The sequence below is a fragment of the Enterococcus sp. S22(2020) genome (assembly GCF_020295385.1).
Classification (GTDB): domain Bacteria; phylum Bacillota; class Bacilli; order Lactobacillales; family Enterococcaceae; genus Enterococcus_L; species Enterococcus_L dunnyi.
On record NZ_JACFUD010000002.1, the window covers coordinates 288,358 to 403,700 of the forward strand.

Below are 115,343 nucleotides of genomic sequence, written 5' to 3' on the forward strand. Positions count from 1 at the left end.
CTGGGACCGTTCTCTATCAAAAAGATAGTACGGAAGAAATAGTTGATGCATGTGAAGCGTTTTATGAAGACCGCACAGGAGAATTATTTACTTTTCGAGAAAATGACGAAATTTCTCGAAAAGTTCTTTCTCTGCCGCTTAAAAAGCATGTGGAGATCCAATTTTTTCAAGCAGAATTGAATTGGGATGTTTTATTAGAAGAGCTGGAAGAACTATTCCCGCAGTTTGTTTGGACAAAACTCGTAGAAGAAGTTGAGGGTGCATTTAGTACATATTATTGTGAATTTATTCCGGTATCTTTAGAAACACAAGAGGAAGATCCTTTATCATTCAGTGTATCGACTAGTTTAAAGCAGATGGGCTTTACCAAAAGTCAGTCTGTCAGCAGTATTTTAGAGGCAAAGTTTCTTTCTATTTTTCAAGAAGAAGAAGGCGAACCTATTTCGGGAGAACCCTTGAGTTTTCCAGTAGAGGTGACGATAACTGAGTCAACAAAGGAAAAAGAGGAGCGTTCATCATCTGAGGAAGAACCAATACTTGAAAGTATCGAAGACAGCGAAACATTTTTTGATATAGCTCCTGTGGAAGAAACGGATTCGTCGGTTCCTGTTCGTTCTGATGAAAGTGAAGTTTTATATCTAAAAGAAAGTCTGAAACGAGAAAAAGCGTCAAAGGAACGCGTGCGGGTAGCAAAAGAAAAATTGGAGTACGAGCTGCTCGCCATAGAAAACAGTTTACTCGTTAGTGGATTAAAACGATTTAAAAAGCATCAAAAGTCATCGATCGATGAAGAAGACTGGTATAAACCGGTTCGTATCGATTTGATTCAATACGACGACCTTTATAAAAAGGCGAAATTTATTGAGCAGTCTTGGCGTTTGAATCGTCAACTAGTAACGATCACCGAAAAAATGACAGTGACGAAAGACCAATGGATCTATGAGCGTGCTCGAATCGAGAAGATCAAAAATAGTGTCTCTGAAATGGATCTACAATCTATGATGGAGCAATGCCACTTGATCAACGAACGAGTAAAAATCAGACCTGGATTTTTATTTTTTAAACCGAGAGTAAAATTATATCAAATTGATTATGAACAACTAGAAAAAATCAGTGCTTTTTTTGATATTATCCAAACTGAGAACCGTTTATTAGAATCTGTCATTGAACAAAAAGAATTCGAAGCATAAAGAACCTGACTTTTAAATACCGTTTATTAAGAATTAGAGACCTCGACAAAACTATTTTTAGTTTTGTCGAGGTCTTTTTGAGTGATAAATAAACACGTCTCCCGATTAAAAAATGAAAAAAGCATCAAAAAAGAGCTGGAATTAAAGAGGAAATTTTGTAATATTTCCAAATTTTTGTAATATAAGCCAATAATTTGAAAAGAAAAACGATAAAATTTCAGAAAAAATCATGATCATTTTCATTATAAAACTGAATCAAAAACCCAGTACGAACAGGTGTTTTTCTCCGTTTTTTTTACAAACTGTTACGCAAAGCCAATACTCGTAACGAATTGTCATTGCTTTTTCACCTATGAAATATTTTTAGATGTTAAAGTATGCAAAGTCGATAAACAAACGACAAAATATTTTTCACAAAGGAGAAACAACATGAAATCACTTAAAACGATTTTATTAGCAACAACTTTGACTGCAGGATTTGGCTTTTTTATGGGAACGACTGACGCACACGCTGATAGCTTATATAAAGTAAAAACAGGAGATACATTATCTACGATCTCTCAACAATTCAGTGGTGACAATAGCTTAATTGATTTGATTGCAAAAGATAATAAAATTACAAACATAAATATGATTTTTGAAGGAGAAGAATTGGTGATCCGTACAGCTGAAGAAGCTAGCAAAGATGCAACGCCAGTTCAAGCAGAAGTAGCACCAGTACAAGAAGCAGCTGTGCAAGCTGAGCAAGCAGCACCAGCTCAAGAAGCAGCGACAGCACCAGCAACGACTTCTTCTGCGAAAGAATGGATCGCACAAAAAGAATCAAGTGGTTCGTATGCTGCGACAAACGGTAGATATATCGGTAGATATCAATTAGATGCTTCATATTTAAATGGTGATTATTCCGAAGCAAACCAAGAACGAGTTGCTGACAGCTATGTTGCTGGACGTTATGGTTCATGGGAAGCAGCACAAGCTTTCTGGATGGCTAACGGCTGGTATTAAGCGGATCAAAGCTAAAGTATAGAAAAAGGGAACAGAATTAGTTCATTCATTGAGAATAACAGAGCTTACTTCTATTCCAACTATATATCAAGATTTAAGGTGTAAAACGAAGGTATAAAGATACTTTTGTTTTACCCTTTTTTTGTACAGAGAAGTTTATAAGCGACTTTTTTTATAGTTATCAGTATAATTTAATTAGATTGAGTTCCTCCTTTTCCGATAAAAGTCATTTGATTATGAATGAGAGGATGTAGTAAAATGCCAAAATTTTATAAAAATGTAAAGACAGGTGCTGTGATCACAGCGGAAGAATATCAAGAAAAGATCATGAACAATATGACTGAAACCAGCTCAGATTTAGGTACAATGGGGATGGGTTCTTACAGTAATTTTGTGAATGACGTATTTGAAGGAGAATTGGATAATTATAGTGAGTATGTTCCTTATGATCCAGAAGAAGAAAAGGAATAAAAAGTTGAAATCGGGAAAGGAGAGGACTTATGAAAAAACAAACTCTTTTCAATAGTGTATTTAGATTGATTCGTTTCATTTTTATTGTGATTAGCGGTAGTTTGATCTATCAAGTATTGTTTTCTGAAATTTTAACAAAAAAGATCCATATTTTTGCGTATATTCTTTTATGGCTATTCAGTTCCTATTTGATTTTGCCTTTTATCAATAAGTTGATGACAGGACGTTACCTACCAGATTACTTTATCGGTCGTTCGCAGACGAGTGATGGGTTATTAGGGGATCCGATCAATCTGGCCTTTATTGGAAGTAAAGCGGAATTAGAGCAATTATTTATGAACAGCGGCTGGACTATTGCCGAAAAATTATCATTACGATCGAGCATAAAAATGATCATTGCAAGTGTGTTAGCAAAGTCTTACCCAAGCGCACCTGTCAGTTCTTTATTTTTATTTGGTAAACGGCAGGATATTGCATTTGAAAAGCAAATCGAAAATAATCCGCGTAGAAGGCATCATGTACGTTTTTGGCAAACACCAGAAAACTGGTATTTACCTGGAGGTAGACAAGCGGATTGGTTAGGTGCTGCAACGTATGATAAAAAAGTGGGCTTTTCTTTTTTTACTGGACAGGTCACTCATAAAATAAACTCAGATGTCGATAAGGAACGTGATTTTGTCTTGGAGACGTTTGAAGAATCGAAACAACCTGTTTCGATTGAACTTGTCGAACATTTCACCACAAGCTATCATGGAAGAAATGGCGGTGGTGATGAAATATTCACAGATGGTGCATTACCTTTTATCAAAATGAAATAGTGGTGACAGAGGCGGACTTTTTTCTAAGTTCCACTTCTATCACCACTGTTTTTTTAGGCTTCCTGTTTAGTAAAGTTCATTTCATAAGCTTTTTTGGTAAATGAGATGACCCCAGATAATAAGAACAGGCTAATGATCGTTCCTTCTCTAACAAAAATCGGCAAATGATAAAATAGAGAGATCGCTAGAGAGATGGAGACGGATATAATATCGACGCCATATCTAAATCTAGAGAATGGGGCACCTGACATCTCAGATAGACGAATACAGACACTTTCGATTGGAAATGGCAGAATATTTAAAGAAATGACCATTCCTGTAGCGGAACCAGCAATCACAGTTCCAAGCACAAAGACTAATAGCTTCAAGAAATAATTGTCAAGCTGTAGTCCTCCGAAAACAGTGTAAGAAAAGAAATTGATGATATTTCCCAAACATAAAATGGAAACAAACATTAAAGCATATTTCAAAGGTTCCTTCTTTTTAGCTAATAAAATATACGCTAGTAAAAATAGACTGTTGAATAAAAATGTGACCGTTCCAACTTTGATATCGCTGATAGAAGATACAGCTACATTAAGTGAATTGAAACTGCTGACCCCGATATCTGCTTTTAAAGTCAAGCTGATCCCAACGCCGCTAAGTGCATAAAATAAAATAGATGCTATAATTTTTTTCATGATACGCCTCCAATAATTATTGAACTTTATAATAGTAATTTAATCGATAATGCTTCATAATAATAGGAGATATCTCACATTTTTAGGAGGACTTATGAAAATATATCCGTTACATGACTTAAAAAAATTGACCAAAGAAACTTCTCAAATCATCTTCGAAAAATTTCCAGAGCAAAGCTTAAAAGCAGCGAGTCTTTTTGTCTATGAGAAGAATGACTATATCGTTCGTTTTGATAAACCTGTTGAGCATCTTTTTTTTATGATCGAAGGGCGAGCAAAAATCTACAAGATCCACGAAAATGGGAAACGTTCATTACTTCAATTTTTGACAACAGGTGATTTTATTGGAGAGCTGTCTCTGTTAGAAGTGGAGGATCAAGTCAAAGACGTTCAAACGATCGATCGCTGTATTTGTTTAGCGTTACCGTATCGTAAAGTCAAACAAGAGCTGTTGGATGATAATCACTTTCTGAAAACGATCGCTAAATACTTGGGGAAAAAGGTTTTATTACGGGTGGAACATTTTTCGAATAATCAAAACTATGAATTGAAGCATCGTTTGGCAGCGTACATGCTGCAAACGGAAGTGGCAGGGAATTATCAGGAAAAACATACAGAGACGGCTGAATTTTTAGGGGTCAGCTATCGTCATTTAATCTATACCTTCAATGAGTTTCAACAATTAGGTTTGATAAAAAAACAAGGAAAAGGATATGAGTTAAACATTGCTGGATTAAAAGATTTAGCACTGAATTTACATATTTGATCCACTGAATAATATATAGATTATAAAAATATATGATTTGAAAGTATATTATTCGCATTTATTTGCAATTTGATTTATTCTTTTAGTGACTGAATAGTAAAGGAGATGGATAGCTGGCTACGGGATGGACGCAGGGATGAGAACTTCATAAAGAGTATTACCAGGTATGAAAAACATTAAAAGAGGTGGAAAGTTTGAAAAAGGTGTTTAGAAAAAATGTAAACGTTTTATCGGTACTTGTTCTTATTGCTTCTAGTTTGGTGTTATCTTTATCAGGAATTGCTTCAACAAAGGTTGTACAAGCGGCAGAATCTCCAAAATATCGTAATGTCATGTATTATGGTGATTGGTCGATTTGGGGAGGCGAAGAGAATTTTTATCCCAAAGACATTCCAGCAGATCAATTGACTCATTTGAACTTTGCGTTTTTAGATTTTGATGGAAATGGGAATTTGAAATTTACCGATAAGGATGCTGCTGTTGGAGCGCCAGTTGGTCAAGATGGCGTGCAGTGGAATAGTGCAAGCTCGGGAATTTTGAATGCTATACAAGATGTTCGTGCAAAAAATCCGAACTTAAAAATCGGTGTATCGATTGGCGGTTGGTCTAAATCAGGAGACTTTTCTGATGTAGCAGCAAATCCAACGATTCGTGCAAATTTTGTAAATAATATTGCCAAATTTATCAAATATACGAATATGGACTTTGTTGATTTGGACTGGGAATATCCTGCTTCAGTTCGTGAACCAGATAAAGTAGATAATACAAATGATGAGGGAACACCTCATGCGAAACCGGCAGACAAGCAAAACTTCATCACATTACTACAAGAAATTCGTACAGCGATCGATAAACAAGGAAAAGACTTAGGAAAAACCTATGAATTATCCGTTGCTTTACCAGCTGCTCAAAATACGCTAAAAAATGGGGTTGATGTAGCGCAATTATTCAATGTAGTCGATTTTGCGAATGTAATGACGTATGATATGAATGGTGCTTGGACGCCAAATAGTGCCCATCATACTGCTTTATACGGCAATCCGGCTGATCCTAATTATGCTAGTGGTTTTTCTGTAGACCAAACAGTAAAATATCTTCAGGCAAATGGTGCTCTTTCAAGCAAAATCGTCATCGGAGCAGCCTTTTATACACGCGGCTGGAATAAAGTGGCAGCAGGAACTGATACACAGCATCCTGGATTGTTCCAAGCAGCAGAAAAAAATAATAAAGATGCCGATTTATCACCGACGTATGGGGCAAATAATAAAAACCCATTAAAATCTGGTGACGGTGGACGCGCTGGTGGTGTTTGGCCATATCGAAACATTGCTGATTTGAAAGTCAAATCTCCAGACCTGAAAGAATACTGGGATGATGTCGCTAAAGCGCCTTATATGTATAGCCAAACAACAGGAGAGTTTTATACTTACGATAATACTCGTTCTATTGGCTATAAAGCTGAATATGTTAAAAATAACCAGCTGGGCGGTGTGATTTCATGGATGCAATCACAAGATAAAACAACTGATACAACAAAACGTGATGAGCTGACAAAAGCAATCAAGGCAGGATTATTTGGCGCAACAGCGTTACCTGCAAACAAAACAGTTTATGCTGATTTGAATGTGAAAGCAACGATTGCTCCATATAGTGAAAATGGTGTTGGTTACGAAATAACGATCAAAAATAATGAAAGCGCAGGAGAAACAGGCGATGTGTTAACTGCTGTGGAAGCGGCATTCGAAACAGTAAAATTACCTAAACTGTATATTCCAGTCAATGCAGCAGAGACTTTGACTGCTGGCGACTATAAAGCTGGTACAGTGACAACTACTAATGGTTTTGTAGTCGTGGATCTATCTTCTGTTTATGATGCGCAGCAAATACCGCAAGGTGCCAGCTACACATTCCGATTAAAATCAAGTGCAGCAGCAACTGATGTAAATCGCATCAGCAGTATTGAATTATCTCAACGAATTGCTAAAAATGGTGCTGAATTAAGTCGTCAAACAATCTATGGCGGCGGTATAGTGATTCCGGATCCATCAGATACGACACCGCCAACTGTTCCGGGAAATCTTACAGCTGGAACGATCACAGAGACAGCCGCAACATTGACATGGACAGCATCAACAGATAATGTGAAATTGGCAGGATATAAAATTTATCGTGATGGTGTATTAGTCGGAACAGTTTCTGGTACAACGTATACTGATACAACATTAAAAGCAAATACAACTTATTCATATACAGTGAAAGCCTACGATGCTGCTGGAAACCTTTCAGCAGATAGTAATGCAGTTAGTGTGAAAACCAAAGAAAGTACGACTCCTCCAGTATCAAATGCCTGGGATGCATCAAAAGCCTACAATGGTGGAGAAATCGTGACGTATCAAGGAAAGACCTACAAAGCAAAATGGTGGACACAAGGAAACGTTCCGGGAACAGAAGAATGGGGACCTTGGGAATTGATTGGATAAAATAAAAAGCATGCTAAAACTGATTGCTAGTTTTAGCATGCTTTTTTATGGTTGTTTACTCAGGTGGAGTATCTAGATACTCATGGATAAAATCGGCGTATTTTTCTACAATTTTTTGTCCTTTTTCCATCAGTACATAGATTCCCGGATCGATCATATTTGTAATATAATCTTTAGAAAACTCTTTTTTTATTTTGGTGATAGCTTGCTTTTTGTCTGAACAGCTTGTTAAGCCGTTTTCCTCCAGCACATCATTTAGTTGAGTTAGTGACCAAAATTCAAGAACAGAAGGCTCATTCAAAATATCTAGATAATCCGAAAATAGTAATTTGTTGGTTGCCTCTACAGGATCGATCCCAAATTCCATTTCAAAAAAATCTGGAAAATCGGTAAACGTAGAATCCTTCTCATTGACCCAATCCAGTAATAAGACCTCGCCAGGCAACAACCCATCTTCATTACGGGTCATATGTTCTTTAGGAACGATCGTTACGGAACCATTTGCAATTGCCTGTAACCAAATATCCACATCCCGATCTGCAGACATTACTGGAAATTCTGGATATGTTTCATAAATGGCAGCGATTCTTGCCGCTTCTTTGTCTAAATCAATTGTTTCTTTTGGTGTTTCACGTTTAAAAAAATCAAATAAAGCCATAGATCCTCCTTAATTTAAAAGCGGAACAAATCGTCCAATCCTGTAGAAAATTAGGAAATTGCCATTGAGACGCGTTCTGTCTCACTGGTAATTTGTCTATTTTCCTAAGGATTGATTTTGTGCAGCTAGATAACATTTAAAAGTGGAACAGGCTCGTCAAGATCTGACAGAAAAATAGGAAAAATCGATTGAGACGCTTTTTGTCTCACTCTATTTTTATCTTTTTTCCGAAGAGCTAGCCTGTGCAGCTAGATAACATAACTGATCAACACTTTTCTTTCGCAAGAAAGTCTTGCAAGGTTCGTATCGTTTTTCACTGATACAAGCTAGCATACCGCCGAACCAGATAATCCAAGTAAAACATCAAAGGGTAGTTTCCGATCCGTACATAGTTTGTTGTGGTCACATTAACAGATAAATCAAATAAATAGGTCAATGTATTTTGTGTATGTTGTGTTAAGAGGATCGATTTTGCTGGGCTGTCACTGATTTTTCTCATAAGATCACTGCTTTTATTTAGCAAAGAGCCATAAGAAGAAATCACGATCACCACAGAAGTTTCTTTTAAGTCCGCGACAAGTGACTGCTGTGTTTCTTCTGTTTCGCCTACAAAGACCAGCTTTTGACTAAGTAAAAACGAAGTTTGTAATTCTTTGGCTAACTCTAGCGTTGAGCTATAGCCGATCAGCACAACTTCTTCAGCCTGTTGAATATCTTCTAAAATGTGATCGACTTCCTCGATATCTATTGTTTGAAGAACGTCATTTATTGCCGTATTGATTTCTTTTCCATAAGAAATCAGATACTCTTTAGGATCATTTTTTAGATCGATCAACTCTTGTTCTTTCATTCTTAGTCCGTTATGCTTTTTCATCATGCTCAATGAGGCTAATGAGTCACGTAATACAGCAAAATTGGCAATACCAAAATGGCGGCAAAACCGTGTCAGTGTTGCCGGTGAAACGAAGCAGCGTTCAGCGATTTCAGTGATCGTCAATGTTTGGATTTCTTTTGAATGGTTCAGTAGATAGATGATGATTCGGGCATAGGTTGTATCACGTTTATTTGTATTTAAAAAATGCAGGAAATCAAGTAGATCGAGCATCAACGAAAACTCCTTTTCTATAACTCATTTTCACGATCATGAAAATGAATCGAAATAATGAAAATAGCCAGTGCAACAAAAAAATAATAAAGTCTGTTCTCATGCTAAGATAAGTTTGTTACAACTATTATACACTAAATCAATGACCGAGAGGATGGGAACGAATGAGCGGATTTCCACAGAATTTTTTATGGGGCGGTGCGACAGCGGCCAATCAATTTGAAGGTGCATTTTTAGAAGATGGTAAAGGATGGTCAACGGCAGATACTGCTCGTTATGTAAAAGAAAATGGCATTAGTATGTCGGAGTTGTTGAAACCAACAACTAAAGCGGATGTTGAGTTTGCGATGAATGACAAAGAAGGAATTTATCCTAAAAGACATGGGATCGACTTTTATCATAAATACAAAGAAGATATCGCATTATTTGCTGAAATGGGATTTAAGACCTTTCGTTTATCGATTTCATGGCCGCGGATTTTTCCGAATGGCGATGAAGCAGAACCGAATGAAGCGGGCTTAGCATTTTATGACGCGGTTTTTGATGAATGCTTGCGTTATGGGATCGAGCCGCTTGTTACGATTTCTCACTATGAATTTCCTTTAGGTTTAGCTTTCAAGCAAAATGGCTGGGAGAGTCGTGAAACGATTGCTGATTTTGAACGTTATGCCCGTGTTTTATTTAATCGCTATAAAGATAAAGTGAAGTACTGGTTGACATTTAATGAAATCAACATTATCGGAATGACGGGTTATCTAAGTGGCGGAATCTTAGCTGGCGGACATGAAAACTTATTACAGGCTCAATATCAAGCAGCACATCATCAATTTATTGCGAGTGCTCTAGCAGTCAAAGCGTGTCATGAAATCATACCAGATGCAAAAATCGGATGTATGTTAGCAAGAATGGAAGCTTATCCTGAAACATGTAATCCTTTGGATGTCATGGAAAGTATAGATAGCGACCACAATAATCTATTTTATTCTGATGTTCAAATTCGCGGTTATTATCCAAGTTATATGAATAAATTTTTCCGTGATCATAATATTACGATCGAAAAAGAAGCAAAAGATGATGAAATCCTTAGAGAAGGAACCGTTGATTTTATGTCCTTTAGCTACTATATGAGTAGCATTGCTTCTCACGAAAATGATGGAGATACAACGGGTGGAAACTTACTAGGATCTAAGAAAAATCCTTATTTAAAAGCTAGCGATTGGGGGTGGCAGATCGATCCAGTTGGTCTGCGTGTGACATTGCATAAGCTTTATGATCGCTATCAAGTACCATTATTCATTGTAGAAAATGGGTTAGGTGCCAAAGATGTCGTTGAAGCAGATGGCAGTATCCATGATAGCTATCGTATCGATTATTTAAGAAGTCATATCGAACAGATGGAACAAGCGATCGATGAAGGCGTTGATTTGATGGGCTACACGCCATGGGGCTGTATCGATTTAGTCAGTGCCAGCACGAGTGAAATGTCTAAACGCTATGGCTTTATCTATGTTGATTTAGATGATGAAGGAAACGGATCACTTGCACGTTCAAGAAAAGATTCATTTTATTGGTATAAAAAAGTCATCGAAACAAATGGTGCAGATTTAGCTTAGTTAAACGAGACTCGAATTGATTCCATGAAAGCGTTGCAAATTCTATGAAGATGCATTATACTAGAGGCAAGAAAAAAAACTGATAATGACGAGGCAGTCATTTTATAGAGTATGTTACTGAATAATGCAGGCAGAACTCAAATTACCTAGGAATGTCCTTTCCCGGGTAATTTGAGTTTTTTTTCTGGAAAGGAGTAAGAAAGTGAAAGTAAGTCAAATTCTAAACAACAATGTTGCGATCGTAAGCAGAGGAGATAATGAGGTCATTGTTTATGCTAAAGGATTAGCGTTTCGAAAAAAAGTCGGACAAGTCATTCATGAAAACGAAATTGAAAAAACCTACGTATTGGATTCTAATGATATGCTTGAGCATTTCAGCTATTTATTAGCTCATTCGGACGCTAGTCATATTACCTTAGTGAATCAAATCATTGCTTATGGCGAAGAAAAATTAAATGAAAAGTCAAATGACTATCTAAGTTTGACCTTACTGGATCACATTGAATTTGCATTGAAGCGTGCAGCAAAAGGACAATTTATTCGCAGCCCATTGACTTGGGAAGTAAAGAAATTTTATCCGCAGCATTTTGAGATCGGAATGTATGCTCTTGATTTGATCAATGAACAATTTCAAGTGGCATTTCCAGAAGATGAAGCCGTATCGATCGCTCTTCATTTCGTTAATTTGCAGGAGGATAAGAATAATTTGGACGAAACGATTCGTTCGATGGAAAGTTTAAGAGATATTCTATCGATCATTCAATATCATTTTCAGATCAAATTAGATGAAGGCTCGATGAACTATATGAGACTAATGACTCATTTGCAATATTTTATTCAACGGCTTCTTACGAAAAGCAATCATGAAGAAAGTGACACGATTTTAAATGAACAAATCAAATCATTATATAAAGAATCGTTTGAATGTGTGCAAAAAATCAGAGTCTATGTTCAACAAAAATATGCCTGTGATCTGACGATCGATGAAGAAACCTATCTCATGCTACATATCCATCGCGTAACGCATCGGAGTCAAAGAGAGAGGAAAGAATAAAATGAACTATCAAACATTTAATGAAGACATTATCAGACTTGTAGGTGGCAAAGACAATATTCAAGCAGTCGTACATTGTATGACTCGGCTAAGATTTACATTGAAAGATCGTTCAAAGGCACAAACAGAGGAGCTAAAAGCCTTAGATGGTGTCATCGATGTTGTATCGAACAATGTCGCTTATCAAATAATCATCGGGACTCATGTCAACGAAGTACACGCTGAACTGATCAGTATGCTGGGCTTATCCCCTGTTACAGATGACGAAAAAGGCAGCGATGCTAAGAAAAATCCTTTAAAAGCTATCATGGATCTTTTATCAGAAACGATGACTCCCGTGATCGAGCCGATCATTGCATCGGGACTATTAGCCGGTTTTCTATCATTGTTTTCAATCACGGGATTGATTTCAGCAGATAGCCCGACCTATCAATTGTTAGATTCGATCCGTTCTGCAGTATTTTTCTTTTTACCGATTTTTATCGCTATGTCTTGTGCAAAACGTTTAAAAGCAAGTCCGTACTTAGCTGTGGCACTAGCTGCAGTACTTGTTTCAAGTTCGATCAATGATGTGGCAGGGTTGAGTATTTTTGGAATCAAGTTACCGCAAATGGTCTATGCGAACTCGTTCATCCCGATTATTTTAGCGGTTTGGTTTATGGGACAATTGACGGTTCTTTTAAATAAATATGTACCTAAATTTTTACAATATTTTTTAAATCCGTTATTGATCATGGTGATTTGTTTACCTGTAACGCTGTTGATTTTTGGGCCGATCGGGATTTGGATCGGTGATGGTATCGGCTGGTTCTTTGAAGTATTGCACAATACTTTCGGCAGTTGGATCGTTGTGATGTTGTACGCTGCATTACAACCATTTTTGATCATGCTGGGCGCAGGCAATTTCATGATGCCGCTTGCATTGAATTTTGTAAATAAAATGGGCTATGATCCAATTTTCTTAGCAGCAGCTACGATTTCTGATATTGCTGTTTCTGGTGCTATGTTAGGCTATTTCTTAAGAGCCAAAGATGCCAAACAAAAACAATTATTCGGTACAGTTAGTTTTAGTGCTCTTATGGGTGTTACAGAACCGGCAATTTACGGGGCCTTCATCAAGTTCAGAAGACCTTTTATCGCTGTGATGATCGGTGGTGGTTTAGGTGGTCTGTTTGCTGGACTGATGAAAGTAAAAACCTATTCGATCGTTTGGGGCTTGATGGGTCTGCCTTCATATGCGGATAATCAAGATATATCAAACCTAGTTTTTATGATCATTAGTGTCGTGATCGGTTTTGTGGGTGCTGCGATCGCTGCGTTTGTTTTAGGAATTCCGCAAGAAGACAAAGAAGCAGAGAAAGTTTCAGAGATGACCGGTGTTGTAGAGAATGGAACCAGCTTAAAGAAAGTGCCATTGGGTAGTGTAGTTGAGGGGAAAATCGTTCCTTTAGCTGAGGTCAATGACCAAGCATTTTCTACGGGAGCTTTAGGTAAAGGATTAGGGATCATTCCCGCGAATGATCAAATCGTAGCGCCAAGTGATGGCGAAATTTCAGTTGTTTTCCCAACAAAGCATGCGATCGGATTGAAAACAGAGCAAGGGATCGAAGTGTTGATCCATATTGGGATCGATACGGTGGAACTTGACGGACAATTTTTTGATACGATCGTGAAGCAAGGTGATAAAGTAAAGGCAGGCCAACAAATAGCGACAGTTGATTTTGCTGGTATCAAAGAAGCAGGTTATGATCCAACTGTGATTGTAGTCATCACAAATACAGTAGACTATTTAGATGTGATTCCGGCAGCAGAGGACAATGAATTAGAAGATGCTGCTTGTTTGACAGTAGTTCTATAGAAGCAAGATACAAGTAATGAAATGAAGATAAGGAGTTTATGAAATGAGAAGAGCTGAGTTTTTATGGGGCGGCAGTATTGCCGCTCATCAATGTGAAGGTGCGTGGGATCGAGATGGCAAAGGAATCGGCATCATGGACCTAGTGACTCAAGGAACGTATGAGGAGCCGCGTGAAATCTGTCAAACAATAGAACCAAGTAAACGATACCCATCGCATGAAGGAATCGATTTTTATCATCGATATAAAGAAGACATTGCGCTATTTGCGGAAATGGGCTTCAAGGCATTACGTATTTCGATCGATTGGTCAAGGATTTATCCAAAAGGGGATGAACAAGAACCAAATCTATTAGGGATTCAGTTTTATCAAAATGTTGTCGATGAATTATTAAAGCATGGTATTGAGCCGATTGTGACGTTGTATCATTTTGAGATGCCTGTTCATTTAGTGAGAGAATATGGCTCATGGGTCAATCCTAAAGTAGTCGATTTCTATTTGAACTATTGCCAAACGATGTTTGAAGCATTGAAAGGCAAGGTGCGTTATTGGGTGACCTTCAACGAGATGAATCATATCGATCCGCAGACAGAGGCTTCTGACATTTTTACCTATATCATTGCTGGCTTGAAGTATACAGAGATGGACAATAAAAAACAAACACTGGCAACGATCAGTTATAATATGACCTTAGCAAGTGTTAAAGCGGTTAAACTTGCTCGTATAGTTGATCCTGAAAATCAGATAGGGTGTGTTTTTGGTTTGACGCCTGCATATCCATTGAACTGTGATCCGCAAAATGTGATGAATTCATTTAAGGAAACAGATCGAGAATTTTATCAGATCGATGCAATGTGCATGGGGCGGTTTCCGGAATATAAATTAAAGGAATACCAAGCACAAGGAATCGAATTGGTTATTTCAAAAGAAGATGCGGTAGCATTTGCGGAAGGAAAGCTTGATTTTATCGGACTGAATTATTATTCTTCAAGTGTTGCGCATTACGAAGGTGATGATGAAAACGAGGAGACACTATTTGGTGGTACTCAAAATCCTTATTTAGAGCAAAGCAAATGGGGCTGGGCGATTGATCCTACTGGATTGCGGTACTTATTGAATTACATTTATCGCCGTTACGGTTTACCGATCATCATTACTGAAAATGGCTTGGGAGCAGTTGATCAGCTTGAAGCAGATGGAACGATCCAAGATGATTATCGAATCGAATATGTCCAAAAGCATTTAGAGCAAATGGAAAAAGCAATCGTAGAAGACTATGTTGACTGTTTTGGCTATTTGATGTGGGGACCGATCGATTTGGTTAGTGCGACTACTGGAGAAATGAAAAAACGTTATGGATTTATCTATGTGGATAAAAATGATGACCAAACGGGTAGTTTGGCAAGAATGAAGAAAAAATCATTTACATGGTATCAAGAAATGATTGCGGCTAAACCGAAATTTTAAGATAGAGGATGAAAAAAGACACTTTTACTGAGTAGATCAGTGGAAGTGTTTTTTTTTTGTGAAAAATAAAATAGAAAAGTGATTTAGAATACGATACCATAAAAATGACACACAAAAATAGGAAAGTAATAAAATTGCGTATTTATAAAATAGGGAGAGTGATAGTAAAACATCAATTGAATAAACAAGGTATATTGTGAGTATGGTATGGAAAGATGGAATAAATTTAATTAGGGGGAGTAATTTACTAATCTGCTAAGAAATGAAAAATGCATAAAAGAAGAAATGGTTTAACGTAGGTAGAATTTTAATATAAAAAATTTCTTGTTCTTTGTAGGAACAAGAAATGAGAATTAAATTTTGATGAATAAAAAATGTTGGTTTTATAAACAGATTTATTCATTCAACACCTAGTATTGTACTATTTAAGTATGGATACTGTCAATAGGTATTGCTGCAATTGGTTTTATAAAAATAGTCTTGATCTTTTATGTTATTAAAGAACGTTCATAATGTTATTCTGCAACTCGTATAGAATAATGAAAAAATGCATCTATTTTGTATTTTGACGATTTATGAATGAAAAATTCTCCCCTGAAAAATTGGGAATGGGTATAGATAGCTTTATAAATACTGCTAAATCAAGGTTTAGTTAATGTTTTTTCAAAGCCGTCAAATACGCCGTCACAAATTGGAAAATGAAAGAGGGATTTTAGAATGGCTAAAAGAGGGGAAAATATATATAAACGAAAAGACGGACGCTGGGAAGGAAGATATATAAAAGAACGAAACATCGATGGGAAAATCCGCTATGGATATATTTATTCTAGAAAATACGTAGATGTTAAAAAAAAGTTAATGCTTGTAAAAGCTGAAACGTTGAAATCCGATGTATTACAGATCACGTACGATGGTACATTAGGTGATTGGTTAAAACTTTGGTTAGAAACTATTGTAAAGCCTAGAGTTAAGCTGAGTACTTACAATGGCTATAAAAGCAAAGTTCAATTACACATATTGCCTCATATAGGAGCTATTCTCCTAAAAGAATTGTTGCCCACTGATATTGATCAATGGTTATTACAATTAAATAAACAACTTTCTTCGAGTTCTGTGCATGCAGTTCACAGAGTATTAAAAAATGCTCTATCTCAAGCATTGAAACAGGAATTAATAAGTAAAAATCCAACACTCATGATTGAGTTACCCAAATTAGAAAAGCAGAGAGTCAAAGCTTTTTCAAAGCAACAACAGAAAATGATTAAAGTAGCAACTATAAAAGAAGAAAAATATTTACCTATTCTTATTGCTCTAGAAACAGGAATGCGTATTGGCGAAATTAGTGCATTGAGATGGACTGATATTGATTTCTCTGAAAAGACCATTCATATTCAACGAACTTTGCAACGATTGCAAGTTGGCTTAGGAAAAACGGCTCTAATTGAAGGAACACCCAAAACCTTTCAATCAGAAAGAGTCTTACCGTTATCAAATCAACTAAAAGAATATTTAACAGAAGTAAAAAAGACATCACATAGTCCATATGTTGTTGGCATAAAAGATTCATGTACTGAACCAAGGACGATTACTTATCGTTTCAAAAAGTTACAAGAAGAGCTTAATATCACTCCATTGCCTTTCCACTCTCTGCGTCATACTTTTGCTACCCGTTGTTTAGAGTTGGGTGTAAATATCGCCACGATAAGTTCAATACTTGGGCATACCTCTACAAAAATGACCTTAGATGTTTATACGAGTTCATTTATGCAAGATGAGCGTAAAGCAATGGAAAAAATAGCAGCAATTTAATAGATAATAAATGTTGAGAACATCTTTAATTTAGATGTGTGCTCAGCATTTTTTTATGTTATACGTTATTTAATACCCGTCAGCTTAGCCGTCATAAAGTTTTTAGAACTTGAAGGACAAGCTAAAAAAACCTCTTTCTTGTTCCTACAAAAAAGAAGAAATGAAAAACGAACTGGATACGTCCTGATCTATTTATGTTCTGTACTTTATTATATGGATTTTTTTGGTCGTGTCCATTATTTTACTTTGAATGGATACTAATTGATTTTGGTATTTAAAAAAATATTTTGGAGGTATTGGTTAATGAAGAGCAACAAAAATTTCAGAAAAGACGATTTAAGTCCTGAAAGCAACACAAAAAAAATCTACAAGATGTACAAGAGAAAAAAACAATGGGTAGTAGCACCAGTCGTATTAGGATTGTTACTTAATGCATTGAGTCCAGTTGCAGTTTTGGCTGTGTCTGATGCAGAACAAACAGATGCTATAGCAGCGCAAGCAAGAGCTGTAGATAATGAGCTTTTAGAGCTGATTGAACAAGCAACGACAAATATCAATGCATTAGTTTCATTGACACCAGAAGCAAAAGCAACATATGTGGCAGCTGTGCAGGAATCAGATACAAAAGAAAAAGTTGAAGAAGAGTTATTAAAGGCATATAGAGAAGATATTGCAGAAGCTGTAAAAGTCGTAGATGCTCTGTATGTTAGTAAAATCGATGGCTTAACCTCGTTATCAACAGTTCAAAAAGAAGCTGCTAAAAATGCTATTAGTACAGCATTAGCACTTGACTCATTAAAAAGTACTTTCAATGCAATAGCTGATTCGACAACATATAGTACTTTTAAAGAAGCATTTGATAAACAGCTAGCTAAAAATAAAGAAGCAGCTGATATTTTAGTAAAAGAAAATGTCGAGTTGAATGCTGCACTTGCAGATCTTCCAAAATATAAAGCAGAGCAAAAGAATGTGATCAGCAGCTTGAGCCAATTACAAGAAATTGAAAAACAAAATTTTTATACAGAGATTGATAAGGCTGAAGATAAGGGTGCAATCGATGGGATCGTAACTGGCGCAAAAGCTGAAAATGAAGCAAGATTAGCAACTGCAGTGACAACTAAGGTTGCAGAATTAAAAGCAGAAACAGCAAAATTAGCCTTGTTGAATCCGTCAAAACAAACAGAACTTGATGCGAAAATCGATGCTGCAGCAGCAGAATCGGGTGATGCAGCATTAGCAAAATTAAATGCTCTAACTAGTGAAATCGAAAAAGCAATAGCAGACGCTACAGCGAATGATCAATCAGCAAAATTAAATGCAGCAAAATCTGAACTTAAAGCTGAAATTGCGAATGAGAAAAAAACAAATCAGCAAATTACTGATGCAGATGTAAGTGCATTTAATAGCAGAATCGATTCTGCCAAAACACTTGAGGCTGTTGCAGTAGTAAAAGCAGACTGGCTATCATTTGTTGCCGCAGCTTCAATCAAAGGAAAAGAGCTTGCAGAAGCTAAAAATGCAGCGACTTCATTGATTGGAGGACTAATGACGATCGATGCAACTTTAAAAGCGAACTATCTAAAAGATGTAGAATTAGCTCAAACATCGGAAGAAGTTGCTGCTATCGTTACCTCAGCACAAGCCGAAGAACGTAAAGCTGTAGAAAAGAATGCAGCTGAATTAAAAGCCATCAAAGATCAAGCTATCAAAGAAATCAATGCACTTACTAACTTAACAAAAGTTGAGAAGAAGGCGAAGACAGATGCTGTAGAAGCAACAGATGACAAAGCAGAAATTGCTGAGTTAGTGAAAACAGCTAAAGAAGCAGACGCGGCTAGAGCATTGACTGCAGAAAAAGAGGCTGCAAAAGTAAAAGTAAATACGTTAGGTTATCTGTCTGACTCAGCTAAAGCTAGCGCCAAAACAGCTATTGATGCAGCGACAGATTCAGCAGCAATCACAGCATTATTGAATAAAGCCATTTACGACGATTATAAAGCAGGCGTTGCTAATGCAGAGGTTGAATTAGAAGAAGCTAAAACGATCGCTAAAGAGGCAATCAATAAATTGGAAAACTTAACAGCAGCACAAAGAGATGCTGCACTTAAAGATATTGCTAAAGCAACAAATAAAGATGCAGTGACAAATGTATTAGATTTAGCGAAAACAATGGACCAAGAGAACGCAGATGCTAACGAAGAGGCTAAAATTCTTGAAAAAACAAAATCAGATGCAAAAGCAGAAATTGATGCGTTGACTTATTTAACACAAGAAATGAAAAATGGCTACAAAGCAGAAGTAACAAATGCTAAAGATGCAGCTGCTGTTGCTGAGGTATTGAATAGAGCCAATACTGAAAATACTAATCTGGAAACAGAAAAAACAGAATTTGAAAATGCAAAAAAAGAGCTAGTGGATCAAATCAATAACTCAGCTGAACTAACAGCTGAAGATAAAAAATCCTTGATCTCCGAAGCAATTGACTGTAAAACAAAAGCTGAAGTGGCTGATCTTACAATAAAAGTGAAGCAATTGATTGCTGATCGTGCAGTAGAAAATGCTAACGAGGCATCAGCTAAAGCAACTATTAAAGCTCAGATCGATTTATTAGATGAATTGTCTGCTGCTCAGAAGTTAGCATATAAAAACCGTGTAGATGCGCTTGAGAAAAAAGCAGATATGGTTGCTGTTTACAACGAAGCTAAAGCTGAAAATAATAGAGTAGCTGATAAAGCAACAGTTAATAATATCACCAAATTGATTGCGTCTGGTTCTTTTGTGGAAGCACAAAAAGAGATCAACAAATTAAGAACAGACAGCATTCGTAAAGAATATCAAACAAAATTAGACGAAAGTATTGCCTTAGCAACAGCGAAAGCTGAAGCAAACAAGCAAATCGATGCTTTAGAAAACTTAAGTGCAGAAGAGAAGATTGCAGCTAAAGAAAAGGTTTCTAAACTGACAACAAAATCAGCAGTAGAAAAAGCTGTAGCTGAACTAGTCAAAGTAGACAATCTTGCGCATGACAAAGATTTGATCGATATTGTTACACTTCAAATCAAAGCAAAGGAATTTGAGGCAGCGGCAAAAACGATTGAAAGAATCCGTGATGCGGAAACAAAAGCTAAGCTACAAAAGCAATTAGAAGATGCACAAAAAGTAGCACCAACTATCAAAGGGACTGGTCATGTAAGTAAGATTGGTTGGCAAAAGACAGTTGATATGAATGAAATCATTGGGACAACTGGTAGAAAGCTTGCGCTTGAGGCAGTAAAAATCAACTTGGCAGACGTTGATATGCCTGAGGGTGCGAAGAAGCTTGAAGGTGGCATCGAATACCGTGCTCATGTTCGTAATATCGGCTGGCAAAAATATGTTTCAAACGGAGCGATAGCTGGAACAACAGGAAAGTCATTACAAATGGAAGCTATCCAAATCAAACTAACAGGCGAATTAGCTGAGAAATATAATGTTGAGTACCGTGCTCATGTGAAAGATATCGGCTGGCAAAAATATGTTTCAAATGGAACAATAGCTGGAACAACAGGAAAATCACTACGAATGGAAGCTGTCCAAATCCGTTTAGTAGAGAAAAAATAGACCTTAATAATCCAAAATCTACCTTTTAAAACCCTTGCTTAAATACAATAGTTAAGACAATAAATGACACAACAATTAGATTCATTTCTGGTTGTTGTGTCATTTTATAGTTTAATAGGTATAAAATATGTGTTTTTGTGTGTTATAAACTGTTTCAAACTCATTTATCTGTTATATAAAATATGGTTTTTCACTATAAAATATGGATTTCATAAGCAAATATATGTAATTTTATAATTGAGAGTGATAGACTATTTTTGAAAGCACTTAAATAGAAAAGGGGAAGAAAATGTATTATGTAGTTATGTCTTCACATGATATTCGTCGAAACCTAGCGACAGAGCAATATATATTGAACCAAAAAGACTTTGACGAAGCAGTGATTTTATTTTATATCCAAAAACCATGTGTGATTGTCGGTCGTAATCAAAATGTTCGAGCAGAAGTTGATTTATCATACGCTGAAGCAAATAATATTACGATCACACGTAGACTATCTGGTGGTGGTGCTGTGTATGACGATTTAGGTAATCTTAGTTTTAGCTTTGTTGTAAATGCAGATCATGAAGCATTTGGTGATTTTAAACGGTTTACAGAGCCCTTGATTGCTGCTTTACACGAAATGGGCGCTGTTGGAGCTGAAATCAGTGGACGCAATGACTTGTTGATCGACGGTAAGAAGTTTTCTGGGAACGCAATGTACACAAAAAATAAAAAGATGTATTCTCATGGAACGTTGATGTTTGATGTAAACCTTGATGAAGTTAGTCGTGTATTGACTGTATCTGAAAAGAAGCTTGCATCAAAAGGGACAAAATCTGTAAGAAGCCGTGTGACGAATCTCAAACCATTTTTATCTAAGGAATATCAAACACTTACTACAGAAGAGTTTCGTGATCAATTACTGGTGCGTCTATTCAAAGTAGATACCTTGGATGCAATCAAAGAGCATGAGTATTTATTGACACGAGAAGATGAAGCTGTAATTGATCAGCTTGTTGCAGAGATTTATGCAAATGATGAATGGATTTTTGGAGAAGAACCTAAATTTACGATCAAACGAGAAGAAAAATTCAAGGGCGGCCTTATAGAAGCTAATATCTCTGTAGAAAAAGGACGTATAGCAGCTATCACAATTTATGGTGATTATTTTAGCCAAAAGGATACTAAGGATATAGAAGTACTGTTGGTTGTGAATATAAGAGTGGTGCAATCGAGCAAAGACTAAAGCCAATTTCAATCAATGAATATTTTAATAATATAACGAAAGCGGAATTTATCCAGCTCTTGGTAGATTAAACCGGAGGAAGTAAAATGATAACATTTGAACGTGTATCAAAAAATTATCATCATAAAAATATGGTGATACCTGCCTTAAAAGATATTACTCTAAAGATCAATGATCATGAAATATTCGGTGTCATTGGCGAAAGCGGTTCGGGGAAATCAACGTTACTGCGAATGGTCAACACATTAGAACTACCCGATCAAGGGGGAATAAATATCGCTGGTCAAGATATCGCGATGCTGAGTGAAGCGGAAAAACGAAAAAGCCGTAAGAAAGTTGGAATGATTTTTCAGCAGTTCAATTTACTCTACAATCAAACGGTCAAGGAAAATGTGGGCTTACCTTTACGATTAAATAAGACGTATGACGCACATAAAATTCAGAAAGTTCTTGAATTTGTTGGTTTGGAAGATAAAATAAACCATTTTCCAAAACAACTAAGTGGTGGTGAAAAGCAACGTGTTGGTATCGCGCGTGCGCTGATCACTGATCCGGAGATTTTGCTTTGTGATGAACCGACTTCCGCTTTAGATGGTCAAAATGCTTCTGACGTTATGGAACTGCTAAGAGAAATCAATCAAACATTCGGGACAACGATGGTCGTTGTCAGTCATGAATTAAATTTGATCAAGTATCTATGTGATCGAGTGGCTATATTGGATAAAGGGCAAATTCAGGAGATAATCACTCTGCCAAAAAAGGAGCAGCAGCCAACCTTTGAAAACTATTATGAACGTATTCGGGAGAGTTTGATATGATGACAGAATACTTAGAGAAAATCAGCTACTATCTTCCTGAATTGTCACAAGCATTATCAGAGAGCGGAGTCATGCTTGTGATTTCCATTGCCGCAGCAATTATTGTAGGTTTGCCATTAGGGACGTCTGTTTATTTAGTGAAGCAACAGCCAACGAGCTCGAATCGAGTTGTTGGGACATTCTTAAATGGCTATATCAACATTGTTCGTTCATTTCCATTTTTATTATTTGTTGTAGCGTTGATTCCTGTGACGCGCTTCGTGTTAGGAACAGCTTTTGGAACTTATGCGGCCGCTTTTCCTTTAAGTTTTGTAGCAGTAGCGATTTATGCGAGATTGGTGGAACAAGTGCTGCTGGACGTGCCTACGGATATTTTAGAGCTAGCTCAGGCATTAGGTAGTACCAGATCTCAGTTGATTTTCCGTTTTTTATATGTAGAAGCGCGCTCAGGTTTAGTTTTGGCTTTGACCTCAGTTGTGATTAGCATGGTTTCCTATTCTACAGTGATGGGTGTGATCGGCGGCGGCGGAATTGGTGATTTCGCTTTGAGATATGGGTATCAGCGTTATGAATACGCTGTGATGTATACAGCGATTGTTATAATGATCGTATTTGTTAGCTTGATTCAAATTAGCGGCAGTTGGGTCGCGAAAAGAATAAATAAAAAATAAGTGTTAGGAGAAAATCATGAAGAAAAAGTTATGGTTCAGTTTGTTAGTTGTTGCAGGAATAGCAATGGTTGGATGTAGTGGACAGAAGGAAAAAGCGGATACAGCGAAAAAAGAAGATAAAATCATCAAAGTAGCATCACACATCCCTTCTACTGTTGAAGTGGTTGAATTAGTAGGGAAAAATATTGAAGATGGTTATAAGGTAGAATTGGTGCAAGTAAATGACAATATTCAATATAATGAGCTATTGAATGCGAAAGAAATCGATGCAAATTTTGCCCAGCATGAACCATTTATGCAAAAATTTAATGAAGAAAAAGACGGAAATCTAGTCGTTGTTCAAAAAATCTATAATGCGAAAGTTGGTTTTTACTCTAAAGAATATCAAGATGTTGCTGATTTGCCGGAAGGAGCTAAAGTTGCTTTACCAAGTGATGTGTCCAACGAAGGTCGCGCATTAGCAATTTTGGATGATGCTGGTTTGATCAAATTGAAGGATGGTGTTGGGTTCAATGGAACGATCAAAGATGTTGTAGAAAATCCTAAAAAGTTTGAATGGGTTTCAGTTGATTTATTGAATTTAGCAGAAGCCTATAATGAAAAAGATATTGCCATGGTTTATAATTACCCAACATATATTGCTAAGGTCGGTTTAACACCAAAAGATGCGATTTTGTTAGAGGAAAAAGTCGATGAGCGTTTTGCAATCAGTTTAGTTGCACGTACAGATAATCAAGAATCAGATAAAATCAAAGCGCTGAAAAAGGCAATGACAAGTGACGAAGTCAAAGAGTTGTTAGAAACTAAATATAGTGAGACATTGACACCGGCATTTTAGAAGAAAATAGGTTGTAATATCACTCTTTGAGCGATGCTACAACCTATTTTTTATCCCATGATGTTATTGTTTTCTGCCGCTAATTCGATTTCTTTTGCATAATAGCTCATGTTCGTTTGATAATTGTCCATAGATGTTAAATCGTGTTCAATGTGACTCAATCGAGTGTTTAACTCATTGATTTTTATTAGCGTTTGTTCTAAAACCTCAAGCATGCGTTCGTCAGTACTCATGATCATTCCTCCAAAATATTAGTGTTCTTCTAGTTTTTCAATCGGGTTCATCGTGTAATCAACTGCCTTTGAGCGATAAAAAAGTGCGTAAAGGATCGTACAGGCAACTGGAATCATCGCTGCTGCAAAATACATTTCCTGAAATGTCAAAAAGCTTCGCAATTCTCCCAAAATATAAGGACCAACACCTAATCCCAGATCCAAGCCAATAAAATAAGTTGATAAAGCAATACCGATTCGATGGCTATTTGGGCTGGCTTTTAAACAAATCGCTTGACCATTAGACATGAATGTCCCGTAACCTAGACCGATCAATCCTCCAGCAACAAAAAGCATCCAGCTGCTGGTAGTAATACTCAAAAAGAGTAGACCTGCTGTTAAGAAAATAAAGCTGGGATACATTACGGCATTTTCTCCACGAGCATCAAAGATTCGTCCGGATAAGGGGCGAGTGGCAGTGATCACTAAGGCGTAGACAACGAAAAAGAAAGAACTAGCACTCACAAGATCGATCGCTTTTGCATAAGAGGAAAGAAAAGAAAGGACACTGGAGTAGGATAAGCCCATCAGAAAAGCAATAGATGAAATAAACAGTACCTTTTTTTCAATAAAACTATCTAAGTTCCAACGTGATAAACTTGCCCGATGCTCTGGCGTCAACTGAATATTTTTTACTGGGAAAATAAAACAGGCGATCGTAGTCAGTAAAATCAGAACGATTGAAAATAGAATGATGAAATAGAAGTTCATCGTATTTAGCAAAACCATCCCGATAAATGGCCCGATAGCAGCGGCTAAACTTGTACTTAAGCCGTAATAATTGATGCCTTCTCCGTGTCTGGATTTAGGAATATAAGCCGTAACGATCGCGTTCGTCGCTGTAGAAACAGCGCCGTAGCCAAAACCATTGAGCAAGCGAACGAGATAAAGGATCCCTATATTTGGAATATACAAGTAAGCGATGGTCGTTAGAAGATAAAATAAAGCGCCGTAGCGTAATACTGCTTTTCTACCGATCAATTCTAAAGTTTTCCCCATAAATAGTCGAGCGATCAACGTTCCAATAATATAAATCCCGGATGCGAGGCCTGCTTGTCCCAATGTAGCATGCAAAGTATCTTGTGCGATAACTGCAATGATCACCATCAATAAATAGTAAACTAAATAAACGATGAAATTGATCAAGGTGATACTAATAAATCCTTTGTTAAATAATTTTTCTTTTACCTGTTCCGACATTTTTCGTTATTCCTTCTTTCTTCAATAAATAAAAATGAAATTACAATTGATTTTCTGAAATTCCTTTGTAGGTGATACTATACAAAAAAAATAAAAGAAAAAAATGCGGGTTTGTAGTTTAAAAAGGTTAAATACAAAAAAATACAACAAAAGTCATTAACATTTGTTATTGTTTTTTGATGTGATATCCTTTTAAATAAGAATGACAATAAAATGGATAGGGAGCGCAACACTCATGGACAGTCATGTGTTACAAGAATATTTAGATGATCACGCATTTCGAATCGTTGTGAAAAAACGGAAAAATTACCTCACATACGAAGGATTGCAAGATCGCTATGCTTACGTGCTGAAAAGCGGTATTATCAAAACCAGTGTCATCTCACCGGACGGCCGTGAGTTTAATTTAAGATACATTAATAGCTTGGAAATCGTTTCGCTGTTACGAGATGAATATTCACAGTTTATCGATGCGCCGTTCAATATACGTGTAGAATCAGAGCAGGCGGAGTTGTACCAAATCGATCGGGTACAGTTTTGGAAGGATATCAATAAAAGTAAAGACCTGCAGATGTACGTGAAAGATTATTATCGTGTGCGTCTGATGTATTCGATGAAAAAAATGCAGCAGATGCTGATGAATGGAAAATTTGGTGCAGTCTGTACACAGATTTATGAGTTGTATGATACGTTTGGCGTGGAAACAGATGAAGGCTTGTTGATCGATTTTGTGGTTACAAATGAAGAAATCGCTCATTTTTGTGGAATTACATCCGCTAGCAGTGTGAATCGCATGATGCAGCAGTTAAGAGAATTAGGAGCGATCAAGATACAGGATCGGAAGATTTTGATCACGGATTTGGAGATGTTGAAGGATCATATTATTTTGTGAGAAGATGGTTTTTAGAAAGTATTGCAGTTGTGAAGATTGCAATATTTTTTTATAAGCAAATGTATTTAGATTTTGAACGAACATTTTCTTAGATATGTTTTATTGAATGAAATTTTTTAATAAATGCTGACAAACAGTTGTCACTCTTTTAAGTTATGATAAGTTTAGTTTAATAGAGGGGGATTCAATCATGAAAGAGATTTTATTCGTACTACTAGAAGAATATGCAGATTGGGAAGCATCATCTTTAGCAGCGGCACTCAACCAATTGGAAAACTTCACGGTCAAAACGGTTTCTACTGCAAAACGGCCAGTCCGTTCGATGGGTGGTTTTACTACTATGCCAGATTACACGCTTGCTGAAGCGGAGAAAATCAATTTTGAAGCACTCATTTTAATCGGCGGCAAATCTTGGCGAACGAGTGCAGCGGCGGAAGTAGCTAATCTAGTGAAAAAGGCAGAGCAAAAAGAAACGATCATCGCTGCTATTTGTGATGCTACGGTTTATGCTGGAACATTAGGAATATTAAATAAAGTGAAGCATACAAGTAATCAATTACCGGATTTAAAAGCATATGCTGGGCAAATGTATACAGGTGAAAATCATTATCTTGAAGTTCAAGCGATAAGAGATAAAAATATCATCACAGCAAATGGAACAGGTCATTTAGAATTTGCTCGAGAGGTCTTGCTCGCACTTCAAGCAATGCCAGAAGCAGAGATCGAGCAATGGTATGATTTTTATAAGCTAGGCTACTATGAAGCGGTGAAAAAAGTTTGAAAGGATAAGGTAGGTTGTCATAGAAGACATCTAATCTTATAATCAGAAGAGAGGAAGATGTATCGAAAAGGAGAGAAAAAATTGAAAAAGGGTAAAATAGTGCTAATTACTTTAGTGTTGATCGGCTGTATTGGTGCGACTATATATCTAAATTCAGCTAGTAAAAAAGAAGTTCCGAAAGAGGATGTCAAACAGCAAGCAGAATCTACAGAACAGGAAAAAGTCAAACCCCGAGCAGAATATAAAAAGGCGCCAGGACTTCTAACCATTTCAATGTATGAAATGAGTGATGAGGAATTGTATCAGCGCTTTGGGTATCCCAGTGAAGCAGGAATCGAAGAATTATTTTTTGACAATAAAGATACTGATAAAATCGTTGCATTAAAAGATGGATCAATGCTTTCAGGAGAAATGATCGACAACGATAATTTGGTTGAGGTAAGTTCTGAAACAGATCCAAATGCTCTTACAGTGAGAGAAGCAAAAGAGCTATTGAAGAGCCGGCAAGCAGCACTTTATCAACTATATGAAGCAGAAATCAAGAATACATCTGAATCAGGAAACAACTTCTCATTAGAGTAACGATGCTCAGTTTAATGAGAAGTTGTTTTACTTAGATGGTCTATTGATTTTCTGAAAATTTCAGTGTTTGTTGTTTCGTCATGTTTTCCACTGAGTTATTTGCCTGTTCAAGTAATTCTTGATAGGTAGAATGGAAAAGTTGAAATAACTCGGCACAGGCGTAATAGTGTTTAACGATTTGCTTTTCATTGACAGGATGTTGGGTGTGGCTAAAATAGCACTCTAAAACAGCTAAAGGTTCCTGCCAGGATTCCAAGCGCTCCAGTGTGTCTCTTAGATTGAGAATATGTTGATACGGTACCATTTTGATACAAACAGCAGAATGTTTCATGGGAAGCTCCTTTTCTTTCTCTAACTAATTAGCGATAGAAAGGAAAAAACGATCAATAGTTTTCCTGCGATCGTCTGCAAATAGGCAAGTAATTGATGTTTTCATGAGAGTATCAAAAAAATTAGTATTACTTACGCAACGGCAATGTGTTTAACAGGTGCTACTGCTTAAACAAGGCTTCGTTGTTTGGTTGGCGCCAGACAAAGAGCCGATGTTATGCATAAGTCAATTGATAGATACTACATATGACTGGTAAAATTAAAATACCTATAGTGGATTAGAAGCAGTTATTTGTTAAACTAGCTTCTTTTTTTGTTTTATTAAGAAAATAATTTATAACGTTGTGTTCATTTGGGTGTTATAATGATATTAATAGTTTAATTATTGTATGAATAAAGGAGTTTTGGTATGTTCATCGCCCATGTCAGAAAAGAAGACGGAGAAAAACAGTTATTAAAAGATCATCTCTGCGAAAGTGCTGCATTGAGTCAACGATACGGAAAGAAAATGAATCTGGAGAAAACCTGTTATTTAGCAGGTCTGCTGCATGACTTTGGAAAATATTCCGAGGATTTTCAAGAGTATTTAAGAAATGCAGTTGCCGATCCAACAAGTGCTGTTCGCGGTAGTGTGGATCATTCGACTGCTGGCGGCAAATTACTATTTGAATATGCACATCAGAATCAAATCGAACCATTTCGATTTATTTTAGCTGAATTGATTGGCAATGCCATCATCTCTCATCATAGCAGCAACGGTCTTCAAGATTTTTATAAGCCGGAGGAAATGCGCTCTGTCTATTTAGAACGGGTAATTGATAAAGACATTACAGAGTATGAACAAATGAAAGCGCGTTTTTTTGAAGAGGTGATCTCAGAAGAGACTTTCAAAGGATATATTACAGAGGCAGTGAAGGAAATCCAACACTTTCAACAACTGGTAAAGACTGAAAATGCCTATTTCTTTATACTGAAATTCGTGTACAGTTGTCTACTTGATGCAGATCGAACGAACACGATGTTGTTTGAAGAGAATCGTAACGAAGAACCGTTAGAAAGCCGAGAAATAATAAGTACATATAAAAAAATACTAGAAAGCTACATCAATGAATTAGAGGAAACATCTCCTTCAACGCCGATCAATCATTTAAGAACGGACATGTCTGCTACTTGTAAAGCTTTTGCCAATCGTCCGACGGGTATTTACAGCTTGTCGATTCCAACTGGAGGTGGAAAGACTCTGGCAAGTTTACGTTTTGCATTGCATCATGCTGTGAAGTATAAAAAGGATCGGATAATCTATGTCGTGCCATTTACAACTATTATCGAACAAAATGCTCAGGTCGTCCGCGAGATTTTACAGGATGATCAATTTATTTTGGAACATCATTCCAATGTGTTTAAAGAAGAAGTAACGAACCAAGAAGATGAGGGAGAAACTATAGAACAGACTCAAGAATTGATGAAAGATAATTGGGATTCACCGATTATTTTCACGACAATGGTTCAATTTTTAAATGTGATCTATAGCCGCGGAACAAGAAATCCCAGACGATTCCATAATCTGCAAAATGCCATCATCATTTTTGATGAAGTACAGGGGGTACCAGTCAAGTGCACTAATATGTTCACTGAAGCGCTGAACTATTTAAAACATCACGGAAAGACGACAAGTATTCTGTGTACGGCAACTCAGCCGTCTTTGGACAAATTGCCTAAAGAGCTAGAGAAAGATGGCGAAATAATTCAAGAGTTGCCTGAGGTCGAACAAGCGTTTAAACGTGTTGATGTGGTCGATCATGTGAAAAAAGAGATGTGGACATTAAATGATTTAACAGAGCTAAGTCAAAGGATTTTAGAGGAAAAAGCTAGTTTATTGGTGATTCTCAATACCAAATCGGCTGTTTTAAAGTTGTATCAGGCCTTGAAAGAGCATTCTTTAGAAAAGATTCGATTATTTCATTTAAGCACGGCGATGTGTCCGGCTCACCGAAAAAAAATCTTGAAGGAAATTCGGGAAGGACTATCAGACAGGAAAAAAGGAGAAAAAATTCTCTGCGTAACGACCCAACTGATTGAAGCGGGCGTTGATATTAGTTTTGAAGCGGTGATTCGTTCAACCGCTGGCTTAGATTCGATCGCACAAGCGGCCGGTCGCTGCAATCGTAATGGAGAAAGAGATCGACAATCAGTGCACTTAGTAAATGTGTCATCAGAACTGGAAAAACTGACGCATCTAAAAGAAATTGCAGTGGGAAAGGAAATCACTGAAAGAATAGTGAAAGATATGGAGTCAGAACCGACGTTATTTTCTGGAGAAATACTTTCATCTAAAGCGCAAATGAACTATTTCCAACGTTTTTTTGCTCACAAGAAAATTCAAAATGATCTTGGGTATCCTGTAAAAAAAAGCTCGTTGACATTGTATCCGTTACTGAGCAATCGAAAACAGGCATGGAAAGAGTATCTAGCGACTCATGGTAAGCATTTGAATTTATGCTTATGCAGTAGTCCGCAAACGATTGGGCACTATTTTAATGTGATCGATAGCCCAACAACGTCAGTTTTGGTGCCTTATGAAGCAGGTCAAGAAATCATCACCTCACTGAATGGTGAATTGTTGCCACATGAAATCATTCCATTAGTGAAACAGGCACAGCAATATATGGTGAATCTGTTTGATTATGAAATAAAAGAATTGAATAAGAATGGCGCTATTTATCCATTGTTCAACGGTCAGGTTTTTGCGTTAAATGAGAATGCCTATTCAAAGCAGTTTGGTACTGATCCGACTGCTTTAGCAGCAAGTGATGGCATCATTATATAAAAAATAAAAGGAGGGAAAATAGTGAGAAATCAAGTAGCATTTAAAGTTTATGGCGATTATGCGTTATTTACTGATCCAGTGACTAAGATGGGCGGCGAAAAAATGACCTATCAAATTCCAACCTATCAAGCATTAAAAGGAATCACAGAATCTATTTACTGGAAACCGAGCATCACATATTTTATTGACGAAGTTCGAGTAGTCAATCCAATTCAAATGGAATCTAAAGGAATTCGACCAATGAAATACAGTGATAGTAGTGCCAGTGATCTAGCTTACTACACGTACTTGAAACAGTCTTGTTATGAAGTGAAGGTTCATTTTGAATTTAATCCTCATCGTCCTGATCTACAGCAGGACTGGAATGAACATAAGCATTATCAAATTTTAAAAAGAGCGATTAAAGCTGGCGGCAGAAGAGATATTTATTTGGGAACAAGAGAATGTCAGGGCTACGTAGAACCTGTAGATTTTGGAGAAACAGAAGGGTTTTACGATAATTATGGAGAACTACATTTTGGTACGATGGTTCATGGTTTATCTTATCCAGATGAGACTGGAAAGGAAGAATTAGCCGTTCGATTATGGCAACCGATCATGGAAGATGGGGTGATTCGTTTTCCACGTCCTGAAATCTGTGAGATTGTTCGACCGCTTCGGAAAATGCAGATGAAGCCTTTTTCTATAGAGGATATCGAATCTGTGGATGAATTGGCAGAAGCGCTGGAGGTGAAAGAATGAGTTGGCTGTATGATCTTTATCAGACGTATGAAGCGAATCAAGACTTGGTTGGAAAATCAGTTCGGACTTCATGGGGCAAAGAAATCGTTCTTTTACCTACTGCACATGCCTATCAAAATGCTCAAGTGGAAGTTCGAGTGAAACCTAATGGAGAGTTTTATGAGGCAAAAGTGATTCCGAAAGAAGATGCACCGACGGTTATTCCGGTCACGATTGAATCAGCTGGACGAACGAGTAAGCCTACACCGCATGGCTTACATGATGGCTTGCAATATGTTGCTGGTGACTTTGAAGCATTTGGGGGAAGCTATAAAAAGGATAATGATTCTCATCAGATGTATATGGAAAATTTACGGTCATGGTGTGATTCAACTTTTACTCATCCAAAAGTACAAGCGATTCTTACTTATTTAGAGAAAGGGACTTTAATTCAAGATTTAGTGGATGAAAAAGTATTATTTGCAAAGGAACATCAACTTTTACCTAAGTGGAAAAAAGAATTAGAAGCTGAATTCGGTGAAAAACCAGAGATTTTTTCTGTTTTAGCTGGTGATCAATTTGCGACATTTGTTCGCTTTTCGGTTTATGATCCAGAACAACTAAACGAAGAGGTATGGGATGATTTAAGCGTTGTTGATTCCTATATCAACTATTACAGTGAAAATTTACCAGAAGCTGGATTAGATTATGTGACAGGCGAGTGGTTGCCACTGACAGAAAACCACCCTTCAAAAGTTCGTTATGGTGGTGATATGGCCAAAATCATCTCAGGAAATGACCAGCAGAATTTTACCTTTCGAGGGCGTTTCAGTGATAAAAACCAAGTTGCAACGATTAGTTATGATGCGTCACAAAAAGCGCACAATGCTTTGAAATGGCTGATTGGTAAGCAAGGATTTATTTTAGATGGACGCGTGTTTTTGGTTTGGGGAAAAACACAATTAGATGTTCCTTCACCAGAAGCGTCAAGTATGGATGTATTTGCAAACATTTTTCCAGACGAAGTGGAGAATATTCAATCAGATACGACTGCGCAACATTTTGCGGAATTGTTCCAGCAAGCATTAAAAGGGTACCAAAAGAATTTAACACATCATTCACCAATCTATATCATGATTTTAGATGCGGCAACGCCAGGACGAATGGGGATTTTATACTATCGTTCGATCCAGCATGAACAGTATTTTGAGCATTTCAATCAGTGGCACGCCACGTGTTTCTGGCGCCATACGTATGGAATAAAAAATAAACAGCACTATGCTTTCTGGGGAGCACCAGCACTAAGAGACATCGCCGAAGCAGCTTATGGTTCAAAGGGCAATGAAGCGTTGATCAAAAATACCATCGAGCAATTATTTCCCTGTGTTGTGGATGGTCGAGCAATTCCACGAAATATCATTCAAAGCTTGCTGAAACGAGCGTCTAACCCTGTCAGTATGGAAAACTGGGAATGGCAAAAAACGCTAAGTATCGCTTGTGCGGTCATGAATAAACATTTTAATTTTAAAAAGGGGGAAAGAGATGTGGCATTAGATAAAAATGAAACAGACAGAAGTTACTTATTTGGAAGAATGTTAGCGGTAGCGGATATTTTAGAAGAACGAGCATTGTATCAAGCAGGAGTAAAAAGAAGCACTAATGCGTTGAGATATATGAACGCGTTTAGTTCACATCCGTTGACGACGTGGAAAATTATTCGCACGAACATTCTGCCTTATCAACAACGATTAGGTGGGAAAGGGCGTTACTATCAATTATTATGGGAAGAAATCGCGAATCAAATAGACCCTAAAGATTATAAGGATGATGCACTAAATGGAAAATTTTTACTAGGTTATGATAGCCAACGCTACGAATTAAATAAAAAATCAGAAGACAAAACGGAGGAGTAAAACATGAGTACATTAGAAAATAAAATCGATTTTAAAGTTGTGGTATCAGTAAAAAATGCGAATCCAAACGGTGACCCGTTAAATGGCAATCGTCCACGTCAAAATTTTGATGGGTTTGGAGAAATTTCTGATGTGGCGATCAAACGTAAAATCCGTAATAGACTACAAGATATGGGAGAGCATATTTTTGTTCAGTCGCAAGATCGAACAGACGATGGGTTCAAAAGCTTGAAAGATCGAGCAGATGCAGTTGAAGAATTAGAAGCGATCATCAAAGATAAGAAAAAAGACGCGGATCGTTATGCAGAAGTAGCTTGCGAAACATTTATGGATACAAGAAGCTTCGGGCAAGTATTTGCCTTTAAAGGTTCTGATTTATCTGTAGGTGTGCGGGGGCCTGTATCGATTCAAACAGCAGTAAGTCTTGATCCGATTGATATCAATTCAATGCAGATCACCAAAAGTGTCAACTCGGTGACTGGGGACAAAAAAGGTTCTGACACAATGGGAACCAAGCATTTCGTTGACTTTGGCGTCTATGTTTTTAATGGCAGCATCAATGTTCAACTAGCAGAAAAAACAGGATTCACCGATGAAGATGCTGAAAAAATCAAAGAAGCACTGATTACCTTATTTGAAAACGACGCTTCCTCTGCTCGTCCAGATGGCAGCATGGCAGTAGAAAAAGTCTATTGGTGGGAGCATCCAACTAAAATGGGAAAAGCCTCTTCAGCTAAAGTTCACCGCTCAGTCAAAGTAGAGAAAATCCCGTCAATCGATCGTCCACGATCGTTTGACGACTATAAAATTACGATTGAATCACTAGAAGGAATCAAATTTACCGAAATCGATGGCCTATAACATGTACGATGAACAAGATTATCTAATGATCTCAGGCATTCAGCACTTTCTTTTTTGTCGTCGTCAATGGGCATTGATCCACATTGAACAGCAATGGCAGGAAAATGTGCTGACGCTTGAAGGTCAGTATCTTCATGAAAAAGCAGATCAGCCTATGATTCGGGAAAAGCGAAAGGATCGTTTGATCGTTCGCGGGCTGCCTATCCATTCACCAACCTATGGGCTATCTGGAATCTGTGATGTCGTTGAATTTATTCAAGATGAAAATGGTGTTGCTTTAACTGGAGAAACAGGAACTTTTTTACCTGTCCCGGTGGAATATAAACATGGAAAGCCCAAACAAGAACTCAGCGATATATTACAACTAACCGCACAAGCTGTCTGTCTTGAAGAAATGCTTGTCTGCGATGTACCGAAAGGTTATTTATATTACCATGAAACAAAACGGCGAGAAGAAGTGGAAATCACGGCTACCTTACGCGAAGAATTAAAATCAAAAGTTGCCGAAATGCATCAATATTGGAATAAACGATATACGCCTAAGGTCAAGACAGGAAATTTTTGTAAAAAATGTTCCTTGCAATCTATTTGTCTACCAAAATTGATGAATGTTCAGACCGTCAAAAGCTATTTAGATCGGAGGTTAAGTGAATGAAAAAGCTACTGAATACGTTATTTATAACCTCTCCAGATGCATATATGGCTTTAGATGGTGAAAATATCGTTGTAAAGATCGAGGAGCAGAAAAAACGGGTGCCGCTTCATAATATAGAAGCGATTGTCACTTCTGGGTATTTAGGTACTAGTCCAGCGTTAATGAGAAAATGTGCTGAGAAAAATATCGGTATTACATTTTTAACTAGTACGGGCAAATTTGGTAGTCGTGTCACAGGCGGCACCACAGGAAATGTGACGTTGCGAAAAAAACAGTATCGAATTTCTGATGAGGAGTCGGAGAGTGTAGCGATAGCTCGTCATTTTATTATTGGTAAGCTATACAATCAACGTTGGATATTGGAACGAATGACAAGAGATAATCCAATGCGTGTTGATATTGAGCGTTTTAAACAAATTTCTGGAGAATTGAAAAACTATATTGAAGATATTCGTCAAGTAGATGACCTAGAAACATTAAGAGGAATCGAAGGGCAAGCTGCTAATCGCTATTTTCTTTTATTTGACCAGATGATTTTACAGCAAAAGGCAGATTTTGGTTTTTATGGACGGAACCGCAGACCACCGTTAGACAATGTCAATGCCTTATTATCTTTAGCCTATACTTTGTTAGCGCAGGAATGTACAGCAGCACTTGAAACGGTTGGGCTAGATCCATATGTTGGTTTTTTACATCAAGATCGACCAGGAAGAACCTCATTAGCGCTTGATTTAATGGAAGAATTACGAGGAATTTATGCAGATCGATTTGTATTGACGTTGATTAATAAAAAGATGGTCACGGCTAAAGATTTTGTGAAAAAGGAAAGTGGTGCTGTTCTCCTAACGGATGATGGTCGAAGAACATTTTTCCAACAATGGCAAGCGAAAAAAACAGAACAAATTCAACATCCATTTTTAGGCGAAAAAATTAACTGGGGGTTGGTTCCTTATGCCCAAGCACTGTTGCTTAGCCGATTCTTACGTGATGATTTAGATGGTTACCCGCCATTTTTATGGAAGTAGGTGAAAAGAATGTTAGTATTGATCACTTATGATGTAGCTACAAGTTCAAAAAATGGTCCTAAACGGTTGCGTAAGGTAGCGAAAAAATGCCAAGATTATGGACAACGTGTACAAAACTCTGTTTTTGAATGTGTCGTTGATGCGACAGAGTTGACTAGGTTGAAAAAGGAATTGATTGATCTGATTGATGAGGAAGTAGATAGTTTACGGATTTATCGTTTAGGGAATAATTATCAGACCAAGGTAGAGCATGTTGGTGCAAAAGAAAGTTTTGATGTAGAAGCACCGCTGATTTTTTAATATAGAATTTCGGTGCGAATCCTAAGTGCACATAAAAATACTAGAGGACTCGCACCAAAATTTGGGTTATTTGAGTATGAAAAATGTAGTTTTTCTAATTGAATTTTAATTTTATTTTGAATTAGACGTTTTTTTAGTGGATTAGTTGAGAATAGTATACTTATTTTGACTAAATTCACAGTCTAGCTCTGTTTAGAGCTAGTGGATTGAAATTAGCCGAACCATAACCAATAGTAATAACACCAACGTCTAGCTCTGTTTAGAGCTAGTGGATTGAAATATAGGATTAGATGTTCCATTGTTATGCCAAAATCGTCTAGCTCTGTTTAGAGCTAGTGGATTGAAATTTCAAAATCCACAATGCCAGCTCTACGCCGTTGAGTCTAGCTCTGTTTAGAGCTAGTGGATTGAAATAATAGACATTGGTTCAATGAGGGATACGCTCGATGTCTAGCTCTGTTTAGAGCTAGTGGATTGAAATTCGTATAGGTTTAGCTACTCTAGTAAACACTTGGTCTAGCTCTGTTTAGAGCTAGTGGATTGAAATATTCAGATGGAACAGACGGAATCAGTCATACTTTAGCGTCTAGCTCTGTTTAGAGCTAGTGGATTGAAATATTTCTTTCTATTGATATAGTAGTATCTACGTCGTCTAGCTCTGTTTAGAGCTAGTGGATTGAAATAACTAGTTAATGAAACGATGTCATTTAAAAGTAAGTCTAGCTCTGTTTAGAGCTAGTGGATTGAAATATTACAACAAAAATCATGTCGATTGCTCAAATTTTGTCTAGCTCTGTTTAGAGCTAGTGGATTGAAATAAGACCAACACCACAATCACAAATCTTACAAACGGTCTAGCTCTGTTTAGAGCTAGTGGATTGAAATAAATGATCGATGTTGTCAAAATTGATTCTACCGGTAGTCTAGCTCTGTTTAGAGCTAGTGGATTGAAATCAATCAATTTCAGGAGATTCAAGATGCTGCTGTCGGGTCTAGCTCTGTTTAGAGCTAGTGGATTGAAATAAGATGAGATAGAAGCAAAAAAAGAAAAGTATTGTCTAGCTCTGTTTAGAGCTAGACGTTCATTCCTAAATTCCTTTATAAAAACTCGAAGTCCAGTAGGTCATGATTGACCTTACTTTCACTCCATACTACAAATCTAAGAAGGGAAAATAATAGAGGGTAAAGTCATCGACGGAGGACTTTACCCTCTATTATTAGTATGTTGTATTGAATATTTCTAATCAAATTCATAGAAAAAATAGGAATAACTTGTTGTGGATAAGAACAATGGTATACTGCTAATGAGGTGAAATTCATGATCATCAGAGAAATTCTAGAAAAAGACGACAAAGCAATCGAACAAATCATAAAAGAAACACTTGAATCTTTTGACCTAGCTATCGAGGGAACGGCATACTTTGATCGTGAACTAAGACATTTAAGTCACTATTATGCGCGTCAGCCGCATGCTGCTTATTGGGTAGCCGAAAAAGATGGAAAAATATTGGGCGGCTGTGGTATCGCTCCTTTTAACGTTGATGAGAGGATCTGTGAGCTTCAAAAGCTTTATTTGATACCAGAAGCTCAAGGGCAGGGGATCGCGAAAGCATTGATGAAAACAGCATTGAGTTATGCAAAAGAATATTATGATCACTGTTATCTAGAAACCATGATAAAAATGGATAAGGCGAATGGATTATATCGTTCATTTGGATTCCAGAAACTAGACAAACCATTAAGTGGTTCTGTTCATAGTGTTATGGATGTTTGGTATATGAAAAAACTGCAGGAGGAATCTAATGAAGAGAATATCTAATAAAGAATTAAAGGAATTGATCCAACTTACAACAAATCAGCCGATATCAATTATCGATGTCCGTGAGGAAGAAGAATTTACAGAAGATCATATCGCGATCGCCAAAAATTTTCCGCTGTCAACATTACCGGAAACAATGGCTGAAATCAATCGAGAACAACCACATTATGTTATTTGTCAGCATGGTGTCCGTTCAAAGCATGCTTGTTCATTTCTTGAAAATTATGGATATAATGTTGTTTCAGTTTCAGAAGGTATGTCTGTTTGGAATGGAGAAACAAGCGTATAAGAAGCAATGAAGTGTGAAACAAGAACAGATCAAAAAGCATTTGTATGTTCTTGTATAAGGATTTCTTGAAAAGAAGAGTCCAGATAAATGGCGAGACAAAAGCTGCTCTGAGAAATAAGAAGAGCTGCTTTTGTCTCGTTCTTTTATTTGGTGACGTCTTCTCCAAACCATTTTGTAGAAATTTTTGCAAGTTCGCCTGATTTTTTTAACTCTTCAAAGGCGGTATTGATTTTTTTAGCAAGTATCTGATCTGATTTTCTCAAACCAACTGCAAAAGCCTCACTTTCATAATCACCACTGATAATTGAATAATCTGCTAAGTTATCCTCGTGAGAAAGATAATAGTTAGCGTATACTCGATCGATCAGAAGTCCATCGATCCGTCCAGATTTCAAATCCATAAACGCTTCATTGAAACCATCATATAAAATTGCCGTTTGATCTTTGACCTTATCTTTTAAGATTTTTGGCTGTTCTTCAAAGCTATGATAACCAGAAGAGCCATTTTGAGCACCTAAGATTTTTCCTTCCATGTCAGCAAAGCTATTGATTTGATTCTTCTTCAATGAAACAACGACTTGTTCATTTTTCATATATTCATCACTGAACAGGACTTTTTCTTCCCGTTCGGCACTTTTAGAATAGCCATTCCAAATCAGATCGATTGTTTGATTCTGTAGTTCGTTTTCCTTCATGGACCAGTCGATCGGTTGGAAATCAACTTCAATACCGTATTGATCAAATACAGCTCTAGCTAAATCAACATCAAAACCAATGATTTTTCCAGCTTTATTTTGAAATCCCATTGGAACAAAAGAATCATCCAATCCGACGATCACTCGTTTTTCACGATTGATGCGAGACCACTGATCAACATCAGTTTTTTTTCTGCCACAGCCGGAAATCATCAGAATAAAAAGTATAGCAATGGTCATTATAGTAAACAGTCTTTTTTTCTTCATAGTAGTTCTCCTTTCTACTGAACAGGTGTGACTTTCAGTAGATTATCTGCAATATTTTCAGCAAATGTCATATCGTGGGTAACGACGATTTGTGTCATTCCTTGCTCTTTTAGTGTTAAGATGACCTCTTCTACTTGTTGTCGCAACTCAGGATCAAGTGCACTTGTTGGTTCATCGTAGCCTAATATCTTTGGTTTCATTGCTAACGCTCGGGCAAGTGCAACGCGCTGCTTTTGACCGCCAGATAATTGATAAGGGTACAAGTCTTCTTTGCCGCTTAAGCCAAATTTTGTCAATAGTTCCATAGCTTCTGCGCTACTTGCTTCTTTCGTTTGTTTTAATGAAAGTATTGGTGCCAAAGTGATATTCTCTAAGACAGAAAGATGGGGAAATAATTGGAAATCCTGAAAAACGATGCCGACAACTTGATCTGCATTATCCATCGCAACAGGATCAAAAGCTGTACCATCTATGACCAATTCACCAGAATCGATTGATTCCAAGCCGGCTAAACAGCGTAACAACGTTGTTTTCCCGCCGCCGGAAGGACCGACGATCGTTAAAATCTCACCATCTTTGATTTCTAAATTCAATTGATCGATGATCTTACGACCATCAAAACTTTTCGTTAAATTTTTAATAAGTAGCATAGAAATTCCTCCTTGATTTAAAAGCGGAACAAATCGCTTAATCCTGTAGAAAATTAGGAAATTGACTTTGAGACGCTTTTTGTCTCACTGGCAATTTATCTATTTTCCCAAGGATTGATTTGTGCAGCTGGATAAAGATAAAAGCGGAATGAGTCCGCTTAGTCTCGACTAGAAAATAGGAAAACATGACTGAGACGTTCTTTGTCTCATTCAGGTTTTATCTTTTTTTTGAGAGACTGACTCATGTAGCTGGATAACAATAAAAGCGGAACAGGCTTGCCCAGCTCTGACAGAAAAATAGGAAATATTGATTGAGATGCTCTTTATCTCACTCAATATTCATCTTTTTTCCGAAGAGCTAGCCTGTGCAGCTGGATAATACAAATGATCGACACTTTCTTTGAAAGTCTTGTACTGTTCATCATCAACTCAACTATTTTCGTTGTGATTCTCAGCAAAAGCGGAACAAGCCGCTAAGCCTTGATAAATAATAAGAACAGCCTACTCTATTTATAATACTGATAATGTTTTTCCAATTTTTTCGAAGCTAATGTTAAAACAGCTGTCAACAAAAGATAGATGATTCCAACTAGAACTAAAGGCAGTAAGCTGACATCGCGGCTCATCGCGATTTTTCCGGCCCGCAGTAGATCACCTAAACCAAGAACGTAGATCAATGAAGTATCCTTGACCAAATTGATGACTTCATTACCAATAGAAGGTAAGACGACTTTAACTACCTGAGGCAAAATGATTTTGGTAACGGTCTGAAATTTAGTTAAACGAAGGACCTTGGCTGCTTCATATTGTCCTTCTGGAATCGACTGGATTCCTCCACGAAATATTTCAGCAAAGTAAGCAGCATAATTCAAAATAAAGGCAAATAAGGCTGCGTCATATCGTTCAAAAACGATTCCGATCAAAGGAAGCCCATAAAAAACGAAAATCAATTGTAACAGCAAAGGAGTTCCCCGCATCAACCAAATATAAATATTGATCAACCATTGCAGTGGCTTAAAGTTCGTTTGTAAGGCAAAAGCAACTAGGATACCTAAAGGGATCGATCCTAGTAAAGTGAAAATGAAAACCTTCAATGTCATTACTGCGCCATCCAATAAGGCTGGCATGATTTCTAAAATATACTCCATAATAACTCCTCCATTTTTTGACTATATAATAAGTAAAACAAAAAAATCCTCTTGGTAAAAAGTACCAAGAGGACGAAAATACGTGGTTCCACCTCAATTTATCAATATCTCACAATATTGACCTCATGGAGTTTTATGCTGTTTAAAAACTCTTTTCTGATAACGGAGAATACCGCAGTTTCTTACTGACTTCAGAAACTGACAAATCAGATGTGTTCGTCAACGGTTTCCAGTTTCTTCTTTCAGCAAATGAAGAAATCTCTGTCAGGAAATGATCGAGGAGTACTTGTTCTGATCCTATGTTTTGATTTTATTCATTGTGTTCTTGTTTATTGACCGTTTACTTAAAAAATAAAAAGTCCTTTGGCATCAATGCCAAAGGACGTAAAATCGTGGTTCCACCTTTTTTTATTATCGTCTCACAACGATAACCTCAAGAAGTCAATGACTTCAATGCTGTAACGGGCATACCCGAACTTTCCTACTTGTTGTTCAAAAAGTTAACTCCCAGATGTGGTTCGCTTTATCTTCCTGTCTTTTTCCACCAGCCAAAGACTCTCTTGAATGAACTAATAAAGGTACTCTTCTGTTCTTTGTTTTTTATAACTTTACCACCAGCCGGCAAGATTGTCAACAACATATTGTTTAGAAAATTCTGAAAATGAGTGAACTAGGCATAAAAATTAACGAAAAGCGTAAAGTGAGGTACACTATAGTAGACACTTTCTATCAAAAAGTAAGTGAATCGTGATAGTTAAAAACTATCGCCCCTGTGCAATTCCTACTATCCTTTCCTATATGTATCTGATACACTTATGTACAATTATTAATGGAAATGATAGAGAGGTGAGGCAGGGTGAAAAGAGCGATCATAGGAATTGCGGCAAATGAAATGACTGATGCAGGAGCGACATTGTATCACTTGCCGATCAGCTATACACCTCAGGGATATGTGAAAGCGGTACAAAATGCTGGTGGACTACCGCTTTTGTTACCAGTTGGTGCTCCTGATCTAGCGAAAGAGTATATTAGTCAAATAGATAAACTGATCCTAGCTGGTGGACAAAATGTATCACCTAAGCTTTATGGAGAGAGTGTTCAGTTCAAAGAGGCGGGGCTTTCTGATGAAAGAGATCAATTTGAACTAGCCTTGATCGAAGAAGCACTTAGACAAAAAAAGCCGATTTTTGCAGTTTGCCGCGGCCTGCAGCTGATGAATGTCGCGTTAGGTGGAAGTTTGTATCAAGATATCAGTCACGTATCAGATAAAAAAATCGCTCACATGCAGGTACCGGTGGCAAGGCAAATACCGACCCATCGCATCCAAACGAAAGAACGCAGTATTTTACGTAAAATCTATGGTGAAGAAACAACAGTCAATTCCTTTCATTTTCAAGCGGTAAAAAAAATAGCTGATCCGTTAAAAGTTACAGCACTTAGTGAAGACGGTATTGTTGAAGGTGTTGAAAGTAAAGATCCGAGCTTTGCTTTTTTGGGTGTTCAGTGGCATCCAGATTTTGCCTATGATCATTTAGAACAAGAAATGGCTGTTTTTCGATATGTAGTAAAAAAATTATAAAAATAGAGGAGGATTTGAATAATGAAGAAAAAGTTAGGCGTCGTTGTGTTGTTGGCTGCCTTGATGCTGACAGCCTGTGGTGGGAATAATGGAGCAACAGACTCATCTGGAAAAAAAGAAGCAGGTAATACAGAACAAGTGATCCAAGTAGCATCTGGTGGCGAACTATCTACTTTGGATAGTGCGCATTATACAGATGTGTATAGTTCTGATATGATCGGACAAGTAGTTGAAGGGCTTTATAGAATGGATAAAAATGATGATCCAGAACTTGCTGTGGCTGCAAGTGAGCCTAAAGTGAGCGATGATGGGTTGGTTTATACATTCAAACTCAAAGAAACCAAATGGAGTAATGGAGATCCAGTTGTTGCTGGAGATTTTGTCTCTGCTTTTAAAAACGTTGTAGATCCAAGCTTTGGTTCAAGCAGCAGTAATCAGATGGATATCTTCAAAAATGGTCGAAAAATCCGTGAAGGTCAGGCATCTGTTGATGAGCTTGGTGTAAAAGCAGTCGATGATCAGACCTTGGAAATGACATTAGAGTACCCGATCCCTTATTTGTCTCAAGTATTGGTTGGCACACCTTTTATGCCAAAAAATGAAAAATTTGTCAAAGAAAAAGGCGATGCTTATGGTACATCAGCAGATAATTTTGTTGGAAATGGTCCGTTCGTAATTTCAGGCTGGGATGGCAACACAGAAACCTGGAAATTAACCAAAAACAAAGATTACTGGGATCAAGAAAATGTCAAACTTGATACGATCAACGTTCAAGTCGTCAAAGAAATCGGTACAGGGACAAATCTGTTTGACGCAGGTGATTTAGACTATACTGTTTTAGCAGACACTTATGCTTTACAATACAAAGACTCACCGCAAGCCAACTTTGTTCCAAAGGCGATGGTCGGCTATTTAAGTCCAAACCATAAACGAGAAGTAACGGGCAATGTCAATGCCCGTAAAGCAATTTTGCAAGCGATCGATAAGGAAACATTTGCTAAGGATATTTTAGGCGATGGATCGACTGCTATCAATGGTTTTGTACCAAAAGATTTTGCGAAAGATCCTGAAACGGGAGAAGATTTCCGTAAAGAAAATGGGGACTTTTTAGCTTATGATGTCAAAGCTGCACAAAAAAGCTGGGAAACTGCTAAAAAAGAACTAGGTAAAGATCAAATCGAATTGGAATTACTTTCCGCAGATTCCGCACTTGCAAAGAAAACGATCGAATATGTTCAAGGACAACTGCAACAAAATCTACCAGGACTAAAAATCACATTGAAATCAGTTCCTTTACAAAATCGTTTAGACTTACAAACAGCGAGCAATTTCGATTTAGTTTTTGGTACATGGACACCAGATTATGCAGATCCAATCAACTTTTTAGAATTCTATGATTCGAAGAGTGGACTAAATACAGCTGGTTATGATAATCCAGAGTATGATAAAGGCTTAAATGACGCTAGAATCACTTTAGCGAATGAACCAGAAAAACGTTGGGATAAATTAAAAGAGTTAGAAGAAACCTTGATCGAAAAAGATGCAGCTGTGTTACCGCTATATCAAGGTGCGATTGGTTATCTGAAAGCAGATAAATTGAAAGATCTTCAAGTATTTCCTTTTGGAAGAACCGTTTCTTATCGTTTAGCGTACGTTGAATAAATGAAAAGTTGAGATGAGTCCATGACAAAGCTAGAGAATAGTTTTGTCATGGACTCATTTTCGCTTTTTTATAGCCTGTGAAAAGAGTGCTGAAAAAGGATTTGTGCGTATCTTTTGTAATTGTTGAAAGATGCGTTTACCATAAAACATAAGGAATTAGGAAAAAACTTTTGCAAAAGTAAACACAACGACGGAGGGAAAAGCGATGCGGCTACTAAAAGGAATCATCTCACTATTATTGATAGCAGGTATATTTGGAATCGTTGGTCTATATTCCCAGATTGTCGATCTAGGCGTTGTGAGCACCTTCTTCCAAAATTTATTGCTTCAGTCTGATTGGCTTGTGTATTTTTATCAGGGACTATTATTTGTTCTATTGGTTTTTACAGGACTGATTTTTTTACTGATCGTATTCAAACCAGTAACTAAGAAGGTCATACACATTCCTAAAACGATGGGGCAAATCGATTTACCAGTGCAAACGTTGGAAGCGATCGCCCGTTCTTCAGTAAAAGAGATCGTTAAGACTGATACGGTCCAAGTGAAAATTAAGTTGTCCAAAGCGGAAATGGCAAATATTGATGTGATTCTATCTGATCTTGAACAGGAAGCATTTTTGAGCAAGAGTAAACAAATTCGAGAAAAATTGATACTGTCTTTTAAGCAAATGGCAAACATCGAAGTCAACAAAACAAGGATCGTCTTTAAAAAACAAAAGAATGATTCTACAGTTGTCGACAATAAAAAAGGTACACGTGTAATCTAAAGGAGAGAAGATCATGAAAAAATTGCTTGCACTAGCACCCTATCGTAATCAATTGTTTTTTACAGGTCTTTTCTTGGTGATCGCTGTTTTATTCATGACGATCGGTTTTTGGAAAACGCTCGTGCTATTCTTTTTTACAGGAATCGGCTTATTGATTGGAACGATGCAAGATGAAAAACGCTCTATCTCCTCAATTTTAGCAACGATCCAAGCTTTTTTTGAGAGGTAAAAATAGATGATAAAGAAAGGTTGAGTACAAAATGGATAACAAAGCAAATGAAAGCACCACAGAAGTAATCAATGAGAATGGCATCAAAACAAAATTGACATTCGACGATCAGGTTGTGAAAAAAATCGCTGGTATTGCTGTTTCAGAAATTCCTGGAATTTTGGGCTTGAGCGGAAATGCCATTTCAAACTTAACTGACAGATTTACAAACGGCAACAACCCGACGAAAGGAATCAATGCTGAGGTTGGAACCAAACAAGTAGCGATCGATTTAGATGTTATTGGTGAATATGGTAAAAATATCGCCGAAGTCTTTGATACTGCAACTAAAAAAGTAGCAGATGAAGTAAAAAACATGACTGGTTTAGATGTGATCGAATTCAATATGAATGTTGATGATGTCATGACGAAAGAACAGTACAAGGAAAAATTTGAAGGCAAGAAAAAAGAACCAGCAGAAGAAAATAATCAAAGTGAAACGAATTCACGTACGTTAGCATAAAGTGAACGAAGGAGGAGAAGCTAAATGTTAAGCTTTATTTGGTCATTGATCGTCGGTGGTGTACTAGGTGCGATCGCCGGAGCGATTTTAGGTAGAGATGTCCCAGGCGGTGTCATTGGAAACATCATCGTCGGTTTTATCGGAAGCTGGGTAGGAACGAAACTATTAGGTAGCTTCGGCCCCGTTATTGGCGGATTCCCAATCATCTCAGCATTGATTGGTGCCGTCATCTGTATTGCGATATATTCATTTATTGTAAAACGAATGGCGTAAAAAAGAGACGACCAGGTGAGCAGTAGTTGCTAATCTGGTCGTCTTTTTTTAGGTGTTTATTCAAGCATTTCCGCAGGCAGCAGGATCGTTTCTTTATTCCCATCATCAAAAGCGAAGACTTGTGAGGGATATTCATCGGAGTAAGGAAAAGGTAAGTCAATGGCCATTTGGACATCACTGATTTCCTGTGAAAAATGAATCGTCACTTTTCCATCATTATCGATCAAATCAAAGTACAACATGTTGGTTAGCGGCACGAGACCTTTCAAATCGATATCGATGATCAACCAAATACTATCGATCAAAGCACCAGGTAAACGCTCGACCACCCCTAAAGAAGCATAACGTCTGCGTTGTTTATCAAAAGTTTCAACCATCTATTTGACCTCCTTTAACGATCTAATACAAACAGTATACCTTATTTCAGAAAAACAAGCTTCCGGAAAGTTTGCTAAAAAAAGCAACTATCATGCTCGAAATTGACGAAAACAGTTTTGTTCCATCATTTATTTCTTAATAAACGGTACCCGAAAGCCAGATACTTCAGAAAAATCGCAAAAAAGGGCGGAACAAAAACCAAAACTCAGTTTTGTCCCGCTCTCTAAACTCAAATAGATGATAGAATCAGATGTTACTCATCAGAGTTCAGCAACTCTGTTCTATTGATTATTCTTCTTTTTCACCGATCACAGTAGGTTCTGCTGCTTCTTCTGGAGTTTCTTCTTCAGCTGCTTGAGCTTCTACCACAGCTGCAATTTGTTCTTCTGCTTCCGTGATGATGTCGTAATCATTATTCTTAGGTAGATCAGCAACGGTAATTGCGTCACCGATCGCTAAGTCTGTGATGTCGACTTCAACACGTTCTGGTAATTTATCTGGAGTTGCTGAAACAAGAACGTTATACAGGTTTTGTGCTAAAACACCGCCTGATTTAACGCCGGCAGATTCGCCGACTAAAACTATTTCAGCTTCAACTTCTGTAGCTTCTTTCATATTTACAGCCAAAAATTCAACGTGTTTCATTTGGCCTGTAAAGGTATCTAATTGGGCTTTATACATCAATGTATTGATTTTTTTGCCCCCGACAGTCATTGTGATCACGGCATTGACACCATTATCACGCAAAATTTTGGTCAATTCTTTTTCTTCAACGGAAATAGGAGTACTTTCGATCTCATATCCATAAACGACGGCAGGAACTTGACCAGAGTGACGTAGTTGATTTCTTAGTGAACGTGGACGGACAGCTCTTTCTTTAACTTCTAATGATACTGACATAACCTAAATTCCTCCTTAAATTTAAAAGCTTAACGAGATGGACTCGCAAAGCTAGATAAACCAAGTGAATTCATAGTTGGTTATCTGCAAAACGCAACATGATGGAATATAAATGTCTTGCTGACGCAGGTGTAAACATGTAAAGCTTAAAACGTAGCTAAGGTTTTCTGTTCATCTATGAAACGAACAAGCAGCTTCTACAAAACGTACCGCAAAAACAAAAAATCCCGAATAATTGTGCACAATCATCCAGGGAAAATTCCATATGATACCTTATTCTCTCCCAGGTCATTACGCTGTTTTTGAGAAACCTTATTCACTTTCTATATCAACCATAACCCTAATCTAAAGTTAAGTCAAGGGAAGCGAAAAAACATTATCCTTTTCAAACGAGCTTGTGTATACTAAACTATTAAGGGAAATGAGGAAAATAAATGCGTTTAGATAAGCTATTAGAGCAGGAAAAAATAGGCTCCAAAAGAAAAGTCAAAGCCTTGATCAAAAGTAAGCAGGTTTGTGTAGATGGACGAACGATCCTAGATGAGAGTCTGAATGTAGATGCTTCATTGCAGGAAGTCGTCGTGGGCGGTCGTAAGATAGAAAATCAGACCCACGTTTATTATATGCTGAATAAACCTCAGGGAATCGTCACAGCCGTAAAGGATGCTAAGCATCAAACCGTGATCGATTTGATCAAGCCAAATGATCAAAGAAACGGATTATATCCAGTAGGTAGACTAGATCGTGATACAGAAGGGCTGTTGCTTATTACAGATAATGGTCAATTAGGGTATCAGTTGCTGCTGCCTCATAAAAAAGTATTGAAACGCTATGAAGTCGTCGTAAATGAGCCATTGACGAAAGCTGATCAGGTTGCCTTTGAAAAAGGAATCGTATTTTCTGACGGAGAAATATGTAAAGCTGCTGAATTAATAATATTGACTTCCACAATAAATGAAAGTCGAGCCTATCTGGATATCACAGAGGGAAAATTTCATCAGGTCAAGAAGATGTTTTTGTCTGTCGGGAAAAAAGTGACGTATTTAAAACGTATTACAATGGGACCGTTAGTCCTTGATGATACATTAGCATTAGGACAATATCGCCCGTTGAACCAACAGGAGCTTACGAGCCTACTTCCTTATTTCACTATTCATAAAAAAGAAAAGAGTCTAGAAAATGAAATTTAAAACACTACTATTTGATGTTGATGATACGCTATTAGATTTTAAGTTGACAGAGAAAAAAGCACTGCATGCTCTATTTCAAGAAGAAGAAATTCCTTTGACAGAAGAAATCGAAACAACCTATAAAAAAATCAATCATCGACTTTGGCGAGAATTTGAACAAGGTAAAACGGATAAAAAAACAGTGATAGATACTCGTTTTAGTCTATTATTTGAGCAATATGGGAAAAAAGTCGATGGGAAACAGATGGGTGAAAAATATCGCTATCATTTGAGTCAAGGACATGATTTATTAGGAAATAGTAAAGAGATCATTTCTCGCTTAAGACCAGATTATGAATTATATATCGTAACAAATGGTGTTGCTAAAACCCAATATCAACGACTAAAAGATTCACAGATGACCCCTTTTTTCGATGATATTTTTGTGTCAGAAGAAGTAGGGTATCAAAAGCCGATGAAAGAATATTTTGATTATGTATTTGATCGAATTCCAAACTTTGATCGGGAAAAGACAATGATCATTGGAGATTCTCTGGCCTCTGATATTCAAGGAGGAAACAAAGCAGATATCCAAACGCTTTGGCTCAATCCAGAGAAACAGGCAACAGATGGCGTGATCCAGCCAACATATGAGATCAGTAAGCTGGATGATATCTTCACGATTTTAGCGGATTAAAATGAATGTACAGTAAACAAAAGTGTAGAACAAGACCTAAATCTAGGTCTTGTTCTACACTTTTCGTATTGTTCCGATCTAAACAACTGCTATCGCATTTCTTTATTTAAACATCGATGCTCAAACGTACCATGTCTTTTAAAACTAGTTTATTTTCTAAAATTTCCTCCTCATAATGTCGTATAAAAAAATCTCGGTCGATACCAGTCATGCGAAAGCCGCATTTTTGATAAAGATACAATTGGCCAAAACTTGTACTGCCAGTACCGATCTCAACTGTTTTATACGAATGCTCTTTTGCTTGAGTAAGGGCAAAGGAAATCAACTGTTCACCGATTCCTTGACCTTGAAATTGTTCTAAAACAGCAATGTTTACGATCTCCAATGTTTCTGGTCTTGTGGGAAGCAAAACGACAATGCCAGTGACGTGACCATCGTCTAATGATTCAAAACAAAAGCTGCGTTTGATGTATTCTTCGACTAATTCTTTATTTGGATCAGCAGATAGAAGTAATTCTAAGTGAGTAGGGATAAATGTTTCCACTTTTCTTATAAGCATGGTTTCCTCCTTTTTAGAAGCTGATTTGTTTTCAATTAAAATGATTTTATCAAAAAATGTACATAAAATTGTGGTAATCTCTCTTGTTTCTATTATAATAGATAAAGGTTATTATGACTATTACGTTAAGAGAGAGGTTTCGCTGAATGAAAAATAATCAACCAATCGTGATTGGTGTAACTGGTGGATCTGGTAGTGGAAAAACCAGCGTGAGCCGAGCAATTTTTAATCATTTCCCGAATCATTCGATTATGATGTTGGAGCAGGATTCTTATTATAAAGATCAGAGCCATTTAAGTTTTGAAGAAAGACTGACGACCAATTATGATCATCCTTTTGCGTTTGATACAGATTTACTGATTGAACATTTAAAACAATTGATCGCCTATCAAACCATTGAAAAACCTGTGTATGATTATGTTGCGCATACAAGAAGCTCGGATGTTTTGATTCAGGAACCAAAAGAAGTGATTATTTTAGAAGGGATTCTGATTTTGGAAGACCAACGTTTGAGAGAGCTGATGGATATCAAATTGTACGTGGATACAGACGATGATATTCGAATCATTCGCAGAATCAAGCGTGATATGGAAGAACGGGGCAGAACACTGGACTCCGTTATTGAACAATACTTGACCGTCGTCAAACCAATGTATCATCAATTTATTGAACCGACGAAACGCTATGCAGATGTCATTGTGCCGGAAGGCGGAGAAAATCATGTAGCGATCGATTTGATCACTACGAAAGTTGCAAGTATTTTAAACGAAATCTAGAATAGAGTTGATAAAAAACACAAGTAAAAACGCTTGAGAAAATCGAGTGCTTCTACTTGTGTTTTTGTTATTTTACAAAAACTTCAAAAAAGGAACATAGACAAAGCGTTCCAGCTTATAGTATCGTATGAGGTATCTATCAGCATGTAAAAGAAAAGTTGGAAAGGGTGATTGAATGCGTGTCTTGGTCATTGAGGATAATCGTGAGTTAGCTTTCTCTGTACAAAAAGGATTAGAGCGAGAAAAATTTTTAGTAGATCTGGCTTTTACTGGTCTAGAAGGAGAAGAAAAGGCTTATGTAAATACATACGATGCTATTTTGTTAGATTTAAATTTACCAGATAAAGATGGATTGGCAATCTTACATTTTTTGAGAGAAAAGGCCGTCGATAGTCCAATCATTATTATTACTGCAAGGGATGAAATAGAGGAACGAGCGAAAGGTCTTGATTTTGGCGCAGATGACTATTTAGTAAAACCCTTTGAGTTGCTTGAATTGACTGCGCGGATTCGGGCAGTTGTACGAAGATTCCATGGACGGGCAACACCGCAAATCAAGATCAATGAATTGATGATAGATCCTGTTAAACGGTGTGCAAGTTATGGGATGCACGAAATTGCTTTAAAACCGAAAGAATTCGATATTCTTTTATGCATTGCACAAAAGCATCCGGCTGTTGTTTCAACAGAGGAGATTGCTGAACACGTTTATGATGAAAATTTTAACCCTTTTTCTTCTGTCTTGAGGGTCCATATGGCTAGACTAAAAAAGCAGCTTGCCCAAGCTTCAGGAAAAGACTTGCTTAAAACAATTCGTGCGAAAGGATATCAATTATGCGAGTAACATTCAAAATCGGTTTAACGATCATTACCTTTGCTTTTTTTATTATTTTAATTATCAGCGGCGGCTTTTTTGCGCTTAAAACCAACTGGCAGTCACTTAACATTGGGGAGTCGATCGGTTCGGCAGTTTATGTTGTAAAAACAAATCAACTGACAGATTTTCAACCAGCTGAGAGCATCGAATTTGCAGCTGAAGAGATGGTAAGTACAGAAACATTGGATGAAATATACATGAATTCGTTTTTGAAGTATTTACCTTTGATTATTTTACTCGTTTCATGTGCATTACTGCTTTTAACGATAACCTTATGGGTGGTTTTACGGCGGATCTATACAAAACAAATGGTCCGGATCATTCATGATCTACAGTTTTTAGAAAAATTTAATGAAAAAAATGTTGAAGATAAAGCTGTTGCTCACGCTTTTAAACAATTGAAAGACAAACTTGATGGGAATTTGGATGATTACAAACGGCTGAGCAGCTATTTAACGCATGAACAAAAAAATGCGATCGCGATTTTAAGAGCGAATTTGGAGTTAGAGGCAAATGAATCTGGAAATCTGTCTATTTTAGATCGTCTGACGGACAGTATCGACGATGTGTTGACCTTGTCCAACAATGTGGAAGAGTCTTCAAGTGAACAGGTAGATGTATCGCTGATTTGCGCAGAGGTCTGTGATGCTTATCAAAAAAGTTATCCTACACTATCATTTACGTTTGAAGAAGCTGAATCAACATTTATCTTAGGGAAAAACCGCTGGATCTACAGAGCTGTTTCAAATTTAGTAGATAATGCTATCAAATATGGAGAAGGCAAACCAATTGATGTTGTCGTTAGTTGTAAAAAAGGGAGCGTCATAGTCAAAATCAAAGATCGAGGCAAGGGAATCGAACTTGAGCGACAACATACGATTTTTACTCATCGTTTTCGAATCAATGCTTTAAAACAGGATGGCTATGGAATCGGCTTATCAGTTGTTTCGCATGTATGTAAGTTATGTCAGGGATTTGTTTATGTGGATAGTAAAAAAGATGAGGGCTCTACTTTTTATCTGTCATTTCCGCAAATTTCTCAAAGTTAACATTCAGTTAACAATCGATTTGTTATAGTAGGTTCAAGAAAGGAGTGGAGCAGGAAGATGCTCGTCTTAAAACATGCGCTTTTAAATGTAAAAAGACATTGCTGGCAGCACATGTTGATTGGAAGTTTATTGCTGTTTTTAATTTTTATAGCTTTATCAGCGGGACTCATTTTTACTTCAACCAAGAAATTTGCAGAAGGATACGCACAGCATTTTACACCAATCGTAACGATTTTGCTGACAGATTTAAATGCAGCGCATGAAGAAAAACTAACAAAAGAGGAATATCTTAAATTAGGTCAATCAGATTCTATCGATCAAACAAAGGTTGTCGGGAATATACAAGTCTCCTTCGAACACTTAAAACCCCTTGATGAAAAAGGGCAACTCCAAATGGAAACTTTTGATAGTGCTGCAAATCAAATGACACAGGAAGTCATGGGGATCATGCAGGGCTTGGATAAAGAAGGACTTGTACAGGAACTTTTTCAGCGTAATCAGGAAGTCTTCACTGGAACAGTGAATCTTGGCTTGAATGAATGCTTGATCAGTCATGACTTGGCTGAATTAAATGATCTACAGGTTGGTGATACGATTCAGATATCGACGACGGTTGATGGTCAGAAAGAAAAGAAGCGATTGACTATCGCAGGGACTTACCGGTCAAAAAAGAGAGCTGGGACAACAACGACTTCTGGATGGGGGATATTTCAAGAAAATGATATTTTTACCAACTGGGATACCGTTGAAGGGATGAAAAACTTCCAACAATTAGGCTATATCACAGCTTCCTATAAGTTTAAAGATGTAAAAAGCAGTCAAACATTCTTGAAAAAAATGAAAAGTATGGATAGTCTGAAAAATTACTATGTCATGACCAACGATACAAATAAAAAGTTGTTGCTAAGTCCAGTAAACAGCATGAAGATTTTGTCGGGGAGTCTATTTTTAGGTAGTTTGATTTTTGGAGTAGTAGGACTTGCGTTATTTTCAGCTAGTCGGTTCAAACAGTCACAAACAGAAATCTATTTATTAAAAAATGCTGGTATTGCAAATAAAGAATTGATAGTGAGTAGGTTTGTTGAATTGCTTTTCGTGGCAGCGATGAGTATTGTGGTAAGTTTTGGATCAGTTATCTTTGCGGTTCAAACGATTGCGGATTGGCAGTTGAATAGTCAAAAAAATATGATTGGAGATTTTGAACAGATTTCAAATGCGATGAACAATGAATCTTTGACGTCCATCAACTCAGTTCCAATTGAGATCAATGGGAGCGCTCTCCTACTGCTTTTAGTGATCACCAGTCTATTCATCATAAGCATTATTTTGATCGACAGCTATAAGATCGTTAAATTTGACCCAATAGAGTTTTTGTTAGAAAGGAATTTAGACGAGTGACGATTCTCTCTCTTAAAAATATAGTTTATACACATAAAAAAAGTAAAGTGACAATGTTAAAAGGGATCACAGTGGATTTTTCAGCAGGAAAAGTTTATGGAATTTTAGGGGAAAATAATGCTGAAAAGACAACTTTACTTGCTCTTTTAGCAGGATTCGGCAAAATTTCTGACGGTGATATTCTGTTTAAAAATCAGAATTTTCAAAAAATAGACCGAGATCGTTACCGTAGAAAAGAAGTCGGCACAGTTTTTCAGCAATATAATCTACTTTCTGATGCGAGTGCACTAACGATGTTCAAGCTGCTGTCCTGGAGGCAAGGAAATGATACAGAACAGTTTCTTAAACGGCTAAAAGAAGTGGGTATAAATGAGAAACAAGCAAGTAAAAAAATCAAAAAACTGTCTGCCGCAGATCAGCAAAGAGTATCTTTAGCAAAAGCTACGTTGAATGATCCCGAAATCATTCTATTAGATGCTCCGGAAAAGACGCTAAGTGAGCTTTCTCTAGAGGCGATCATGACTTATTTATGTGTATATGCAAAAAATGAAAACAAGTGCATCATCATTGGTTCGCAATCGCAAAAAATTGCAGCTTATGTAGATGAATTATGGGGGCTGAATGGTGGGAAGCTATCATTTATCAGGGACAATACGGAAATTGACGGGATGTAAAAGGACCCCTTTCTTCCCAGATCAATAAAGAGATTGTACGATGGGAAGGAAAAATGTATGAATTATTGGAATCGGGCATTATGTAGTGTAACAAGAAGAAAAGGAAAATCGATTATTCTATTTGCTGTTATTTTCATTTTAGGAAATATCATTGCGGGATCTATTGCGATCCAGCAATCTTCGGCAAATGTAGAAAAGAAAATCAAAAATGATCTAGGTGCAATGGTCACAGTCGAATTGGACTTTGACAAAATGATGGAAGAAGGACAGTCGTTTTCTCCAGGTACATTAAAAGAAGAAACCATTAAACAATTAGGAAAATCAACATACGTCAAGGATTTTGATTACAATGTGAAAACGACGTTGTTCGTAAAAAAAATCAAAACCTATGAACAGGAAAATTCTGGTGCAGTCAGTAATATGCCGAATATGCTGAATCTTAAAGGGACGAATTTATTAGAGCCATTGGATTTTAAAGATAAGAATGTGAACTTGGTTGAAGGTAGAACCTTTAAACAAGACGAAATCAACAATGGAAAAGATGTTGCAATTATTTCAAAGAAAGTCGCAGAAGAAAATGGATTTAATGTCGGTGATAAAGTAGTTTTAGATAGCTCTATAATTGATCATAAGGCTGACGGGTCAACGGAAGAGGTCGGAAGTCAAGATCATCCAGTTGAGATCATTGGTATTTTTGAACCTGCCAGTGTGGAAAAGAAAAAGTCAGATGACAAAGAGAAGCAAGGAATCAATGAGCAATTTTTAGAAACAGAACAATTCAATACAGTATATATGCCAAATGATGCAGTAAAAGCAATCAGTAAAGTTGAATTTGACAAAGGGAAAGAGTTATTGCCGGATCGTTATAAAAATACAGATGGCTCAGAGGCGACATTTGAAGATACTATTCAAATCACGCCTACGTATAACTTAAAATCTCCGGAAGATGTAGAAGCCTTTAAAGAAGAAGCTAAAGCGAGTATTCCTGAGGGCTACAAATTGAATGCCTCAACAGATCAATATGATCAAGTTGGCGGTACGGTCAAAAAGATGTCGCAAATTTCCGGCTACGTGGTTGTTTTAGCGATCGGTGCGACGTTATTGATCATTTCTTTAGTGGTCATTCTATTTTTACGTGATCGTAAACATGAGCTTGGTATTTATCTTTCTTTAGGAGAAAGTAGAATGAAGGTGATGCAGCAGATTTTGATCGAATTATTGCTGATCAGTCTCGTTGCAATGTGTTTGTCCTTAGTAACAGGGAATTTTCTTGGAAAAATGGTTTCAGAATCTTTAGTTGCCAGTGATGCTTTTTCACAAACTGAAAGTACAAGTACGAATGGTATGATGATGATGGGCGGAACGACTAACATGCCGAATTTAACAAGTGAAGAAGTGACAGGAGCTTATGAAGTGAGATTTTCTTTTAGCTACATCATAACATTTTTGATTGCCGGATTAAGTACAGTTTTATTCTCTGCTGTTTTACCTTTGACGTATGTTTTAAGGCTGAATCCAAAGAAAATCATGATGTAGGAGGAAATCGGAATGACAATTTTACAAGCAAAAAACGTGAGCTATTTTTATCAGGACGGGGACAAACGTCGGATGATTTTACAGGATACATCGATCAATTTTGAGCAGGGACAATTTTACACCATCTTAGGGCAATCAGGGTCGGGAAAGACGACCTTTCTTTCTTTGATCAGTGCATTAGATGAACCTAAATCGGGTGAAGTGCTGTATAAAGGGCAAAATATCAAGGAAATCGGTTTGGAAAAATACCGCAGAGATGACATTAGTATCATCTTTCAAAGCTACAATTTAGTGCCGTATCTGACTGCTTTAGAAAATGTCTTAGTTGCTATGTCGATCACAGATAATGATATGCCGAAGGATGATCGTGAGGTCGCGTATAATTTATTGGATTATATTGGGATCAATAAAAGTAAAGCGGATCGTTTAGTGGGACAGCTGTCAGGTGGAGAGCAGCAACGTGTGGCGATTGCCAGAGCTTTAGCGACAAATGTCGATATTATTCTTGCAGATGAACCTACCGGAAATTTGGATGAGGGAATGGAGCAGGAAATTGTCGATATTTTCAAAGATCTAGCTGAAACACATAATAAATGTGTGATCGTTGTTACCCACTCGAATGAAATTGCGAATCAATCAGATAAAACTTATTTTCTAAAGCAAGGTGAGTTGATGTTGAATGAGTGATTTTTTATCAAATTTCAATAAAGATAGCTATAAGGAAACTAAAGAGAAGAAGCAACAGACAAAACAAGAAGAACGACTGCAAAAGCAAGAACCGCTGCCGCGTAACTTGGTAGATAAGCCCGCAGAAACATTTGTGGAGCCAGACAATGATTTTCAAGCGGCCGATGAGATCATTCCAACCATGAGCAGAAGCCAAGTGGATTCTGAAACGCAGATCGATCCAACGTATCATCAAAAACGCAAAAAAAAGTTTATACTGATTGGAATCAGTGTAATCATTTTGTTAGGCGTTGTCTATTTCACTTATTATCAAATGACGCATGTTAAAGTACCAGATTTTTCTGGGGAAGACTTAGCTGAAGCACGAACATGGGCAACTGAAAATAAGGTAAAGATCAATGTTGAACAGAAATACGATAAGAATGTCGAGACGAATAAAGTGATTACACAAAAATCAAAAAAAGGTAGCAAAATCAAAAAAGGCTCTGAGCTAAAAGTCACAGCTAGTTTAGGTGCAGATCCGGAAGAAAAATTGACATTACCTGATTTTATGACGATGAAAAAATCAGAAGCAGAGCAATGGATCAAAAAGAACCATACAGATAATATTTCTCTGATCGACGAATACAATGAGACGTTGGAAAAAGGCAAATCGATTCGTTTTGAAATCGTCAATAAAGAAGTCAAGAAGGAAAACTATAAACGTAAAGATAAAGCGAATATGTATTATTCAAAAGGCAAAGAAACGTTTGAAAAGAATATTTCTGTTCCTGATTTCACCAAGAAGACGAAAGCAGAAGTTGAGAGCTGGGCGAAGACCAATGAAATCAAGGTGACATACGAGGAGGCTAGTTCAGCAGAAATACCGGCGGAAAGTATTATCTCACAAAGTATTGCCAAAGATCAGAAGATAGCTAAAAAAGACAGCATGACTGTCACAGTTTCTTTAGGTAAAGGATATGTGGTACCGAATTTTTCTGAATATACACAGGAAGAAGCTGGTTCTGCTGTAGAAGGCTTGACTGTCAAGGCGAAAACGATTTTTACCGCGAATGTTCCTTATGGTCAACTGATTTCCCAAAGTGTTGAAGCTGGAACAACGTTGACTAGTAAAGATGATTTAAAGGTGGATGTGTATTACTCAGCAGGGCAGCCTTACTTGAAAGATTTGAGGAACAATACGGTCGAAGGAGATCTACAAAAATATTTCTATGAAGAATTTCAATCTAAAGGAGCGAATATTCGATATACTGTGAGATATGTAGATTCTGCTGAACCTAAAGGAACAGTTGTTGGGATGAGCGCGTATAATCAGTATGTTCCTTTGGAATATACTGTTGGACTTGATATTAGTTTAGGTAATTTGGCTGGAGCAGCTACTCCTAAAGCGAATAACTCATCTGGTGGAGCAGATTCTGAACCTGATGAAGAAAAGGAAGAACGCTGAGCGGTGAATAAAAGCGATTGAAAAAAATTGAGATAGAAGATCGAATGATTAAGTTTTTACGAGATTGGGACAGAAGTGTTCAGTTTCGGAAATCAAGAAATAAGAAAGCTTTCCATCTGTTTCCATCGTTTATCTGTTTTTGAAGTGACTGGGTTATAACTCTTCGAGTTATAACCCAGTCACTCTTTTTTTATTAGAATTTAATGAGGAGAAAATATCATCTTTTTTTATGATTAATAAAAACAAATTATTTTGTATTATTTGCATATGAAAATCATTTATATGAAATCAAAATGAAAATGTAACAGTTGATATCTATAATATTTAAACGTTATTTTTTATTTATATAAATTCATGTATATAATATATAAATTCATGTATATAAAAGGAAGTTTCTCTTTTTTAGAGAAAATCATTTTTTTATGAACGGAATGTCTTTTTTATATTCGATTTTATTTATAGTCCGTTAAGTATATTTGAATAAAATATCTTTTTGGAAGAACATCTATCTGAAAGGTTTTTCTCATCAAATTTTCCTTTTATAGAGATTATCAAAGTTTTTAGTAAATAGCATAAAATATTGAAAAATTCCAATGTAAAAGCATGATATAATTTACAAAAATAGTGTTTTGTGAATAAGGGGTGATAAATTACGATGATACGAAGAGGAGAAATATTTTATGCGAATCTCTCACCTGTGATTGGTTCAGAGCAAGGCGGGATAAGACCTGTATTGATTATCCAAAATAATAAGGGGAATCTATTTAGTCCGACATTGATTGTTGCTCCGATCACGAGGAATGTGAATAAGAAAATGCAGCCGACACAGGTGAAAGTAGATATTCCGCATGAAGATCGGATGACACCGTCTTTGGTGTTACTAGAGCAAATCCGAACGCTGGATAAAGAACGAATTTTGCATAAAATTTGTCAGTTACAGGATGATGATATGCTGAAGGTCGATCAGGCGTTGAAAATCAGTATTGGTATTCGTTAAGTAAAAGTGATACATAAGTAAGTTGTACATAGGCATTTTTTATTTGCAGATAAGCGATATTGGGGAAACTGTTGGGGAAATCTGTAACGATGCTTTAAATTGTTAACAATCGATCGGCTGGAAGACATTCACTATCTGTACTTCCAGTTTTTTTGTAAGTGATAAAATAGAGTTTTTTTGAAATTATAGTGAATAATAGCTATAGTAGAGAAAAGGAGTTGAGATGAATGAGACCGATTCGTTATGGGATTTTAAGTACAGCTCAAATTGTGCCTCGTTTTGTTCAGGGAATCAGAAAAAGCCATCAAGGTGAAGCAACTGCGATTGCTTCAAGATCTTTGGCAAAAGCAAAAAAAATGGCAACAGACTTAGCTATTCCAAAAGCTTATGGAAGTTATGAAGAATTGTATCAGGATCAAGAGATCGATATTATTTATGTAGCAACCTATAATAAAGGTCATTATGAAAGTGCAAAACAAGCATTGCTGCATGGTAAGCACGTGCTGGTGGAGAAACCTTTTACGCTTGGTAGTAAGCAGGCAGCAGAACTTTTTGAGTTAGCAGAAAAGAATGGTTGTTTTTTGATGGAAGCTCAAAAAGCAGTATTTCTACCTGTCACTATGCAAGTCAAAGAGGCAATCGAGCAGCAGAAAATTGGACGTATTCAGCTATTACAGTCTGTAACGACCTATCTGAGTGTCGATCATATTTCATGGTTCCATTCTTTGACAGCAGGTGGCGGAGCGCTACATGGCTCAGGCAGTTACCCGATCCAGTATATGCAGTTTTTATTGGGACAAAAGATTACGGAGTATTATGGAAACGCAACTGCTGAAAAAGGCCAAACAGATGATCAAGCAAATTTGAGCTTAAAATTTCAAAACCAAGTATTAGGGAATATTTTTATTTCTGTTAAAGTAGATATTCCGAGCAAAATGACGATTTATGGTGAAAAAGGCAGAATCGAAATTCCTGAGTTTTGGAAAGCACGTGAGGCGATGATTTATTACAATAATGGCAAACAGGAAAAGTTAACTGCTGATTTTGAAAGCGAATTTGAATTTGAGATCGATCATGTGAATAGCTGTTTGAACCAAGGGATGATTGAAAGTCCGATAATGACGAAGGAAATGACCCTTCAGACAGTTACTTTAGTAGATGATCTGTATACGCAATGGTTAAAAGAAGGTCAGGTTGGCTGAAGAATCTCTGTTGCGTTTAAAGAGTATTTATGTTAAAGTAGCTTCATGCGACGAGTTGACTCAATCAGACAGCTTCGCTGTTCCGTTTTGACGGCTAGTGATTGACCAATCCACAGAGGCACATATGTTTAATCATACCTACCGGATGTAGGCGTGTCGGATAAATATTTTTGTGGAGAAGATTTTATCTATTTATGTTTATAAATACTGTGTAAAAAGAAGACTTTGGTCTTCTTTTTTTTATGATCTAATTTGTGCAAAAAAAGAGTATTGCACTTGTTGGTGCAAGGGGGATTTAATAAAAGCTATTATCTGTTGCACTAAATGAAAAAGCCTATGAAACTTGAATTTCTGAGTAGAATACTTTGGTTTACTGAGGTAAAATAACAAATAGAATAAGTTGATTTTTTTTAATAAATAAGAATATTAAGAAAGTTGCACTTGTGTAAGTGCAACTTTTTTGTGTTGTTTGGCAATAAAAATCAAGCTATAGTTCAATTGTAAGGGAAAGAAAGTTGGTGAGCGGTGTGTCTCTGCACTTATCAAAACGCGAAATAAAAATTTTACTGATGCTTTTAGACTTAGAAGAGAGTGTGACGACAAAAGAATTAGCAGATACCTTTCAAGTCAGTGTACGGTCGATCAAATATGATTTAGACAATGTTCGTGAGTGGTTTAAAGAGCAAAAGGTTGAACTACATACGCGTCGTAACAAAGGGATTTGGTTAGATATTCCAGATTCAGAACGTTTAACGTTGAAAAATGAAATCATTGAGGTCGAACGTTTTGAGACTTATCCAGACCAAGAATTAAGAATCAATCAATTGATTTTTCGCTTATTATTAGCACCCACACATCTGACATCTCAACAATTGTCAGAGGAGATTCAGGTGAGTCGAAATACGATCATTAGTGATTTAGATCGTGTAGAAGAATTGGTTCTTTCATACGGGCTTGTACTGAATAGGCAAAGCCGTCAAGGGTTTTCGATTGTCGGAGATGAAAGTAAGATTCGTTTGTTGATGGAATACATCACACAAAAAGAGATAACAGAATATGACATTTATCAAATCATGAGCTATTTTGTTCAATCTGGTCAGCAAAAAAAGATGCAGGAAGTTCATGTAGGTGTTCATACGATTTTTCAAAGCATCTACCAAGTCGCTTTGAAAGAAATGACGAATCTGATCGATCCTTCTTTATTCGATCAATTCAATTATGCTGAAATTCTTTCAATTACATTGCGAGTCGCAATCGCAGCATCACGTATGCAGCTGCATCATACAGTGGGTGGCTACAAATTGCTCACGAATCAAAAGGTGTTACAGCAAAAACAAGAGTTGCCGTTTTTACTGATGAAAAAAGTGTTTGATCATTATGAATTACCGTTGTTGGCAGATGAATATTTTTATGTTTACAGTGACGTTTTTGTAGCAAATAATCGGCAAGATATTGTTGGTTTGACTGAGGAATTGATCAAAGATGTGTCAGAAGAAGTCAATTTTCCTTTTTACCGAGATCAGCAGTTGTTCACAAACCTTTTTGCACATTTGTCCTTACGCTTAACGAAAAAGCACCTCTACATCAATGAGTACAATCCTTTTGTTGATGACATCAAGGCTAAGTATCCGCAGCTGTTTTCAGCGATCCAACTTGCAAGTCAAAGTGACATTGTCGGTTCGGCATTACTGATCAATGACTCGTTTATCGCATACATTGCGCTGCATTTTTTAGTAGCATATGAAAAAAATCAGCATGAAATCAATGTTGTCCGAATTGTCTATGTCTGTTCAACAGGTCTTGGTGTGACAAGCTTGATCGAACAAAAAATACTAGAAGAAGTGGCGAATGTCGAAATCGCTGGGTTTGCTTCTGTTTTGAATGCTGTAGACGTGATCGAGGAAAAGAATCCGGATCTCGTTTTAAGTATTTTCCCAATCGAGATCATGAATCGTCCTTTTATCAAAGTCAATCCATTACCGACAGAGGCGGATATCCACAGCATTCAAGAGGAAGTCAATAAAATATTGACACAGACAAAATCTGGAAAAGTTCCTCGTTTGATCCCACGTCATCAAGTGAAAGAAAAACAGGGAATAGAAGCAGAAAGCAGAGATATTTTAGTGCGGATATATGTCATTTATGAAGAATTGCTCAAAGCTTTTGCTGAAAAGCTGACTTGTGAATATAGAGAAGCATTTTTACTTCATGTGATGTTGATGGTCCATCGTATTACCTTTGATAGTCAGTACGAGAATGAAGGGAATATAGTGAAAGAAACATTGTTGGCACAGCAGGAATTAGTCGGAAAAATCGAACAAATTTTTGCTAAAAACGATTTAATGGTTAATCAAGCAGAAATCACTGCTTTATTGAATTATATACGAGAGGAGTAGCATGCATGAAGGGAACGGATGATGCAAAAAAAATAATTGAGGAAAGTCCATATAGGGTCGAATTGGACGCTTCACTTGAAAAAATTAGTGAGTTGTTGGAAAAACAAGCGATTGAACCAACTGATTTACAATGGACGATCTTGATCAATCATGTGAATGAAATGATCAAACGCTCTAAAGCAAATGAAAAGATGACGGGTGTCGATCCTGCGATGTTTGCAGAGGTATCAAATGAAGCGTTGGAGATTGCTGATCAAGTTGTTCAGCATATTGGTAATTTACCGCAGGACGAAATGTATGTATTATCTATCCATTTTGAATCTGCTAAGCAAAATGAAGCATAAGAAACCAAGGAAGTAAGCAAGATAAAGACGTTCTTATTTTACAAGGACGATGTTTATCTGTTATTAACATAAAAATTGGAGGAATCAATTATGGTAACAGTAGTAATCGCAGATCGTTTAGGAAAAGGCCAAAATGTTGCAAAAGGAGTGGAAGCAGCTGGCGGCAAAGCAGTTGTTGTACCTGGAATGGGTGCAGACATGCGTTTAGGTGATGTGATGCAGCAGGAAAATGCGGATCTTGGCATTTCATTTTGCGGAAGCGGCGGCGCTGGAGCATTGACTGCAGCGACAAAATATGGATATCCGGAACGCCATGGGATGCGTTCAATCGATGAAGGTGTTACAGCGATCAATGATGGAAAAACAGTTTTAGGCTTTGGTTTCATGGATCAAGAAGAATTGGGCAAACGTATCGTTGAAGCCTATATGAAGAAAAACGCTTAATACAACCTGCTGTTTACAGCAAAAAGTTAGGGGAGGAAGTACCGATGGAACAAGTAACAATAAAAAAGAAGCAGGTCATTCAAGTTGAAGGAACAGGTAAGGAAAAAAATCTAGCTTTTGCCAATGCGCTCAATCAAATCCATAATCGAGTCTTAAAAGAGAAAAATGATGTGATCGTACGGATCGAACCTTTAGATATCACTATCCTAAAAGCAGAGCAAGAAACTTTTACGGAACGCTTTCTATTTTTCTTCTTGCCGAGAACACGTGCAGATTATCGCGTATTGCTTGATGTTACAGTTGAAATTACGTTGATCGAAATGGAGACTGTTCCATTCATCGAAAAAAAAGTTTCGGACCCAAATGGTCTTCCTCTTCCCTTTAGAAAAAATAAGAGAATGCATAAGGAGGCAAATTAAATGGATGTGGTAGTTGTTTTACTCAAATCATTATTGATTGGAGGAATTGTTGGTTTTGCAGCAGGTGCTGGCGCAGCGAGAATGTTTCATGCACCAAGTACACAAGGTTTAGGCGCATTTAGAACCCTAGGTGAAATGAATGCCTGTGAAGGAGATGCGGCCAGTCATTTTTCTTTTGGATTAGGCTTCTTCTTCAACGCTTGGGCATCAACTGTGGGTGCGGGAGCTTTTACACAAGATGTGGATCACCGTGTTATTCCCAACTGGGCAGCAGCGGCATTATTGGTCAAAAATAAAAATGTCGCTGAAACAATGCATAACCCTAAGAAAATGGGGATTTCCGGTGCGCTTGTCGGAATGGTTGTTGTTGCATTTTTAAACACGACAGCTTCAGCAATACCGGAATCATTACAAGTGACAGCGGTGGCTGTCTTGGTGCCTGCCGCAAATCTATTGATCAACACAGTGATGCCAGTGCTATTCTGGCTGGCTGCAATCGATGCCGGCAAACGTTCCGGACTTTGGGCAACGATTTTTGGAGGGTTAGCAACAATGATCATGGGCAATGCAGTTCCTGGTGTTGTTTTAGGGATCTTGATCGGTAAAGGTGTTGATGAAATCGGCTGGAACAAAGTAACGAAAAGCATGATGGCAGCAGTTATTTTATTATTTGTCTTAAGTGGCTTCTTCCGAGGCTTTGATTTACAGATGATCGAAAGCTTCCGTTTACAAATTCCGGGCTGGCTGCAAAACATGCATGATGTATTTAGTGTTGGCAATTAGTAAAAGACAAAGGAGAGGAGATATATAATGGAAGAAACAGTAGGCGTAGGATTAGAAGAGAAAAAGAATTTTTGGTTTGCTGACTGGTCATTTCCGATTTTAGTTGGGTTATTATCAGCGGGTGTTTTTGCTGGAACGCATATGTATTTCGAACATGGCGTAGGAGCGTTTAATGAAGTAGCGATCGTTGCGATGTTAAAAGCTGGTATGGATGGTGGTTCTTATGGAGCTGCCGCGGCATTTGGTGCTAGCTTCTTATTTGCACGAATTTTAGAAGGTTCACTTGTTGGGATCTTGGATATTGGCGGAGCGATTTTAACAGGAGTTGGGATTGGTGTTCCTGCGATTTTACTAAGTATGAATATTACCGCACCTGTTGAGAATTTTGCTTTGTCATTACTTACCGGGATGGTTCTTGGATTGATTATCGGTGGTATTATCATCATGATCCGTAAGTTTACGATCAATCAGTCTAATTCAACCTTTGGTGCAGACGTTATGATGGGGGCTGGAAATGCTTCTGGACGTTTCTTAGGGCCTTTGATCATTATCAGTGCATGTGGCGCATCAGCACCAATCGGCATTGGTTCGATTATCGGAGCGGTGATTTTCTACGTATGGAAAAAACCGATTGCCGGTGGAGCAATTTTAGGTGCTATGATCTTTGGTGCAATATTCCCTGTAGATTTACCTAGCTAAAAAGAAATAAAGTTGCACTTTTCTTTTGAAAACCGTTTACATTATAATGTTACTATGTTAGTATGAATTTGAAATAATTTTGCTTTATTTTATACTAATTTTTTGAACGGAGGACAAAAGAAATGAATGGTTTTGTGTTATGGATGGAGCAGCATCTGATGCCTGTTGCCAATAAGTTTGGGTCACAGCGGCATATGGTGGCGATCAGAAAAGGGTTGATCGCAACGATGCCATTAACGATTGTGGGGTCTTTCTTTACTGTATTTCAAAATATTCCGATCGAGGCATATACGAAGTTTATTACGCCTTATTTACCAGTATTGGATATTCCGTCAAGATATACGATGGGGATTTTAGCGTTGTATGCAACATTTGGGATCGCTTCAGCATTAGCGAAAAGCTATAAGTTGGATTCATTAAGCTGCGGGTTGCTTGCATTGATGGCGTTTTTGGTCACAGCCGCTCCTCCAACACGCGTGATGGAAGATGTGACAGATGTGATCAGTGCAGGGCGCTACATTAATTTGGCTAACTTAGGCTCCGCTTCATTATTTGGTGCAATCGTCACAGCATTGATCTCTGTCGAAATTTATCGTTTCTTTATCGTAAAAAATATTACGATCAAAATGCCTGAAGGCGTTCCGCCAGAAGTATCAAATTCATTTATTGCATTGATTCCGGGTGCAGTGATTTTAATGTTATTCTGGGTGATCCGTCACATTTTAGGTTTTGATTTAAATGGATTCTTAAGTACAATCTTGATGCCGCTGAAAGGAATCTTAGCTGGTAATAGCTTATTCGGCGGACTTCTAACTGTTTTCTTGATTTGCTTTTTCTGGGTATTGGGTATTCACGGACCGGCAATCATGGGTCCTGTCATTCGTCCATTTTGGGATATGTCTATCGCAGAAAATGTGGATGCTTTTACTAATGGTGTCAGCGCAAATAATTTACCGAATATTTTCACTGAACAATTCTTACAATGGTTTATCTGGATCGGCGGCGCTGGGACTACACTTGCATTAGTTGTTTTGATGATGTTTTCAAAATCAAAATATTTGAAGAGTTTAGGTCGTTTATCTTTCCTTCCGGGAATTTTCAATATCAATGAACCGATCATTTTCGGAACACCGATCGTGATGAATCCAATTTTAGGGATTCCATTTATCGTAGCACCATTAGTGACTACGACACTTTCTTATTTCTTGACGATCAGTAATGTAGTGCCGATGATGATGGCACGTCTAGGATTTGCTTTTCCAGCCCCGATCGCGGCTTGGATGAGTACCAACTGGAGCATTACTGCAGCACTGCTTGTTTGTGTTAATTTCGTGATTACTTTGGCAATCTACTACCCGTTCTTCAAAGTATATGAAAAACAACAATTAGATAAAGAAGCAGAAGAACTAGCAGCAGAGCAAAAAGCAAAAGAAGCTGTTTAATCTAAAAGAGAGGGAGGGTAGTAAAGGAACTACCCTCTTCGGTGTTTAATTATGATGATTTGGTTTATAGTATTTTTCATTGCAAGCCAAATAATGATCGAAAAAAACTGGTTGCCTAAAAAGATTCTTAAGCTGAGATTACTGCCTTTGTGTGCGGTATCGATCGCAATGATTATACTGGCGATCATAGTAGGGATCATGAGTCACTCCCCGATCTTTGTGGTAGGATCGATGACGATCTTATGCGGCTCGCTTATTTCTTGGCGTTACAGAACTTTTGGCGCTGGGGTATTAGAGAAAAATGAAAAATCGGAAGTAAGAAACTAAACAAGAGCAAGTACTTAGAGCGGAGGAAACAGTAATGAAACGAGCGTTAGGTGTATCAGTTTATCCAGACCATAGCGATATAGAAAAGGACAAAGCTTATTTGAAGAAGGCAAGCGAATGTGGATTTTCACGGATTTTTATGAGTATGCTGGAGGTAACCGAAGGAAAAGAAGTCGTGAAAGAAAAATTCAAATCATTGATTGGTTATGCGAAAGGATTGGGTTATGAAACGATTCTGGATGTAGCACCGAATATTTTTGATGAATTAGAGATTTCTTACGATGACCTGACCTTCTTTGCTGAAACAGGTGCTGATGGAATTCGTTTAGATGCAGGTTTCGATGGAAATAAAGAAGCAAAATTGACGTACAATCCTTTCGATTTAGCGATCGAGCTGAATATGAGTAACGATGTCGCTTACTTAGACAATATTTTGACTTATGAAGCAAACGTGCCGTTTTTATACGGGTGTCATAATTTTTATCCGCAGGAAGGAACGGCATTGCCTTATGATTTCTTTGAGCGTTGTAGTGTTCGCTTCAAAAAACAGGGAATTCGGACAGCTGCTTTCATCAATTCTCAAGCTGGAGTCATTGGTCCCTGGGATGTAAATGATGGGTTACCAACACTGGAAATGCACCGCCATTTACCTGTAGAAGTACAAGCGAAACACTTATTTGCTACTGGATTGATCGATGATGTGATCATCGGCAATGCGTATGCATCTGATGAAGAATTAGAAGCATTAGGTCAGTTGAATCGCTACCAGCTTGCATTGGCAATTGAATTTACCAAAGAAGCTAGTACAGTTGAAAAAGAGATTACGTTGACGGAGCAGCATTTTAGACGTGGCGATATCACAGATCAGGTGGTTCGTTCAACGGAGGTACGTAAAAAATACAAAAATGAAGCGAATCCAGCACATGATAATACACAAGCCTTTCAAATCGGTGATGTTGTCATCGGAAATGATGCGTTTGGGAAATACAAAAATGAACTGCAAATTGTTTTACAGCCGCATACCGATGACCGTAAAAATAAAGTAGGGAAAATAACAGAAGATGAATTGTTGTTATTGGATTTTGTAAAACCCTGGACAAAATTTAGATTTATAGAAAAGTAGGGGATAAAATGAGTTACGACTTAATCATAAAAAACGGCTTGACGATCAATGGTGATCCGATAGAAATAGCTATCAGTGACGGGAAAATAGTAAAAGTGTCGGAAAAGATCGAAGCAGACAGTAAAGAACAGATTGCACTGGACGGACAAACATATGTATCTGCAGGCTGGATCGATGATCATGTTCATTGCTTTGAAAAAATGACCTTGTACTATGATTTCCCGGATGAAATCGGTGTGAAAAAAGGCGTAACGACAGTTATTGATGCCGGAACGACAGGCGCTGAAAATATTCATGAGTTTTATGACCTTGCCAAACAAGCGAAAACCAATGTCTATGCCTTGGTCAACATCTCAAAATGGGGTATTGTTGAGCAAGATGAATTAGCTGATTTAAGCAAAGTGAAAGAAGAACTGGTTCATAAGGCACTGACAGAATTACCAGATTTTGTGGTAGGGATCAAAGCAAGAATGAGTAAAACTGTGATTGGTGAAAATGGGATCACACCTTTGGAGATGGCTAAAAAAATTCAAAAAGAGAATAATGGTCTACCGTTGATGGTGCATATTGGCTCTGCTCCGCCTGAATTAGATGAAATTTTAGCACATATGACTAAAGGGGATGTCTTGACTCACTGCTTTAATGGCAAACCAAACGGCATTTTGGACAAAGAAAGTGATAAGATCAAAGATTTTGCATGGGCTGCTTATGATAAAGGGGTTGTTTTTGATATTGGTCACGGTACAGACAGCTTTAATTTCCATGTAGCAGAAACTGCGCTAAAAGAGGGGATGAAGGCATCTTCGATCAGTACTGATATTTATATTCGTAACCGTGAAAATGGGCCTGTCTATGATTTAGCTACAACGATGGAAAAATTACGTGTTGTAGGCTATGAGTGGCCGGAGATCATTGAAAAAGTCACAGATGTACCAGCTAAAAATTTTCATTTTGATACAAAAGGTCATCTAAAAGAAGGCTACGATGGTGATATCACGATTTTCACGATTGAAGAAGGACAAAAAATATTGACTGATTCAAATGGTTTCATACGAGAAGCAAAAGAATTGATCACACCAGTAAAAACAATCATTGGAGGCACCGTTTATGACAATTAGCTATGAAAAATTCAATCTAAAAGAAGTCATCAATGCATCCGGAAAAATGACTATTCTGGGTGTGTCAAAAGTTTCCGAAAATGTCTTAGCTGCTCAACGCTTCGGTGGAGAACACTTTTTTGAAATGAGTGAGCTGAGTATCCAGACAGGAGCTTATCTGGCTAAGCTATTGAAGGTGGAAGATGCGCAGGTCGTTTCTTCTGCTTCTGCAGGAATCGCACAAAGTGTGGCGGCGCTGATCGGTGAAGGCTCTGTGTATCATGCGTATCATCCTTATACCGATAAAGTGGCCAAACGGGAAATCATTTTACCTAAAGGACATAATGTCGATTATGGTACGCCTGTCGAAGTGATGGTGGAACAAGGCGGCGGTCATGTGGTCGAAGCTGGCTATGCCAATATGTGTACACCAGAGCATATTGAAATGATGATCACGGAGCAGACAGCGGCGATTTTATACATTAAAAGTCATCACACTGTCCAAAAAAGTATGCTAAGCGTAAAAGAAGCAGCAACAGTCGCACAAAAACACAAACTGCCGTTGATCGTTGATGCAGCGGCGGAGGAAGACTTGTTCAAGTATATCGAAGCTGGCTCTGATCTAGTGATCTACAGCGGAGCTAAAGCCATTGAAGGACCAAGTGCTGGTCTAGTGATCGGTAAAAAAGACTACATCGACTGGCTGCGGCTGCAAGGCAAAGGCATTGGTCGTGCTATGAAGATCGGTAAGGACAATATCTTAGGTTTCACTCAAGCTGTAGAAGATTACGTGAAAAACGGCAGTGAATCCGGTGAGTCGATGCAAGCCCGACTAACGCCTTTCATTGAAGCCTTGAACCAAATAGATCATATCAAAGCAAGTATCGTTCAAGACGGTGCAGGACGTGATATTTACAGAGCAAGCATCAAAGTGACAGGTGCTAAATCAGCAAAAGAAGTCATCCAAGCGTTAAAAGCGGAAAGTCCCGCTATTTATACCCGAGAATATCAAGCCAACAATGGGATCATCGAATTCGATATTCGTTCGGTCAACGAAACAGAAATGAACAAAATCGTGACTCGTTTAACAGAGATCATGAACTAAATCACTTATATAGAGGAGAGAATTAAACATGTCATTAACCCCAAATTATTTAGAAGACCGTATTTGTTTGAATGTATTAGCCAACTCAGTAGAAAACGCCAAAGCGTGCTATGAAGCTGCAGACGGCCACGTGATCTTAGGTGTATTATCTAAAAACTATCCGACAGATGAAGCTGCGATCGAAGATATGAAAAAATATGCAGCTGAAACAAACAACGCTTTATCCGTTGGTCTAGGTGCAGGAGATCCAAATCAAAGCCAAATGGTCAGCCGAATCTCAGCAGAATTACAACCACAGCATGTCAACCAAGTTTTTACAGGAGTAGGCACTTCTCGTGCTTTACTAGGTCAAAATGACACGATCGTCAATGGTTTAGTATCTCCAACAGGGAAAGTTGGGATCGTGAATATCGCAACAGGTCCGCTAAGCTCACAAGCACCAGCAGGAGAAGTACCGATCGAAACAGCGATCAAATTACTTCAAGATATGGGCGGCAGCTCGATCAAATATTTCCCAATGAAAGGTTTAGCACACATCGAAGAATACAAAGCCGTAGCAGAAGCCTGTGCAAAATATGATTTTTACTTAGAGCCTACAGGCGGGATCGATTTAGAAAACTTTGAAGAAATCGTTCAGATCGCAGTTGATGCAGGTGTGAAGAAAATTATTCCACACGTTTACAGCTCGATCATCGATAAAGAAACGGGCGACACTAAACCAGAAGATGTGAAGACCTTACTAAGCATGATGAAAAATACGTTGAAAAAATAAACGCGCAATGAACTTGTTCGACACTGATCGTAAAATGGAAAGAGAGCGGGTCAAAACTAAAAATCAGTTTTGATTCGCTCTTTAAACCCAAATAAACGGTGAATAAAAACAGCTCCTCCTTATTTCTCGGAGTGAAGCACTTTTATCTTATCTTCGTATGTTGAACATTTAGTTTGGCATACGATGAGATTCAAATTGAGTGCTGTCTTAGTTCATAACGCTGGAAAGTAGGCAAAAACAGAATGAAAATAGCGGCTTTTGGTGAAGTGATGATGCGTTTAACACCGCCCGAATATTTAATGTTGGAACAAACAAAAGAGTTACGTCTGGATTTTACTGGTACAGGTGTCAATATTCTAAGTAATTTAGCTCATTTTGGCTGTCAAACAAGTTTGATCACAAATCTGCCAGACAATCGTTTAGGTGATGCGGCTAAAGCAAGTATTCGTCAACTAGGGATTCAAGATCACTGGGTGGGTAGCTTTGGCGATCATATTGGTTCTTATTTTGCAGAGATGGGCTTCGGTATAAGACCGACACAAGTAACTTATCAGAATCGGCGGAGCAGCTCGTTTGGAAAAAGTGATGCGGAGGCTTATGATTTTGCTTCGTTTCTAGAAGAAATTGATTTAGTGCATATTTGTGGGATTGCCTTGAGTTTGACGGATGAAACCCGTAATGCAGCTTTTGATTTAGCTAAAAAGGCTCATGAAAAAGGAGTAAAAGTCTGTTTTGATTTTAACTTCCGTCCTAGCTTGAATGAAGAGCATGGGGTTTTATTTATGCGGGAACAATATGAGAAAATTTTACCTTATTGTGATCTAGTTTTCGGCAGTCAACGTGATTTGACCGATTTGTTAGGAATGGAATTGACGGAGTCTCTAGCACCTTCACAACAGTTTGAAGTGATCGTTCATGAATTTATGGCTAAATACGGCATTGCTCATTTTGCTGGAACTTTCCGCCAAAGTGAAGGAGACAAACATTATTTGTCAGGATTTTTAGCTGACTCTGAAACCATTGTTCAAGCAAAACCAAGAGAAATCATCAATTTAGATCGAATTGGTGCTGGAGACGGTTATGCAGCCGGCATTTTGCTTGGTGTTGTTGAAAATTGGTCTTTAGAGGAAAGTGTGGCGTTTGCGACAGTGAATGGTGTTTTAGCTCATACGATTCAAGGAGATGTACCATTAACCACACGAAAACAAGTAAAACATATCATGGAGCATCCAACGATCGATCTGATTCGTTAGTGAAGTATTTAAGGATAAGAGGAAGCCTTTCTTGTAATGGACTGCATTCCTACTTATTAAATTTTTAGAGCACCATTCAAAACGGATATTTCGTTCTGAACGGTGCTCTTTTAATCTAGTCTTTTTTTCATTATAATAAGATAGAAATGATAAGTCTCTAAAGTAATATAGCGAAACCATTTACGGATAACAGATAAATTGTTATGCTTAGGAGGCGAGTGCTGTTGAGATGTGACATGTTCGTATGAAAATAAAACTGGCTACAGGAGGAGATCGATATGACCGATGAAAATATTTGGAAAGCTCTGAACGATGATGTTTTAAAAGATAGTATTCGCAAACGACCAGGTATGTACATTGGCGGAATTGGTCCAACTGGTTTGGAAAGTATGGTACTGCAGGTTTTAGATCATCTATTGCAGTTAGCCGTAGATATACAGCAGGCTGAACTATCTATTGAATTATCAGAAAAACAATTTATCTTTTCTTTTTTCAGCAAGAAAGGCTTACTTTTAAATAAACAGCCGGAAGAACAATATACACCGCCTTATCTATTTTTATCCGTAGTAAATGCCTTATCCGAGCAGTTGGGGTTTGGTGTGGAAAAATTAGGGAAGCGTACGATCCAGATCTATCAAAATGGTGAACTGAGCAAAAAAGCATTGATTCCTTCTGAGGATGAGGGACAGCGGATCGAGCTGGCGTTTACCCCTGCGGAAACTTTTTTCGGCGATAAGCAATTATCTTATTTTATTTTATTTAATCGCTGTCAAGAGTTAGCGATGCTAAACAGCGGCTTGACGATTTCTCTGACAGACGGGAAGAAACAGAAAAATTATTTCCACTATAAAAAAGGTCTTGAAGAATATATTTTTCAAAAGGATGACAGTATCACACGAGGCAGTACACCTCTTTCGATCAATACAGTCAGTGAAGGTGTAACGATTCAGGCAGTCATTTCAAAAAATGGGTCAACAAGTATCAAAGATAGCTTTGTCAATGGCCATTTTCCTGCGGACGGCGGGACTCATTTAGATGGATTTATCGATGGAACAGTAGATGCAGTTAATCAGTTTTTGAAGGAAACAAATCGTCTGCAGTATTTGACCGCAGAAAATTTTCCTGAACGTTTTGATATAGTATTATCGATTCGCTTGAAGCGTCCAAGATATACAGGGGCAGTCAAGAAAAAAATCAGAAACCCTGAACTATATAAAATCGTTAAAGAAGCTGTTTTTGCTGAAGTTGCTACTTTCTTAAAACGTCATCCAAGCTGGTATTTGAATTAATGAAAAGAAGGAAAGTCCATGAAAATTTTTATTGATGGTGATGGCTCACCAGTGAAAGATACAGCCATTTCAGTTGCGCAGATGTATGAGATCGAGGTTGTGATCGTGACAAGTATCGATCATTATTCATTAAAAGAATATCCAAAAAATGTTTCTTTTACATACGTTGATAAAGGAGCAGATGCAGCAGATTACAAAATCGTGCAATTGATCAAATCTGGAGATATATTAGTGACACAAGATTATGGTTTGGCTTCATTGGTTTTACCTAAAGGCGTGCGTGTGTTACATCAAAGAGGCACTGAATATACAGCAGAGACGATCGATGGGCTGTTGGAGCAGCGTTACTTTAGTGCAAAGGTTCGTAAAAGCGGCGGGCGTACGAAAGGACCAAAACCATTTACTCAAATAGATCGAGACGCATTTAGACAAAAATTGATCACATTGCTTGAAGAAGTTGTTTAAGGAATGAATAAGGCATTGAGAAAAAATGTCTTATTTTTATTTATTTCGCTATTTGTTTCTATTCGGGTTGCGGGTTTTATGCTAAAATATGAAAGAGCAGTTTTGCCTGTTTTTTTAAATCTATGAATATATGAAGAATTTTAGGAGGAAGAGCATTTGAAGATTACTTTGCTATATGGTGGGAGAAGTGAAGAGCACGATGTTTCGATATTATCTGCCTATTCTGTTTTAAATGCGATTTATTATAATTACTATCAAGTTCAACTGGTTTATATTAGTAAAGCGGGTGAGTGGGTCAAAGGACCATTACTTTCAGAAAAGCCAGAGAGTGAAGAAGTCTTGAAATTAACTTGGTCGGACAGTGGCGAAGTAGACAAATGGGGAGAGTTCACAGGGAAAGTTATCCTGCCTTGCGAAATCAAAGAAGAAGATACGATCGTTTTCCCGGTACTTCATGGACCGAATGGCGAAGACGGAACTATCCAAGGCTTTTTAGAGACGATAGGAATGCCGTATGTCGGCGCTGGTGTTTTGGCTAGTGCTAATGCAATGGATAAGATCATGACCAAATATCTACTGCAAACAGCTGGAATTCCACAAGTTCCTTTTGTACCAGTATTGAAAAGTAATTGGAAAGAAAATCCTAAAAAAGTTTTTGAGCAATGTGAAGGCTCATTGATTTATCCTGTTTTTGTGAAGCCGGCAAATATGGGATCAAGTGTAGGGATCAGTAAAGCTGAAAATCGTGAAGAACTGCAAAATGCTTTGGAAGAAGCATACCGCTATGACTCTAGGGCGATCGTTGAGCAAGGGATCGAAGCGCGTGAAATCGAAGTAGCGATTTTAGGAAATGAAGATGTGCGGACGACCTTGCCGGGAGAAATCGTGAAAGATGTTGATTTTTATGACTATAATTCAAAATATATCGACAATCAAATCACTATGCAGATTCCAGCAGAAGTCCCAGAAGAAGTTCATCAAAAAGCACAGGAATTTGCTAAAAAGGCCTATACGATCTTAGACGGCAGCGGCTTAAGCCGATGTGATTTCTTTTTGACTAGTAAAAATGAACTCTTTTTGAATGAGTTGAATACAATGCCGGGATTCACAGAATTTAGCATGTACCCGCTATTGTGGGAGAATATGGGCTTGAAATATAGCGATCTGATCGAAGAATTGATCCAGTTAGCTTTGAACCGCTTTAAGCAAAGACAAAGCTTTTACGAAAGATAATAACTTTAAAGGGAGGGGGTAAAACGTTGGACGTCTTATCTCAGCCCTTTTATAGTGAAGAAAGCAATTGCAGGAAGGAAAAAAATCAATGAAACTAACTTTTTGGGAGGCAGCAGAAGCTGTCAAGGCAGAAAATGATTGGAAGCAATGGGCAGATTTTGAATTGACAGGACTTGAATTTGATAGTCGTTTGATTACAGCGGGGAATTTATTTGTTCCTTTAAAAGGAGCGAATGATGGACACTCATTTATCTCAAGTGCCGTAGAAAAAGGAGCAGGGGCTGCTTTTTGGAGTAGAGCAGATGATGTACCTGTTGATTTACCTTTTCTTAAGGTTTCTGATACGCTAAAGGCAATGCAGGATCTGGCTGTTTACTACTTAAAGAAGATGACACCAACAGTAATTGCAGTGACTGGAAGCAATGGAAAGACAACGACAAAAGATATGACAGAAGCTGTTTTATCTCAGCAATTCAAGACGTATAAAACACAGGGGAATTATAATAATGACATCGGTCTGCCTTATACTATTTTACATATGCCCGATGAAACAGAAAAACTGATTTTAGAAATGGGTATGGATCATGCACATGAAATTGATTTTCTCTCAACATTAGCTCAGCCGGAAGTTGCTGCGATCACAATGATCGGTGAAGCTCATATCGAGAATCTAGGTTCAAGAGCTGGAATTGCCCAAGCAAAAATGGAAATCACTGTAGGCTTAAATAAATCAGGTTTATTGTTGATACCAGCTGAAGAGCCGTTATTGTTACCTTTGATCAATGGATTGCCTCAGACGATCAAGACCTTTGGTTGGCATGATGCCGACTGTCAGGCTGAAATCGTCACGGAACAAAAAGAACAAAGCACATTTAAAATAAAAGGCTCCGATACATTATTTACGATACCTGTTCCAGGTAAATATAATATTGGGAACGCTCTGATCGCGATTAGTATTGGTCAGTGGTTCGGTCTTGCAGAAGAAAAAATCCAAGCAGGTTTAGCAAACTTCAAGCTAACGAAAAATCGAACAGAATGGTTGAAAAATCAACAATCTGTTGAAATATTGAGTGATGTTTATAACGCGAATCCAACTGCGATGAATTTAGTTTTAGATAGCTTCAGCCAAATGGCGACTTCTGGAAAACGTGTAGCAGTTCTGGGAGATATGCTGGAATTAGGTCCTGATTCCGCTGCGATGCATGCTTCTGTCAGTGAACATTTAAATCCAAATGAAATTGCTGAAGTTTTACTTTATGGGACTGAAATGAAGGCATTGTACAATGCGTTGAAGAAAAACTATCCTGAAAATAAAGTCTATTACTTTTCTAAGGAAGAAAAAGACAGCTTGATCGATACACTGCAATCGATCCTAAAAGCTGAAGATATGGTTGTCTTAAAAGGAAGTAATGGTATGGGCTTAAATGAAGTTGTGGAACAATTGATGAAAAGTTAGCAAGCTTTCATAAAACTTGCTGAAAACGCAAAACTATGCTAAAATAACCTATTGCCGAAAGATCGAAGTAAAGTAATGGAATACGCTTCTATATAAGAAGGAATTCTATTTATAATAAAGATTAAAAAAGCTGAACGACGTCGTTTGGCTTTTCTAGTGCCATTGGCTTCATAAGGTGGATTTTTCGGTAACGCTGATCAGAAAATAAAATAGACCTATGTTGAAGGTCTACAAAGCGGAGGAACATTTTCCCATCAGTGAAAGTCAAATCACCTGTAACAAAGGAAGAAGTATTTCTTCTGAAACAAACATTTATTAGGAGGATCTCATTTGAAATTTAGAGAACTAGGCTTAGCACCAGAATTATTGTCAGCAATCGAGCGTTCAGGATTTGAAGAAGCAACACCCATCCAGGAAGAAACGATCCCATTAGCAATCGAAGGAAAAGACGTTATTGGACAAGCGCAAACAGGAACAGGTAAGACAGCTGCTTTTGGTTTACCGATGCTGCAAAAAATAGATACATCAAACCGCGTATTACAAGGAATCGTAATCGCTCCTACACGTGAGTTAGCAATTCAAACACAGGAAGAACTTTTCCGTTTAGGTCGCGATAAAAAAATTCGTGTTCAGGCAGTTTACGGCGGAGCAGATATCGGTCGTCAAATTCGTGGACTGAAAGATAATCCGCATATCGTTGTCGGAACACCAGGACGTTTATTGGATCATATCAATCGTCGTACCTTAAAATTAGAAACAATTGAAACACTTGTTTTAGATGAAGCAGATGAAATGTTAAACATGGGCTTTTTAGAAGACATTGAAAAAATCATTTCTAAAATTCCATCTGAGCGTCAAACACTGCTATTTTCAGCAACAATGCCGCCTGCAATCAAAAATATCGGCGTTAAATTCATGAAACAACCTGAGCACGTAAAAATCAAAGCAAAAGAAATGACTGCTGATTTGATCGATCAATACTATGTACGCTCAAAAGATTTTGAAAAATTTGATATCATGACTCGTTTACTAGATGTACAAACACCAGAATTGACAATTGTTTTTGGTCGTACAAAACGTCGTGTAGATGAATTGGCACGTGGGCTTGAGGCGCGTGGTTATAAAGCAGAAGGTATTCATGGCGATTTGTCTCAACAAAAACGTATGAGCGTATTGCGTTCATTTAAAAATGGTAGTTTAGATATCCTAGTTGCGACAGATGTGGCTGCTCGAGGCCTAGATATTTCTGGTGTGACTCATGTTTATAACTACGATATTCCGCAAGATCCTGAAAGCTATGTTCACCGTATCGGCCGTACAGGTCGTGCTGGTAAAGGCGGTATGTCTGTTACTTTCGTTACACCAAACGAAATGGGCTACTTACATGTCATTGAGGATTTAACGAAAAAACGTATGACACCATTACGTCCGCCAAGTGAAAAAGAAGCTTTCAAAGGGCAACTAGGTGCTGCGATCGAGACTGTTGAAGAAAAACTAGAAGAAAACGGCTTGGAAAATTATTTACCATCAGCTGCAAATCTTTTAGAAAAATATTCTGCTGAGGACTTAGCAGCATTATTACTAAAAACAATTTCTAAAGACCCATCTGATGCTGTACCAGTAAAAATCACACCAGAGCGCCCATTACCTTCAACTAAAAAAGGCTTCAATAAAAACAACCGTGGCGGTGGTGGCGGTAATAATCGCAACCGCAACAAAAATGGCGGATATCGCGGTGGCAACAAAAACAATAAAGGTACTGGCGGCGGTAACAGTAATCACGGTGGTTACAACAAAAATAAAGATAACCGTTCAGCCAAAAGACATAATGATAAAAAACGCAGCTTTGTTATTAGAGACAATTCAAAATAATAAAACTACGAAAGCTGAAAAATAGAAATAAACCATTTCTATTTAATCATTTAATAAATTTCGTTCAGGTGCAGCAAGGCGTTTAAGCTTTGTTGCATCTTTTTATTAATTTTTCAATTATTGTGTGGAAAAATTGCTAAAATTTGATAGAATAAGAGTGATTTATAAATTATAAAAAGAGGGCTTGAAAGAATGATCAAAGGAATTGGTATAGATATGGTGGAACTTTCAAGAATCGAAAAAATTATTACACGCAAGTCTTCTTTTGTGAACAGAGTTTTAACTGAAAATGAACAAGCTCTTTTTGAAGAACTGCCTCATAAGCGCCAAGTTGAATTTTTAGCGGGTCGTTTTGCTTGTAAAGAAGCATTCTCCAAAGCTTGGGGGACTGGCATTGGAGCAGTTGGATTACAAGATATCGAAATCTTGAAAGAAAAAAATGGCGCCCCTAAAGTGACGAAGTCGCCACATGATGGGCAGGTATTTGTATCTATTTCACATACGGAAACTAGCGCAGTGGCACAGATAATATTAGAATCCAGCTAAATATTTTTAGCATCCACTGAATAAATAGCCTTAACAAAGAAGAAAATAAAAACGTCATTGTTTTATTTTTTGTTCGACTATAAAAGAAAGAAGGATACATATGGTTGTAGGATGGCATCGTCCAACCAAGTTAGTGATTGACACACAAGCAATAAAGCAAAATGTTCGTAATGAAATCAAGCGAATGCCCAGCAGCACAGAATTATTCGCTGTTGTAAAAGCAAATGGATATGGTCATGGTGCGATCCAGACAGCAAAAGCTGCTATTGAAGGTGGCGCGACAGGATTTTGCGTAGCTGTTTTAGACGAAGCAATCGAATTACGTGAAGCTGGTATTACAGAACCGATCCTTATTTTAGGAGTTGTAGATACTTCTTACATAGACTTGCTGCTAAAGCATGACCTCTCTGTTACTGCGGCAACCCAAGAATGGTTAGAGCAGGCGAAAGAGCAGTTGATTCATCTGCAAGCAAAAACACCATTGAAAATACATATAAAAGTAGATACGGGAATGGGACGTATAGGGTTTACTTCACCAGAAATGGTTCAAAAAGCAGTAACTGTGGTGAAGTCTGAAAAGAGAATGCTGTGGGAAGGGTTATTTACCCATTTTTCAACAGCTGATGAGAAAGATACTGGCTACTTTCAAAAGCAGGAGCAGCGATTTAAAGAAGTTCTAGCTGTTTTAGATGAATTACCAAGATATGTTCATACTAGCAATAGCGCTACAGCATTTTGGCATCCTGAGCATACAGGGAACATGATTCGTTTTGGGATTGGACTATATGGATTAAATCCTTCTGGTCATGAATTGACAGAGGTTTATCCACTAAAACCAGCATTATCCTTAATATCAGAGCTGATACAGGTCAAGGAACTTCCAGCAGGAGAAGGCATTGGATATGGCAATACGTATACCACGACTGAAAATGAATGGATCGGAACGATCCCCATCGGTTATGCAGATGGCTGGTTGAGACATTTAACAGGCTTTTCAGTACTGGTAGAAGGAGAAGCGTGTGAAATCGTTGGTAGAATTTGTATGGATCAATGTATGATCAGATTACCAAATCAAGTTGCAGTTGGAACAACAGTGACATTGATCGGGCACGATCATGGGAAAGAGATCACTATGCAGATGGTGGCTGATAAATTAGAAACGATCCATTATGAAGTTGCATGTACTTTTTCTGAGCGCTTGCCAAGAGAGTACAAATAGAATAGGAGGTTTCAAATGGTCAAAAGGGGTGACATATATTTTGCAGACTTATCCCCTGTAGTAGGATCAGAACAAGGGGGAGTACGTCCAGTACTAGTCATACAAAATAATTTAGGTAATCATTTTAGTCCGACCATCATTGTCGCAGCAATCACGGCAAAAATGGCGAAGCCGAAATTACCAACACATATAGGGATCAATTCTGAGGAAACCGGAATTGAAAGAGATTCTGTCATTTTATTGGAACAAATACGTACGATCGATAAAATACGTTTAAAAGAAAAAGTTTGCCATTTAGGCATCGAAGTCATGAACTCTGTTGACCGTGCATTGGGCGTTAGTGTAGGAATTCATGAAGAAGAACTAGAAGAAAATCTTGGTACATATCGCTGAGCATGTCAGACATTCTCAAAGGAAAACATAAAACAAAAGTCACATTTGTTGAAAGTAGATACTTAGATGAGCCACCGGAGAAAGCGTAGGTCAAACTCATTAGAACAAGCTGTTATTTTAAGCTCATCCACAATAGTAAACAAAAATATTAATAAAATGAAAGAAGAAAGAGCATTTGAAGCCAATCAAGTGCTTTTCTTTTGTTAAATTAATAAAAAAACACTAAAATTTTCTAGATAAGTTCTTGTTTTATTGACAATTGTCAGAGTTTATAAAAAAAAGTTGGCAATAACGCGACGTAATGTTACAATAAACTATGTATAATTGGGTAGAAAGTGGGTAACTTTCAAAAAAATAGATAAATATAGTGTTTTTTTATTAAGGAATAGAAGGAGTTTATATTTGATGACGATTTTTATGTTTGTGTTAACAGTACTATTGTTTCTTTTTTTCAGTTATCAGTTGTATGTACGCTTCCAGTTGGAAAGTTTAGATTCTGATAGTCCAAAAATGAAACGCAAGATAAATTTTTATAAGCATCAGGAAAATAATCGGTCACTATTATTTTTAATGATCGCAGCAATTATTTTTTGTTTAATCTTGTTAGGTATCTTGTATAATCAAAATACTTTGAGAAAAGATAATAAGGACTTAGAATTTAAGATAGAAGAAATTTCAGATGCCAGAGGTGGAACTTCTGGCACTGGGATCGAAAACTATAAAGAAAATACGCTGAAATTAGGTGAGTTTTCTTGGAAAAAAGTCATAGAGAGTCGTGATGCAAAAACATTAGACAACTATGAACTTCAATTTATGAGAGAATGGCAACCCTTTTTCGGAGAATCAAATGTAGCGATCATGATTAGCCAAAAAACAGAAACAATGACTATTGCAGTTTTTTCAACAGTACTAACTTATAGTGATTTCCAAACGGCTGAGAAAAATGTTGAAACTTTTATCAAAGAATTACAGCCGATAAAAGAGATCACAATGATTGATTTCACCTTTACATATCGAGACAAATCAAGCAAGCTATCAAAACAATCTATTGTTTATTCAAGAAATACGAAAGAAGACAATTTAGAAAAAGTCGCATTAGACAAGTAAGAGTAAGAGAAATAAAAGACGGGGTGTACACGCATGGCAAAAAGACGTTTAATAAAAAAAATCAATGAGGTTTCTGAAGAAGAGTTAGCACAAGATGTAGACTTTAATTCGGAACCAGAGCAGCAACCAGCAACAGTTAGGACGACAGCAAACAGCAGTCTGATAACTGAGCAAGAGCAAGAAATCACGCGCTTGAGAGAGCTGATCGAAGAATACAGAATGCAGGAAGATGAGTTTGAACAAAGCAAAGAAGAAAACTTCCGCTTGTCTCAACAAAACAAACAACTAGTGCATAAAGTTGAAACTAGTCAAAGTGAGTTAGAAACGCTAAGAGAGCAAAATGACGAACTGGCAACACAGCTGAATCAAAAAGAAACAGAACTTTTGGAATTAGAAGATGTAAATGAAGCATCTGACGGGGCTGAAGAAATTGCCCGTTTAAACGCACAGATCAGTGAACTGAAAGATGAGAATGCTAAAGGTCAGGAACGTATCGTTCAACTGGAATCAGCATTACTTGAAAAAGAAACAGAATTAGAAACACAAATCATTGAAAAAGAACAAGAAATCAAACAATTACAAACAGAATTAGCTGCCCGAGGAACAATCGGAGAAAAACAAGAAGCATTGGAGACGGTGAAGATGGAATTAGAATCATTGAATGAAAAACTTCAAACTACTGATAAAGAAAATCAAGAATTGACACAAAAACTTGCTGATCTTCAAGAAGAAATGCGTCGTTTACAACAAGAAAATCAAGAGTTGAAAGACAAAGAAGTTTCTTTAGCAGTAACGAATGATTCTTCTGTTGATAACAGCCGTGTTGAAGAGCTGAAAAAAGAATTAGAAACAGTCTTGAAAGATAAAAGTGAATTAGAAGCAACTCTAGGACAAATCCAAGGATTGAACGATAAATATTCTATCCAGAAGAATGTATTTGAATCAGAGTTAGCTACTTTAAGAAGTAACTACAAAGAAAAAGAAGAAGAACTGGATACATTAAACGCAGAACTAGAAGCAATGCGTAGTATGTCTGCAACAGGCGAAGTAAAAGGTGATCAGCTTGCAGAGCTATTACAAGCAAAACAACAAATCAATGATCTATTATTGAAAAACCAATCACTTCAAGAAGAAGCCTTGAAATCACAACAAGAAATCGGTGAAGTAATGGTTTCTGCGAAGAAAGAAGCTAATAGAATCATCAATGAAGCACAAGTTGAAGCAAAACACATGATCAATTCTGCTGAATTAGAAATGCTGAACATTGGTAACCGTGCGAAGAACATTTCAAATGAAGTAGAAGAGTCTAAGAATGAAGTGATGACGATCTATCGTGAATTAGAAGAACGTCTAAGTAAATTATCACGTTTAGATAAAGCGAATAACTAATCTATATAGATGAAGTGAGGGGAAGAGCAATATGAAAAAACATAACACTAAAAATTATCGACTGCTGTTGGTTTTTTCAGCATTATTGTTTAGTACTGCAATTTACTTCTTATCTAGTTCATTGATTTTAGGCGCCTCACCAGGAGGAAGTACACCAGTTACTGCAGATAGCCAGCCTGTAACGCCTGCTTCTGTTCCAGAGACAGCTTCATCAGAAACGAAAGTAGAAGCGCCGACGCCTACTGCCGTATCGACGGAACCTCCAGCAGAATCTACTGCTGCTAGTGAAGTACAGGATTCGGAAGTATATGTCGTCAAACGTGGACAGACACTGTGGGAAATTGCTCAGGATTCAGGTCTATCAATCCAAACATTAATGAATGAAAATCAACTTAGCAGCAGTATCCTGATTGAAGGTCAGGAATTAGTATTCGGTAGATAATATGTTATGGATGGGGCAAAGCTTTTTAGCATTTTGTTCCATCCATTTTTTTACCACTTTTGATCATCGAAAATGAATGAAGGAATGTTAGTTGGGTTTATATGGAAAAATAGACAACAGTCTGTTATTCTTAGTAAAGAGTATAATCGGTATCGATTGAGGTGAATCATGAACAAATTGAAAAGACGCATTCGTCGATTGAAAAAACAATTAAAACAAAAAATGAATAAAGAGAAAAGACCGGCTAATAATCGCCGTAAATACAATGACGATAAATCAAGAGAACGATCTAAGCAAAAAAAGAAGCGCCCACAACCACAGACAAAGTCAAGAATGGAACCAAAAAAAGAAGCTGTAGATACTAAAATAAGACAAAGTGATCCAACTGAAATAGTGGCACCGCCAATCAAAAAAAGAAAAAAACGTAAATTAACAAAAGAAGAAATCGAAAAAAGAAGAAAGAAAAAAAGAAAAGAGAATATAATCGAAATCATTAAATTTATGCTGCCTGTCGTACTTGTGGCAGTACTTGTATTCTTTTTTATATTGAATACATCCCCGCATATGGTGGACGGTGATTCGATGAAACCAACCTTGATGGATAAAGATCGTGTGATCGTTCGTCGCACCAAAATCCCAGAAAGATATGAGATCATCACCTTCAAACCACCTGTGAAAAGTGAATTTCAGTATGTCAAACGAGTAATTGGAATGCCAGGAGATCTAGTTTGGACAGAAGGCAATGACTTATTTATCAACCATCAGGCAGAGACGTTACCAAAAGAATCTGAAATGTCTGCTGCCAGTGAATTACCGGATGGAACGATCAAAGTCAATATTTCAGATGAAAGTTTAGAGCAAATGTCTCAATTAAACAAAATTCCGACAGGTCACTATTTTGTTTTAGGTGATAATCGAAACAATTCTAGTGATAGTCGAGCGTTTGGTCTAGTTGATGGAAACGCGATCGAAGGAGTCGTTTCTTTTAGATTTTCACCCTTTAACAATATCGGCTGGATAAAATAAAAAAGAACGATAGACTTGATCTACTAAAGTCTACCGTTCTTTTTTTATTTTTACACTTTTGTAAATTTAAAAAAATGTTATTTAAAACGAAAAGTAATTGGATTTTTTTTATCGATATCAGATATTCTCATTTAATTTAGTACCCGACAAGAAAACAGAGAACACGAAGACTTCGTTCTCTGTTATAATTTCTATTGAGTAGTGTATAAAGTAAACGATCAGCGCGTATCGATCAGTTTAAGAATTAGCTTTTCGATTTCTGTCATATCATAACTATTGCCGATATCTGAAAAAATATAGACAAGTTCCTGCTTTTCAGCGATTACTTCGGTATATATATTAGAAAGCAGTATGTCATAATGGCTTTCCTCTTTAAATGCTTCTGCTTTGATTGGATATTTGTGGCCTAAGACGTTAGTCAGATGCTGAATAACCAATTCACCTATCGAAGGATTCAATGAGTGGTATACGCCTATTGCTATTTTTTCTTCATTCAATTCAGCGATATGATTTAAAATGATCGTGTAATGAATTTCAGTAAATTTATTTTTGTAACTACCTTTTTCACCATCCTGATCGAACTTCTTTGTAGCAATATCCATCAGTTCAAAGACTTCATTGCCGGAAAACGGATGCCGATGAGCATTGACGATCGATTTGATCGTCCAACTATCGAATGGCAAAATGAAACCATCAAAATAGTAAAGTTGTGAGTGCAGTTGAAACAATAAGTTTTCAATATATAACAAACGTGCAGACGACGCATAGCTGGATAAATAACCTTGTTGCTTTAAATATTTTAAAATCACCTTATTCATGTAGTTCAAGTAAGAACTTTCTCTGCGCTGTTTTTCTGCTAATCGAAAAGCAAAAGAAGAGTTTGGAGAAAAGTTATTCATGGAACAAAAGAAGTCATAGAACATGTATGCTTCATAGATAGTATATGGACGATCGATTTTTTTCATATATGTATGTAAGGAAAGGTTGATTTCTTCAAATAGAGGCCGATCTGGATAATCATAGTTCGGACTAATAACTGGATTGTACTCAGTTGTCAGTCTGCGGAAAGAAATTTTCATCCACAGCTTGATTTGTAGCACTTCAGTTGGATCAAACGTCAAATTAAGGGCTTCTTTCAAAATATCGACAAAGCCAAGATATTGATTTGCTGTTTCTTTTTCTAAACTGGATTTGTCCTCAAAAAGAAACCAAAAGAAGTTAAAGAAGAAATAGCGAATTTGTTTTTCTTCTCCAATCAATTTTCCACGCTTGATTTGCAGTCGGAATTCTTTTAAAAGCTCATTAAGCTCAGTGATTTTCCGATAATACGTAGCGGAACTGATCGCATAATTCAACTGGAAATAGTCACAAGTTAGTTCACCTTTATTGAATAATCGATTGATCATTTGAAATTTAATAGATTTTTCTAAAAAAAGAACAACAACTTTCTTTAATGGAAAAGTAGCTTGTTTTTTTAAAGAAATATTTTCCCCTTGTAAGGTTATTTCCACTTGATCATCTATTTTATTCTCTTCGAGAAAACTTTGCAGGAAAGAAAGATATTCATTTAATGTTGGTAAGCTAATTTGAAATTCATTTACTAGCTCGTTTTTTGTTGCAACACCTTGATTGTTATATAAAAATAATAATATATCATTCATATAATCAAAAGGCTTTTCTAAAAAATCTCGTTTTAGCATAATAGACACCTCACTTTAAGGATACTTGATTCACATGAAAATGGCAATACGCAACTTATAAAAAGAAATTTATCACTTATTATTATTTAAAAAAACTAAAATTTTGTATATAATGAAGCGTGATCTTCTTTTTTTTTGATATTTATGCAATTATTATAGTTACAAGTGATTGAAAGGAGAAGAGCTTTAGTGAAAGTAGTAATTATTGGAGCTTCCCATGGCGGACTTCAGGCAGCATTGGCACTAAAAAGATTAGATCCTAGTACTGAAGTTCTTTTGATAGAAAAAAGAACTGAGATTAGCTTTATTTCAAGTGGGATCATTTTAAAAATGAATGGCATGGTCGATGAACTGGACCAAGTTAGATATCTTACTTCAGAGGAATTAGAAGAAAAAGGAATCAATATTTTTCTTAATACCGCTGTAACAGCGCTAGATCCTGAAAGAAAAACAGTCATTTTTGAAAGCCAAGATGGACAAAAAAGTGAATTGAGCTACGATAAATTGATTCTGGCGACAGGTTCAAATCAATTTTCGACAAACCTAACATTGCCTAGTGAGGACAAGGTCACTATGTATAAAAGTTATCCAAGTTCAGTGAACGCATTAGCAAACTTAGAAAAAGCACAATCTATCTCGATCGTTGGCGGCGGCTACATTGGTGTAGAGTTGTGTGATGCGTTAAAAGATCAAGGGAAAGAGATCCATTTGATCGAGAGCGCAGATTCTGTCCTTTTTCGTTATCTTGGGAAAGAAATTTCATCTATTATTGAAAAAAAGATCATTGATTCAGGTATTAACTTGCATTTAAATGAAAGTGTTCTTGGTTTTTCTGATACAGACAAAGAGTTATTCGTGACACACACAACAAATAAAGAGATACGTAATAACTATGTGATCGTTGCAGTGAATGCCCGACCTGATACAACGCTGGTCAAAGATTTTTTAGATTTAAATACCAACGGTACAGTTCGAGTAAATGAGCAGATGCAGACTAGTGATCCGGATATTTATGCGGTCGGAGATGTCACCTCGTATCCTGTGAGAAACAGTTACCGCAAATCATTTATTCCCTTAGTGAATAATGTTGTAAGGAGTGCGATCGTCGCTGCGATGAATGTGTTAGGACATACGATGAACTACAATATGACACAAAGAACCACAGCAACTAAAATTTTCGGGTGTTACATTGCTAGTACTGGTCTGACTGAAGACGAAGCAGTTTTTGAAGGAATCGAAGCTGAAAGCATTTTTGTGACATTGCCTTGTCAGATGCCTTATCTTGAAATTCAAGAAGAGGTTCACGTGAAGTTGGTCATTGAGAAAAGTACGCACAAATTGATCGGAGGACAATTGATGTCTGAAAAAGATATTACACAGTCGATCAATACCTTATCTTTGGCAATCGACAAAGAGACGACATTGGAAGAATTAGTCACTATGGACTTTTATTTCAATCCAGCGATCAATCAACCTCTAGGATTTATCGGTCAGGCAGCGTATGAATTTTTGATCAAAAAATATGGAGTCTAATTTCTATAGTAAATAAAACAGTCATTTATCGCATAAAACGGCAGGAAAATCTTTTTTGTTCCTGTTGTTTTTTTTACAATAAAGGCAAATTACTTCTACTTATAGGGATTTAAGCTTATAATAGAATAAAAAATCTAGGAGGCATCGCGAATGAAAGCAGAGGAACAGAAATTTTATGACTTCATAATGGATCGTACTAAAGATGATCACAAAGAAGACATGAAACATTTGCTAGCGGAATTGATGGAAAGAAGAGCGACAGATAAGCTTGATAAAATGTATCTGATGAGTGTGGTTCCTAGAGCATTGTCTTATTTAGATCCAGATTCAGTAAATGAAGTAAAAAAAGTAGTGTCAGAATTTTCAGCAAAACTATAAGCTCGGCAAAAAGAGACAAGCTGATTCAACTGGATGAGTTTGTCTCTTTTTAGCTGTTAAGAGATAAAACATCGTTATTTAAAACAAAGAGATAAAGTGAACGAAAAAAACTCTACGACAATTTTAACTACTTGTCGTAGAAATAGACAAAATCAGCATTTTTCATTTGTTATGGGCAAAAAATTTATGCTAAAGTATATCAGTCATTAAAAAGAGTGGGTGAGCAGGATGAAACATATAAAAAATACATTGAAGTTATTTAAATTAGATTGGCAGCGCATTTTTAAAAATCCGATCGCAACATTATTGATTATTGCACTGATGATTATTCCATCCCTTTATGCATGGTTTAATATTAAAGCTCTATGGGATCCATATGCAAATACTGGAGAATTACCGATTGCTGTCTATAGTGATGACCAACCAGCCTCCTTTAAAGATAAAAAAGTCAATATTGGTGAGGAAGTGCTAAAGAATCTTCATGAAAATAAGCAGTTGGGTTGGAAATTCGTCGATTCAAAAAAGGAACTGGATAAAGGAGTAAAATCTGGGAAATATTACGCAGGTATTTATTTGCCTAAGGACTTCTCAAAAGATTTACTGAGTTTTACCACTGGAGAAATCACGAAGCCGAAAATAGAGTATTCCATCAATGAAAAGATCAATGCGATCGCGCCGAAGATCGCAGAAAAGGGAGCCACCTCGCTGCAAGCACAAATCACAGATCAGTTCACTGAAACTGCCAGTAAAACCTTGGTTCGTGTTTTCAACGAAATCGGCTATGATTTAGATTCAAATTTAGTAAGTATTACGAAAGTAAAAGACATGATCCTTTCGACAGATGCGAATATAGCAGAAATCGATAAATATACACAAGAAGTTGTTGCTTTACACGGAAAGATGCCTGAACTAAAAACAAAATTGGCAAAAGCCAATGAATTTGTCGAATATTTACCGGAAGTGGATGCCTTAGGCGCGAAGCTAGTTGATTTGAATGCTAAGATGCCAGCGATCAAAGAACAGGCGAAAGTGATCTTGACTTTACAAGAAAAAATCCCGGAAATCCAAAATGCAGGGAAACAGTTAGCAATGATCGATGAAGATTTTGCTTCTGTAGAACAAACGATGAACGAAGGGATCGAAGAAGCGAAGCAAGGATTGATCATCATTCAAGGTGTGCAACAGGCATTACCAGATATTCAAAAATTAGGTGATCAGGCAGAACAGCTTGCTAGTGCTACAAGTGAGGGTGCTTCAAAATTGCAAGAAGCTTTACCAAGCATCACCAGCAGCATCAAGGTAACGTTAGATTCTGTCCAAACGATCAGCTCAAATGTTTCAGCGATCGCTGGACAAATCGAACAATTGTTATCAGATAATGAATTGACGCCGGAAGAACGTGCAGCCTTGAAACAGCTACTTGCTCAGTTTTCGGATAGCTTAGGAAAACAACAAGCCGCGATCGATCAATTGATCGTGATGTTGACGAATATTCAACAGGCAGCTGGAAACCAAGATCTACAACCGATCATCGATAATTTGACGAGTGTAAGTACATTGATCGGAGGGCTAAAAGCTCGTGTTGATAGCATTGATGCAGATGCTATTTCCGCTGAGGAATTAGAAGCCGTTTTAAATGAAATTAGAACAACTGCAGATAATATTAGTAGCTTGGCTGGCAGTATCGATGTTGATGGTGTGAGTGCTAGCGTCAACGATATTTTAACGAAATTGATCGATACGATCCATACAGCACAAGGACTTTTATCTCAAGCAAAACAAGTTGATTTTGCAGCATTACTGCGTTCAACAGAAGCAACGGTCACTAATGCTATAGGGATTTTAGAAAAATATCAGGCAGAATTACCTGCTATCAAGCAGGAAGTTCATGATGCGAATGTTTTATTGAACGGGCATATGGATACGATCGTCAATGGAATCAATAAAGGTGCAGATCTTTATAATAATGAGTTACCGGTCATTGAAGATAAGCTAGGATTGGCAGCGGCGTTTATCCAAAATGATTATCCAGGAATCAGAGATGATATTACTGGAACACTGAAAACAGTGAATGATAAAATGCCGGATTTAGAAGCTGCTTTGAATAAAGCAAATGATTTAGTTAAAAATGACTGGCCAAGCATCAAAAAAGGCCTTCATAAAGCTGCTGAAGCGATCAGAGAAGGTGAAAAGGATGTTGATCTTGGAGAAGTGATCAAGCTGCTTAAACTGGATGCAAACGCCGAAAGTGACTTTTTCGCAAAACCAGTAGAAATCTCTGAAAAACAAATTTATCCAATTGCCAATAATGGTTCTGCCAGTACCCCATTTTATACGGCGCTATGTTTATGGGTTGGAGCGGTACTGTTTTCAAGTATAGCTACAACAGATTTTTATTTAGATGAAAAAGATCGTGGTAAATACTCTAAGCGAGAACAATTTTCTGCAAGAATGCTGACATTTATCGTGATGGGCTTAGCGCAAGCGTTGATCGTAACGTTAGGAAATTACTTCTTACTTGGTGTGGATGTGAGACAGCCATTTTACAGTGTGCTATTTGCATTACTGATCGCTTTTACATTCATGGTGATGGTTTACGCATTAGTCGCCCTGTTTGGGAATGTAGGGAAAGGGATCGCGATCATTATTCTTGTGCTCTCTATATCCGGCGGCGGCGGGAATTATCCGATCCAAGTTTCCGGGAAGTTCTTCCAATTTATCAATCCGTTATTACCATTTACGCATGCGGTCAATCTATTGAGAGAGTCCGCCGGTGGAATCTATTGGCCAAATGCTTGGAAAGCGATCATTATTTTAGTGTGTATCACGATCGTGTTCTGCTTAGCAGGAGTCATTTTATATCCATATATAGAAGAAAAAACCAAGAAATTGGCTAGTATTTCCCATAAGAGTCATATTTTCCATTAAAAAATCAGAAAAAAGATCAAGAAAGCTTCTAGGACAGTTTTCTTGATCTTTTTCTATTGAGTTGAGCATTGTATTTTCAAGGGTTGCCTAATAAAAAAGGCATGTTGCCCAAGCAATCAACTTGGGACGTTCTAAACAATAAAAACTCACTAAAAAAAACTGCATTTTACTATACAAATAGAAGAAATCATTTTATAGTGTCAAGATACGCTAAAAAAAAGGTAGGAATCGTGATGATAAATTTTTTGATTGAACGCTTTGAAAAGAAACAACAGAAAAAATCGGATATCAGAACTGCTTTTGGTATTTTTGCCGGCATCATGGGCTTATTATCGAATCTACTGCTTTTTGTGAGTAAATTATTGATCGGCTTAGTTTCAGGCAGTGTATCGATCATGGCAGACGCTATGAACAACTTATCTGATACAGTTTCCTCTGTACTGACACTCGTTGGTTTCTATATTTCAGGAAAACCCGCAGATAAAGAACATCCTTATGGACATGAGCGCTTTGAATATATCAGTGGCATGCTGGTTTCACTGCTGATCACTTTTGTTGGGTTTCAATTTTTCATGACGTCGATCGACCGAATCAGAGATCCCCAGAGTATTAAAGTCACTCCGGTGATTTTAGCAGTTCTCTTGCTATCGATCCTTATTAAAGTGTGGCAGGGAGTTTTTTATCGGAGAGTCGCTAAAAAAATCGATTCGAATGCATTGGTTGCGACGGCAAAAGATAGTTTGAATGATGTTTTCACAACGATCGCTGTACTAGTATCTGCATCAGTAGAGGGAATCACAGGACTAAAAATCGATGGCTTCGTTGGTTTGTTGATCGCTTGTTATATTATTTTCAGTGGTTTGCAATTGATTCGAGAGTTTATCAATGAGTTGATGGGATTAAGGCCAAATCAAGAGGCGATCGACCAAATGAAAGAATATTTGTCTTCTGTAACAGATATCGTAGGGTACCATGATTTGTTGATCCATCAGTACGGGCCCAATAAGACATTTGCTTCTGTGCATATTGAAATCGATGATCGTTGGGATTTACCTCATGCTCATGAAAAAATCGATGAAATCGAACAAAAGTTCAAGAAGCAGTTAGGTGTTGAGCTGGTTTGCCATATTGATCCTGTGAATTTACATGATCAAAGACAACAGTTTGTTCATCTGGAAATAAAAAAAATCATCAAGTCCATCAATAGTGATTTGAGGGCTCATGATATTCGTTTGATCGATCATGGAGATAGACCACGTATTTTATTTGACCTAGTTGTTCCCAGCGATTTTAAAGCAACAGATCAGGAATTGCAAATTAGAATCCAAGAGCAGGTGTATCGTAATATTGGAGAATATCCTGTAGAAGTGACTTTCGACCATATATATTTACTTTAAATATCATTTTTCTGAATATAAATCATATTAATATATCATTTTCTCAAAAAAATATGTATAATGGCCTTTTTCTACTAAAAAAATGAGAAAAGTAAGCCTCCCTAACGTGTTACCATAAGAACGGATTGTTAGGAGGAATTAAAAATGGAGATGAATTTGTTGATTGTCGTGTATTTTCTGATTGTTATGCTCACCGTTCTAGCGTTAGTTATTGTGAAAGACAAGCAAGTACTGCAGAATCTATTTGAGAAGCAAGAGATACAGCAGGAAGAGATCACTGAGCTGAAACTGGAAAAGGTTCGCTTGAAGCATGTGATTCGCATGCAGGATGAAACGATCTCGCATATGCTGGCAGAAGACGCTGATACGCCTAAAAAAGTTGCTGCTTTTCGGTCAAAGGAAATACCAGTTGTTGAAACAGCTGACCAGGAATGGCATTTAGATGAGTACGAAAGTATGAATCAGGAATATTACCAAATATAGCTAAAAAAAATAATCTGTAATGAGTGCTTATGAAGGCTCCTTGCAGGTTATTCTTTTTTATTCTGTATGTGATTCATCTTGTTTACACGAAGGGAACACTTTATACTATGAGTGAAAGAAGGAGGCAGGGAAATGGAAATGCAGTTGATAGTGGTAGGGTTTATCGTGCTGGTCATTTTATTGATTGGATTGATCGAGCTGATCAATCGAATAAAACTAAAGAAATTGGTAAAAAATAAGTGGGGAACCTTTTTTACTAGTCGTTTTTTCGATAAGGAAGAAAGCTTAAAGAAAGCTTGGCAGCAATCGAAGAAATATCAGACATTTGATAGCGAGATCGATGATATTACTTGGTATGATTTGGATGGTTATACTATTTTTGAACAAATCAATGCAACATACTCTAGTATTGGTTCAGAAGCCTTGTATCAGCGTTTGAGAAATTTCGATTTTTCAAAAAATCGCCATGATCGTTTAGAAGTCTTGATTTCTTATTATAAAAAGAATCCTGTAATTAGAGAAAAGATACAGTATTTATTTGCATGTCTTGGGAAAAAAGATAATAATCATGTTGAAAGTTATTTGAGTGAAACAAGAGAGCAAGAGTTGCCTTATACTAAAATTTATCTGTTTTTAGGATTATTACCGCTAGTTGGATTGGTATTGCTTATTTTATTGCCTAGTACCTTGTCGATTGTCATTCTTTTGGGTTCAATTCTTTTCAATGTCATTTACTATCAAATAAAAAAGGAAACATTGGAGCGGGAATTAGCTTGTATGGGTTACTTGGTTCAAACGATTGCTTGTGCCAAGAAGATAGCAAAGATTGAAACCCCATTTCAAGAGGATATAAAAAGAACGCTCACGCCATTAGCCTCGATGACAAAGTTTGGAGTTGCTTTTCGAATGAAGTCAAATAGCGAAGCAGAGTTGCTATTCGACTATTTATCGATGATTTTTATGCTGCCGTTCATTTCTTATAACTTTGTCTTGGAGAAATTAGCAGATCATGAAGAACAGGCAAAAGAATTATGGCGTTTATTAGGAGAATTAGAGGTTGCAGCAGCTGTATTGAATTTTCGAATACTAATGCCTGATACCAGTCAACCTGTTTTTAGTGAAGACGTTTGTGTAAGTGGAACAGAGGTCTATCACCCTTTATTGAAAACACCTGTACCGAATCAAGTTGAATGGACTAAAAATACGCTTGTGACAGGCTCTAATGCTTCAGGGAAGTCAACGTATGTCAAAAGTGTAGCAATCAGTTGTATCTTATCTTTAACGATTCATACAGCACTAGCAAAGACCTTTTGTTTGCCCTTTGGACATGTTTTAACCTCGATGGCAGTAGAAGATGATATTTTTGAAGGAGACAGCTACTTTGTAGCGGAGATCAAATCTGTCAAGCGTGTACTGGATCTGGTTGAAACGAATGTACCCTGTTTTTGTTTTATCGATGAAATACTTAAAGGAACGAATACCATTGAGCGTATCGCAGCATCATCAAGTATGGTGCACTGGTTGAAAGATTATCCTTCTCTAGCCTTCATTGCTACTCATGATATTGAGCTGACCGAAGTTTTGAGAGAATCCTGTGCCAACGTTCATTTTGAAGAACAAGTAACTGGGAAAAATGGAGTAACGTTTGATTATCTATTGAAAGAGGGACCTGCGCGTACTAGAAATGCGATTCGATTATTAGAAGTGCTGAATTACCCCGAAACTGTAATAGCTACTGCAAAAAAAGAAGCAAACTATTTTGACCAACATCACGCATGGAAAATACTTTAAAGTTGAAAAGAAGAGCACTCATTTTTTATGTCTGTTCGCATTCAGAGAGCGAAACAAAACTGATTTTTGGTTTTGTTCCGTTCTTTTTTTATTTTTAATAGAAGGTGGCTAAAAATCAAATTTCTCGAACCTAATCAATTTTTATTTCGATCTTCTTATTTATTTTGCCACAGAAATGTGCATAAGCGGAATATTTTTTTGTCCAGTCAACTCTTGTTAAAATGGAAAAAAGAAAGATAAATGAAAACTACTTATTTCTATCATTAATTTTACTAAATAATAATTGACAATTAGGTTTTAAGAGCGTAGCATATGTGATTGTTTGTAGAACAATATCTCTTTTCTGAAAGGATTCAGAAAAACTATTTGGCTTTTTATTGAAAGTAAAGGAGGAGACAATATGGATTACTTGAAGCGATTATTTATCGGAAAACCGCTAAAGTCTGCTGAGAATGACGAGCATAAATTAAGTCGGTTTGCAGCTTTAGCATTATTATCATCAGATGCATTATCTTCGATTGCTTATGGTACGGAACAAATCGTTGTCGTACTAGTTACTTTATCGGCAGCCGCTATTTGGTATTCGTTACCGATTGCTGCATTTGTTATTATTTTACTTATTTCATTGACACTATCTTATCGGCAAATCATTCATGCTTATCCCCATGGCGGTGGAGCCTATGTTGTCAGCAGTGAGAATTTAGGGAAAAATGCTGGCTTGATTGCTGGTGGTTCTTTATTAGTGGATTATATGCTGACCGTAGCAGTTTCTGTATCTGCAGGTGCAGAAGCGATCATTTCAGCCGTACCAGCATTGTATGGACATCAGGTGATTATTTCGATCGGGATCGTGTTATTGATCATGCTGATGAATTTACGAGGGTTACGAGAATCGGCCGGATTTTTGATGTTTCCAGTCTATAGTTTTATTGCGGTCATTACATTGCTGATCGTGACTGGTTTATTCAAAATCATGACTGGCGCAGTTCCGCTGCACGCAACAGCGATACCTGGGACAGTTGTACCAGGTATTACGATCGCATTGATTTTACGTGCGTTTTCTTCTGGGTCATCTTCATTGACAGGTGTGGAAGCTATTAGCAATGCGGTTCCTTTTTTTAAAAAGCCTAGAGCAAAAAATGCAGCTGGTACGCTGGCTTTGATGGCAACGATCTTGGGCTTCTTCTTCGTTGGGATCACGTTTATCAACTATTGGTACGGCATTGTTCCTAAAACGGAAATGACCGTACTGGCTCAAATCGGACAAGCTGTTTTTGGTCAAAATATTTTGTATTATATTTTACAGTTTGCAACGGCTTTGATTTTAGCTGTAGCTGCAAATACTGGTTTTTCGGCATTTCCAGTTTTAGCTTACAATTTAGCCAAAGATAAATTTATGCCGCATATGTATATGGATCGTGGCGACCGTTTAGGCTATTCTAATGGGATTTTGACTTTGGCAGCGGGTTCTGTTGTACTCCTGCTGATTTTTCAAGGATCGACAGAACGTTTGATTCCACTGTATTCAATCGGTGTGTTTATTCCGTTTGCCTTATCTCAAACTGGAATGGTACTTAAGTGGCGTAAGGAGACAAAAAAATGGTTGTCTAAGTCTGCTGCTAATATTGTTGGGGCCTTCATTTCTTATGCGATCATTGTGATTTTATTTGTCTATCGTTTGAACGACATCTGGCCATTTTTCATTATTATGCCAGTCTTGATTTTCATTTTTTACAGCATTCATACGCATTATAAAAATGTAGCAGAACAGCTGCGTCTGGAAGAAACAGTGGATGAGCAAAAATATTATGGAAATACGGTGATCATTCTAGTTGGAAATGCGACAAAGGCAAACGTTGGAGCAATCAATTATGCCCGTTCAATCGGAGATTATGTTGTAGCGATGCACGTGTCTATCGATGAAGACCCAGCCAAAGAAAAAGAAATCGAAGCTGAATTTAAGAAGTCCTTTCCAGATATTCGTTTTTCGATCGTCCATTCGTCCTACCGTTCGATCACGAATCCTATTTTGCGCTATGTTGATTTAGTTAGCAAGAATTCAGCTAAACGCAACTATACGACGACTGTCTTAATTCCGCAATTTGTGCCAAATAAACGCTGGCAAAATATCCTTCATAACCAAACCAGTCTGCGTTTACGGCTTCGTCTGGCTTTGCGGGACAATCTGATCGTTTCAACGTACAGTTACCGACTTAAAAAATAAAACAAAAAAGCAGCTCATTTCAAAAATCAGAAGAGCTGCTTTTTTTATTGCTTATGAATGTTTACTTGCAGGATCAAGACGTCGCTCGATCATGCCCAGTACCCAGTCAGTAATGATCGCCATCAAAGCCGTTGGCAAGGCGCCGACAAGAATGATCGCTGTACCATCTGTTGCATTGGTTCCGCGGATAATGATGTCGCCTAGACCGCCTGCGCCGACAAAAGCACCGATGGCAGTGATCCCGATTGCAACAACTAATGCATTGCGGATCCCAGCCATGATCACTGAGACTGAAAGCGGCAATTCAACCATGTAAAGCCGCTGCCATTTTGTCATGCCCATTCCTTTCCCAACATCTAAAATATTTCTGTCCACTTGGATCATACCAGTATACGTATTTTTGATGATCGGCAACAGAGAATACAAGAATACGGTGACAATAACTGTGTTCACACCTAAACCAAGTCCAAGCATCAAGATAGATAACATCGCAAGGGAAGGGACTGTTTGGATCAAGTTAGCGATACTAACGACCCAGCCGGCCATTCTTCTTCTGCGGGCAATGAAAATCCCGATGGGAATCCCCACGATTGCTGCAAACAGAACACCATAAATGGAAATCAAAAAATGTCTTACGAACTGACTTAACACATAGCTGCCGTTTTGCTCAAAGTAATAGAGAAACTGCTGTAGTAAATTCATATCTTGTAAGTTTTGCATTAATTTCCACCTCCTTCAGATTCAAAGAAGTGATGTTCCTTCAAGAAGTTCTCTGCTACAGTCTCAGGTTCCATCAAATCATTATCTGCTTGGAAATTGAGTTTTTGCATGGTTTCTGTAGAGATTTTTCCGGATAATTTATTTAGAATATTTTCCAGCTCCGGATGTTTCTTCAAAACTTCATCTGTTGCTACTGCAGAGGCATCATAAGGTGGGAAGAAATGCAGATCATCTTCTAAAATAACTAGATCATAGCTGCCGATCCGTCCATCTGTCGAGTAGCCTAAAACAACATCCATTTTATTAGCGGCGACCGCATCATAAACCAGACCGATCTGCATAGGGAAGACCCGTTTAAAGTCAAAGCCGTATGTTTCTGTAAAGCCTTTATAGCCGTCACCTTTTCGGTCGATCCAGGAAGTATCCACACCAGCCGTCAATTGATCGCCTACTTTTTTGAGGTCACTGATTGTTTTTAAATTATATTTTTTAGCAGTTTCCTGTGTGACCATGAAAGCGTAAGTATTAGCAAAACCGTAGGATTTAAACCATTTTTGTTGGTATCTTTTCTCAAATTCTGCCTGTACCACATTGAAGGCTTTTTCAGGTTCTTTGATCGGTTCTAAATTTAACGTAGTCGTTAAATCGGTCCCAGTATAGCGAGCAGCCGAAATTTGGGCATCTCCATTGATCATCGCTTGGTGATTGATCGTTGTTGTTGCTAGATTATTGATGATCGTTGTCTTTTCATCTGTATAATGTTCGATCATCCCTGCAACTAAACTAGCCAAAATCTGTGCCTCAGACGTGATTCCTCCAGTGATGGAAATTGTGTTTTCATCAGAATTAGAAGCCAAGCCTGGTAATGAGCAGCCAGAAAGTAATAACGCACTGCAGCATACGACAAGGAATAATTTTAATTTGTGTTTCATTCGTCTGCCTCCCTTAACGCTTTAGGAGTGATTTTCTTCTCTAATAAGCCCAATAATAAATCAGCAGCTAAAGCTAAAATCGTTACTGGAATCGTACCAGCAAAAATCAAATCAGGCTGATAGTTATTCAAACCGCTGAAAATAAAGTCTCCTAGACCACCTGCACCAATATAAGAAGCAAGGGTTGCCCAAGCGATAACATAAACAGCAGCTAGGCGAATCCCAGCCATGATCGTCGGCATGGCGATCGGCAGTTCTACCATGAAAATCGACTGTGTATTTGTCATGCCCATTCCTTTAGCGGCATCCTTATAATCAGAGCTAACTTCTTTGATTCCAATATAGGTATTTCTCAAAATCGGCAACAATGAATAGATAAACAATGCGATGATCGCTGGAATTTTTCCGACACCGAAAATGGGGATCATCAGTGCTAACAAGGCCAAAGATGGGACCGTTTGTAAGGCACTAGTCAAACCAATGATAATAGCGGCCGTTCTTTTGGTGCGTGTTAGTAAAATCCCGATCGGAACCGCAAGCAAAATCCCTAAACCAAGAGCCATTCCAGAGATGAAAATATGCTCACCGATTTTTGTAACAAGCTCATTTCCTCGTTCTAAAAGAAACTGATTCATTTTTTACACCTCCGCTTGCGGCTGTGTGACATCTGTTGTTTCAGTTTCATCTGTATGTTCTTCTTCGCCCCAGATAACGTCGTATACGATATCTACGAGAGAAGCTCTTGTTAAGATACCAACGACTTTTTGCTGGTCATCAACAACAGGAACATATTTCAATCCGCGTTTTAAAATGCGCTGTAAAGTATCCCGCAATAAAGAAGATTTTTTTACAAAGAAAACTTTTGGATTCATGATATCACTAACACTGGTTGCTTTGTTCCGACGGCGGTCTAAGGTTTCGACATCGATAAAGCCTTTCAGAACACCAGTACCGTCAACTACTAATAGTGTATCTACCCGTTTTTCTCTCATTAGCTTGATTGCTTCAGAAAGTGATTTTTCCGGCGTGATCGTAATGGCATTGTTCAGCATTACTTCACCCACAGTTGTAATATCCGGTTTTGCTTGGATCAATCGGTCTTCACCGATCAACTCTTCAACAAATTCATTGACAGGATGGCGTAAAATATTATCTGGTGTATCAAACTGAATGACTTTACCTTCGCTCATAATGGCGATTCGATTGGCTAATTTCAGTGCTTCATCCATATCATGTGTAACAAAAACAATGGTTTTCCCTAAACGTTCTTGTAGATCTTTCACTAAATCCTGCAAAGAATCTCTTGTGATCGGATCCAAAGCACCAAAAGGCTCATCCATCAATATAATGTCCTGATTCGCAGCTAACGCTCTAACAACACCGATCCGTTGTTGTTGTCCGCCAGATAATTCGTTAGGATAACGATCAAGCATTTCTCTAGGCAACTCAACCAAATCGATCATTTTCTCTGCAATTTTGTTGCGTTCTTCCAAATCAACTTTCAGCAATTTTGGCACAAGTACAATATTTTCCCGAATCGTCATATGCGGCATCAATCCGATGTTTTGAATAACATACCCAATCTTTCTTCTTAACTCTACCGGATTGATCGTTTGAATGTCTTCGCCGTTAATCAAGATTTTGCCTTTTGTTGGATCCGTCATTCGATTGATCATCCGCATCGATGTTGTTTTTCCGCTGCCGCTGGTACCGATAAAGCAAATAAATTCTCCTTTATCAAACGACAGATTGACGTCATCTACAGCGATTTTACCACCTTTGTAGATTTTTGAAACATGTTGAAATTCGATCAACTTTCCCACCCCAAATTCTTTTTTCTTAGTCTTTTTTTCAATCGATCTTTGCTGTTTTGCATTGAGATAACAAATGTTCCTATATTACTAGTATGCTACAAAACATTGATTAGGACAAATCAGATGTTTTTTTGTAAGAACTATTATGGATAAAAAAACAAGTGAAAGAGGTCGATATAGTAAAAAAAGTTCTGACTATTATTCTATTGACAATAGTTGGAAACCTTAGTATATTGTTGTCTAGCGACTATTATTTTATGAATAATAGAATGAATAAGGAGAACAGAATGGAAAAATTTGGGTTAGGTTATTTGGTATTTAGTTTGAGCTATTTATATTTATTTTATTTCATTTCCAAAAAAAATGAACAGTATCGGAAATTTGTATTAGCAGGATTTGTCATCATTCAGATGATTTATTTATCTTGGCGCTTGATTTATACCATTCCAAGCGGCAGCATTTCAGAAAGGATAGCTGGAAGTCTATTATATCTAGCAGAATTTATGGGATTTGTTCAGGCTTTTACGCTAGTCTTTTTATTTTGGACGCCATATAAGCGTAAAGAAAAGACACTTGATGCTTTAGAAAAATTGCCGACAGTAGATATTCTAGTAGCAACATATAATGAAAATATCGAAATTTTGGAAAGAACAGTTGTAGGCTGTTTGTCGATCGATTATCCGAAGGAACGATTGAATATTTATTTATGTGATGATGGGAATCGCTCGATCGTGAAAAAGTTAGCTGAAAAACATCATATTGGATTTATCGCCCGTCCTACACATGAGCATGCCAAAGCAGGAAATTTAAATTATGCTTTAACACAAACGAGCGGACAGATCATCGTGACACAAGATGCAGATATGGTGCCGAAAAGAGAATTTTTACAGCGAACATTAGGCTATTTTTCAGACAAAAAAGTTGGCTTTATTCAAACGCCGCAAACATTTTTCAATTCAGATATCTTCCAGCACAATTTGTATTTAGATAGTGAGATCAATAATGAACAAGATTTCTTTATGCGTAGCTTAGAAGAAGGGAAAGATCGCTTCAATGCGGTCCTTTATGTGGGCAGTAATGCATTATTTCAGCGGGAGGCGTTAGAGTCGATTGGCGGCTTTACGACCGGTGTGATCACAGAAGATATGGCTACAGGGCTGTTGTTGCAAAATAATGGCTGGCAAGGAGTTTTTGTCAATGAAACGTTGGCTTCAGGCCTTTCTCCTGAAACATTGGGTGATTACGTAAAGCAGCGTGACCGTTGGGGGCGCGGCAATGTTCAAGTAATCAAAAAATATACGTTGCAGAAACTCAAAAATTTATCGTTCATTCAAAAATGGTTCTATTTAGATGGTGTGATGTATTGGTATTCCGGTATGTATAAATTGATTTATTTGATGTCACCATTTTTATATTTAGTTTTTGATATTGCAAGCTTGAAAACTACATTAACACAATTGATCGTGTTTTGGCTGCCTGCCTTTTTATCTGGAAGTTTGATGTATAAAACAGTCGCAAGAAAAAAATATAATTCTTTCATAAGCAACATTTATGAATTAGTCACAGCACCCCAAGTATCCTGGGCTGTTTGGAAGGAAACCTTATTTAGTCCAAAGAAAAATAAGAAATTTCACGTAACGATCAAAGGAGTTCAAGGGTCTAAAGGATACTTTGATTGGCGCAATTGCAAGATGCAGATTTTATTATTGTGTATCAATCTGTTCACATTGTTCTACTATATTTTTCATTTAGATTTTCAACATCTACAATGGCAAAGTATTTTATCGATCAATCTTTACTGGCTGATATACAACATTGTCAGCTTAGTAGTTGCAGTCAGTGTCGCGTATGAACGTCCGCGTCTGCCGATGAGTATCCCAGTGGATCATCAAGGAGAAATGATCAAAGATGAACAGATCATTCCTGTCCAAATCAATTATTTAGGTGAACGAAGTGTCATTATCACTGTTGAACAAAATGATCCTTATTTGAGCCAATTATTAAATCAAGAAGAAGGGCTGCTTTCTTTTGAAAAAATAAAAGAAGTAAAAATGGTTCGTTCGCGTATCTTAAACTTGGATGGAAAAGTGGAGATCACATTCAAAATCCAAAAACTTTCCCGTAAAAATCATTATTTATGGTTAGGACTGATTTATTCAGATGCAGAGCATATAGGAGACATTCAGTCGATTCGAGTGAAATTTTACACACTATTCAAATATATCTTTAAAAACAAAAAAGATGCACAAAAAAATCAACAGTTACTGTTATAAAAGGAGCTAATTAGGCGTATGAAAAAACAAAGAATAATTATTATGTTAATTTTGATAGTTGTTGTTTTCACAAGTTGTACTAAGAATGCTGATCCCAAAGACGTGACGACAACTTTCATTAACAATGTCATATATGGTAAGGACAAAGAAAAGGCGGAGAAGTACTTTTATGATTTAGATGCACCCACTCAAAGTGACTTAGTTCAGGATTTTTCCGAACTATTTGATTTATCAGAAACTCAAGCTGAAGAACTAGTAGAAATTTATCAACAAAAACTAGAGAATGAAACGAGCTTCTCTGTCAAGATGAAAGAAGAGTCAGACAAAAAATCTGAGGCTGAGGTGACTATAACAGGGCTTGATCAAAGTACATTCGATCAAGTTGTTGATAAGAAAACAGACGAAGAATTAGTTAGTTGGCTACAAAACAAAGGATATGATCAAATCAAGACATTAGATGACATCGATAAGCTTACCGATGAAAAGCAGCTGAATAAATTATTGAAAGAATTGAATGGACTAAAAGATGAAGACCTTAATCAAATCCAATTTGAAGCGCTAAAAAAGACATTCAAAGAATTAAAAGCAGCGCCGAAATCTAAAACGATTCATATAGAGCTGGGGCAAGATAAAAAGGAAAAGAAATATTGGAAGGTCAAAGATGAAGAAAAAAGCTTTAATGAATTACTTGATGCATTCCAAGGATAACTATACTAAAGAATATGTTGATTAAGGAGAAGTTAGAATGAAAAAATTTATATTATTTTGCATAGCTCTTTTAATGATCGGTGTAGGTACGACCCAAATCGGCAGTACGACAGCAGAAGCTGCTTTTTCAAAAGATGAAGCTGTTAGAGAACGATTTGCTTTAAAAAGAGAACAGTTAGCTGAAGTTGTTTCTAAAAAAATTGCGCGTGTCGAGAATTCGATCAAAACAAAATTGAAAGAGCAGGAAGCAAAAAAAGCGCAGAAACAAAAAGAAGAAGAGACGAAGAAAGCGGCAGCTAAAAAAGCAGAAGAAGAAAAGAAAGCAGAAAGTGAGGCTCAAGAAGCTGCTCAAGTCGCTGAACAGCAGACTGTCGCCGAACAGCCAGTCGAAGCTTATCAGCAAGAAGAAACGGCTCAAGTCCAAGAAGAAGCAGGGGCGGCAACGGATGCTGTTTCCGGAGCCTCAGCAAGCGGACAAGAACGTGGGCAAAAGAATAGAGAATGGGGTAATCAGTTGAGCGATCCTAATTTGACACCGGCAGAGCGTCAAGGTATCATTCAAGAGAAAAAGAATTACAACCGTGGTAACTATTAGTAAGCTGAACAATAGATTTTCCCATGAATAAAATAGGTAACAGATACCGCTGTGTTAAAACGTATGTGGCGGTTTCAATGTACATTTTGTTTAGAAAGAATAGGTGCAAAAATTGGTCATGATTGTTTACTCATAGTTTATGTATATTATAGGAAGTATTAGAAACGGTCAGTAATTTGTCAATCAAAACTGTGATAAGGGGATTGAGCGATGAGGGCTTCAAGCCAGTTTAAAAAAGGTGCTTTAGAGATGTGTGTGCTTCATTTTATCCAAAAGGAAGATCGCTACGGCTATGAGTTAACACAACGAGTAAATCAATTTATACCAATTACTGAAGGGGCACTTTATCCGGTGTTGCGTCGGTTAGTCAAAGAGTCCTACTGCATTATTTATGCCAAAGAATCACCCGATGGACCTTCTAGAAAGTATTATCAGATAACAGATAAGGGACAAGAATATTTGGCACTTTTGGAACATGATTGGGACGAGTTTGTTGATCAAGTAAACGAGTTGAGGAGGGCAGATTAGTGAGTACGATGGAGGAATATTTAGACCAGCTAAAAGCTGCTTTTGCTGAAGAAGATATAGAAGAATTCAATGAGTTGAAAGAAGATCTACTGGAGCAGTTGGCTGTGTGTTTGGAAGATGGACAAACAGAAGCCGAAGTTGTAGCTAGACTTGCTTCACCGCAGGAAATTGCGGCTGATTATTACGCAGATCTAAGTTTAGATGCTGCAATCAATGCGAAAACATCTGTTGTTCCTCGGGAAGAGATTCAAGATGTTTTTATTCAAACACAGAAAAAGAGAATGCAAAAGTTATTAAAGACGGTGATTAAAGTGTTAAAACCATTGATATTACTTTTGTTAGTGGCAGAATTTTCTTTTTTTCTCATCTATATAATCAAAGAACTGCTTGAAGAAAAAAATCTTGCTGGTATTCCGTTGGTTCTTTGTTTTTTAACAGCAGCATTGATCCTTCAAGTAGTAAAGAGCTGGTTCATTGAAAAGAAAAAGTTGATAAATATCTTCTCTACAGCAGCGTTAGTATTAGGTCTAGGGGTATTGTTGGTATTTTCTCTCACAGATCGTTTGATGTATACAGGTAGACAGTATTATAAGGAGATCGAACTTTCTTCTAGTAAAAATGCTTCATTCAGTTTTGATTCAGATGCAGATGTCGAAATCACAACTGTGGAGGTTTCTAGCACAGAAAAGCCAAGTTTGATGGTTAAGGGAAGATTTAAAGAAAGCGATATTCAAAAGATCGAAAAAGGTTCTTATAAGAACAAGGTCGATTTGACACTTGATGAAGAGAATATCTTTGATACATTCACTAAAACAGGGCGTTCAGAAGTGATGTTTTTTATCCCAAAGGGAACGATTCTTGATGATTTTCACTTAGGTCTAAGTCAAGGAGATTTACGCTTACTGGACATTCAGACGAAAAATTTTGATTTGGATTTAACTTCAGGAGATGTCTATGCTAAGAATATTATTGCGGATGAAGGTCATGTGAAAAGTGATTTTGGAGATGTGATCATTGAAGAATCTGCAATGAATCTAGCGGTGAAAAGTGACTCTGGAAAGACTGTTATTACGGGAATGCTGGGTGATTTGACGATCGATGGCAACAGCGGACTGTCTATTTTGAAATTCTTGCGCTCAGATAATATCGTATTGAACAACCATTCCGGTCGAATGATTTTGGAAGATACTGAGACAAAGAAACTAAAAGCAACGGCTACAGATGGACAGGTCATTGTTAAGAGAACAAAAGGTGATCTACTGATGAGCAATGAAAAAGGCAAAATCGTTTCAGAGGAGAATAAAGGAGAGCTGGAAATAGAAAATATTTCTGGACCGATCATTTCGATTCAAGATAGTAAAGTAAACGCCAAAGTATCCAGTCATTCCGGCTTTATTAAGTGGCTTCAAGATCCTGCTCAACCAGTGAAAGTCACAGCGAGCACAGGAACAGGGGAAATAAAAAATGATTTTTCAAAAGTACCTTCTGGCAAATATAGTATTGATGTCCAGTCAAAGACTGGTGATGTCAAGATTTTGAAAAAAGTAGAGTAACTCTAAGAAATATAACTATTTATATACACATAGGGAAAGTGGAGTTAGATTGAGTCTAGTCTAATTCCACTTTCTAATGTATAAAGCAAAAAGACGAGTATCATAAGGAGAGCATATGTTTAATAAAGGAAAAATCAAAAAGTGGTTTAAGTATGGGGAACAAGCTATGGAAGCTAAAGATTATAAGCAAGCAGTCTATTTTCTTAAATTGGTTATTGAAGGAAGTATGAAACATGGCGGTGTTCGATTCAATGATTGTTTCAATGCGCTTGTTCATTTAGGCGATATCTATAATGAAGAGCAATGTTTTGAAGAAGCAGACCAGCTTTATCGCATGGCAGCAGGAATGGACTCTTCGGCCAAATATGTGTTGCTGAAGGATGAAATTTTCCATACTGAATTTGGCTATGAGACAAATCGTAAAAAATGGCTGAAAAGAAATATGATCGATTACACAGATATCATTCAGGCGAAGAAAAAGAACCATTGGGGATTTTTGATCGATGAGACAAAGACAGAAAAGCAAAGTGGAACAGCACTTAAAAAAATGAAAAAGCAGAGCAAAACAGATCCATCTGAGGAGTCCATTTGGTCTTATGGTGATTATCTTGATACATCCACTTTTTAAGTTGGTAAAAATTATAAAGGTCATGAAAAAAATGAAATAAATAGAAATTATTCTGACAGTTTGTTGACTATGAAATTGTTTTTCTTTAAAATGAATAGTAGATAGAAACGAATAAAATAAAAAAGGCACTTCACAAATCAGTTGGCGCTGATTTATGAAGCCCTGAGAAGTCAGAAAAGGCTGACCAATCAAGTTGCCCGTGTTAATGTATAACATCAACACTCTCCATTTTACTCAATTTTGAGGAAAATATCTAGGATTTTCTTCATATAGAGCTAGGTGGCTGTGTGATGCTTATTTACTGAACATGCAATGGTGTTGGTGTAGTTTGCCAACACCTTTTTTCGTTTGTTTCTATCTGGAAAGTGTAAAATCTGTAGGATGGATGCTTTAGGATTGAAGCCGACAATCCTAAAGTAATCAGCTGTTCTTGATTTTACACTTTCATGAACGGTCAAGAATATCCTGAATCGGATGATCAACGTTTAGGTGGTAATGTTCGATCCGATTCAACTGATCTTTGATCATTCAATGATATGGACAGGGATAGCCATTTTTAGATGAATAAAAGAGAATTGTCGTAGAATCACTTTTAGCTCGTCTTGGGTTATAGCTGTCCATATTTTCATTTGTTTACTGAGCAGAAGCTAGACTTGATCATCTGTACTGAAAAGCTAGTCGTACTGTTTTTGTTATGTGTGCTGCTTTCTTCATAGCCAGATAGAGTAAAAAATGTTAGAATAGCCAAGACAAATCAAGTAGAAAGAGTGACAAATATGCTTAGTACAGAAGATTTTGATTTTGATTTACCAGAAGAACTGATTGCTCAAACACCGCTGAAAGATCGGACAAGCTCACGACTTTTAGTTTTGAACCGTGAAACAAAAGAAATAGAAGATAAACATTTTCATGACATCATTGATGAATTGAACGCCGGTGATGCTTTAGTTATGAATGATACACGCGTGCTGCCTGCACGTTTATATGGAGAAAAACCTGATACAGGCGGACATTTAGAAGTACTTCTTTTAACGAATACAGAAGGAGATACTTGGGAAACATTGATCAAACCCGCCAAAAGAGCTAAAAAAGGCACTGAGATTCATTTTGGTGATGGACGTTTGAAAGCGACCGTTGTTGAAGAGCTGGAGCATGGCGGACGAATCGTTGATTTTACTTATGATGGGATTTTCTTAGAGATTTTGGAATCCTTAGGAGAGATGCCTCTACCGCCGTATATCAAAGAACGCTTAGAAGATCCAGAACGATATCAAACAGTGTATGCAAAAGAGAACGGCTCTGCCGCTGCACCTACGGCCGGTTTACACTTCACACAAGAATTACTTCAGAAGATACAGGCAAAGGGTGTAAAGCTAGTCTATTTGACCCTACATGTTGGTCTAGGAACATTTCGTCCAGTCAATGTAGAAAATATCGCTGAACATGAAATGCACAGCGAATTTTATCGGTTGACAGAAACAGCTGCAGAACAGTTGAATGAGGTTCGGCAACAGGGTGGAAAAATTATTGCAGTTGGAACGACCTCTATTCGTACGCTAGAAACGATCGGTACAAAATTTGATGGACAGATCAAAGCAGACAGTGGCTGGACAGATATTTTTATCACACCAGGTTATGAGTTTAAGATCGTTCAAGCTTTTTCAACGAACTTCCATTTACCGAAGTCCACATTAGTAATGCTAGTCAGTGCATTTGCTGGACGTGATTTGACATTAGCTGCTTATCATCATGCTATAAATGAACGCTATCGCTTCTTTAGTTTTGGAGATGCAATGTTCGTGAAATAATATAAAAAACTCATCGACTGCTTGTTCTTTTAAGGAAAGCAATTGATGAGTTTTTTTTGGATTCGAGGCAGTAATAGTTATAAGCCGCTTAGTAGTAATGTTTGAGATAATTCTCTTTTACGAACGGATCTCGGTAGGAAGCAACGAATTTCATCTTCATTGAATCCAATTTGCAGTCTTTTTTCATCGATCATGATTGGACGACGTAAAAGACCTGGATTATCTTTGACTAGCTCTAAAAGTTCGTGTAAAGGTAATTCATTGATATCTATCGCTAATTTTTGGAAGATTTTGGAACGAATCGAAATAATATCTTCAGTTCCTTCTTCTGTAAGAATTAATATATTTTTAAGTTCATCTAAGGTAATAGGTGTAGTGCCAAAGTTTTTTTCTTCAAATGGAATCTCATGGTCAATCAGCCATTTTCTCGCTTTTCTACATGATGTGCAGCTATTTGTCGTATAGAGTTTTAACATAAATTTCATATCCTTTCGAAAATATTGGTACATACCTCTTAACAACTATAATATACTAAAAGTACAAAATTCACAAAATAAATGCTTGCGAAATGGCTGATTATTTCTATCAAAAGAGAGAAATAAATAAATATCTCGATTTTAGTGTTATTTTTTATAGGAATCAGTTGCTTTAACAAGTTATCTTGGACTTTTATTCTGTTATCTTTAAAACTGAGGATAGGAGAGGGAAAAACGGGAGAGAATGTTCCATTTGACTCGAAATAAAGTAACAAGCTCTTCGATAAAATAAAATTAGCATAGTATTTTAACTATTTTTTTATTATTATTAAGGTATGATACGATCAAGGAGAGAAAAAAATGATTGAAGAGATAACGTATAGTTATGCGACGACGATTTCAGAAAGGATTCAATGCTGGAAAGATTTGAAGATAGATGGTGAAGAAGAAAAACAGTTCTTAAAGAAATGGCAGGGACGAAAAAGCTTGTTAACACCAGCTGATTTTAATACAATGCTCAAGCAATATTCCTACGATGAGCATCTGTTTAGTAGAGCTTTTCTCCCCTTTACTGAAGAACGGGCGAAACAATTGCTACCAGAAATCGAAAAGAGTCAGTGGTTCCGATTGCATCAACAGTTATTTACAGATGAAATCCCGCTTAAGGAACTAAATTTAAGTGCTGCGTTACGTTTCCATTTAGCTTTTTACGAAAAACATATTCGTACCTTGACTGAGAAATATTCAGAAATCCATATAACAGAGGAAGTGATCAGTGATTTAGTTGACCAGTTGAGAAAAGAATTCTTTTTTATTTCTCAAAAAACGCTTGCATGGGATGTTCATCAAATGATAGAGGAATATCAACTAAAGGGAGAATCGAAAGAAGCGGAATTTGTCAGCTATATTAAAGAATTTCTTGGGGATAAAGAACGAACTTTTTTGTTTTTTGCAGAATATCCGACCTTGGCTCGACTTCTAGCTGTCAGATTGACATTTGCCTGTGAGGTGATTGAAACTTTTCTTGCTTCTTTGAGCCATTCGGCAGAACAGCTAATTAAACTTTTTCAGGTGGACTCCCCCTTTAAATTGACAGAAGTTTTAGTGGGGCAGGGGGATAGCCATGAACGAGGAAAAACAGTGATCCAGTTTCGATTAGGAGACGTTCCTTTAGTATTTAAGTTCAAAGAATTAAAGATCGGTGAACGGTTTAATGAGCTGTTGACCTATGTGGAAGAAATAGACAAAACAGCGTCATTTTACAAGGTCCAGCGTTTAGTCCAGCCCGATTTTACAATCGAGGAAAAGGTCAGTTATAAAGAATGTACAAAGGAAAATGAGGTTGTTGAGTTTTATCAACAGTACGGCAGATTATTGGCATTGACTTACTGGTTAGGTGCAACTGATCTGCATATGGAAAACGTGATCGCACACGGAAATCAGCCAGTTTTAATCGATGTAGAAACGCTAATTCGTCCGGAGATACTTCATACAAAGAAAAACACTCGGCAATTAAGAATAGAAAAAAACTCAGTGATTGTAACAGGCTTGATCCCACAAAGAAAGCAGTGGAAGCGGGAAGTAGAACTTGATGCATTATCAGGCACGAAGCAAAAATTGCCTCAAAAAGTCAGTCGATTAAAAGAAGAGTATTCAAGTGAAATTGCGTTCCATTTAGAAGAAGCCTACATGCCAGCAGCTAAAAATATTCCAGCTCTAAATGGCATTGAAGTGGATTATCATAAGTACCGGAAGGTTATCCTGTCGGCGTTTAAAGAGATGAACACACTTTTGCTTAAGAATAAAGCCGTTTTCATAAAAAAAGTTAAGGAACTTTTTTCAGGGGTACAAATTCGTCTGATTTACAGAGATACTCAGGATTATGGGAATTTATTGAATTTTACGCTGCATACAGATTGTATGTCTAACTACATCGAACGAGAAAAGGTGATCGAAAATGTCTGGGCTAGTAAGGTCGTGCCGAAAGCACTTATTTCTACTGAGGTCGAGTCATTGTTAGTGCACGATATTCCTTTTTTCACAGCGAATACTTCTTCGACGAGTATTTACGCGAATGGCCAAGAATTTCGACAGATGCTAAAATATTCTCCTTTGGAAGAGACTGTGGCCCATATGGAACAAATCACCAAAACAACCAGCCAGTTTTCCTATCTTTTATTGAAAGAAAGTCTTGAGATGCTGGAATATGATTTACAGAAAATTGAGATTCCAGAGAAGAATCCAGCTGTTCAAGAGCCATTACTAAAAAGAGCCGCAGATATTGGAGATAAAATAATTGAGCAACTTGCCATAGATACAAAAAGGCAAACGATAGACTGGTTATCTATTTTGCCCGCTGATGATCATGACGTAGTCGTTTCCTATCCAGGGAAAGATCTTTATGAGGGGAGCGGCGGCATCTATTTATTTTTTGTTTACCTTAATCACTATGTCCCTAAAAAAATGTATCAATGTGTGATCGATTTGCTGGAAAAAGAGATTTTTGATTCTGAGGATACTGAAGAAGTTTATGAGAGCGCCTTTTTCTCTGAAGGAATGCGTCTTACCGTAGCTTTTTACGCCTATAGATTGCTTGGCGATGAAAAATATCGACAATATTTAGAGGACAGTCTGGAAGTATTGCTACTTAATTCAAATTCGCAAAATGATCAACAAAGTGAGTGGATCTATGGAAGAAGTAGTTTGCTTGCGGTATTGGCAGCGATTTATCAAACACTGAAGCTCCCGATAGCTAAACAAGTGCTTGCAAAATATATGGACTCAATGACGTGTCAGGAAATGACAGATAACAGTTTTGCTCATGGATATGCTGGAGTTTTGTATGGTGTGTATCAGGCAAGTCGAGTATTACAAGATAAAAAAGCAGAAACTATTCTTTTATGGTATAAAGAAAAATTAGCGATAGAGGATATAAAAAATGATTCATGGTGTCGTGGTTCATTAGGGATAAGGCATGTTTGTGAGATGCTTCAGATCGATTTTCCTATAGAAAAAATGAAGAGTCTACCATTCCAAAATGATTGCTTATGTCATGGAGCAGCTGGGAATGTCGAAGATTATACAGATAATAATTTGTTATTAAACAAAAAGAGCTTCAACTTGAAGACTGATACTGAAAGTTATCCAATCAGTCTCTTTGGCGGCTTAGCTGGAATTGGGTACCAATTATTGCGAATATTTAACGTACATGAAGTTCCGTCAGTATTATTTATCCAATAAACAATCTGAAAAAAGAACTTTACTTATTTAGTGGAACATCTTATAATCAAATTATTAAGATAAGGGGGAGAAAAAATATCATGAGAAAATTATCTATTGAAAAAATGGAAACAGCAAAAGATACGAAAAAAGTGGATGCGGTTGTTGGAGCTTCATTTGAAAGAAGTAAACGGACTGACGATATGATGGAGCAAAAAGAAGAAAATGAGACTGCTATTGGTTGGTGGACTGTTCTGATATGCTTCTAAAAATAAGAAAAAGAACTAGATGATCCTAGTTCTTTTTTAGTTTGATTTTAGTTTGATTTTTTTAAAATCATAATGCCGAAAGCTTCTACTCCTGATATAATAAGCAACACTAAATTGATCATCCAATAATAAGATACTTGGTTGTAGGCTACAATGTCATAAAGTGTAGTGCCTAAAATAAATAGTAGGACTATCGTAACGATAAATGAAATAAAGCTCGCAGTTGAAATGATTTTCTTTCCTCGTTCATCTTTTCCCTCTTTACTAAAGAAGAAATAGACTGAGTAAATAATAAAAATCAAAGAAAGTCCAATAATCAAAAAACTAGACCAATGATTTACAGGCAAGTTATCAAAAAAAGATTTAAGTGATTCGATCATAATTTATCCTTTCCTTCCGTTAATCGGTTTCTTCGCTTGTTTGCTCGTCGTCTGTTAATTTTTTGAAAGTGAAGATTTGTTCAATCGGCACTTCAAAAACATCTGCTATGTCATGAGCCAATAAAAGGGAAGGATTGTACCTATTTCTTTCTAGTTGAATGATAGTTTGTCTAGATACTCCTACTTTATCAGCAAGTTCCTGTTGGGTCATGCGTTTCATAGCTCTGTAGACGTGAATGGAACTCTCAAAGGATGAGTTCTTCTTTTTTGGCAATGCAAATCCCTCCAATAGTCTAATTTATGTATCAAATAAAAAGCGCATAGTCACTATACCATATCTTACTTTCACTTACAAATATCTTGCAAAGAAAAAAGCCAAGCTTCTCGACTAGCTTGGCTTTCGTTTCCGGAAGGAATCAGTGTATTGATTTATATTTTTTTTACTTCTAGTTATACATGCAAAGTAATTAGTTGAATTTCTTGTTCATAAACCAAATGTTGTCTTCATTACATTTTCTACATTTCTTAAAAATATTTTTTTAATCAAACTATCTTTCTATGCATTCTTTTCTTTAAATGGGACTGAATCTTCAGTGTTTTTATGCATATTCACTATTTGTAAAGATGTTTTTATGATTTTTTACTTTACACATATAGGTGTTGAAAGGTGAATCGTGCTCTGCTAACAATTTTGTGTTTACTCATTTCATGCTTCGAGAAATTCTTCAATACTACTGATATGTCCTCCTTCCTTCTATAATTATAGTAACATAAAAAGTAAGCGTTTTCAACAAAAAAGCTTCTTTTTTTATAAATTATTTAGTCAAATAGTAGCGGAAGCTAGAAAGAAAAATGAAAAATTACCCATATTTATTGAAGTCTGAAAAAAAAACATGTTATAGTGAATATAGCCACTATATTAATAGAAGGAAAAAATAAGAATGGGGGGATAGGATGGAAGCATATAAACAACCTATCGAAACAATTATTAAAGAGGTAAATACAAATAGAGAGCAAGGTTTAACGGAACAAGAAGTAAAAAAGCGATTAGCTGAACACGGCGCAAATAAGTTTCAGGAAACAAAGAAAGATTCCGTTTTAAAAAAGTTTTTCCACAGTTTATCAGATTTTACAACAATTATCTTGTTAGTTGCAGCAGCTATCTCGTTTTATACAGCGATCGCAACTGAGCATGGTGATTACTTTGAGGGAATCCTGATTATTGCGATCGTGATCATTAATGCAGTGCTAGCGATCGTTCAAGAAGGAAATGCAGAAAAATCACTGGCAGCTCTTCAAAACATGAATAAACAAAGTAGTGCGGTTTTACGTGACGGCAAAGTGGAAACGATCGATGCAGAAGCTGTTGTCGTAGGAGATATACTTGTTTTAGAATCAGGAGCGATGATCACTGCAGATGCCCGTTTGATTCAAACGGCTCAACTAAGAGTGGAAGAATCAGCGCTGACAGGTGAAAGTGAGCCGATCGAGAAAGATTCAGAATACATAATAGAAAAGGATGCACCACTTGGAGATCAGTTGAACATGGTCTTCAAAGGATGCACAGTTGCAAATGGTCGAGGCAGAGCAGTGGTTACAGCAACAGGGATGCAGACTGAAATGGGTAAGATCGCGGGTCTGTTGAATGACGATGT

The 115,343-nt window shown here is 37.2% G+C and carries 107 protein-coding genes, 1 pseudogene, 1 CRISPR repeat array and 2 other annotated features (2 of these 111 only partly in view); of the genes and pseudogenes, 88 read left to right on the forward strand and 20 right to left on the reverse strand.

All coding sequences use genetic code 11. The annotated features are described in order from the left end of the window. From H3T55_RS04250 to H3T55_RS04265, 4 genes are all read left to right on the forward strand, one after another. A protein-coding gene (locus H3T55_RS04250; protein ID WP_225533487.1) for a hypothetical protein crosses the window boundary here: on the forward strand, positions 1-1,190 show its 3' portion. The gene continues 52 nt to the left of window position 1, outside the view; the window shows 1,190 of its 1,242 coding nt (coding positions 53-1,242); the start codon falls outside the window, past its left edge; its stop codon occupies positions 1,188-1,190. 429 nt (positions 1,191-1,619) lie between these two features. Beyond that, positions 1,620-2,195, forward strand: coding sequence for a LysM peptidoglycan-binding domain-containing protein (locus H3T55_RS04255; protein ID WP_225533488.1), 576 nt, complete (start codon positions 1,620-1,622; stop codon positions 2,193-2,195). Positions 2,196-2,453: 258 nt separating this feature from the next. Continuing rightward, positions 2,454-2,666: a hypothetical protein gene (locus H3T55_RS04260; protein ID WP_225533489.1), complete on the forward strand. Its 213-nt coding sequence runs from the start codon at positions 2,454-2,456 to the stop codon at positions 2,664-2,666. Positions 2,667-2,695: 29 nt separating this feature from the next. Further along, positions 2,696-3,484 (forward strand): LssY C-terminal domain-containing protein, encoded by a 789-nt coding sequence (locus H3T55_RS04265; protein ID WP_225533490.1) that lies wholly within the window; start codon positions 2,696-2,698, stop codon positions 3,482-3,484. Positions 3,485-3,537: 53 nt separating this feature from the next. Here H3T55_RS04265 and H3T55_RS04270 read toward each other — a convergent pair whose 3' ends face one another. Beyond that, complete coding sequence (locus H3T55_RS04270) at positions 3,538-4,164, reverse strand: YczE/YyaS/YitT family protein (protein ID WP_087640803.1); 627 nt, start codon at positions 4,162-4,164, stop codon at positions 3,538-3,540. A gap of 94 nt (positions 4,165-4,258) precedes the next feature. On the opposite strand from H3T55_RS04270, the gene yeiL reads away from it, so the two are divergent. Together yeiL and H3T55_RS04280 are read left to right on the forward strand one after the other, a co-directional pair. Then, on the forward strand, positions 4,259-4,930 hold the full coding sequence (gene yeiL, locus H3T55_RS04275) for a transcriptional regulator YeiL (RefSeq protein ID WP_225533491.1): 672 nt from the start codon (positions 4,259-4,261) through the stop codon (positions 4,928-4,930). Positions 4,931-5,124: 194 nt separating this feature from the next. After that, the gene (locus H3T55_RS04280) at positions 5,125-7,410 is read left to right on the forward strand and encodes a glycosyl hydrolase family 18 protein (RefSeq protein WP_225533492.1); all 2,286 of its coding nucleotides are present in this window, start codon (positions 5,125-5,127) and stop codon (positions 7,408-7,410) included. 55 nt (positions 7,411-7,465) lie between these two features. On the opposite strand, the gene H3T55_RS04285 is transcribed toward H3T55_RS04280, so the two are convergent. Both H3T55_RS04285 and H3T55_RS04290 read right to left on the reverse strand, forming a co-directional pair. After that, a complete protein-coding gene (locus H3T55_RS04285; RefSeq protein ID WP_225533493.1) occupies positions 7,466-8,068 on the reverse strand; it encodes a hypothetical protein in 603 nt (200 codons plus the stop codon). A 313-nt stretch (positions 8,069-8,381) separates the two neighbouring features. Next, complete coding sequence (locus H3T55_RS04290; RefSeq protein WP_225533494.1) at positions 8,382-9,173, reverse strand: MurR/RpiR family transcriptional regulator; 792 nt, start codon at positions 9,171-9,173, stop codon at positions 8,382-8,384. Positions 9,174-9,337: 164 nt separating this feature from the next. Here H3T55_RS04290 and H3T55_RS04295 point away from each other — a divergent pair, with 164 nt between their 5' ends. From H3T55_RS04295 to H3T55_RS04340, 10 genes and pseudogenes are all read left to right on the forward strand, one after another. Then, entirely contained in the window at positions 9,338-10,786 is a 1,449-nt protein-coding gene (locus H3T55_RS04295) for a glycoside hydrolase family 1 protein (protein WP_225533495.1), read from the forward strand. A gap of 202 nt (positions 10,787-10,988) precedes the next feature. Then, entirely contained in the window at positions 10,989-11,840 is an 852-nt protein-coding gene (locus H3T55_RS04300) for a PRD domain-containing protein (protein WP_225533496.1), read from the forward strand. A gap of 1 nt (position 11,841) precedes the next feature. Continuing rightward, a complete protein-coding gene (locus H3T55_RS04305; RefSeq protein WP_225533497.1) occupies positions 11,842-13,698 on the forward strand; it encodes a beta-glucoside-specific PTS transporter subunit IIABC in 1,857 nt (618 codons plus the stop codon). 43 nt (positions 13,699-13,741) lie between these two features. Further along, positions 13,742-15,163 (forward strand): family 1 glycosylhydrolase, encoded by a 1,422-nt coding sequence (locus tag H3T55_RS04310; protein ID WP_225533498.1) that lies wholly within the window; start codon positions 13,742-13,744, stop codon positions 15,161-15,163. A gap of 717 nt (positions 15,164-15,880) precedes the next feature. Then, positions 15,881-16,972 (forward strand): tyrosine-type recombinase/integrase, encoded by a 1,092-nt coding sequence (locus H3T55_RS04315; RefSeq protein ID WP_225533499.1) that lies wholly within the window; start codon positions 15,881-15,883, stop codon positions 16,970-16,972. 303 nt (positions 16,973-17,275) lie between these two features. Continuing rightward, a complete protein-coding gene (locus H3T55_RS04320; RefSeq protein ID WP_225533500.1) occupies positions 17,276-20,572 on the forward strand; it encodes a KxYKxGKxW signal peptide domain-containing protein in 3,297 nt (1,098 codons plus the stop codon). A 289-nt stretch (positions 20,573-20,861) separates the two neighbouring features. Continuing rightward, positions 20,862-21,871: pseudogene (locus H3T55_RS04325) on the forward strand (lipoate--protein ligase). Positions 21,872-21,886: 15 nt separating this feature from the next. Beyond that, positions 21,887-22,618, forward strand: coding sequence for a methionine ABC transporter ATP-binding protein (locus H3T55_RS04330; protein WP_225533501.1), 732 nt, complete (start codon positions 21,887-21,889; stop codon positions 22,616-22,618). Next, positions 22,615-23,289, forward strand: a complete 675-nt coding sequence (locus tag H3T55_RS04335) for a methionine ABC transporter permease (RefSeq protein ID WP_225533502.1) — start codon at positions 22,615-22,617, stop codon at positions 23,287-23,289. Before H3T55_RS04330 ends, H3T55_RS04335 begins: the two co-directional genes overlap by 4 nt. Positions 23,290-23,305: 16 nt before the next feature. Continuing rightward, positions 23,306-24,127, forward strand: coding sequence for a MetQ/NlpA family ABC transporter substrate-binding protein (locus tag H3T55_RS04340; RefSeq protein ID WP_225533503.1), 822 nt, complete (start codon positions 23,306-23,308; stop codon positions 24,125-24,127). 50 nt (positions 24,128-24,177) lie between these two features. On the opposite strand, the gene H3T55_RS04345 is transcribed toward H3T55_RS04340, so the two are convergent. After that, positions 24,178-24,360 carry a hypothetical protein gene (locus H3T55_RS04345; RefSeq protein ID WP_087640818.1) on the reverse strand — a complete coding sequence of 61 codons (183 nt, stop codon included), beginning with the start codon at positions 24,358-24,360 and terminating at the stop codon, positions 24,178-24,180. An 18-nt stretch (positions 24,361-24,378) separates the two neighbouring features. Then, the gene (locus H3T55_RS04350; RefSeq protein ID WP_225533504.1) at positions 24,379-25,599 is read right to left on the reverse strand and encodes an MFS transporter; all 1,221 of its coding nucleotides are present in this window, start codon (positions 25,597-25,599) and stop codon (positions 24,379-24,381) included. A 235-nt stretch (positions 25,600-25,834) separates the two neighbouring features. Between H3T55_RS04350 and H3T55_RS04355 the strand changes: the two genes are divergently transcribed. From H3T55_RS04355 to H3T55_RS04365, 3 genes are all read left to right on the forward strand, one after another. Next, the gene (locus H3T55_RS04355; protein ID WP_225533505.1) at positions 25,835-26,491 is read left to right on the forward strand and encodes a Crp/Fnr family transcriptional regulator; all 657 of its coding nucleotides are present in this window, start codon (positions 25,835-25,837) and stop codon (positions 26,489-26,491) included. A gap of 190 nt (positions 26,492-26,681) precedes the next feature. After that, positions 26,682-27,272, forward strand: coding sequence for a DJ-1/PfpI family protein (locus H3T55_RS04360; RefSeq protein WP_225533506.1), 591 nt, complete (start codon positions 26,682-26,684; stop codon positions 27,270-27,272). A gap of 81 nt (positions 27,273-27,353) precedes the next feature. Continuing rightward, the gene (locus H3T55_RS04365) at positions 27,354-27,854 is read left to right on the forward strand and encodes a hypothetical protein (RefSeq protein ID WP_225533507.1); all 501 of its coding nucleotides are present in this window, start codon (positions 27,354-27,356) and stop codon (positions 27,852-27,854) included. Between the two features lie 40 nt (positions 27,855-27,894). Here H3T55_RS04365 and H3T55_RS04370 read toward each other — a convergent pair whose 3' ends face one another. Next, the gene (locus H3T55_RS04370) at positions 27,895-28,185 is read right to left on the reverse strand and encodes a hypothetical protein (protein ID WP_225533508.1); all 291 of its coding nucleotides are present in this window, start codon (positions 28,183-28,185) and stop codon (positions 27,895-27,897) included. 408 nt (positions 28,186-28,593) lie between these two features. On the opposite strand from H3T55_RS04370, the gene cas3 reads away from it, so the two are divergent. The 9 genes from cas3 (at position 28,594) to H3T55_RS04415 (ending at position 38,593) form a co-directional block, all read left to right on the forward strand. Beyond that, positions 28,594-31,011 carry a CRISPR-associated helicase Cas3' gene (gene cas3 / locus H3T55_RS04375; protein ID WP_225533509.1) on the forward strand — a complete coding sequence of 806 codons (2,418 nt, stop codon included), beginning with the start codon at positions 28,594-28,596 and terminating at the stop codon, positions 31,009-31,011. A 21-nt stretch (positions 31,012-31,032) separates the two neighbouring features. Next, positions 31,033-31,752 carry a type I-C CRISPR-associated protein Cas5c gene (gene cas5c / locus H3T55_RS04380; protein ID WP_225533510.1) on the forward strand — a complete coding sequence of 240 codons (720 nt, stop codon included), beginning with the start codon at positions 31,033-31,035 and terminating at the stop codon, positions 31,750-31,752. Further along, positions 31,749-33,644 (forward strand): type I-C CRISPR-associated protein Cas8c/Csd1, encoded by a 1,896-nt coding sequence (gene cas8c, locus H3T55_RS04385; RefSeq protein ID WP_225533511.1) that lies wholly within the window; start codon positions 31,749-31,751, stop codon positions 33,642-33,644. Before cas5c ends, cas8c begins: the two co-directional genes overlap by 4 nt. 3 nt (positions 33,645-33,647) lie before the next feature. Further along, positions 33,648-34,505: a type I-C CRISPR-associated protein Cas7/Csd2 gene (cas7c, locus tag H3T55_RS04390; RefSeq protein ID WP_225533512.1), complete on the forward strand. Its 858-nt coding sequence runs from the start codon at positions 33,648-33,650 to the stop codon at positions 34,503-34,505. A 1-nt stretch (position 34,506) separates the two neighbouring features. Beyond that, complete coding sequence (gene cas4 / locus H3T55_RS04395) at positions 34,507-35,160, forward strand: CRISPR-associated protein Cas4 (RefSeq protein WP_225533513.1); 654 nt, start codon at positions 34,507-34,509, stop codon at positions 35,158-35,160. Beyond that, positions 35,157-36,185: a type I-C CRISPR-associated endonuclease Cas1c gene (gene cas1c, locus H3T55_RS04400; protein WP_225533514.1), complete on the forward strand. Its 1,029-nt coding sequence runs from the start codon at positions 35,157-35,159 to the stop codon at positions 36,183-36,185. Before cas4 ends, cas1c begins: the two co-directional genes overlap by 4 nt. Positions 36,186-36,194: 9 nt before the next feature. Then, positions 36,195-36,485 carry a CRISPR-associated endonuclease Cas2 gene (gene cas2, locus H3T55_RS04405; protein ID WP_225533515.1) on the forward strand — a complete coding sequence of 97 codons (291 nt, stop codon included), beginning with the start codon at positions 36,195-36,197 and terminating at the stop codon, positions 36,483-36,485. Between the two features lie 180 nt (positions 36,486-36,665). Continuing rightward, positions 36,666-37,508: a CRISPR direct-repeat array (repeat unit 33 nt; unit sequence GTCTAGCTCTGTTTAGAGCTAGTGGATTGAAAT). Positions 37,509-37,803: 295 nt separating this feature from the next. Continuing rightward, positions 37,804-38,304 carry a GNAT family N-acetyltransferase gene (locus H3T55_RS04410; RefSeq protein ID WP_225533516.1) on the forward strand — a complete coding sequence of 167 codons (501 nt, stop codon included), beginning with the start codon at positions 37,804-37,806 and terminating at the stop codon, positions 38,302-38,304. Continuing rightward, positions 38,288-38,593 (forward strand): rhodanese-like domain-containing protein, encoded by a 306-nt coding sequence (locus H3T55_RS04415; protein ID WP_225533517.1) that lies wholly within the window; start codon positions 38,288-38,290, stop codon positions 38,591-38,593. The genes H3T55_RS04410 and H3T55_RS04415 overlap by 17 nt, the downstream gene beginning before the upstream one ends. Before the next feature lie 143 nt (positions 38,594-38,736). On the opposite strand, the gene H3T55_RS04420 is transcribed toward H3T55_RS04415, so the two are convergent. The 3 genes from H3T55_RS04420 to H3T55_RS04430 all read right to left on the reverse strand — a co-directional run bounded on the left by H3T55_RS04420 (position 38,737) and on the right by H3T55_RS04430 (position 41,353). Beyond that, a complete protein-coding gene (locus tag H3T55_RS04420) occupies positions 38,737-39,555 on the reverse strand; it encodes an amino acid ABC transporter substrate-binding protein (protein WP_225533518.1) in 819 nt (272 codons plus the stop codon). 14 nt (positions 39,556-39,569) lie between these two features. Next, positions 39,570-40,205, reverse strand: a complete 636-nt coding sequence (locus H3T55_RS04425; RefSeq protein WP_225533519.1) for an amino acid ABC transporter ATP-binding protein — start codon at positions 40,203-40,205, stop codon at positions 39,570-39,572. A 506-nt stretch (positions 40,206-40,711) separates the two neighbouring features. Next, positions 40,712-41,353: an amino acid ABC transporter permease gene (locus tag H3T55_RS04430; protein ID WP_087640827.1), complete on the reverse strand. Its 642-nt coding sequence runs from the start codon at positions 41,351-41,353 to the stop codon at positions 40,712-40,714. A gap of 65 nt (positions 41,354-41,418) precedes the next feature. Continuing rightward, positions 41,419-41,661 (reverse strand) — a binding site (T-box leader). A gap of 67 nt (positions 41,662-41,728) precedes the next feature. Continuing rightward, positions 41,729-41,956: a binding site (T-box leader), on the reverse strand. 253 nt (positions 41,957-42,209) lie between these two features. On the opposite strand from H3T55_RS04430, the gene H3T55_RS04435 reads away from it, so the two are divergent. The 6 genes from H3T55_RS04435 to H3T55_RS04460 all read left to right on the forward strand — a co-directional run bounded on the left by H3T55_RS04435 (position 42,210) and on the right by H3T55_RS04460 (position 46,364). Beyond that, complete coding sequence (locus H3T55_RS04435) at positions 42,210-42,932, forward strand: gamma-glutamyl-gamma-aminobutyrate hydrolase family protein (protein WP_225533520.1); 723 nt, start codon at positions 42,210-42,212, stop codon at positions 42,930-42,932. 21 nt (positions 42,933-42,953) lie between these two features. Then, on the forward strand, positions 42,954-44,594 hold the full coding sequence (locus H3T55_RS04440) for a peptide ABC transporter substrate-binding protein (protein ID WP_087640829.1): 1,641 nt from the start codon (positions 42,954-42,956) through the stop codon (positions 44,592-44,594). Between the two features lie 205 nt (positions 44,595-44,799). Next, complete coding sequence (gene amaP, locus H3T55_RS04445; protein ID WP_225533521.1) at positions 44,800-45,360, forward strand: alkaline shock response membrane anchor protein AmaP; 561 nt, start codon at positions 44,800-44,802, stop codon at positions 45,358-45,360. 13 nt (positions 45,361-45,373) lie between these two features. Then, entirely contained in the window at positions 45,374-45,589 is a 216-nt protein-coding gene (locus H3T55_RS04450; RefSeq protein WP_087640831.1) for a DUF2273 domain-containing protein, read from the forward strand. Between the two features lie 31 nt (positions 45,590-45,620). After that, positions 45,621-46,091: an Asp23/Gls24 family envelope stress response protein gene (locus H3T55_RS04455; protein ID WP_087640832.1), complete on the forward strand. Its 471-nt coding sequence runs from the start codon at positions 45,621-45,623 to the stop codon at positions 46,089-46,091. Between the two features lie 24 nt (positions 46,092-46,115). Next, positions 46,116-46,364 (forward strand): GlsB/YeaQ/YmgE family stress response membrane protein, encoded by a 249-nt coding sequence (locus H3T55_RS04460; RefSeq protein ID WP_087640833.1) that lies wholly within the window; start codon positions 46,116-46,118, stop codon positions 46,362-46,364. A gap of 56 nt (positions 46,365-46,420) precedes the next feature. On the opposite strand, the gene H3T55_RS04465 is transcribed toward H3T55_RS04460, so the two are convergent. Next, positions 46,421-46,741, reverse strand: a complete 321-nt coding sequence (locus H3T55_RS04465) for a DUF960 domain-containing protein (protein ID WP_087640834.1) — start codon at positions 46,739-46,741, stop codon at positions 46,421-46,423. Between the two features lie 289 nt (positions 46,742-47,030). Continuing rightward, entirely contained in the window at positions 47,031-47,642 is a 612-nt protein-coding gene (locus tag H3T55_RS04470) for a 50S ribosomal protein L25/general stress protein Ctc (RefSeq protein ID WP_225533522.1), read from the reverse strand. Between the two features lie 434 nt (positions 47,643-48,076). Here H3T55_RS04470 and H3T55_RS04475 point away from each other — a divergent pair, with 434 nt between their 5' ends. Together H3T55_RS04475 and H3T55_RS04480 are read left to right on the forward strand one after the other, a co-directional pair. Beyond that, positions 48,077-48,832, forward strand: coding sequence for a 16S rRNA pseudouridine(516) synthase (locus tag H3T55_RS04475; protein ID WP_225533523.1), 756 nt, complete (start codon positions 48,077-48,079; stop codon positions 48,830-48,832). Beyond that, a complete protein-coding gene (locus H3T55_RS04480) occupies positions 48,822-49,508 on the forward strand; it encodes a YjjG family noncanonical pyrimidine nucleotidase (protein WP_225533524.1) in 687 nt (228 codons plus the stop codon). Before H3T55_RS04475 ends, H3T55_RS04480 begins: the two co-directional genes overlap by 11 nt. Before the next feature lie 106 nt (positions 49,509-49,614). Here H3T55_RS04480 and H3T55_RS04485 read toward each other — a convergent pair whose 3' ends face one another. Continuing rightward, the gene (locus H3T55_RS04485) at positions 49,615-50,067 is read right to left on the reverse strand and encodes a GNAT family N-acetyltransferase (RefSeq protein WP_225533525.1); all 453 of its coding nucleotides are present in this window, start codon (positions 50,065-50,067) and stop codon (positions 49,615-49,617) included. A 146-nt stretch (positions 50,068-50,213) separates the two neighbouring features. On the opposite strand from H3T55_RS04485, the gene udk reads away from it, so the two are divergent. The 35 genes from udk to lepB all read left to right on the forward strand — a co-directional run bounded on the left by udk (position 50,214) and on the right by lepB (position 85,351). Continuing rightward, complete coding sequence (gene udk / locus H3T55_RS04490; protein ID WP_087640839.1) at positions 50,214-50,843, forward strand: uridine kinase; 630 nt, start codon at positions 50,214-50,216, stop codon at positions 50,841-50,843. Between the two features lie 175 nt (positions 50,844-51,018). Next, a complete protein-coding gene (locus H3T55_RS04495) occupies positions 51,019-51,687 on the forward strand; it encodes a response regulator transcription factor (protein WP_225533526.1) in 669 nt (222 codons plus the stop codon). After that, the gene (locus tag H3T55_RS04500) at positions 51,678-52,769 is read left to right on the forward strand and encodes a sensor histidine kinase (protein ID WP_225533527.1); all 1,092 of its coding nucleotides are present in this window, start codon (positions 51,678-51,680) and stop codon (positions 52,767-52,769) included. The genes H3T55_RS04495 and H3T55_RS04500 overlap by 10 nt, the downstream gene beginning before the upstream one ends. A 57-nt stretch (positions 52,770-52,826) precedes the next feature. Then, a complete protein-coding gene (locus H3T55_RS04505; protein ID WP_225533528.1) occupies positions 52,827-54,167 on the forward strand; it encodes an ABC transporter permease in 1,341 nt (446 codons plus the stop codon). Between the two features lie 53 nt (positions 54,168-54,220). After that, positions 54,221-54,841, forward strand: coding sequence for an ATP-binding cassette domain-containing protein (locus H3T55_RS04510; RefSeq protein WP_225533529.1), 621 nt, complete (start codon positions 54,221-54,223; stop codon positions 54,839-54,841). Positions 54,842-54,898: 57 nt separating this feature from the next. Continuing rightward, positions 54,899-56,377, forward strand: a complete 1,479-nt coding sequence (locus H3T55_RS04515) for an ABC transporter permease (protein WP_225533530.1) — start codon at positions 54,899-54,901, stop codon at positions 56,375-56,377. A 12-nt stretch (positions 56,378-56,389) separates the two neighbouring features. After that, positions 56,390-57,064 carry an ABC transporter ATP-binding protein gene (locus H3T55_RS04520; protein WP_225533531.1) on the forward strand — a complete coding sequence of 225 codons (675 nt, stop codon included), beginning with the start codon at positions 56,390-56,392 and terminating at the stop codon, positions 57,062-57,064. After that, the gene (locus tag H3T55_RS04525) at positions 57,057-58,511 is read left to right on the forward strand and encodes a PASTA domain-containing protein (protein ID WP_225533532.1); all 1,455 of its coding nucleotides are present in this window, start codon (positions 57,057-57,059) and stop codon (positions 58,509-58,511) included. Before H3T55_RS04520 ends, H3T55_RS04525 begins: the two co-directional genes overlap by 8 nt. Positions 58,512-59,166: 655 nt before the next feature. Further along, on the forward strand, positions 59,167-59,508 hold the full coding sequence (locus H3T55_RS04530) for a type II toxin-antitoxin system PemK/MazF family toxin (RefSeq protein WP_087640846.1): 342 nt from the start codon (positions 59,167-59,169) through the stop codon (positions 59,506-59,508). Positions 59,509-59,735: 227 nt separating this feature from the next. Beyond that, a complete protein-coding gene (locus H3T55_RS04535; protein WP_225533533.1) occupies positions 59,736-60,710 on the forward strand; it encodes a Gfo/Idh/MocA family protein in 975 nt (324 codons plus the stop codon). 527 nt (positions 60,711-61,237) lie between these two features. Then, positions 61,238-63,106: a BglG family transcription antiterminator gene (locus H3T55_RS04540; protein WP_225533711.1), complete on the forward strand. Its 1,869-nt coding sequence runs from the start codon at positions 61,238-61,240 to the stop codon at positions 63,104-63,106. A 5-nt stretch (positions 63,107-63,111) separates the two neighbouring features. After that, a complete protein-coding gene (locus tag H3T55_RS04545; RefSeq protein WP_225533534.1) occupies positions 63,112-63,450 on the forward strand; it encodes a PRD domain-containing protein in 339 nt (112 codons plus the stop codon). A gap of 90 nt (positions 63,451-63,540) precedes the next feature. Next, positions 63,541-63,894: a glycine-rich SFCGS family protein gene (locus H3T55_RS04550; RefSeq protein ID WP_069664660.1), complete on the forward strand. Its 354-nt coding sequence runs from the start codon at positions 63,541-63,543 to the stop codon at positions 63,892-63,894. Between the two features lie 44 nt (positions 63,895-63,938). Further along, positions 63,939-64,313 (forward strand): DUF4312 family protein, encoded by a 375-nt coding sequence (locus H3T55_RS04555; RefSeq protein ID WP_225533535.1) that lies wholly within the window; start codon positions 63,939-63,941, stop codon positions 64,311-64,313. Further along, entirely contained in the window at positions 64,314-65,096 is a 783-nt protein-coding gene (locus H3T55_RS04560; RefSeq protein WP_225533536.1) for a DUF4311 domain-containing protein, read from the forward strand. It abuts the gene before it with no gap. A gap of 27 nt (positions 65,097-65,123) precedes the next feature. Beyond that, on the forward strand, positions 65,124-65,795 hold the full coding sequence (locus H3T55_RS04565; protein WP_087640851.1) for a DUF4310 family protein: 672 nt from the start codon (positions 65,124-65,126) through the stop codon (positions 65,793-65,795). Positions 65,796-65,917: 122 nt separating this feature from the next. Further along, positions 65,918-67,237, forward strand: coding sequence for a PTS sugar transporter subunit IIC (locus H3T55_RS04570; protein WP_087640852.1), 1,320 nt, complete (start codon positions 65,918-65,920; stop codon positions 67,235-67,237). Between the two features lie 93 nt (positions 67,238-67,330). Then, on the forward strand, positions 67,331-67,564 hold the full coding sequence (locus H3T55_RS04575) for a hypothetical protein (protein ID WP_225550105.1): 234 nt from the start codon (positions 67,331-67,333) through the stop codon (positions 67,562-67,564). 34 nt (positions 67,565-67,598) lie between these two features. Next, a complete protein-coding gene (locus H3T55_RS04580) occupies positions 67,599-68,687 on the forward strand; it encodes a DUF871 domain-containing protein (protein ID WP_087640854.1) in 1,089 nt (362 codons plus the stop codon). A gap of 8 nt (positions 68,688-68,695) precedes the next feature. After that, positions 68,696-69,805, forward strand: a complete 1,110-nt coding sequence (locus H3T55_RS04585; RefSeq protein ID WP_225533538.1) for an amidohydrolase/deacetylase family metallohydrolase — start codon at positions 68,696-68,698, stop codon at positions 69,803-69,805. Further along, a complete protein-coding gene (locus tag H3T55_RS04590) occupies positions 69,795-70,889 on the forward strand; it encodes a DgaE family pyridoxal phosphate-dependent ammonia lyase (protein WP_225533539.1) in 1,095 nt (364 codons plus the stop codon). Before H3T55_RS04585 ends, H3T55_RS04590 begins: the two co-directional genes overlap by 11 nt. 28 nt (positions 70,890-70,917) lie before the next feature. Further along, a complete protein-coding gene (gene dagF, locus H3T55_RS04595) occupies positions 70,918-71,661 on the forward strand; it encodes a 2-dehydro-3-deoxy-phosphogluconate aldolase (protein WP_225533540.1) in 744 nt (247 codons plus the stop codon). 242 nt (positions 71,662-71,903) lie between these two features. After that, positions 71,904-72,914, forward strand: a complete 1,011-nt coding sequence (locus tag H3T55_RS04600) for a sugar kinase (RefSeq protein ID WP_225533541.1) — start codon at positions 71,904-71,906, stop codon at positions 72,912-72,914. A 278-nt stretch (positions 72,915-73,192) separates the two neighbouring features. Continuing rightward, positions 73,193-74,203 carry a hypothetical protein gene (locus H3T55_RS04605; protein WP_087640859.1) on the forward strand — a complete coding sequence of 337 codons (1,011 nt, stop codon included), beginning with the start codon at positions 73,193-73,195 and terminating at the stop codon, positions 74,201-74,203. 18 nt (positions 74,204-74,221) lie between these two features. Beyond that, the gene (locus H3T55_RS04610; RefSeq protein WP_087640860.1) at positions 74,222-74,668 is read left to right on the forward strand and encodes a YaiI/YqxD family protein; all 447 of its coding nucleotides are present in this window, start codon (positions 74,222-74,224) and stop codon (positions 74,666-74,668) included. 156 nt (positions 74,669-74,824) lie between these two features. Further along, the gene (locus H3T55_RS04615) at positions 74,825-75,901 is read left to right on the forward strand and encodes a D-alanine--D-alanine ligase (protein WP_087640861.1); all 1,077 of its coding nucleotides are present in this window, start codon (positions 74,825-74,827) and stop codon (positions 75,899-75,901) included. A gap of 88 nt (positions 75,902-75,989) precedes the next feature. Beyond that, positions 75,990-77,357 (forward strand): UDP-N-acetylmuramoyl-tripeptide--D-alanyl-D-alanine ligase, encoded by a 1,368-nt coding sequence (locus H3T55_RS04620; protein WP_225533542.1) that lies wholly within the window; start codon positions 75,990-75,992, stop codon positions 77,355-77,357. Between the two features lie 330 nt (positions 77,358-77,687). After that, the gene (gene cshA / locus H3T55_RS04625; RefSeq protein ID WP_225533543.1) at positions 77,688-79,229 is read left to right on the forward strand and encodes a degradosome RNA helicase CshA; all 1,542 of its coding nucleotides are present in this window, start codon (positions 77,688-77,690) and stop codon (positions 79,227-79,229) included. 192 nt (positions 79,230-79,421) lie between these two features. Further along, complete coding sequence (gene acpS, locus H3T55_RS04630) at positions 79,422-79,775, forward strand: holo-ACP synthase (RefSeq protein WP_087640864.1); 354 nt, start codon at positions 79,422-79,424, stop codon at positions 79,773-79,775. A gap of 100 nt (positions 79,776-79,875) precedes the next feature. After that, positions 79,876-80,994 carry an alanine racemase gene (gene alr, locus H3T55_RS04635; RefSeq protein ID WP_225533544.1) on the forward strand — a complete coding sequence of 373 codons (1,119 nt, stop codon included), beginning with the start codon at positions 79,876-79,878 and terminating at the stop codon, positions 80,992-80,994. Between the two features lie 15 nt (positions 80,995-81,009). Next, a complete protein-coding gene (locus H3T55_RS04640) occupies positions 81,010-81,387 on the forward strand; it encodes a type II toxin-antitoxin system PemK/MazF family toxin (RefSeq protein WP_087640866.1) in 378 nt (125 codons plus the stop codon). A 405-nt stretch (positions 81,388-81,792) separates the two neighbouring features. Then, positions 81,793-82,494 (forward strand): hypothetical protein, encoded by a 702-nt coding sequence (locus H3T55_RS04645; RefSeq protein ID WP_225533545.1) that lies wholly within the window; start codon positions 81,793-81,795, stop codon positions 82,492-82,494. 33 nt (positions 82,495-82,527) lie between these two features. Next, complete coding sequence (locus H3T55_RS04650) at positions 82,528-83,883, forward strand: hypothetical protein (RefSeq protein ID WP_225533546.1); 1,356 nt, start codon at positions 82,528-82,530, stop codon at positions 83,881-83,883. A gap of 31 nt (positions 83,884-83,914) precedes the next feature. Next, positions 83,915-84,325 carry a LysM peptidoglycan-binding domain-containing protein gene (locus H3T55_RS04655; RefSeq protein ID WP_225533547.1) on the forward strand — a complete coding sequence of 137 codons (411 nt, stop codon included), beginning with the start codon at positions 83,915-83,917 and terminating at the stop codon, positions 84,323-84,325. Positions 84,326-84,493: 168 nt separating this feature from the next. After that, entirely contained in the window at positions 84,494-85,351 is an 858-nt protein-coding gene (gene lepB / locus H3T55_RS04660; RefSeq protein WP_225533548.1) for a signal peptidase I, read from the forward strand. Positions 85,352-85,569: 218 nt separating this feature from the next. Here lepB and H3T55_RS04665 read toward each other — a convergent pair whose 3' ends face one another. Next, positions 85,570-87,051 (reverse strand): helix-turn-helix domain-containing protein, encoded by a 1,482-nt coding sequence (locus tag H3T55_RS04665; RefSeq protein WP_225533549.1) that lies wholly within the window; start codon positions 87,049-87,051, stop codon positions 85,570-85,572. A gap of 189 nt (positions 87,052-87,240) precedes the next feature. Between H3T55_RS04665 and H3T55_RS16705 the strand changes: the two genes are divergently transcribed. The 7 genes from H3T55_RS16705 to H3T55_RS04700 all read left to right on the forward strand — a co-directional run bounded on the left by H3T55_RS16705 (position 87,241) and on the right by H3T55_RS04700 (position 97,785). Next, on the forward strand, positions 87,241-88,584 hold the full coding sequence (locus H3T55_RS16705; RefSeq protein WP_225533550.1) for an FAD-dependent oxidoreductase: 1,344 nt from the start codon (positions 87,241-87,243) through the stop codon (positions 88,582-88,584). Between the two features lie 150 nt (positions 88,585-88,734). Then, a complete protein-coding gene (locus H3T55_RS04675) occupies positions 88,735-88,962 on the forward strand; it encodes a hypothetical protein (protein ID WP_225533551.1) in 228 nt (75 codons plus the stop codon). A gap of 228 nt (positions 88,963-89,190) precedes the next feature. Further along, complete coding sequence (locus H3T55_RS04680; protein ID WP_225533552.1) at positions 89,191-91,890, forward strand: YhgE/Pip domain-containing protein; 2,700 nt, start codon at positions 89,191-89,193, stop codon at positions 91,888-91,890. Positions 91,891-92,123: 233 nt separating this feature from the next. Next, positions 92,124-93,287, forward strand: coding sequence for a cation diffusion facilitator family transporter (locus tag H3T55_RS04685; protein ID WP_225533553.1), 1,164 nt, complete (start codon positions 92,124-92,126; stop codon positions 93,285-93,287). A 144-nt stretch (positions 93,288-93,431) separates the two neighbouring features. Then, positions 93,432-93,770, forward strand: coding sequence for a hypothetical protein (locus H3T55_RS04690; protein WP_225533554.1), 339 nt, complete (start codon positions 93,432-93,434; stop codon positions 93,768-93,770). A 132-nt stretch (positions 93,771-93,902) separates the two neighbouring features. After that, positions 93,903-95,561, forward strand: a complete 1,659-nt coding sequence (locus H3T55_RS04695) for a MutS-related protein (protein ID WP_225533555.1) — start codon at positions 93,903-93,905, stop codon at positions 95,559-95,561. Between the two features lie 400 nt (positions 95,562-95,961). Continuing rightward, positions 95,962-97,785 carry an APC family permease gene (locus H3T55_RS04700; protein WP_225533556.1) on the forward strand — a complete coding sequence of 608 codons (1,824 nt, stop codon included), beginning with the start codon at positions 95,962-95,964 and terminating at the stop codon, positions 97,783-97,785. A 51-nt stretch (positions 97,786-97,836) separates the two neighbouring features. On the opposite strand, the gene H3T55_RS04705 is transcribed toward H3T55_RS04700, so the two are convergent. The 4 genes from H3T55_RS04705 to H3T55_RS04720 are packed head-to-tail and all read right to left on the reverse strand — an operon-like array spanning position 97,837 to position 101,251. Further along, the gene (locus H3T55_RS04705) at positions 97,837-98,505 is read right to left on the reverse strand and encodes an ABC transporter permease (RefSeq protein ID WP_318652962.1); all 669 of its coding nucleotides are present in this window, start codon (positions 98,503-98,505) and stop codon (positions 97,837-97,839) included. Next, a complete protein-coding gene (locus tag H3T55_RS04710) occupies positions 98,505-99,437 on the reverse strand; it encodes an osmoprotectant ABC transporter substrate-binding protein (RefSeq protein WP_225533557.1) in 933 nt (310 codons plus the stop codon). Before H3T55_RS04710 ends, H3T55_RS04705 begins: the two co-directional genes overlap by 1 nt. Beyond that, on the reverse strand, positions 99,434-100,072 hold the full coding sequence (locus H3T55_RS04715; protein WP_225533558.1) for an ABC transporter permease: 639 nt from the start codon (positions 100,070-100,072) through the stop codon (positions 99,434-99,436). The genes H3T55_RS04710 and H3T55_RS04715 overlap by 4 nt, the downstream gene beginning before the upstream one ends. A 3-nt stretch (positions 100,073-100,075) precedes the next feature. After that, positions 100,076-101,251: a betaine/proline/choline family ABC transporter ATP-binding protein gene (locus H3T55_RS04720; RefSeq protein ID WP_225533559.1), complete on the reverse strand. Its 1,176-nt coding sequence runs from the start codon at positions 101,249-101,251 to the stop codon at positions 100,076-100,078. A gap of 287 nt (positions 101,252-101,538) precedes the next feature. On the opposite strand from H3T55_RS04720, the gene H3T55_RS04725 reads away from it, so the two are divergent. The 7 genes from H3T55_RS04725 to queA all read left to right on the forward strand — a co-directional run bounded on the left by H3T55_RS04725 (position 101,539) and on the right by queA (position 109,344). Continuing rightward, positions 101,539-103,524, forward strand: a complete 1,986-nt coding sequence (locus H3T55_RS04725; RefSeq protein ID WP_225533560.1) for a glycosyltransferase — start codon at positions 101,539-101,541, stop codon at positions 103,522-103,524. A gap of 18 nt (positions 103,525-103,542) precedes the next feature. Next, on the forward strand, positions 103,543-104,232 hold the full coding sequence (locus tag H3T55_RS04730; RefSeq protein ID WP_225533561.1) for a hypothetical protein: 690 nt from the start codon (positions 103,543-103,545) through the stop codon (positions 104,230-104,232). A 37-nt stretch (positions 104,233-104,269) separates the two neighbouring features. Next, positions 104,270-104,827 carry a hypothetical protein gene (locus H3T55_RS04735; protein ID WP_225533562.1) on the forward strand — a complete coding sequence of 186 codons (558 nt, stop codon included), beginning with the start codon at positions 104,270-104,272 and terminating at the stop codon, positions 104,825-104,827. A gap of 210 nt (positions 104,828-105,037) precedes the next feature. Continuing rightward, positions 105,038-105,355, forward strand: a complete 318-nt coding sequence (locus H3T55_RS04740) for a PadR family transcriptional regulator (protein WP_087640883.1) — start codon at positions 105,038-105,040, stop codon at positions 105,353-105,355. Positions 105,356-105,363: 8 nt separating this feature from the next. Then, positions 105,364-106,908 carry a DUF4097 family beta strand repeat-containing protein gene (locus H3T55_RS04745; RefSeq protein ID WP_225533713.1) on the forward strand — a complete coding sequence of 515 codons (1,545 nt, stop codon included), beginning with the start codon at positions 105,364-105,366 and terminating at the stop codon, positions 106,906-106,908. 115 nt (positions 106,909-107,023) lie between these two features. Then, a complete protein-coding gene (locus H3T55_RS04750; RefSeq protein ID WP_225533563.1) occupies positions 107,024-107,536 on the forward strand; it encodes a hypothetical protein in 513 nt (170 codons plus the stop codon). Between the two features lie 776 nt (positions 107,537-108,312). Beyond that, positions 108,313-109,344 carry a tRNA preQ1(34) S-adenosylmethionine ribosyltransferase-isomerase QueA gene (gene queA / locus H3T55_RS04755; RefSeq protein WP_087640886.1) on the forward strand — a complete coding sequence of 344 codons (1,032 nt, stop codon included), beginning with the start codon at positions 108,313-108,315 and terminating at the stop codon, positions 109,342-109,344. 77 nt (positions 109,345-109,421) lie between these two features. On the opposite strand, the gene spxA is transcribed toward queA, so the two are convergent. Then, positions 109,422-109,820, reverse strand: coding sequence for a transcriptional regulator SpxA (gene spxA, locus H3T55_RS04760; protein ID WP_087641539.1), 399 nt, complete (start codon positions 109,818-109,820; stop codon positions 109,422-109,424). Between the two features lie 360 nt (positions 109,821-110,180). Here spxA and lanM point away from each other — a divergent pair, with 360 nt between their 5' ends. After that, on the forward strand, positions 110,181-113,060 hold the full coding sequence (gene lanM / locus H3T55_RS04765; RefSeq protein WP_225533564.1) for a type 2 lanthipeptide synthetase LanM: 2,880 nt from the start codon (positions 110,181-110,183) through the stop codon (positions 113,058-113,060). A gap of 80 nt (positions 113,061-113,140) precedes the next feature. Continuing rightward, positions 113,141-113,308, forward strand: coding sequence for a hypothetical protein (locus H3T55_RS04770; RefSeq protein WP_176372828.1), 168 nt, complete (start codon positions 113,141-113,143; stop codon positions 113,306-113,308). Between the two features lie 47 nt (positions 113,309-113,355). Here H3T55_RS04770 and H3T55_RS04775 read toward each other — a convergent pair whose 3' ends face one another. Both H3T55_RS04775 and H3T55_RS04780 read right to left on the reverse strand, forming a co-directional pair. Beyond that, positions 113,356-113,688, reverse strand: coding sequence for a hypothetical protein (locus tag H3T55_RS04775; RefSeq protein ID WP_087640888.1), 333 nt, complete (start codon positions 113,686-113,688; stop codon positions 113,356-113,358). 19 nt (positions 113,689-113,707) lie between these two features. Continuing rightward, positions 113,708-113,962: a helix-turn-helix transcriptional regulator gene (locus H3T55_RS04780; protein ID WP_086329112.1), complete on the reverse strand. Its 255-nt coding sequence runs from the start codon at positions 113,960-113,962 to the stop codon at positions 113,708-113,710. Positions 113,963-114,642: 680 nt separating this feature from the next. Here H3T55_RS04780 and H3T55_RS04785 point away from each other — a divergent pair. Beyond that, positions 114,643-115,343, forward strand: the start of a protein-coding gene (locus H3T55_RS04785; RefSeq protein WP_225533565.1) for a calcium-translocating P-type ATPase, PMCA-type. 1,936 nt of this gene lie beyond the right edge of the window; only the first 701 of its 2,637 coding nucleotides appear in the window; the start codon lies at positions 114,643-114,645; its stop codon lies off the right edge, out of view.

Coding starts and splice junctions, on each gene's coding strand:
- H3T55_RS04315 (WP_225533499.1), top strand. CDS start 15,881: ATGGCTAAAAGAGGGGAAAATATATATAAACGAAAAGACGGACGCTGG.
- H3T55_RS04420 (WP_225533518.1), bottom strand. CDS start 39,555: ATGAAGAAAAAAAGACTGTTTACTATAATGACCATTGCTATACTTTTT.
- H3T55_RS04620 (WP_225533542.1), top strand. CDS start 75,990: ATGAAACTAACTTTTTGGGAGGCAGCAGAAGCTGTCAAGGCAGAAAAT.
- H3T55_RS04575 (WP_225550105.1), top strand. CDS start 67,331: ATGATCGAAAAAAACTGGTTGCCTAAAAAGATTCTTAAGCTGAGATTA.
- H3T55_RS04555 (WP_225533535.1), top strand. CDS start 63,939: ATGGAACAAGTAACAATAAAAAAGAAGCAGGTCATTCAAGTTGAAGGA.
- H3T55_RS04590 (WP_225533539.1), top strand. CDS start 69,795: ATGACAATTAGCTATGAAAAATTCAATCTAAAAGAAGTCATCAATGCA.
- H3T55_RS04495 (WP_225533526.1), top strand. CDS start 51,019: ATGCGTGTCTTGGTCATTGAGGATAATCGTGAGTTAGCTTTCTCTGTA.
- H3T55_RS04425 (WP_225533519.1), bottom strand. CDS start 40,205: ATGCTACTTATTAAAAATTTAACGAAAAGTTTTGATGGTCGTAAGATC.
- H3T55_RS04295 (WP_225533495.1), top strand. CDS start 9,338: ATGAGCGGATTTCCACAGAATTTTTTATGGGGCGGTGCGACAGCGGCC.
- H3T55_RS04600 (WP_225533541.1), top strand. CDS start 71,904: ATGAAAATAGCGGCTTTTGGTGAAGTGATGATGCGTTTAACACCGCCC.
- H3T55_RS04545 (WP_225533534.1), top strand. CDS start 63,112: ATGAAGGGAACGGATGATGCAAAAAAAATAATTGAGGAAAGTCCATAT.
- H3T55_RS04570 (WP_087640852.1), top strand. CDS start 65,918: ATGAATGGTTTTGTGTTATGGATGGAGCAGCATCTGATGCCTGTTGCC.
- H3T55_RS04330 (WP_225533501.1), top strand. CDS start 21,887: ATGATAACATTTGAACGTGTATCAAAAAATTATCATCATAAAAATATG.
- udk (WP_087640839.1), top strand. CDS start 50,214: ATGAAAAATAATCAACCAATCGTGATTGGTGTAACTGGTGGATCTGGT.
- H3T55_RS04680 (WP_225533552.1), top strand. CDS start 89,191: ATGAAACATATAAAAAATACATTGAAGTTATTTAAATTAGATTGGCAG.
- cas7c (WP_225533512.1), top strand. CDS start 33,648: ATGAGTACATTAGAAAATAAAATCGATTTTAAAGTTGTGGTATCAGTA.
- H3T55_RS04370 (WP_225533508.1), bottom strand. CDS start 28,185: ATGAAACATTCTGCTGTTTGTATCAAAATGGTACCGTATCAACATATT.
- H3T55_RS04350 (WP_225533504.1), bottom strand. CDS start 25,599: ATGTCGGAACAGGTAAAAGAAAAATTATTTAACAAAGGATTTATTAGT.
- acpS (WP_087640864.1), top strand. CDS start 79,422: ATGATCAAAGGAATTGGTATAGATATGGTGGAACTTTCAAGAATCGAA.
- queA (WP_087640886.1), top strand. CDS start 108,313: ATGCTTAGTACAGAAGATTTTGATTTTGATTTACCAGAAGAACTGATT.
- H3T55_RS04415 (WP_225533517.1), top strand. CDS start 38,288: ATGAAGAGAATATCTAATAAAGAATTAAAGGAATTGATCCAACTTACA.
- yeiL (WP_225533491.1), top strand. CDS start 4,259: ATGAAAATATATCCGTTACATGACTTAAAAAAATTGACCAAAGAAACT.
- H3T55_RS04750 (WP_225533563.1), top strand. CDS start 107,024: ATGTTTAATAAAGGAAAAATCAAAAAGTGGTTTAAGTATGGGGAACAA.
- H3T55_RS04745 (WP_225533713.1), top strand. CDS start 105,364: ATGGAGGAATATTTAGACCAGCTAAAAGCTGCTTTTGCTGAAGAAGAT.
- H3T55_RS04430 (WP_087640827.1), bottom strand. CDS start 41,353: ATGGAGTATATTTTAGAAATCATGCCAGCCTTATTGGATGGCGCAGTA.
- H3T55_RS04650 (WP_225533546.1), top strand. CDS start 82,528: ATGGCAAAAAGACGTTTAATAAAAAAAATCAATGAGGTTTCTGAAGAA.
- H3T55_RS04675 (WP_225533551.1), top strand. CDS start 88,735: ATGAAAGCAGAGGAACAGAAATTTTATGACTTCATAATGGATCGTACT.
- H3T55_RS04465 (WP_087640834.1), bottom strand. CDS start 46,741: ATGGTTGAAACTTTTGATAAACAACGCAGACGTTATGCTTCTTTAGGG.
- H3T55_RS04290 (WP_225533494.1), bottom strand. CDS start 9,173: ATGCTCGATCTACTTGATTTCCTGCATTTTTTAAATACAAATAAACGT.
- H3T55_RS04580 (WP_087640854.1), top strand. CDS start 67,599: ATGAAACGAGCGTTAGGTGTATCAGTTTATCCAGACCATAGCGATATA.
- H3T55_RS04560 (WP_225533536.1), top strand. CDS start 64,314: ATGGATGTGGTAGTTGTTTTACTCAAATCATTATTGATTGGAGGAATT.
- H3T55_RS04500 (WP_225533527.1), top strand. CDS start 51,678: ATGCGAGTAACATTCAAAATCGGTTTAACGATCATTACCTTTGCTTTT.
- H3T55_RS04265 (WP_225533490.1), top strand. CDS start 2,696: ATGAAAAAACAAACTCTTTTCAATAGTGTATTTAGATTGATTCGTTTC.
- H3T55_RS04340 (WP_225533503.1), top strand. CDS start 23,306: ATGAAGAAAAAGTTATGGTTCAGTTTGTTAGTTGTTGCAGGAATAGCA.
- H3T55_RS04640 (WP_087640866.1), top strand. CDS start 81,010: ATGGTCAAAAGGGGTGACATATATTTTGCAGACTTATCCCCTGTAGTA.
- H3T55_RS04710 (WP_225533557.1), bottom strand. CDS start 99,437: ATGAAACACAAATTAAAATTATTCCTTGTCGTATGCTGCAGTGCGTTA.
- cas1c (WP_225533514.1), top strand. CDS start 35,157: ATGAAAAAGCTACTGAATACGTTATTTATAACCTCTCCAGATGCATAT.
- cas8c (WP_225533511.1), top strand. CDS start 31,749: ATGAGTTGGCTGTATGATCTTTATCAGACGTATGAAGCGAATCAAGAC.
- H3T55_RS04610 (WP_087640860.1), top strand. CDS start 74,222: ATGAAAATTTTTATTGATGGTGATGGCTCACCAGTGAAAGATACAGCC.
- H3T55_RS04735 (WP_225533562.1), top strand. CDS start 104,270: ATGAAAAAATTTATATTATTTTGCATAGCTCTTTTAATGATCGGTGTA.
- H3T55_RS04505 (WP_225533528.1), top strand. CDS start 52,827: ATGCTCGTCTTAAAACATGCGCTTTTAAATGTAAAAAGACATTGCTGG.
- H3T55_RS04775 (WP_087640888.1), bottom strand. CDS start 113,688: ATGATCGAATCACTTAAATCTTTTTTTGATAACTTGCCTGTAAATCAT.
- H3T55_RS04645 (WP_225533545.1), top strand. CDS start 81,793: ATGACGATTTTTATGTTTGTGTTAACAGTACTATTGTTTCTTTTTTTC.
- H3T55_RS04285 (WP_225533493.1), bottom strand. CDS start 8,068: ATGGCTTTATTTGATTTTTTTAAACGTGAAACACCAAAAGAAACAATT.
- H3T55_RS04605 (WP_087640859.1), top strand. CDS start 73,193: ATGACCGATGAAAATATTTGGAAAGCTCTGAACGATGATGTTTTAAAA.
- H3T55_RS04360 (WP_225533506.1), top strand. CDS start 26,682: ATGAAAGAGATTTTATTCGTACTACTAGAAGAATATGCAGATTGGGAA.
- H3T55_RS04510 (WP_225533529.1), top strand. CDS start 54,221: ATGTTAAAAGGGATCACAGTGGATTTTTCAGCAGGAAAAGTTTATGGA.
- H3T55_RS04725 (WP_225533560.1), top strand. CDS start 101,539: ATGGAAAAATTTGGGTTAGGTTATTTGGTATTTAGTTTGAGCTATTTA.
- H3T55_RS04520 (WP_225533531.1), top strand. CDS start 56,390: ATGACAATTTTACAAGCAAAAAACGTGAGCTATTTTTATCAGGACGGG.
- H3T55_RS04695 (WP_225533555.1), top strand. CDS start 93,903: ATGGAAATGCAGTTGATAGTGGTAGGGTTTATCGTGCTGGTCATTTTA.
- H3T55_RS04475 (WP_225533523.1), top strand. CDS start 48,077: ATGCGTTTAGATAAGCTATTAGAGCAGGAAAAAATAGGCTCCAAAAGA.
- cas2 (WP_225533515.1), top strand. CDS start 36,195: ATGTTAGTATTGATCACTTATGATGTAGCTACAAGTTCAAAAAATGGT.
- H3T55_RS04305 (WP_225533497.1), top strand. CDS start 11,842: ATGAACTATCAAACATTTAATGAAGACATTATCAGACTTGTAGGTGGC.
- cas3 (WP_225533509.1), top strand. CDS start 28,594: ATGTTCATCGCCCATGTCAGAAAAGAAGACGGAGAAAAACAGTTATTA.
- H3T55_RS04715 (WP_225533558.1), bottom strand. CDS start 100,072: ATGAATCAGTTTCTTTTAGAACGAGGAAATGAGCTTGTTACAAAAATC.
- amaP (WP_225533521.1), top strand. CDS start 44,800: ATGCGGCTACTAAAAGGAATCATCTCACTATTATTGATAGCAGGTATA.
- H3T55_RS04460 (WP_087640833.1), top strand. CDS start 46,116: ATGTTAAGCTTTATTTGGTCATTGATCGTCGGTGGTGTACTAGGTGCG.
- H3T55_RS04470 (WP_225533522.1), bottom strand. CDS start 47,642: ATGTCAGTATCATTAGAAGTTAAAGAAAGAGCTGTCCGTCCACGTTCA.
- H3T55_RS04730 (WP_225533561.1), top strand. CDS start 103,543: ATGAAAAAACAAAGAATAATTATTATGTTAATTTTGATAGTTGTTGTT.
- H3T55_RS04485 (WP_225533525.1), bottom strand. CDS start 50,067: ATGCTTATAAGAAAAGTGGAAACATTTATCCCTACTCACTTAGAATTA.
- H3T55_RS04515 (WP_225533530.1), top strand. CDS start 54,899: ATGAATTATTGGAATCGGGCATTATGTAGTGTAACAAGAAGAAAAGGA.
- H3T55_RS04525 (WP_225533532.1), top strand. CDS start 57,057: ATGAGTGATTTTTTATCAAATTTCAATAAAGATAGCTATAAGGAAACT.
- H3T55_RS04455 (WP_087640832.1), top strand. CDS start 45,621: ATGGATAACAAAGCAAATGAAAGCACCACAGAAGTAATCAATGAGAAT.
- H3T55_RS04700 (WP_225533556.1), top strand. CDS start 95,962: ATGGATTACTTGAAGCGATTATTTATCGGAAAACCGCTAAAGTCTGCT.
- H3T55_RS04345 (WP_087640818.1), bottom strand. CDS start 24,360: ATGAGTACTGACGAACGCATGCTTGAGGTTTTAGAACAAACGCTAATA.
- spxA (WP_087641539.1), bottom strand. CDS start 109,820: ATGTTAAAACTCTATACGACAAATAGCTGCACATCATGTAGAAAAGCG.
- dagF (WP_225533540.1), top strand. CDS start 70,918: ATGTCATTAACCCCAAATTATTTAGAAGACCGTATTTGTTTGAATGTA.
- H3T55_RS04270 (WP_087640803.1), bottom strand. CDS start 4,164: ATGAAAAAAATTATAGCATCTATTTTATTTTATGCACTTAGCGGCGTT.
- H3T55_RS04530 (WP_087640846.1), top strand. CDS start 59,167: ATGATACGAAGAGGAGAAATATTTTATGCGAATCTCTCACCTGTGATT.
- H3T55_RS04740 (WP_087640883.1), top strand. CDS start 105,038: ATGAGGGCTTCAAGCCAGTTTAAAAAAGGTGCTTTAGAGATGTGTGTG.
- H3T55_RS04480 (WP_225533524.1), top strand. CDS start 48,822: ATGAAATTTAAAACACTACTATTTGATGTTGATGATACGCTATTAGAT.
- H3T55_RS04260 (WP_225533489.1), top strand. CDS start 2,454: ATGCCAAAATTTTATAAAAATGTAAAGACAGGTGCTGTGATCACAGCG.
- H3T55_RS04355 (WP_225533505.1), top strand. CDS start 25,835: ATGGACAGTCATGTGTTACAAGAATATTTAGATGATCACGCATTTCGA.
- H3T55_RS04705 (WP_318652962.1), bottom strand. CDS start 98,505: ATGCAAAACTTACAAGATATGAATTTACTACAGCAGTTTCTCTATTAC.
- H3T55_RS04770 (WP_176372828.1), top strand. CDS start 113,141: ATGAGAAAATTATCTATTGAAAAAATGGAAACAGCAAAAGATACGAAA.
- H3T55_RS04655 (WP_225533547.1), top strand. CDS start 83,915: ATGAAAAAACATAACACTAAAAATTATCGACTGCTGTTGGTTTTTTCA.
- H3T55_RS04550 (WP_069664660.1), top strand. CDS start 63,541: ATGGTAACAGTAGTAATCGCAGATCGTTTAGGAAAAGGCCAAAATGTT.
- H3T55_RS04320 (WP_225533500.1), top strand. CDS start 17,276: ATGAAGAGCAACAAAAATTTCAGAAAAGACGATTTAAGTCCTGAAAGC.
- H3T55_RS04535 (WP_225533533.1), top strand. CDS start 59,736: ATGAGACCGATTCGTTATGGGATTTTAAGTACAGCTCAAATTGTGCCT.
- H3T55_RS04685 (WP_225533553.1), top strand. CDS start 92,124: ATGATAAATTTTTTGATTGAACGCTTTGAAAAGAAACAACAGAAAAAA.
- lanM (WP_225533564.1), top strand. CDS start 110,181: ATGATTGAAGAGATAACGTATAGTTATGCGACGACGATTTCAGAAAGG.
- H3T55_RS04255 (WP_225533488.1), top strand. CDS start 1,620: ATGAAATCACTTAAAACGATTTTATTAGCAACAACTTTGACTGCAGGA.
- alr (WP_225533544.1), top strand. CDS start 79,876: ATGGTTGTAGGATGGCATCGTCCAACCAAGTTAGTGATTGACACACAA.
- H3T55_RS04585 (WP_225533538.1), top strand. CDS start 68,696: ATGAGTTACGACTTAATCATAAAAAACGGCTTGACGATCAATGGTGAT.
- lepB (WP_225533548.1), top strand. CDS start 84,494: ATGAACAAATTGAAAAGACGCATTCGTCGATTGAAAAAACAATTAAAA.
- H3T55_RS04310 (WP_225533498.1), top strand. CDS start 13,742: ATGAGAAGAGCTGAGTTTTTATGGGGCGGCAGTATTGCCGCTCATCAA.
- H3T55_RS04565 (WP_087640851.1), top strand. CDS start 65,124: ATGGAAGAAACAGTAGGCGTAGGATTAGAAGAGAAAAAGAATTTTTGG.
- H3T55_RS04690 (WP_225533554.1), top strand. CDS start 93,432: ATGGAGATGAATTTGTTGATTGTCGTGTATTTTCTGATTGTTATGCTC.
- cas4 (WP_225533513.1), top strand. CDS start 34,507: ATGTACGATGAACAAGATTATCTAATGATCTCAGGCATTCAGCACTTT.
- H3T55_RS04440 (WP_087640829.1), top strand. CDS start 42,954: ATGAAGAAAAAGTTAGGCGTCGTTGTGTTGTTGGCTGCCTTGATGCTG.
- H3T55_RS04665 (WP_225533549.1), bottom strand. CDS start 87,051: ATGCTAAAACGAGATTTTTTAGAAAAGCCTTTTGATTATATGAATGAT.
- H3T55_RS04335 (WP_225533502.1), top strand. CDS start 22,615: ATGATGACAGAATACTTAGAGAAAATCAGCTACTATCTTCCTGAATTG.
- H3T55_RS04410 (WP_225533516.1), top strand. CDS start 37,804: ATGATCATCAGAGAAATTCTAGAAAAAGACGACAAAGCAATCGAACAA.
- H3T55_RS04450 (WP_087640831.1), top strand. CDS start 45,374: ATGAAAAAATTGCTTGCACTAGCACCCTATCGTAATCAATTGTTTTTT.